The sequence below is a fragment of the Streptomyces sp. NPDC006296 genome (assembly GCF_040613235.1).
GTDB lineage: Bacteria > Actinomycetota > Actinomycetes > Streptomycetales > Streptomycetaceae > Streptomyces.
The window spans coordinates 1-112239 of the sequence record NZ_JBEXRT010000020.1 but is presented as its reverse complement, the minus strand read 5'-3'; the positions used below and the strand labels follow the sequence as shown (position 1 = coordinate 112239).

105 protein-coding genes and 2 pseudogenes (1 of these 107 only partly in view) are annotated in these 112239 nt (G+C 72.1%); 47 read left to right on the top strand and 60 right to left on the bottom strand.

Annotated features, from left to right (window positions below; translation table 11 throughout):
* On the top strand, nt 1-467 hold the 3' portion of the coding sequence (locus ABZ172_RS16705) for a hypothetical protein (RefSeq protein WP_356884454.1). 19 nt of this gene lie to the left of the window's left edge; the window shows 467 of its 486 coding nt (coding positions 20-486); its start codon lies beyond the left edge, outside the window; it ends in the stop codon at nt 465-467.
* A gap of 240 nt (nt 468-707) precedes the next feature.
* Here ABZ172_RS16705 and ABZ172_RS16700 read toward each other — a convergent pair whose 3' ends face one another.
* The 3 genes from ABZ172_RS16700 to ABZ172_RS16690 all read right to left on the bottom strand — a co-directional run bounded on the left by ABZ172_RS16700 (nt 708) and on the right by ABZ172_RS16690 (nt 3004).
* The gene (locus ABZ172_RS16700; protein WP_356884453.1) at nt 708-1061 is read right to left on the bottom strand and encodes a hypothetical protein; all 354 of its coding nucleotides are present in this window, start codon (nt 1059-1061) and stop codon (nt 708-710) included.
* A gap of 471 nt (nt 1062-1532) precedes the next feature.
* A complete protein-coding gene (locus tag ABZ172_RS16695) occupies nt 1533-1865 on the bottom strand; it encodes a hypothetical protein (RefSeq protein WP_356884452.1) in 333 nt (110 codons plus the stop codon).
* A gap of 257 nt (nt 1866-2122) precedes the next feature.
* Entirely contained in the window at nt 2123-3004 is an 882-nt protein-coding gene (locus tag ABZ172_RS16690) for an alpha/beta hydrolase (protein WP_356884451.1), read from the bottom strand.
* Between the two features lie 154 nt (nt 3005-3158).
* Here ABZ172_RS16690 and ABZ172_RS16685 point away from each other — a divergent pair, with 154 nt between their 5' ends.
* Nucleotides 3159-5279: an AfsR/SARP family transcriptional regulator gene (locus ABZ172_RS16685; RefSeq protein ID WP_356884450.1), complete on the top strand. Its 2121-nt coding sequence runs from the start codon at nt 3159-3161 to the stop codon at nt 5277-5279.
* A 153-nt stretch (nt 5280-5432) separates the two neighbouring features.
* Here the strand turns inward: ABZ172_RS16685 and ABZ172_RS16680 are convergent, their stop codons facing one another.
* On the bottom strand, nt 5433-6656 hold the full coding sequence (locus ABZ172_RS16680) for a WYL domain-containing protein (protein ID WP_356884449.1): 1224 nt from the start codon (nt 6654-6656) through the stop codon (nt 5433-5435).
* Nucleotides 6657-6815: 159 nt separating this feature from the next.
* On the opposite strand from ABZ172_RS16680, the gene ABZ172_RS16675 reads away from it, so the two are divergent.
* Both ABZ172_RS16675 and ABZ172_RS16670 read left to right on the top strand, forming a co-directional pair.
* Nucleotides 6816-7244 carry a VOC family protein gene (locus ABZ172_RS16675; protein ID WP_356884448.1) on the top strand — a complete coding sequence of 143 codons (429 nt, stop codon included), beginning with the start codon at nt 6816-6818 and terminating at the stop codon, nt 7242-7244.
* A 203-nt stretch (nt 7245-7447) separates the two neighbouring features.
* Entirely contained in the window at nt 7448-8719 is a 1272-nt protein-coding gene (locus tag ABZ172_RS16670; protein ID WP_356884474.1) for a winged helix DNA-binding domain-containing protein, read from the top strand.
* 89 nt (nt 8720-8808) lie between these two features.
* Here ABZ172_RS16670 and ABZ172_RS16665 read toward each other — a convergent pair whose 3' ends face one another.
* Both ABZ172_RS16665 and ABZ172_RS16660 read right to left on the bottom strand, forming a co-directional pair.
* Nucleotides 8809-10638, bottom strand: a complete 1830-nt coding sequence (locus ABZ172_RS16665; protein ID WP_356884447.1) for an MFS transporter — start codon at nt 10636-10638, stop codon at nt 8809-8811.
* Nucleotides 10639-10913: 275 nt separating this feature from the next.
* A complete protein-coding gene (locus tag ABZ172_RS16660; protein ID WP_356884473.1) occupies nt 10914-13640 on the bottom strand; it encodes a D-alanyl-D-alanine carboxypeptidase in 2727 nt (908 codons plus the stop codon).
* Between the two features lie 196 nt (nt 13641-13836).
* Here ABZ172_RS16660 and ABZ172_RS16655 point away from each other — a divergent pair, with 196 nt between their 5' ends.
* The 4 genes from ABZ172_RS16655 to ABZ172_RS16640 all read left to right on the top strand — a co-directional run bounded on the left by ABZ172_RS16655 (nt 13837) and on the right by ABZ172_RS16640 (nt 18319).
* Nucleotides 13837-14556 (top strand): GPP34 family phosphoprotein, encoded by a 720-nt coding sequence (locus ABZ172_RS16655; protein ID WP_356884446.1) that lies wholly within the window; start codon nt 13837-13839, stop codon nt 14554-14556.
* Between the two features lie 239 nt (nt 14557-14795).
* Nucleotides 14796-15653: a helix-turn-helix transcriptional regulator gene (locus ABZ172_RS16650; RefSeq protein ID WP_356884445.1), complete on the top strand. Its 858-nt coding sequence runs from the start codon at nt 14796-14798 to the stop codon at nt 15651-15653.
* 306 nt (nt 15654-15959) lie between these two features.
* Nucleotides 15960-16166, top strand: a complete 207-nt coding sequence (locus ABZ172_RS16645; protein ID WP_014155679.1) for a DUF397 domain-containing protein — start codon at nt 15960-15962, stop codon at nt 16164-16166.
* Between the two features lie 548 nt (nt 16167-16714).
* Nucleotides 16715-18319 carry a sodium:solute symporter family protein gene (locus ABZ172_RS16640; RefSeq protein WP_356884444.1) on the top strand — a complete coding sequence of 535 codons (1605 nt, stop codon included), beginning with the start codon at nt 16715-16717 and terminating at the stop codon, nt 18317-18319.
* Nucleotides 18320-18446: 127 nt separating this feature from the next.
* Here the strand turns inward: ABZ172_RS16640 and ABZ172_RS16635 are convergent, their stop codons facing one another.
* A complete protein-coding gene (locus ABZ172_RS16635) occupies nt 18447-19643 on the bottom strand; it encodes an FAD-dependent monooxygenase (protein WP_356884443.1) in 1197 nt (398 codons plus the stop codon).
* A 60-nt stretch (nt 19644-19703) separates the two neighbouring features.
* On the opposite strand from ABZ172_RS16635, the gene ABZ172_RS16630 reads away from it, so the two are divergent.
* On the top strand, nt 19704-20195 hold the full coding sequence (locus tag ABZ172_RS16630) for a MarR family transcriptional regulator (protein WP_356884442.1): 492 nt from the start codon (nt 19704-19706) through the stop codon (nt 20193-20195).
* Nucleotides 20196-20226: 31 nt separating this feature from the next.
* Here ABZ172_RS16630 and ABZ172_RS16625 read toward each other — a convergent pair whose 3' ends face one another.
* The gene (locus ABZ172_RS16625) at nt 20227-21342 is read right to left on the bottom strand and encodes an ADP-ribosylglycohydrolase family protein (protein ID WP_356884441.1); all 1116 of its coding nucleotides are present in this window, start codon (nt 21340-21342) and stop codon (nt 20227-20229) included.
* Between the two features lie 479 nt (nt 21343-21821).
* Entirely contained in the window at nt 21822-24398 is a 2577-nt protein-coding gene (locus ABZ172_RS16620; RefSeq protein ID WP_356884440.1) for a bifunctional FO biosynthesis protein CofGH, read from the bottom strand.
* A gap of 120 nt (nt 24399-24518) precedes the next feature.
* Here ABZ172_RS16620 and ABZ172_RS16615 point away from each other — a divergent pair.
* Nucleotides 24519-25148 (top strand): annotated as a pseudogene (locus tag ABZ172_RS16615) (HAD family hydrolase); the annotation flags it as partial.
* A gap of 507 nt (nt 25149-25655) precedes the next feature.
* Here ABZ172_RS16615 and ABZ172_RS16610 read toward each other — a convergent pair.
* On the bottom strand, nt 25656-26396 hold the full coding sequence (locus ABZ172_RS16610; protein WP_356884439.1) for a FadR/GntR family transcriptional regulator: 741 nt from the start codon (nt 26394-26396) through the stop codon (nt 25656-25658).
* A 243-nt stretch (nt 26397-26639) separates the two neighbouring features.
* On the opposite strand from ABZ172_RS16610, the gene ABZ172_RS16605 reads away from it, so the two are divergent.
* The 6 genes from ABZ172_RS16605 to ABZ172_RS16580 are packed head-to-tail and all read left to right on the top strand — an operon-like array spanning nt 26640 to nt 32763.
* Nucleotides 26640-28001: an MFS transporter gene (locus tag ABZ172_RS16605; RefSeq protein WP_356884438.1), complete on the top strand. Its 1362-nt coding sequence runs from the start codon at nt 26640-26642 to the stop codon at nt 27999-28001.
* Nucleotides 28001-29737, top strand: coding sequence for a dihydroxyacetone kinase family protein (locus tag ABZ172_RS16600; protein ID WP_356884437.1), 1737 nt, complete (start codon nt 28001-28003; stop codon nt 29735-29737). Before ABZ172_RS16605 ends, ABZ172_RS16600 begins: the two co-directional genes overlap by 1 nt.
* Nucleotides 29737-30231: a ribose-5-phosphate isomerase gene (locus ABZ172_RS16595; RefSeq protein WP_356884436.1), complete on the top strand. Its 495-nt coding sequence runs from the start codon at nt 29737-29739 to the stop codon at nt 30229-30231. Before ABZ172_RS16600 ends, ABZ172_RS16595 begins: the two co-directional genes overlap by 1 nt.
* A complete protein-coding gene (locus ABZ172_RS16590; protein ID WP_356884435.1) occupies nt 30231-31112 on the top strand; it encodes a triose-phosphate isomerase family protein in 882 nt (293 codons plus the stop codon). Before ABZ172_RS16595 ends, ABZ172_RS16590 begins: the two co-directional genes overlap by 1 nt.
* A complete protein-coding gene (locus tag ABZ172_RS16585; RefSeq protein ID WP_356884434.1) occupies nt 31097-31894 on the top strand; it encodes a sugar phosphate isomerase/epimerase family protein in 798 nt (265 codons plus the stop codon). Before ABZ172_RS16590 ends, ABZ172_RS16585 begins: the two co-directional genes overlap by 16 nt.
* Nucleotides 31894-32763: a phosphogluconate dehydrogenase C-terminal domain-containing protein gene (locus ABZ172_RS16580; protein ID WP_356884433.1), complete on the top strand. Its 870-nt coding sequence runs from the start codon at nt 31894-31896 to the stop codon at nt 32761-32763. Before ABZ172_RS16585 ends, ABZ172_RS16580 begins: the two co-directional genes overlap by 1 nt.
* Before the next feature lie 108 nt (nt 32764-32871).
* Here ABZ172_RS16580 and ABZ172_RS16575 read toward each other — a convergent pair whose 3' ends face one another.
* The 4 genes from ABZ172_RS16575 to ABZ172_RS16560 all read right to left on the bottom strand — a co-directional run bounded on the left by ABZ172_RS16575 (nt 32872) and on the right by ABZ172_RS16560 (nt 38878).
* On the bottom strand, nt 32872-34356 hold the full coding sequence (locus ABZ172_RS16575; RefSeq protein ID WP_356884432.1) for a penicillin-binding protein 2: 1485 nt from the start codon (nt 34354-34356) through the stop codon (nt 32872-32874).
* Between the two features lie 135 nt (nt 34357-34491).
* Complete coding sequence (locus tag ABZ172_RS16570; protein WP_356884431.1) at nt 34492-35337, bottom strand: LLM class F420-dependent oxidoreductase; 846 nt, start codon at nt 35335-35337, stop codon at nt 34492-34494.
* A 232-nt stretch (nt 35338-35569) separates the two neighbouring features.
* Nucleotides 35570-37486: an AMP-binding protein gene (locus ABZ172_RS16565; protein ID WP_356884430.1), complete on the bottom strand. Its 1917-nt coding sequence runs from the start codon at nt 37484-37486 to the stop codon at nt 35570-35572.
* A 114-nt stretch (nt 37487-37600) separates the two neighbouring features.
* Nucleotides 37601-38878 carry an acetyl-CoA C-acetyltransferase gene (locus ABZ172_RS16560; protein ID WP_356884429.1) on the bottom strand — a complete coding sequence of 426 codons (1278 nt, stop codon included), beginning with the start codon at nt 38876-38878 and terminating at the stop codon, nt 37601-37603.
* A gap of 74 nt (nt 38879-38952) precedes the next feature.
* Here ABZ172_RS16560 and ABZ172_RS16555 point away from each other — a divergent pair, with 74 nt between their 5' ends.
* The gene (locus ABZ172_RS16555) at nt 38953-40275 is read left to right on the top strand and encodes a 3-oxoacyl-ACP reductase (protein WP_356884428.1); all 1323 of its coding nucleotides are present in this window, start codon (nt 38953-38955) and stop codon (nt 40273-40275) included.
* 3 nt (nt 40276-40278) lie between these two features.
* Nucleotides 40279-41127: a MaoC/PaaZ C-terminal domain-containing protein gene (locus ABZ172_RS16550; protein WP_356884427.1), complete on the top strand. Its 849-nt coding sequence runs from the start codon at nt 40279-40281 to the stop codon at nt 41125-41127.
* Between the two features lie 4 nt (nt 41128-41131).
* Here ABZ172_RS16550 and ABZ172_RS16545 read toward each other — a convergent pair whose 3' ends face one another.
* The 5 genes from ABZ172_RS16545 to ABZ172_RS16525 all read right to left on the bottom strand — a co-directional run bounded on the left by ABZ172_RS16545 (nt 41132) and on the right by ABZ172_RS16525 (nt 43597).
* Complete coding sequence (locus ABZ172_RS16545; RefSeq protein WP_356884472.1) at nt 41132-41752, bottom strand: TetR/AcrR family transcriptional regulator; 621 nt, start codon at nt 41750-41752, stop codon at nt 41132-41134.
* A 177-nt stretch (nt 41753-41929) separates the two neighbouring features.
* Nucleotides 41930-43033 (bottom strand): methyltransferase domain-containing protein, encoded by a 1104-nt coding sequence (locus ABZ172_RS16540; protein ID WP_356884426.1) that lies wholly within the window; start codon nt 43031-43033, stop codon nt 41930-41932.
* Nucleotides 43030-43155: a hypothetical protein gene (locus tag ABZ172_RS16535; RefSeq protein ID WP_356884425.1), complete on the bottom strand. Its 126-nt coding sequence runs from the start codon at nt 43153-43155 to the stop codon at nt 43030-43032. The genes ABZ172_RS16540 and ABZ172_RS16535 overlap by 4 nt, the downstream gene beginning before the upstream one ends.
* Nucleotides 43152-43340, bottom strand: a complete 189-nt coding sequence (locus tag ABZ172_RS16530; RefSeq protein ID WP_356884424.1) for a hypothetical protein — start codon at nt 43338-43340, stop codon at nt 43152-43154. The genes ABZ172_RS16535 and ABZ172_RS16530 overlap by 4 nt, the downstream gene beginning before the upstream one ends.
* The gene (locus tag ABZ172_RS16525) at nt 43337-43597 is read right to left on the bottom strand and encodes a hypothetical protein (protein WP_356884423.1); all 261 of its coding nucleotides are present in this window, start codon (nt 43595-43597) and stop codon (nt 43337-43339) included. The genes ABZ172_RS16530 and ABZ172_RS16525 overlap by 4 nt, the downstream gene beginning before the upstream one ends.
* A gap of 36 nt (nt 43598-43633) precedes the next feature.
* Between ABZ172_RS16525 and ABZ172_RS16520 the strand changes: the two genes are divergently transcribed.
* Together ABZ172_RS16520 and ABZ172_RS16515 are read left to right on the top strand one after the other, a co-directional pair.
* Nucleotides 43634-44110 (top strand): hypothetical protein, encoded by a 477-nt coding sequence (locus ABZ172_RS16520; protein WP_356884422.1) that lies wholly within the window; start codon nt 43634-43636, stop codon nt 44108-44110.
* Between the two features lie 36 nt (nt 44111-44146).
* A complete protein-coding gene (locus tag ABZ172_RS16515) occupies nt 44147-45478 on the top strand; it encodes a hypothetical protein (protein WP_356884421.1) in 1332 nt (443 codons plus the stop codon).
* 75 nt (nt 45479-45553) lie between these two features.
* Here ABZ172_RS16515 and ABZ172_RS16510 read toward each other — a convergent pair whose 3' ends face one another.
* The 5 genes from ABZ172_RS16510 to ABZ172_RS16490 all read right to left on the bottom strand — a co-directional run bounded on the left by ABZ172_RS16510 (nt 45554) and on the right by ABZ172_RS16490 (nt 50102).
* Nucleotides 45554-46909 (bottom strand): dicarboxylate/amino acid:cation symporter, encoded by a 1356-nt coding sequence (locus ABZ172_RS16510; RefSeq protein ID WP_356884420.1) that lies wholly within the window; start codon nt 46907-46909, stop codon nt 45554-45556.
* A 391-nt stretch (nt 46910-47300) separates the two neighbouring features.
* A complete protein-coding gene (locus tag ABZ172_RS16505; RefSeq protein WP_356884419.1) occupies nt 47301-47597 on the bottom strand; it encodes a DUF4229 domain-containing protein in 297 nt (98 codons plus the stop codon).
* Between the two features lie 86 nt (nt 47598-47683).
* A complete protein-coding gene (locus ABZ172_RS16500) occupies nt 47684-48238 on the bottom strand; it encodes a GNAT family N-acetyltransferase (RefSeq protein ID WP_356884418.1) in 555 nt (184 codons plus the stop codon).
* A gap of 151 nt (nt 48239-48389) precedes the next feature.
* Complete coding sequence (gene mqnE / locus ABZ172_RS16495; RefSeq protein WP_356884471.1) at nt 48390-49553, bottom strand: aminofutalosine synthase MqnE; 1164 nt, start codon at nt 49551-49553, stop codon at nt 48390-48392.
* 93 nt (nt 49554-49646) lie between these two features.
* Nucleotides 49647-50102 (bottom strand): Lrp/AsnC family transcriptional regulator, encoded by a 456-nt coding sequence (locus tag ABZ172_RS16490; protein ID WP_356884417.1) that lies wholly within the window; start codon nt 50100-50102, stop codon nt 49647-49649.
* 121 nt (nt 50103-50223) lie between these two features.
* On the opposite strand from ABZ172_RS16490, the gene ABZ172_RS16485 reads away from it, so the two are divergent.
* Complete coding sequence (locus ABZ172_RS16485) at nt 50224-50373, top strand: hypothetical protein (RefSeq protein ID WP_356884476.1); 150 nt, start codon at nt 50224-50226, stop codon at nt 50371-50373.
* A 10-nt stretch (nt 50374-50383) separates the two neighbouring features.
* On the opposite strand, the gene ABZ172_RS16480 is transcribed toward ABZ172_RS16485, so the two are convergent.
* Entirely contained in the window at nt 50384-51049 is a 666-nt protein-coding gene (locus ABZ172_RS16480; protein ID WP_356884470.1) for a UbiX family flavin prenyltransferase, read from the bottom strand.
* 113 nt (nt 51050-51162) lie between these two features.
* On the opposite strand from ABZ172_RS16480, the gene ABZ172_RS16475 reads away from it, so the two are divergent.
* Nucleotides 51163-51768 carry a rhomboid family intramembrane serine protease gene (locus ABZ172_RS16475; protein ID WP_356884416.1) on the top strand — a complete coding sequence of 202 codons (606 nt, stop codon included), beginning with the start codon at nt 51163-51165 and terminating at the stop codon, nt 51766-51768.
* Here the strand turns inward: ABZ172_RS16475 and mqnP are convergent.
* Nucleotides 51758-52669, bottom strand: coding sequence for a menaquinone biosynthesis prenyltransferase MqnP (gene mqnP / locus ABZ172_RS16470; RefSeq protein WP_356884415.1), 912 nt, complete (start codon nt 52667-52669; stop codon nt 51758-51760). The two genes, ABZ172_RS16475 and mqnP, sit on opposite strands and share 11 nt — an antisense overlap.
* On the bottom strand, nt 52666-54123 hold the full coding sequence (locus tag ABZ172_RS16465) for a menaquinone biosynthesis decarboxylase (RefSeq protein ID WP_356884414.1): 1458 nt from the start codon (nt 54121-54123) through the stop codon (nt 52666-52668). The genes mqnP and ABZ172_RS16465 overlap by 4 nt, the downstream gene beginning before the upstream one ends.
* Nucleotides 54124-54462: 339 nt before the next feature.
* Here ABZ172_RS16465 and ABZ172_RS16460 point away from each other — a divergent pair, with 339 nt between their 5' ends.
* On the top strand, nt 54463-54960 hold the full coding sequence (locus tag ABZ172_RS16460; RefSeq protein ID WP_356884413.1) for a PLD nuclease N-terminal domain-containing protein: 498 nt from the start codon (nt 54463-54465) through the stop codon (nt 54958-54960).
* A gap of 17 nt (nt 54961-54977) precedes the next feature.
* Here the strand turns inward: ABZ172_RS16460 and ABZ172_RS16455 are convergent, their stop codons facing one another.
* Nucleotides 54978-55418 (bottom strand): MarR family transcriptional regulator, encoded by a 441-nt coding sequence (locus tag ABZ172_RS16455; protein ID WP_356884412.1) that lies wholly within the window; start codon nt 55416-55418, stop codon nt 54978-54980.
* A 177-nt stretch (nt 55419-55595) separates the two neighbouring features.
* Here ABZ172_RS16455 and ABZ172_RS16450 point away from each other — a divergent pair, with 177 nt between their 5' ends.
* Together ABZ172_RS16450 and ABZ172_RS16445 are read left to right on the top strand one after the other, a co-directional pair.
* Nucleotides 55596-56291 carry a type 1 glutamine amidotransferase domain-containing protein gene (locus ABZ172_RS16450; protein WP_356884411.1) on the top strand — a complete coding sequence of 232 codons (696 nt, stop codon included), beginning with the start codon at nt 55596-55598 and terminating at the stop codon, nt 56289-56291.
* On the top strand, nt 56288-57613 hold the full coding sequence (locus tag ABZ172_RS16445; RefSeq protein ID WP_356884410.1) for an aldehyde dehydrogenase family protein: 1326 nt from the start codon (nt 56288-56290) through the stop codon (nt 57611-57613). The genes ABZ172_RS16450 and ABZ172_RS16445 overlap by 4 nt, the downstream gene beginning before the upstream one ends.
* Nucleotides 57614-57686: 73 nt before the next feature.
* On the opposite strand, the gene ccsB is transcribed toward ABZ172_RS16445, so the two are convergent.
* The 7 genes from ccsB to hemL form a co-directional block, all read right to left on the bottom strand.
* The gene (ccsB, locus tag ABZ172_RS16440) at nt 57687-58769 is read right to left on the bottom strand and encodes a c-type cytochrome biogenesis protein CcsB (protein ID WP_356884409.1); all 1083 of its coding nucleotides are present in this window, start codon (nt 58767-58769) and stop codon (nt 57687-57689) included.
* Entirely contained in the window at nt 58766-60454 is a 1689-nt protein-coding gene (locus tag ABZ172_RS16435) for a cytochrome c biogenesis protein ResB (protein ID WP_356884408.1), read from the bottom strand. The genes ccsB and ABZ172_RS16435 overlap by 4 nt, the downstream gene beginning before the upstream one ends.
* Nucleotides 60455-60458: 4 nt before the next feature.
* Complete coding sequence (locus tag ABZ172_RS16430; protein WP_356884407.1) at nt 60459-61232, bottom strand: cytochrome c biogenesis protein CcdA; 774 nt, start codon at nt 61230-61232, stop codon at nt 60459-60461.
* On the bottom strand, nt 61229-61834 hold the full coding sequence (locus ABZ172_RS16425; protein ID WP_356884406.1) for a TlpA disulfide reductase family protein: 606 nt from the start codon (nt 61832-61834) through the stop codon (nt 61229-61231). The genes ABZ172_RS16430 and ABZ172_RS16425 overlap by 4 nt, the downstream gene beginning before the upstream one ends.
* Nucleotides 61835-61901: 67 nt before the next feature.
* Complete coding sequence (locus tag ABZ172_RS16420) at nt 61902-63158, bottom strand: hypothetical protein (protein WP_356884405.1); 1257 nt, start codon at nt 63156-63158, stop codon at nt 61902-61904.
* 202 nt (nt 63159-63360) lie between these two features.
* Nucleotides 63361-64083, bottom strand: coding sequence for a histidine phosphatase family protein (locus ABZ172_RS16415; RefSeq protein ID WP_356884404.1), 723 nt, complete (start codon nt 64081-64083; stop codon nt 63361-63363).
* Entirely contained in the window at nt 64080-65387 is a 1308-nt protein-coding gene (gene hemL, locus ABZ172_RS16410) for a glutamate-1-semialdehyde 2,1-aminomutase (protein WP_356884403.1), read from the bottom strand. Before hemL ends, ABZ172_RS16415 begins: the two co-directional genes overlap by 4 nt.
* 291 nt (nt 65388-65678) lie before the next feature.
* Here hemL and ABZ172_RS16405 point away from each other — a divergent pair, with 291 nt between their 5' ends.
* The 4 genes from ABZ172_RS16405 to ABZ172_RS16390 all read left to right on the top strand — a co-directional run bounded on the left by ABZ172_RS16405 (nt 65679) and on the right by ABZ172_RS16390 (nt 67822).
* On the top strand, nt 65679-66287 hold the full coding sequence (locus tag ABZ172_RS16405) for a hypothetical protein (protein WP_356884402.1): 609 nt from the start codon (nt 65679-65681) through the stop codon (nt 66285-66287).
* A gap of 112 nt (nt 66288-66399) precedes the next feature.
* A complete protein-coding gene (locus ABZ172_RS16400; RefSeq protein ID WP_356884401.1) occupies nt 66400-66753 on the top strand; it encodes an STAS domain-containing protein in 354 nt (117 codons plus the stop codon).
* A gap of 187 nt (nt 66754-66940) precedes the next feature.
* Complete coding sequence (locus tag ABZ172_RS16395; protein ID WP_356884400.1) at nt 66941-67321, top strand: ATP-binding protein; 381 nt, start codon at nt 66941-66943, stop codon at nt 67319-67321.
* Nucleotides 67322-67450: 129 nt separating this feature from the next.
* Nucleotides 67451-67822: an STAS domain-containing protein gene (locus tag ABZ172_RS16390; protein ID WP_356884399.1), complete on the top strand. Its 372-nt coding sequence runs from the start codon at nt 67451-67453 to the stop codon at nt 67820-67822.
* A gap of 36 nt (nt 67823-67858) precedes the next feature.
* Here the strand turns inward: ABZ172_RS16390 and ABZ172_RS16385 are convergent, their stop codons facing one another.
* From ABZ172_RS16385 to ABZ172_RS16370, 4 genes are all read right to left on the bottom strand, one after another.
* Nucleotides 67859-68281, bottom strand: a complete 423-nt coding sequence (locus ABZ172_RS16385) for an STAS domain-containing protein (RefSeq protein ID WP_356884398.1) — start codon at nt 68279-68281, stop codon at nt 67859-67861.
* Nucleotides 68241-69371 carry a cobalamin-dependent protein gene (locus ABZ172_RS16380; RefSeq protein WP_356884397.1) on the bottom strand — a complete coding sequence of 377 codons (1131 nt, stop codon included), beginning with the start codon at nt 69369-69371 and terminating at the stop codon, nt 68241-68243. Before ABZ172_RS16380 ends, ABZ172_RS16385 begins: the two co-directional genes overlap by 41 nt.
* On the bottom strand, nt 69368-71095 hold the full coding sequence (locus tag ABZ172_RS16375) for a SpoIIE family protein phosphatase (RefSeq protein WP_356884396.1): 1728 nt from the start codon (nt 71093-71095) through the stop codon (nt 69368-69370). Before ABZ172_RS16375 ends, ABZ172_RS16380 begins: the two co-directional genes overlap by 4 nt.
* Nucleotides 71096-71378: 283 nt before the next feature.
* Nucleotides 71379-72881, bottom strand: a complete 1503-nt coding sequence (locus ABZ172_RS16370) for a SulP family inorganic anion transporter (RefSeq protein WP_356884395.1) — start codon at nt 72879-72881, stop codon at nt 71379-71381.
* 320 nt (nt 72882-73201) lie between these two features.
* Here ABZ172_RS16370 and ABZ172_RS16365 point away from each other — a divergent pair, with 320 nt between their 5' ends.
* Nucleotides 73202-73612: a MerR family transcriptional regulator gene (locus ABZ172_RS16365; RefSeq protein ID WP_356884394.1), complete on the top strand. Its 411-nt coding sequence runs from the start codon at nt 73202-73204 to the stop codon at nt 73610-73612.
* Between the two features lie 37 nt (nt 73613-73649).
* Nucleotides 73650-74399: a Mut7-C RNAse domain-containing protein gene (locus tag ABZ172_RS16360; protein WP_356884393.1), complete on the top strand. Its 750-nt coding sequence runs from the start codon at nt 73650-73652 to the stop codon at nt 74397-74399.
* 152 nt (nt 74400-74551) lie between these two features.
* On the opposite strand, the gene ABZ172_RS16355 is transcribed toward ABZ172_RS16360, so the two are convergent.
* On the bottom strand, nt 74552-75091 hold the full coding sequence (locus ABZ172_RS16355; RefSeq protein WP_356884392.1) for a hypothetical protein: 540 nt from the start codon (nt 75089-75091) through the stop codon (nt 74552-74554).
* Nucleotides 75092-75294: 203 nt separating this feature from the next.
* Between ABZ172_RS16355 and ABZ172_RS16350 the strand changes: the two genes are divergently transcribed.
* Nucleotides 75295-75630, top strand: a complete 336-nt coding sequence (locus ABZ172_RS16350) for a YnfA family protein (protein ID WP_356884391.1) — start codon at nt 75295-75297, stop codon at nt 75628-75630.
* Between the two features lie 62 nt (nt 75631-75692).
* The gene (locus tag ABZ172_RS16345; protein ID WP_356884390.1) at nt 75693-76451 is read left to right on the top strand and encodes an SDR family oxidoreductase; all 759 of its coding nucleotides are present in this window, start codon (nt 75693-75695) and stop codon (nt 76449-76451) included.
* A gap of 15 nt (nt 76452-76466) precedes the next feature.
* Here the strand turns inward: ABZ172_RS16345 and ABZ172_RS16340 are convergent, their stop codons facing one another.
* Nucleotides 76467-77660: an RtcB family protein gene (locus tag ABZ172_RS16340; RefSeq protein WP_356884389.1), complete on the bottom strand. Its 1194-nt coding sequence runs from the start codon at nt 77658-77660 to the stop codon at nt 76467-76469.
* 171 nt (nt 77661-77831) lie between these two features.
* On the opposite strand from ABZ172_RS16340, the gene ABZ172_RS16335 reads away from it, so the two are divergent.
* The 3 genes from ABZ172_RS16335 to ABZ172_RS16325 all read left to right on the top strand — a co-directional run bounded on the left by ABZ172_RS16335 (nt 77832) and on the right by ABZ172_RS16325 (nt 81342).
* Nucleotides 77832-78641: a DUF3558 domain-containing protein gene (locus ABZ172_RS16335; protein ID WP_356884388.1), complete on the top strand. Its 810-nt coding sequence runs from the start codon at nt 77832-77834 to the stop codon at nt 78639-78641.
* 238 nt (nt 78642-78879) lie between these two features.
* Nucleotides 78880-79659 carry a DUF3558 domain-containing protein gene (locus tag ABZ172_RS16330; protein WP_356884387.1) on the top strand — a complete coding sequence of 260 codons (780 nt, stop codon included), beginning with the start codon at nt 78880-78882 and terminating at the stop codon, nt 79657-79659.
* Nucleotides 79660-79839: 180 nt separating this feature from the next.
* A complete protein-coding gene (locus ABZ172_RS16325) occupies nt 79840-81342 on the top strand; it encodes a DUF2637 domain-containing protein (RefSeq protein WP_356884386.1) in 1503 nt (500 codons plus the stop codon).
* Nucleotides 81343-81405: 63 nt separating this feature from the next.
* Here the strand turns inward: ABZ172_RS16325 and ABZ172_RS16320 are convergent, their stop codons facing one another.
* Nucleotides 81406-82092: a siderophore-interacting protein gene (locus ABZ172_RS16320; protein ID WP_356884385.1), complete on the bottom strand. Its 687-nt coding sequence runs from the start codon at nt 82090-82092 to the stop codon at nt 81406-81408.
* Nucleotides 82093-82414: 322 nt separating this feature from the next.
* Nucleotides 82415-84181, bottom strand: a complete 1767-nt coding sequence (gene lysS, locus ABZ172_RS16315) for a lysine--tRNA ligase (protein WP_356884384.1) — start codon at nt 84179-84181, stop codon at nt 82415-82417.
* 148 nt (nt 84182-84329) lie between these two features.
* Here lysS and argS point away from each other — a divergent pair, with 148 nt between their 5' ends.
* Entirely contained in the window at nt 84330-86099 is a 1770-nt protein-coding gene (argS, locus tag ABZ172_RS16310) for an arginine--tRNA ligase (RefSeq protein WP_356884383.1), read from the top strand.
* Between the two features lie 178 nt (nt 86100-86277).
* On the opposite strand, the gene ABZ172_RS16305 is transcribed toward argS, so the two are convergent.
* Nucleotides 86278-87669: a helix-turn-helix transcriptional regulator gene (locus tag ABZ172_RS16305; RefSeq protein WP_356884382.1), complete on the bottom strand. Its 1392-nt coding sequence runs from the start codon at nt 87667-87669 to the stop codon at nt 86278-86280.
* 394 nt (nt 87670-88063) lie between these two features.
* Here ABZ172_RS16305 and ABZ172_RS16300 point away from each other — a divergent pair, with 394 nt between their 5' ends.
* The 5 genes and pseudogenes from ABZ172_RS16300 to ABZ172_RS16280 all read left to right on the top strand — a co-directional run.
* Complete coding sequence (locus tag ABZ172_RS16300) at nt 88064-88822, top strand: DUF4232 domain-containing protein (RefSeq protein WP_356884381.1); 759 nt, start codon at nt 88064-88066, stop codon at nt 88820-88822.
* A gap of 326 nt (nt 88823-89148) precedes the next feature.
* Nucleotides 89149-89817, top strand: a complete 669-nt coding sequence (locus ABZ172_RS16295) for a DUF4097 family beta strand repeat-containing protein (protein WP_356884380.1) — start codon at nt 89149-89151, stop codon at nt 89815-89817.
* Between the two features lie 27 nt (nt 89818-89844).
* Nucleotides 89845-90834 carry an ATP-binding cassette domain-containing protein gene (locus ABZ172_RS16290; protein ID WP_356884379.1) on the top strand — a complete coding sequence of 330 codons (990 nt, stop codon included), beginning with the start codon at nt 89845-89847 and terminating at the stop codon, nt 90832-90834.
* The gene (locus ABZ172_RS16285; RefSeq protein WP_356884378.1) at nt 90831-91607 is read left to right on the top strand and encodes an ABC transporter permease; all 777 of its coding nucleotides are present in this window, start codon (nt 90831-90833) and stop codon (nt 91605-91607) included. The genes ABZ172_RS16290 and ABZ172_RS16285 overlap by 4 nt, the downstream gene beginning before the upstream one ends.
* 6 nt (nt 91608-91613) lie before the next feature.
* Nucleotides 91614-91787 (top strand): annotated as a pseudogene (locus ABZ172_RS16280) (LuxR C-terminal-related transcriptional regulator); the annotation flags it as partial.
* 4 nt (nt 91788-91791) lie between these two features.
* Here the strand turns inward: ABZ172_RS16280 and ABZ172_RS16275 are convergent.
* Nucleotides 91792-92193 (bottom strand): ATP-binding protein, encoded by a 402-nt coding sequence (locus ABZ172_RS16275; RefSeq protein ID WP_356884377.1) that lies wholly within the window; start codon nt 92191-92193, stop codon nt 91792-91794.
* Nucleotides 92194-92345: 152 nt separating this feature from the next.
* Between ABZ172_RS16275 and ABZ172_RS16270 the strand changes: the two genes are divergently transcribed.
* Nucleotides 92346-93128: a helix-turn-helix transcriptional regulator gene (locus ABZ172_RS16270; protein ID WP_356884469.1), complete on the top strand. Its 783-nt coding sequence runs from the start codon at nt 92346-92348 to the stop codon at nt 93126-93128.
* Nucleotides 93125-93310, top strand: a complete 186-nt coding sequence (locus tag ABZ172_RS16265; RefSeq protein ID WP_356884376.1) for a DUF397 domain-containing protein — start codon at nt 93125-93127, stop codon at nt 93308-93310. The genes ABZ172_RS16270 and ABZ172_RS16265 overlap by 4 nt, the downstream gene beginning before the upstream one ends.
* 16 nt (nt 93311-93326) lie before the next feature.
* Here ABZ172_RS16265 and ABZ172_RS16260 read toward each other — a convergent pair whose 3' ends face one another.
* From ABZ172_RS16260 to ABZ172_RS16230, 7 genes are all read right to left on the bottom strand, one after another.
* Nucleotides 93327-94295 (bottom strand): MarR family transcriptional regulator, encoded by a 969-nt coding sequence (locus tag ABZ172_RS16260; protein ID WP_356884375.1) that lies wholly within the window; start codon nt 94293-94295, stop codon nt 93327-93329.
* A gap of 447 nt (nt 94296-94742) precedes the next feature.
* On the bottom strand, nt 94743-95738 hold the full coding sequence (gene hemB, locus ABZ172_RS16255; protein ID WP_356884374.1) for a porphobilinogen synthase: 996 nt from the start codon (nt 95736-95738) through the stop codon (nt 94743-94745).
* Between the two features lie 274 nt (nt 95739-96012).
* The gene (locus ABZ172_RS16250; RefSeq protein WP_356884373.1) at nt 96013-97680 is read right to left on the bottom strand and encodes a bifunctional uroporphyrinogen-III C-methyltransferase/uroporphyrinogen-III synthase; all 1668 of its coding nucleotides are present in this window, start codon (nt 97678-97680) and stop codon (nt 96013-96015) included.
* Nucleotides 97677-98663, bottom strand: coding sequence for a hydroxymethylbilane synthase (hemC, locus tag ABZ172_RS16245; protein ID WP_356884372.1), 987 nt, complete (start codon nt 98661-98663; stop codon nt 97677-97679). Before hemC ends, ABZ172_RS16250 begins: the two co-directional genes overlap by 4 nt.
* Nucleotides 98660-100153: a glutamyl-tRNA reductase gene (locus ABZ172_RS16240; RefSeq protein ID WP_356884371.1), complete on the bottom strand. Its 1494-nt coding sequence runs from the start codon at nt 100151-100153 to the stop codon at nt 98660-98662. Before ABZ172_RS16240 ends, hemC begins: the two co-directional genes overlap by 4 nt.
* A complete protein-coding gene (locus tag ABZ172_RS16235; RefSeq protein ID WP_356884370.1) occupies nt 100150-100935 on the bottom strand; it encodes a redox-sensing transcriptional repressor Rex in 786 nt (261 codons plus the stop codon). Before ABZ172_RS16235 ends, ABZ172_RS16240 begins: the two co-directional genes overlap by 4 nt.
* A gap of 285 nt (nt 100936-101220) precedes the next feature.
* Nucleotides 101221-101496, bottom strand: coding sequence for a glutaredoxin family protein (locus tag ABZ172_RS16230; RefSeq protein ID WP_356884369.1), 276 nt, complete (start codon nt 101494-101496; stop codon nt 101221-101223).
* A 144-nt stretch (nt 101497-101640) separates the two neighbouring features.
* Here ABZ172_RS16230 and ABZ172_RS16225 point away from each other — a divergent pair, with 144 nt between their 5' ends.
* The 3 genes from ABZ172_RS16225 to ABZ172_RS16215 all read left to right on the top strand — a co-directional run bounded on the left by ABZ172_RS16225 (nt 101641) and on the right by ABZ172_RS16215 (nt 105200).
* Nucleotides 101641-102582 (top strand): HAD-IB family hydrolase, encoded by a 942-nt coding sequence (locus ABZ172_RS16225; protein WP_356884368.1) that lies wholly within the window; start codon nt 101641-101643, stop codon nt 102580-102582.
* Nucleotides 102583-103017: 435 nt separating this feature from the next.
* Entirely contained in the window at nt 103018-103794 is a 777-nt protein-coding gene (locus ABZ172_RS16220) for an ECF subfamily RNA polymerase sigma factor, BldN family (protein ID WP_356884367.1), read from the top strand.
* A gap of 209 nt (nt 103795-104003) precedes the next feature.
* Nucleotides 104004-105200, top strand: coding sequence for a DUF5667 domain-containing protein (locus ABZ172_RS16215; RefSeq protein ID WP_356884366.1), 1197 nt, complete (start codon nt 104004-104006; stop codon nt 105198-105200).
* 87 nt (nt 105201-105287) lie between these two features.
* On the opposite strand, the gene ABZ172_RS16210 is transcribed toward ABZ172_RS16215, so the two are convergent.
* The 8 genes from ABZ172_RS16210 to ABZ172_RS16175 form a co-directional block, all read right to left on the bottom strand.
* Nucleotides 105288-106334, bottom strand: coding sequence for a lysophospholipid acyltransferase family protein (locus ABZ172_RS16210; RefSeq protein WP_356884365.1), 1047 nt, complete (start codon nt 106332-106334; stop codon nt 105288-105290).
* A gap of 16 nt (nt 106335-106350) precedes the next feature.
* Nucleotides 106351-107421, bottom strand: a complete 1071-nt coding sequence (locus ABZ172_RS16205; protein WP_356884468.1) for an NAD-dependent epimerase/dehydratase family protein — start codon at nt 107419-107421, stop codon at nt 106351-106353.
* 227 nt (nt 107422-107648) lie between these two features.
* On the bottom strand, nt 107649-107747 hold the full coding sequence (locus tag ABZ172_RS16200) for an AURKAIP1/COX24 domain-containing protein (RefSeq protein WP_003948845.1): 99 nt from the start codon (nt 107745-107747) through the stop codon (nt 107649-107651).
* Between the two features lie 109 nt (nt 107748-107856).
* Complete coding sequence (locus ABZ172_RS16195) at nt 107857-108069, bottom strand: helix-turn-helix domain-containing protein (RefSeq protein WP_030124091.1); 213 nt, start codon at nt 108067-108069, stop codon at nt 107857-107859.
* A gap of 128 nt (nt 108070-108197) precedes the next feature.
* The gene (locus ABZ172_RS16190; protein WP_356884364.1) at nt 108198-109013 is read right to left on the bottom strand and encodes a phosphatase; all 816 of its coding nucleotides are present in this window, start codon (nt 109011-109013) and stop codon (nt 108198-108200) included.
* Nucleotides 109014-109090: 77 nt separating this feature from the next.
* Nucleotides 109091-110263, bottom strand: a complete 1173-nt coding sequence (locus ABZ172_RS16185; protein WP_356884363.1) for an acetoin utilization protein AcuC — start codon at nt 110261-110263, stop codon at nt 109091-109093.
* A complete protein-coding gene (locus tag ABZ172_RS16180) occupies nt 110232-111434 on the bottom strand; it encodes an MFS transporter (protein ID WP_356884362.1) in 1203 nt (400 codons plus the stop codon). The genes ABZ172_RS16185 and ABZ172_RS16180 overlap by 32 nt, the downstream gene beginning before the upstream one ends.
* Before the next feature lie 42 nt (nt 111435-111476).
* Nucleotides 111477-112124 carry an HAD family hydrolase gene (locus ABZ172_RS16175; RefSeq protein WP_356884361.1) on the bottom strand — a complete coding sequence of 216 codons (648 nt, stop codon included), beginning with the start codon at nt 112122-112124 and terminating at the stop codon, nt 111477-111479.
* Nucleotides 112125-112239 lie beyond the last annotated feature (115 nt).

Here is a 112239-nt window from a genome sequence, read left to right as displayed (position 1 = left end):
CCGGGCACATGGACCTGACCGACGAGAGCGTGCCCTTGGTGCGCGCCGCGCTGCGCGAACTGCTCGCCGAGTACAGCGAGGACCTGACCGGGGTGTCCTGCATCGCCGCCGGAGCCGACAGCCTCTTCGCGGAGGAGGTCACTGCCATCGGCGGCCGTCTCGTCGCGGTGATCCCGTCCCGGGACTATCGGGCGACGAAGGTGAAGCCCGAGCACACGGCCGTCTTCAATCACCTGGTGGAGACGGCCGAGGACGTAGTGACTCTGCCGCACCCGAAAGCGAACCGGGACGCATACGAGTCAGCAAACGCCGAGCTGCTGCGCCGCGCTGACCGCCTCGTCGCGGTCTGGGACGGTACGCCTCCGTCGGGCAGAGGCGGCGGCACCGCCGACACCGTCGAGCAGGCCCGGCAAGCCGGTCTGCCTGTGGACGTGGTCTGGCCAGCGGGAGCAGCTCGACGGGGGTGACCCCGGAACGCACGAAGACGCCCCCTGCCCGCCCCGGAGAGGCGGACAGGGGGCGTTTCAGCGTGCGTCGCGGGCCGCGACGAGTTCGGGGCGATGGCGTTGCGGCCGAGGCCTTCGCTGTGCAGCCGGCGTACAGTCTCGCGCTCCTGGTCGGTGACCGGGTGCGCCCTCGCCATCGGTCACCTCCTGGACGCACCGAGGCCCGGCCGCCGGGGCATAAGGCCGGGCCCGGATCGGGGGCTACTGCTTCGCGACCAGGTCGCCGAGCACGGTCTCCAGCTCATCGCGCCGCTCGTCGGACGTGAGCGCCTGCTCCCGCGCGCCCCAGGCAAGGGCGAAGTGGTCGACCTGCCGCCAGTCGCCATCCTTCGGCATCGCCTTCACCCAGTGCGCGGCGACCGCCGCCGTCTTGTACTGGTAGATGCTCGCCGTGTCCGTGGTGATGAGCTGCGTGCAGTCGTTGACGCTCGGCTCTTTGCCCGCTGCCTCGTCGGAGCAGCCGGAGGTGTTGTCCTGCGGATCGCCGAGCGTCGTGACGCCGGTCGCGTCGGCGCGCTTGTCCGCAGAGGCGAAGGACGCCCTGCTCGCGTTCACCGAAGCGTGCAGAGTCGACCCTTGGTATCTGCCGCGGTGGTGGCAGGTCCGGCGTGGGGGGTGGCTCAGGCTGTGGGTACGTCGGGGCGAGCGCAGTGGTATCAGTCGCGCCGGTATCCGCGGCGGCCTTCAGCGCGGCCGTGACGGTGGCGCTGGTCCAGCGGTTCGCCGACCCTTCGGCGCCGTCGGGGGCCGGCCACCGGCCCCTGGAGAGGCCGGAGCTGACAAGCTGGACGTACTGATCGTACGGAAGGTGTGCGCACTCCGGGTGGGCCGAGACATCGCTGAGGGCGTCGGCGTCGTAAGTGCGCTCGAGGAGGGAACGGCAGTCCCAGGCGGTGTGCTCGGGAGTTGAAGCTGCTGTGCTGGGCGCGGCCTTCGGCGCGACGTCACCGACGCCTACTGGGCGGGCGCCCCGGCCCACGGACCTTCTCCACGAACGCGCCTGAGAGCACCGGGGTGCAGGGGGGTTCAGGTGCTGGTAATGCCGTTCTCGGTGCCGTGGGTGCGCCGTTCGGTGACGTAGCGGTACAGGGCACCGAGCGCGAGGGCCTGGACGACGGCACCGAGCGGGATCGCCAGCAGGCCCACGGGGCCGCTGAAGGGGACCAGCAGCGAGGTCGGGGCGGTCACCAGCAGGGCCCACAGTCCGGCGAAACTGGCGTCGCCGGAGGATGAGGCGAAGAGGGTGTCGCCGGCGACCCACAGGCACACCGCGAGGACGACGCCCAGGTAGCCCAAGGCCAGCGGGGTCGCCAGGTAGTGGCGGAGGGTCTGCGGCAGCGAACGCGCGTGCTTGTCCATGGTGGGTCTCCTGGAGATGTCGGTGTGCCCGGTGATCGGTGTGCCCGGTGAGGCGAGTGTGTTGCTGACGACCTGAACGATGCCGTCCGCCGGCACCCGGCACCTGAGCGCTCATACTCACGCTCGTATCCGTGAACCGACTCTGCGGACACCCGCACGAGCGCTGTCCAGCCGGGGCCCGGCCCCTCCCTCCGAGCGCCCTTCCCCCCTCCGGGCGCCCTGCTCTCCGGGCGTCGGTCCGGGGCGGTGAGGGTGGCTCAGCGGGTGGTGAGCGACCGGATCTCCTCGGCGATCAGCGTGGGGTCCTCCTCGGCCATGAAGTGGCCGCAGGACACCGTGCGGTGCCGCAGATGGTCGGTCCAGGCGCTCCACAGGTCCTGGGCCTGGAAGCCGAGTGCGGCGCCCCAGTCCTGCTGGAGGACGGTCACCGGCATGGCCAGCCGGTTGCCCGCGTCGCGGTCGGTGGTGTCGTGGTCCACGTCCACGCCGGCCGAGGCCCGGTAGTCGGCGACGATCGAGGGAACGGCCGCCGCGGACGCGGTGAGGTAGTGGTCGCGGACGTCGGCGGGGATCGCTTGCGGGTCCTTCGTCCAGGCGTCGAGGAAGTGGCCGAAGAAGCGGTCCGCGGACGCCCGGATCATCTCCTCCGGCAGTCCGGGGGCCTGCGCCATCAGATACAGGTGGAAGCCGACCCCGGCGGAGACTCCGCGCAGGGCCTCCCACATGTCGAGGGTGGGCAGGACGTCGAGGAAGAGGGCGCCGGAGACGGCCTCCGGGTGGTCCATCGCGGCGCGGAACGCGACGAGGGCACCGCGGTCGTGCCCGGCCAGGACGAACCGGTCGTGTCCGAGCGCGGCGGCGAGACGCACCACGTCCCGGCCCATGGTCCGCTTGGAGTAGACGTCCGGGCCGGTCTCGGCGGGCTTGTCGCTGGCGCCGTACCCCCGCAGGTCGGGGCAGATGACGGTGTGGTCGGTGGCGAGACGGGCTGCGACGTGTCGCCACATCAGGTGGGTCTGCGGGAAGCCGTGCAGCAGGACGACCGGGGTGCCCGTGCCGCCGACGGCGGCGTTCAGGGCGACGTCGTCGGCGACCCGTACGCGGTGTTCGGTGAAGCCGGGGATGCTCAGGGGTGTCACAGCGACTCCTGTGGTTCGTGACAGAGTGGATGCTCCGGACCGTGCGGCCCGGGGCGTCCGGGAACGTCACCCAGGGTGCGGGCCTCGGATCAGCGATCGATGAGTGCACGCGCGGCACGCCCGGGGACGGCGCCGCCCGCGAAGGGACCTTTCCGTGGGTGTGGAGTTCGGGCTGCTGGGACCGGTGTCCGCCTGGGACCCCGACGGCTCGCCCCTGCCGCTCGGCGCGCCCCGGCACCGGGAGGTGCTCGGACGGCTGCTGGTCGCCCGGGGCCGGGTCGTACCGGTCGGCCGGCTCGTGGCGGACCTGTGGGAGGACGCGCCCCCCGCGGGTGCGGTGGGCGCGGTCCGTACGTTCGTGGCGGCGCTGCGCCGCTCACTGGAACCGGGCCGGCCGCCGCGTCAGCCGTCCCGCCTGCTGGTCACCGAGGGCCCCGGGTACCTCCTGCGCGCGGACCGCGGGACGGTGGACGCCTGGCGGTTCGAGGACACGGCCGCTCGGGCCGCCGGGGCGCCGCCCCACGCGGCCGTCGCCCTCTGGGACGAGGCGCTCGCGCGCTGGCGGGGTCCGGTGCTCGCGGACTTCCCCGACGCCGCGTGGGCCGCCGCCGAACAGGCCCGGCTGGAGTCCTTCCGTCTCGACGCGGTCGAGCGGCGCGCCGACGCCCTGCTGGCCACCGGCGCCGCCCGGGAGGCGGTCGCCGATCTGCGGGCCCATGTCGCCGCCCACCCCGGCAGGGAGGACGGCTGGGTCCTGCTGGCCACCGCGCTCGACCGCGCCGGCCGGCGCGGCGAGGCACTGGAGACCCTGCGCCGTGCCCGCGCGGCCCTCGCCGGACCCAGCGGGGTGAGCGGGGTGACCGGGGTGACCGGACCGAGCGGGGTGACCGGGGTGACCGGCGCTAGCGGAGTGGACGGGGCAACCGGACCGGGCGACGGGAGCGGCGGGGGCCGGTACGGCGTCGGGGGCGCCCTGGCCCGCGCCGAGGCCCGCGTCCTCGGCGGCGGCGACGGCTCGGCCACCGAACCGGCCGGGGCGGCCGACGGCGTCTGGGACCGCGCCGCGGCGTCGTGGGACCGCTCGGTGCCCGCCCGGTCCCGGGCCCGGCTGCACGCCACCGCGGGCCTGTTGCGCGACCTCGCGGTGACCGGTCCCGACGGTCTGGAGGAGGCACGCCGGCACCGGCTGGACCTGGTCGCGGCGGCCGAGGGCACCGGCGACACCGAGCTGGCCGCCGGGATCATCGGCGCCTACGACGTCCCGGCGGTGTGGACCCGCGCCGACGACCCCGACGGCGCCGGTGAGCTGTCCCGGGCAGCCGCGCGGGCCGCCGCACGGCTCGGCCCGCACGGACCGGCCACGCTGCGGGCACGGCTGCTGTCCGTCGTGGCGGTCGAGTCACGCGGGGACGCCGCCGCCGACGCACCGCTCCCCCGCGCGGCCGGCGCCCGCGCCGCCGAACCGTGGCGGCGGCGCGCCGAGCGTTCCGCCGAGGAGGCCGTCCGGCTCGCCCGGCGCCTGGGGGATCCCGCGCTCCTGGCCTTCGCTCTGAACGGCGCCTTCATGCAGTCGTTCGCCGACTGCGGTTCCGCCGCCCGCCGGGACGCCCTCGGCACCGAACTGGTCCGGCTGGCCGTCGACCACCACCTGCCCAGTCACGAGGTCCTGGGGCGCATCGTCCGGCTCCAGGCGCTCGCCGGCCTCGGCTCGCTCGCGGAGGCCGACGCCGAGGCCGAGGAGATCGACCGGCTCGCGCACCGCAACGAACGGCCGCTCGCCGGAGTCTTCACCGCCTGGTACCGGGCCCTGCGCACCTGCGAGACCGAGGGCTGGCCGGCCGCCCGTCCGCAGTACGCACGCGTGCTGGCGGAGACCGCCGGGTGCGGCATGCCCGGCCTCACCCGGGGCGCGGCCGTCCTCGTGGCGCTCGTCCCGGTCATGCGGGGTGACGCCCCGCTCGTTCCGGAAACCCTCGCCCGCCTCGACCCGGGCCCCTACCGGCCGTGGGTCGTCCCCTTGCAGCTGGCCGCCACAGGCGCCGCCGAACAGGCCCGCCAGGCGCTGGACACGGTCCCCCGGCCCCCGCACGACCTCCTCCAGGAGGCGCTGTGGTGTGTGCTCGCCCGTGCCGCCGAGACCGTGGGGCACCTGCCGGTCCTGCGCCGTGCGCGCGAGGAACTCAGCTCCGCGGCAAAGGAGTTCGCCGGAGCCGGCAGCGGCCTGGTCTCCTTCGGCCGGGTCGGCCGGCACCTGGGGGCGGCCGACGGCCCGTAAGTACGACCCCGGTGGGAACGGCCCGTGAGCCCGGCCCCGGTGGGAACGGCCCGTGCGCCCGACGCGGTGGGAACGGCCCGTGCGCCCGACGCGGTGGGAACGGCCCGCTAGTCCGATCCGGTGGAACGGCCCGTGAGCCCGACCCCGGTGGGATCAGCCGCCCGGAGGCCGGGAGGGTCCGTGGGCCGCGGCCGCCGCGTAGCGGGCGGCGAGTTCGGCGAAGGCCTCGGTGAGCTGGGGAGGTCCGATCACCTGGATCGCCGTGCCGAAGTGTCCGAGCGTGGCGGCGAGGCCGGTCCACGACCAGGAGCCGAGGGTGAGCCGGCAGCGTCCGGGGCCCAGCTCGACGACGATCCCGTCCCTCGCGAAGGGGGCCACCGCCTCCGCGGGGAGGTCCAGGACCACCTCGCCGCGACAGGGCCACTCGGTGCTGGAACCGTCGGTCCCGCGGAACCGTCCGGTGACGAACGCGGCCACGTCACCGCCGGGGAGCTCGCGCGGGGTGAAGCGCGGGCCGGTGGGCGTACGGGGACGCAGCCGGTCGACGCGGAAGGTGCGCCAGTCGGCACGGTCGAGGTCCCAGGCGAGCAGGTACCAGTGGCCGCGCCAGGTGACCAGATGGTGCGGCTGCGTACGGCGGGGAGCCGGAGGCCCGTCGGTGCGGGCGGGGGCGTGGGGGCCGGTGGGAGCCTCGCCGTGGCCCGCGGGGTCGGCGCCGACCGGGGATGCGGCCCGCGCAGGGGGACCGCCGGGATCAGCGCGGCCCGGGGCACCGGCGACGGCGGAATCGCGGGCGCCGGCAGAAGCGGCGGAGTCGGAGGGACCGGCCGGGACAGCGGGTTCAGGGGCGTCGGCGGGGGCGGTCGGGGGCGTCGCCTCGGGTCCGTAGTCGAAGCGCAGCTCCTCCCGGGCGCGGATGACGCGGCCCAGCTCCATCAGCACCCGCGTGTCCGCCGGAGGGGCGTCACCGTCGCCGGGCAGCCCCACCGCGGTGATCTCCAGCAGGTCGATGCGCCGGCGCAGGCGGGGCGGCATGACCTGGCGGACGGTGGCCAGGGCGCGCGCGGCGTCCTCACCGATCGTGCCGCTGCCGGCCGCGGACCGGAGGGCCAGGGCCAGGGCGACGGCCTGTCCGTCGTCGAACAGCAGCGGCGGCAGGTGCGAGCCGGCGTCCAGGCGGTATCCGCCGGAGGGCCCCTTGAAGGCGCGGATCGGGTAGCCCAGCTCCCGCAGCCGGTCGACGTCGCGGCGCACCGTGCGCGGGGTGATGGCGAGCCGCTCGGCGAGGTCGTCCCCGGACCAGTCGCGGTGCGCCTGGAGCAGCGACAGCAGCGTCAGCAGGCGTGAGGACGTCTTCTGCGGGGCCATGGGCACCATTCTGCCCGCAGTGGAGGACGCAACCTGTCCGCTACCGGTGGAAGGGTGGACATCAGGACGGCCCGGGAGGCAGAAGCCCCCGGTCACGGGCCTGACGCCCGCGCGGATCCACCGTGGCGACGGCGTACCTCGACGCACAGCAGGCACAGGGAGAAGACCATGTCCGTCACGACCACCACCCACCTGAACTTCCGGGGCGACGCACGGGCCGCGCTGGACCACTACCGGTCCGTGTTCGGCGGGCGCGTCACCGCGGTCACCTACAAGGACCTGGGCGGGGCGCGGAACGAGAACGAGAACGAGGCGGACTGGCTGGTGTGGGGCGAGGTGGTGGGCGACAACGGCTTCCACGTCATGGCCTACGACGTGCCGTCCGCACTGTCCTGGGACCGGGGCAGCCGGCCGTTCTTCGTGTCCGTGCGCGGTGACGACACGGACGAGATCAGTCTCCTGTGGCAGAAGCTGTCGGAGGGTTCGACCGTGGTCGAGCCCCTGGCCGCCTCGCCGTGGGCACCGCTGTACGGCATGCTCACCGACCGCTTCGGCGTGACCTGGGTCCTGGACGTGGCGGCCCCGTACAACGGCTGATCCCGCTCCGGGCCGGAAGGAGCCGGAGTACGCGTACGAGTACGGCCGGGCCGGCGGGGCGGGCCCGGCCGGAGGAACCGGGTGACCGGAGAGGGAGAGACGCGATCGTGCGGAAACGACAGGCCGGGCGTCCCGGCACCGGGGCCGGGCCGCGGCCCGGGACCCCGGAGGTACTCGGGCCCCGTGCCCTCAACCGCGCCACTCTGGCCCGGCAGTACCTGCTGGAACGGACCACCGCACCGGTCCGCGAGGCCGTGGCGCACCTGTGCGGACTCCAGGCGCAGGAGCCGCAGGAGCCCTTCACCGGCCTGTGGTCGCGTCTGCACGCCTTCACGCCAGGTCTGCTCGACCGGGCGCTGACGGACCGGCAGGTCGTACGCACCCACCTGATGCGCCGCACCGTCCACCTGGTCACCGGCGACGACGCGCTGGCCTGGCGGGGCCGTCACGACACGATGCTGCGTCAGCGGGTGCTGGCCACCTACCGGAGCGAGCTCGCCGGGATCGACCTCGACGAGGTCGCCGCGGCCGGACGGGCGGTCATGGCCGACGGCCGGCCGCGCACCATGGCCGAACTCGTCGACGCCCTCCAGGACCGGTGGCCCGGCCCTCCCCGGCGCGCCCTGGGAGAACTCCTCGTCGCCGCTCTCGTCCCGATGGCCCAGCTGCCCCCGCGCGGCCTGTGGCAGACGAGGAGCGGCGTACGGAACCTGCCCCTGGCCACCTGGCTCGGCCACGACGGCACCGCACCCCCGGACGGCACCCGCGGAGCCGGTGAAGCGGATGGTGCGGGTGCAGCGAGTGCAACGAGTGGTGCGGGTGGAGCGAGTGGTGCGGGTGGAGCGAGTGGTGCGGGTGGAGCAAGTGGTGCGGGTGGAGCGAGTGGTGCGGGTGGAGCGAGTGGTACGGGTGGAGCGAGTGGTACGGGTGGTGCGGACCCCGCGGGCGAAAGGGCCGGCGAGGAGGCCGACGACCCGGTCGGACAGGGGCTGGTCCGCCGCTATCTCGCCGCCTACGGACCCGCCGCCACCGCAGACATCCGCGCCTGGAGCGGTGTGGCCGGCCTGCCGGCCGCCGTCCGGGCCCTGCGGGACGAGCTGGTGACCTTCCGCGACGAACGCGGCCGGCTGCTCCTCGACCTGCCCGACGCTCCCCGGCCGTCACCGGACACACCCGCTCCGGTCCGGTTCCTCCCGGCCTTCGACAACGCGATCCTCGGCTACCACGACCGCAGCCGCATCATCGACGACGCGCACCTCGGCCTGTCCGTGGCGGGCCTGCGCGCGGTGCTCGTCGACGGGCGCGTCGCCGCCACCTGGACCCCGCGCGAGCGGCAGCTCCTCGTCACACCGCTGCGCCCGCTCTCGGCCCAGGAGGGGGAAGCCGTCAGGGAGGAGGGCCACCGGCTGGCCGACTTCCTGGACCGGGGCATCGACCGGGTCCGCCTCACGGCCCCCGGAGCCGTGCCCGGCTGAGCGGCCGCCGGGTGCCCCGGCTGCGGCCGGGTGCCCCGCTGCGGCCGGAACCCCGGCACCCGACCGCAGCCGGAGGGAGCCTCCCGCCGCTACCGGGTCAGTTCCTCGGGGCAGGGCGTGCCCGGCTGGAGCTGGTACGGCGCCGCCACACGGTAGACCCCCGCCCGCGGGGCGAGGAGCTCGGTCCACTCGTCGCCGTCACCGTCCTGCTCCACCTTGATCAGGCAGCCGTGGTCGTTGGTGAAGTCCTTCGGGGCCTCGCTGTCCTCGGCCGAACGCTTCTTGGACGCCTCGGTCTCCTGCGGGCGCTCCACGCTCCGGCCCTCGTCGTCCACGACGGCGAGCCACGGGGAGTACGGGATCCGGATCAGGACACGGCCCGCCGTCTGCACGCGGATCGTCAGCTCGTCGTCGCCGGCCCGCTCCACCGTCGCGGGCGGATCGGCGAGCGGCACCGGGTCGGCGACCCGGAACAGCTTCCAGTTGGCGTCGCTCCAGACCGCCTTGAGATACGGCTGCCCCGCGTCGACGAGCGCCGCCTCCTGCTCGCCCCCGGTGTCCGGCTTCCCGGTCGGCAGGACGACGTAGTGCACGGCCCAGCGGTCCAGCCATGCACGGTAGTTCACGGGGTCGAGGGTGCCGTCGTAGAAGAGCGGGTTGCGCTTCATGTCCGCCTGCCGGTTCCAGCCGCGGGCCAGGTTGACGTACGGCGCGAGCGCCGAGGCCTCGCGGTGGCTGCTGGCGGGGACCACCTCGACCCTGCCCCGCTCCGCGCCGGCCTTCTGCAACTGGTTCACCAACGGGGCCAGTTCACGGTTCCAGGACGCGGCGGGCGCGGTGCGGACGATGTCGTCGACGCTCTTGTAGCCGATCCAGAGGTTCAGCCCGGCGAAGACGAGGACCAGTGCGTACCAGCGCCGGGTGCGCGGCACCGCGTACGGGAGCGCGGCGAGCAGGACGATCCCGGCGAACAGCATCGCCATCCGCGACACGTTGGAGCCGATCTGCGAGTCGACCACGTACGTCAGCAGCGTCCCCAGGCCGTACACCGCGGCGGCCGTCCGCACGGTCCGCCAGTCGCGGGGCACCAGGAGGAAGACGAACACCGCGTACAGGAAGGGCAGCGTCACGGTGCCGAGCGCCATCGGCTGGGTGCCCGAGAACGGGAACAGCCACGCCGAGAGGACCACCACCACGACGGGCGCCAGCCCCAGCGCGTACGCCCCGGGGCGCCGCTTGTTCAGGAAGAGTGCGGCGGCGACCACTCCGAGGAAGAGCCCGGCGACCGGGCTGCCCAGCGTCGCGAGACCGGCCAGGGGCGCGGCCACGACGGCCTTCGCCCACCGCTTGTAGCGCCAGCGGTGCGGCCAGCAGAAGACCGCGGCGACGGCACCGAGCGCGAACATGATGCCGAGCCCGAACGTCACCCGGCCGGACAGGGCGTTGCACAGGTACGCGAAGACCCCGGCGAGCGCGCAGGCGAGGGGATTGCGGACGGCGGGCACCCGCACCAGGATCAGGGCGGTGAGCGCCGACGACAGCGTGCCCGCGACCATCATCGTCGTACGGACGCCGAGCACCGACATCAGATAGGGCGACACCACGCTGTACGAGACGGGGTGCATGCCCCCGTACCAGGCGAGGTTGTACGCGGTGCCGGGGTGGCGGCCGACGAACTCGGCCCACGCGTCCTGGGCGGCGATGTCGCCACCGCTGTTCGCGAAGAAGAAGAACCAGAGGACGTGCACGGCCGCGGCGACGAGGGTCGTCAGCAGCACCGGGTGGCGCCGGAGACGACTTCGCAGCGAGTCTCCGGAGCTTCTGCCCCCTCCGGCCGGCCCGACCGGGTTCCCGGCGGAGGCACCCTCGGCGGGCGGCAACGGCCCGGTGTCCGCCCGTGTCGGCTCAGCGGTGGTCACTGCGGCTCTCCCCGTCCTCGCCCGGGTCTGCCGAACCGTCCTCGTCCTGCACGGGACTGTTCTCGTACCTCACGGGCCTCATCCGTACTCGGAGAGACGCGTCCCGGCGCCCGTCCGTTGCTTTCGGGACGCTAGCACGCGGAATTTTCTCCGTGCCGCTCCGCCGGTGGGCGCCGCTCCGCGGGTGGGAACGGCTCCGCCGGTGGACGGCCCCGGTGTCCCGGCGGGCGACGGCTCCCGGTCCCCACGCGGGCGGGGACCGGGAGCCGGCCCGGTCAGGTGATGCGGGTGAGCTTGTCGCCGAAGCCCGGTTCCGTCGTCTCGCTCTGGAGGGCGACGGGCGCCGAGACCTTGCCGGTGCCGGTCCCGACCGTCACCTCACCGACGACGGTGCCCGCCTTCGCCGCATGGGCGGGGGTCTTCCCCCCGTCCGACAGCTTCAGGTCGACCTCCAGACCACCCCAGCCGACGGCCTTCAGGTCCTTGGTCGCGACCACCGGGGTACGCCCGCCGAAGCCGTTGTCCACGTAGCCGACGACCTGGCCCTTCTTGACGACGGTCGCGGAGTCGACCCCCTCCTGGGCGGCCTGGATCAGCGCCAGGCTGCTCTGCAGGGCCCGCTGCAGCTTGGCGTCCAGGGTCCCGTCGACGTCGGCGCCCATGACCGCGCCGATGATCCGCCGGGACTTGCCGTCGATGATCGTCTCGGCCGTCCAGACGAGGTTGCCGCCCGCCGGGGTCGACGAACCGGTCTTGATGCCGCTCACACCCGGTTCCAGCAGGATGTTGTTGTTGTTGTAGATCATCTTGCCGATGCCCGGGATCTCGGCCTGCGGCATGTTCACGATCTCGCGGAAGATGTCGTTCTGCATGACCGCCTTGGCCAGCTTGAGCTGGTCGGCCGGGGTCGAACGGGTGGTGGACTCGAGACCGCTGGGGTCCGTGTAGACCGAGTTCGTCATCCCGAGGTCCTTGGCCGCCGCGTTCATCTTCCCGACGAACGCCTTCTCGGTGGTGGCGTCCCACCGAGCGAGCAACCGGGCCACGTTGTTGCCGGAGGGGATCATCAGGAGCTGGAGCATCTGACGCTCCGTGTATTTCTGCCCCGCCTTGATCGGCGCCGTCGACTCGTCCGGCCGGTTGGCCTCCTCGCCGGCCTTCGCGTCGACCTCGATCGTGCCCCCGTCCTCCTTGCCGGTGATGGGGTGGCCCTGGAGTATCACGTACGCCGTCATGATCTTCGCGACGCTCGCGATCGGCGCGGACTTCTCCTTGCCGTAGGTGCCGACGGTGCCGACACCCTCGACCTCGACGGCGCCCTGGCCCTCCTCCGGCCACGGCATGTCCAGCTTCCCGCCGCCGAAGGTGTACGTGGGGTCGGCAGACAGCGTCAGCGTGGGGTCGGGAAGCGGGCGCACGGCCTGCGCGATCGCAAAGACGACCAGGAGCAGCAGGACCAGCGGCGTCCAGATCTTGACCCGCCGGACCGCGGTGCGGACGGGGGTCTCCGGGGGCGGCGGCGTGTTCGTGAGCTCCGCGAGCAGGTCGAGCGGCGGCCGGGGCGGCATGGGCTGCTGCCGGGTCCGCTCGGCCTCGGTGAGGCCCGCACCGGGGGCGCCGGGCGTGCCGGGGCCCGCCGCGACGTCGGGGGTGACCGTGGGACCGACCACGGCCGCGGGGCGTCCGTCGTCCGAGCGCAGCGGCACGAACGTGCTGGTCCGCTCCTCGGGGGCCTCGGGCGCCTCCGTGGTGCCGGCGACCTTCGCGGCCCAGGAGGGCTTCCGCTCGGTCTCCTGCTTCGGCGACTGCTTCCCGGTGTCCTGCTTCCCGGCACGCTCTCCGGCCGGTTCCTTCGGCTTGCGGTCCGGCTTCCCGGCCGGACCCGTCTTCGGCTCCTCCGTCGGCGGCAGCTTCAGCGCGGTCGTCGGCTGGTCGAGCTGCTTCGCCTGCGGCGCCTTGAAGACGGCGGTCGGATGATCGATTCCTCGCCCGTCGGACGCGGGTTCCGGCTTCTCCTCCGGCTCCGGCTCCTTCACGGGCTCCGGATCCGGCTTCGCTTCCTTCACGGGCTCCGGCTTCGGCGCCTTCGCAGGGTCCGACTCCGGCTTCGGCTCCTCGGCGGGGGAAGCCTCCTCGCGGGTCTTCGGGACCCGGGGCGCGCCGGCGGAGGCGGGGGCGGTCACGGAGTCGGCTGCGGACTCTGCCTCGCCGGACGCGGCGGTGGACCCGGCCTCGTCGGACGCCTCGCCCTCGGGCCGGGACGGCTGGTCCGCGCCCTCGGAACCGGCGCTCCGATCAGAGGTTTCGCCGTCGGGACCGGTCGCCACCCACGCCGCGACGGCAGCCTGCAGTCGCGCGTCGGTCGGCGTCGCTCCGGCGCCCGCCTCGGGACCGGAGCCAGCCCCGGTCCCGGATCCGGCGGCCCCGGACTTCGATCCGGCCTCGGGCCGTGCGCCGGAGGCGGCCGCGGCGGCCTCTCCGGGCGCGGGGCCCGCAGCGGAACCCGCGTCGGCGCCGGCAGTACCGGCCCCGGACACGGCCGCAGCTTCGGCCTCGGACTCGGACTCGGCGTCGACCCCCGGGGCCGGCTCGCCCGCGCTCGCGGACGCTCCGGAGGCCGCCGGAGTCTCCTCGGACGCCCCAGGCGCCGCCGGAGCCTCCTCGGGCGCATCGTCCGCCTCGGTGGTCCCCTCCCGGCCCTTCGAGGGCGTGGAGGCCCCTCCAGGGCTTTCTGCGCCCTTCGGGGACGCGGAGGCGCCCGAGGGGGCGTCGGCCTTCGCGGACCGCGGCAGACGGAAGACCGCCGTCTCGCTGTCCTTGCCGGCGTCCGCCGTCTCGTTCGCCCGCCGGTCCGCCGTGTTCCCGTCCGCCGATTTCCCGGCCGTGGTGTTCCCGGCCGCCTCGGCGTCCGCTTCGCGGAACACGGCGAGACGCGGATCGCGTTCCTCAGCCGTCCCCGACGACTTCCGCTGATCCGACCTGCCGGGGGACTCGCCCGCCACCGATACCTCCTTGATGAGCCGCGGGGTCACGCCCGCACTGTGTCCGAACCCTCTACCAGTGTCCTGTGTGAACCCCTGGCCGAGCCGCTAGACGAGAACGACATACCTAACGGTTCCCTTACAAAGCACCCAGGCACCCTCGACAGACCAATGTGAGAGGGGTCACCCTGTCACTCATCCACGCGGGGAGGCATGGATGGGCAGGAGCCGCAGAACAATTCCGGAAGAGCTTCTGTTGCTCGCTCTGGACCCGACCACGGGTACCACAGCGCAGCCGCAGTCGCTCGACCTCGGCCTGGCAGGGGCACAGCTTGTGGAGCTGGCTCTGGCAGGACGGATAGCCCCTGACGGGGATCGTATCGCCGTGGTGATGCCACGGCCGACAGGAGATCCGACTCTGGACTCCGCACTGGAGCTGTTGCGCCGTCGTGGCAGTCCGGTACGGGCCGTCCACTGGATCGGCGGACCCCGGTTGGGACTTCGCCAGATCTACCTCGCGCATCTGGAGCGGTGCGGCATGGTTCATGCCGTGGCGGGCCAGATGTGCGGAGTGCTGCCGACGACTCGCTACCAGGCGACGGACACGGCCATCAGCCGGGACATCAGAAACCGGCTGGACAGCGCGATCCGCACCGGCGTACCACCGGACCCGCGGACCGCGGCGCTCGCCGCACTGGCCCACGCGGTCGGACTCGGCAAGCACCTGTACCCCGGGAACGAGGGGCGCTCGTCGCGCTCCCGGCTCCGGGACCTGATCAGACACGACCCGATGGGCGGACTCGTGGCGCACGCCGTCATGGACGTCCAGAACGGTGTGGCCGTCCAGCCGCGCCGCAGTCAGCAGACGGCGGGGGTGCCGTTGCAGCCGCAAGGGCCGGCGCGCCGCGGCAGCATGGCGCCCACCTCCGTCCACTGACAGCACGACCGCGCGGACAGTTGCGCGGAGCACCGAACACCGCCGCACCGACGTCCCCATGACCCGGTTCGGGAGCCGCACCAGGCGCGGGGCAGCCGGATCCACCGGCTGCCCCGCGCTCTTGCGTGCCCTCGGTGCGTGTGACGATTTTCCAGCGCGCCCGGGTACTCGGGTGGCAATCTGCTGAGCAGCAGATACGCACAGCTACAAGAAGCTGCATAGCCGGAGGAGCCGTTCCCGTGCCGACCAACGTCAATCCCACCGTCAGGCGACGCCGGCTGGGTCAGGAATTGCGCCGCCTCCGTGAGATCAAGGGCATGACGGCCGAGGAGGTGGCGGAGCGGCTGCTGGTCTCGCAGTCGAAGATCAGCCGCCTGGAGAACGGCCGCCGCTCCATCAGCCAGCGCGACGTGCGCGACCTCTGCGGCGTGTACGACGTCGAGGACCACCGCGTCGTCGAGTCGCTGATGCAGATGGCGAAGGACTCCCGCCAGCAGGGCTGGTGGCACGCCTTCGGTGACATCCCGTACAGCGTGTACATCGGGCTGGAAACCGATGCCGAGTCCCTCCGGGTGTACGAACCCCAGGTCGTCCCCGGACTGCTGCAGACCCGGAAGTACGCGGAGGCGCTGATCACCGGCGCGCTGCCCGAGGCACCGCCGTCCGACATCGAGAAGCGGGTGAACGTCCGGGCCCGCCGCCAGGACCGCGTCAACGACCCCGAGCACCCGCTGCGCCTGTGGGCCGTCATCGACGAGTCGGCGCTGCGCCGGCTCGTGGGCGACAAGCAGGTCATGCTCGAACAGCTCGAGCACCTCATCGAACAGTCCCAGCTGCCGCATGTGACCGTGCAGGTGCTGCCCTTCGAGATGGGCGCCCACCCCGGCATCAACGGCCAGTACGCCGTCCTGGAGTTCCCGGACGCCGCGGACTCCAGCGTCGTGTACATCGAGGGGGTCACCAGTGACCTCTACCTGGAGAAGGCGAACGACGTGCAGCGCTACAGCGTCATGTACGAGCACCTGCGCGCCCAGGCGCTGAACGTGGACCAGACCCGTCAGTTCATCGGCGAGATCGCCAAGGGCTACACCCGCTGAGCGACCCCGGCCCCGTCGGCGGCCCAACGCCACTCATCGGCTGCCGACGGGGCATCGCGGAGCCCCTCGGACCTCCGCGGGACGGCCCGGCCCGGCGACGACGTATGTGGCGCACACACAGGGGTGCACACGAAGTTGGGGCGGAAAGATACACCGTCTCCACCTGATTGCGGAAGCCCCGCATGGAATATGCCATCCGGTCGAGTGAACGACTACACCACTGAGCGATGTTGGCCGGTAGCGTCGATCACGCCAACAGGAACGAAGTTGGTGCCACTCACATCAACTCTCTGAACCGGAGTCAACATGGCCATTCTTCAGGGTGCTACGGAAAACTGGACGAAGTCGTCGTACTCCGGCGGCAACGGTGCGTGTGTCGAAGTGAAGTCGCCCGTCACGCAGGCCATCGCCGTGCGCGACTCGAAGGCGCCCGAAGGTCCCTCGCTCTCCTTCGTGTCCGGAGCGTGGAACACCTTCGTGCGCGACGTCGCGTCGGGCTCGATCAACGCCTGACGCGTTCCCCGCCCCACAGGCGCCGTACCGGCGTCCGGTCGGCGCGTACGACCGCCAAGAGCCCTCTCGACTGGCCCGCCGTCCTGGCCGAGGGGGCTCGGTCCGCCACCGGACCCAGCGCCACCTGCCGACGTGCGACCCGGCACGACCTCCGCGTCCGGCACCGGCAGCACTCGGTGTGTGACCGGTGCGCCGGCCACATCGTGCAGCTCTCCCCCTTCTCCGGCCGCACGGGACCCGCATCCCGTGCGGCCGTTCTGCGTTCTCGGGCGTTCGTGCTTTGCGTCGGTCTCTGCACAGCCTGACGAAGTGCCCGCTCATCGTGTGGCCGCGGTCACGTTCACGACAACGCCCCGCGAGGCCAAGAACGAGTAAAATCGTTCGCCTTGCTGATCGGTGTTCACATCTCTGATCGCCATTACCTTGACCGTGGCCCCGGACAGGCGGTTCAATCCCCCAAGTCCCCTTTACCCGCGCGGGGATACCGCTGAACGGCCGTACTGGCGAAGTGCGTTCCCGTTCACAAGGCGGACCCCTGGAGGGGGCACATGAACAGTCTCGACTGGGCCGTGCTCATCGGCTACTTCGGTGTGATGGTCGCGATCGGACTCTGGTCGCACAAGCGCGTGGACGACGTCAGCGACTTCTTCACGGCCGGCGGCAAGATGCCCTGGTGGCTGTCGGGCATCTCGCACCACATGTCCGGCTACAGCGCGGTGATGTTCACCGGGTACGCGGGGATCGCGTACCAGTACGGCGTCACGTCCTTCGTGACCTGGTCGCTGCCGATCGCCATCGGCATCGGCATCGGCGCGAAGCTCTTCGCCCCCCGGCTCAACCGGCTGCGTTCGCGGCTGCACGTCGCCTCGCCGCTCGAATACCTGAAGAACCGTTACAACATCCCGACCCAGCAGGCGCTCGCCTGGTCCGGTCTGCTGCTGAAGATCGTGGACGTGGGGGCCAAGTGGGCCGCCATCGCCACCCTGCTGTCGGTGTTCACCGGGATCACGCTGACCCAGGGCATCTTCATCACGGGCGCGATCACCGCCGTGTACTGCACGGTCGGCGGGCTGTGGGCGGACGCGCTCACCGAGCTCGGGCAGTTCGTCATCCAGCTCTTCGCCGGGCTGGCCATGCTCGTCATCGCCATGAGCAAGCTGGGCGGCTTCAGCTCGCTGTGGACGGTCTGGGACAAGCTGCCGGAGGGCCACACGAGCCCGACGGCGGGACCGTACACGGTGACGTTCCTCCTGGCCTACCTCTTCATCAAGACCTTCGAGTACAACGGCGGCATGTGGAACCAGGCCCAGCGCTACATGGCCACGGACTCCGCACGCTCCGCGACCCGGTCGGCCCGGCTGTCGGCGGTGCTCTGGCTGGTCTGGCCGACGGTGCTCTTCTTCCCGATGTGGGTCGCCCCGCTGCTCGTCGAGGCCAAGAAGCCCGACGCGTCCGACAGTTACGCCCTGATGACCGAGCAGCTGCTGCCGCACGGCCTGCTGGGGCTGGTCGTCGTCGGCTTCTTCTCGCACACGATGGCCATGTGCTCCTCGGACGCCAACGCCATCTCGGCGGTCTTCACCCGGGACATCGCACCGGTCCTCTCCAAGGCGGCCCGCACCTGGAGCGACCGCAGCGGACTGCTGGCGGCCCGGCTGTCCACGCTCGCCTTCCTCGCGCTCTCGATGGCGCTGGCGACCCAGATCAACTCGCCGACGTTCAAGGACATCATCTCGGTCGTCATCAAGTGGGTGGCCGGACTCATGGGCCCGATCGCCATCCCGTTCATGCTCGGCCTGCTGCGCAGGTTCCGCCGCTCCGGTCCGACGGCGGCACTCACCAGCTGGGCGGCGGGGCTGCTGGCCTTCTACCTCACCAACTACAACTTCGACGGTTCGGTGAAGACGGATGTCGCCCTGCAGTACCAGGTGGCCCTGCCGCTGGCGATCTCCCTCGTGCTCTACGTCGTCATCGGCTTCGTCAAGCCCGAGGACACCCCGGAGCGCGACGCGCTGATCGAGCGGATCAACGCGGACGGCGACGGTCCCACGGACGGGGCAGGGGCCGGAGCCGCCGCCGTGCCGCGGCAGAAGTCCGGCCCGGGGAACACCGGCACCGGGGGCACCGGGGTCGTGGAGGGCGCGAAGGACTGACGGCGGACGGGCGTGCGGTCGGGCGTCCCGACCGGCGGGCGGGGCGTGCGGACACCGGGCGGTACGACGACGCCCGCCCGCCCCCGTGCCGCCGCGCGGCGCGGCCGAGCGTCGCCGCGGCTCGGTGTCACACGGCTCCCCCGGGGATCTCGGGCAGCTTCCGTCCCGTCTCCGCGACCTGGGTGAACTTCGCGGCGAGGGGCCGGAGCGGGGGCGAGGTGAGCACCTTGCCGGCCAGGTGCCGCAGGGCCAGACCGGTCCGGGTCTGCGGGTAGGCGAAGTGCTTCAGCCCCCGGGGAAGGCTCTGGACGTCGTCGACGAGGGGGCGCATCCACGCCTCGTAGGCGGTGAGTGCCGCTTCGGTGTCGCCGGGGTGCCGGGCGAGTTCAGCGGCCAGCACATAGCCGCTGGTGAGGGCGAGGGAGGCGCCCCCTCCGCCCATCGGGGTGACGCACCAGCCGGCGTCCCCGGCCATCACGGTCCGGCCGCGGTGCCAGGACGCCATCCGGACCTGGGCGAGCTGGTCGATGTAGACGTCGTCGGACGTGTCGAAGGCGTCCAGCACCCGGGGTGCCTCCCAGCCGGCGTCGGCGTAGCGGGTCCTGAGGCGGGCCAGGGCCTCGCCGCGGTCCAGGCGGGTGAGGCCGTCGCCGGGGCTGTAGGCGAGGATCGCGCGGGTGGTGCCGTGGTTGTCGGGGCGCAGGTGGATCTGGCGTCCGCGGGTCGCGTTGTGCCAGCGCCAGCGGTCGTCGTCGCCGGGCGTCCGGGGGATGGTGCCGAAGACCATCGTCACGTCGAGATCGGTCGTGGTGACGTCGCCGGCCGGGAACACCCGGTCGCGCGTGGCCGAGCGCACCCCTTCGGCGATCACCAGCAGGTCGCACCGGAGTTCGCGCCCCTGCGCGGTGACGATGCGGACGTCCCCGGGGCCGTCCGCCACGTCCTCGACGGTGTCGCCGTAGACGAACGTGACCCCCGGAGGGAGGCCGTCGTGGATGATGCGGGCGAAGTCGCCTCGGAGCACCTCCAGTTCGGCGGTGGCCCCGTCCTGGCCGCCGGAGGGAAGCTCCATGGTCACCTCACCGGAGGCGTCGACGAGGACCGTGCCGGTCTCCGTCGTGTTCTGCCGCTTCACCTCGTCGAACAGGCCCATCCGGTGGAGGACCTCGCGCGCCACTCCGCGCACGTCGACGTTCTGGCCCCCGTCGCGGAAGGCGGGTGCACGTTCGATCACCGTGACCTGCCACCCGAGCCGACGCAGCCAGAACGCCGCCGACAGACCGGCGATACTGGCCCCGGACACCACAGCACTGCGCTCGTGCATGTCACACCTTCCTGAAAGCTTCAATGTAAAGTTACTTTAACAAGAAGGGATGGGTTGCGCGTGGTCGATCCGCTGACCGAGAACTGGGAGCCTGCGCAGGTCGCGGTGATGGAGGCCCTCCGCGACTGGGCGGTCGGCTTCGCCGAGCTGAACCAGCACCTGTCCACCTGGATGAAGCTGCCCACGTCCGACGCCCAGGCCCTGGGGCAGATCATCTGGGCGGCGCAGGGCGGTGACCCGCTCACACCGGCGCGGCTGTCGCGCCGGATCGGGATGACCTCCGGTGCGACGACGGTGCTGCTGAACCGGCTGGAGCAGGCGCGGATGCTGGTCCGCAGCCGTGAGCACACCGACCGGCGGCGCGTCACCCTGCGCCCGACGGAGGCGGCCCAGGAGCAGGCCCGGGCGTTCATGGGGGCCGCCGGCGTGGAGATCGCGGCCGTCCTGCGGCAGGCGGACGCCGGTGAGCTCGGCACGGCGATCGCGGTGCTGGAGCGGATGAACGACGCCGTCGCCCAGGCCAACGACCGGCTGAAGCACGACCTCGCCTGAGGCCGGTGCGGCTGCCGCGGTCGTCCTGCGCTCAGTCCCGCGGGTAGCGGGCCAGCCAGCCCGGGGCGACCGCGGTCGGGCTGTGCAAGGCCGGTCCCTGGGTCATCTCCATGGCGAAGTCGTCGGAGAGTTCGAGGAGCGTCGAGCGCCCCTCCAGTTCCGCCAGCCAGGCCGGCGGCAGCGCCGTCTCACCGTGCAGGGCCCCGAGGAGGGCCCCGCAGACGGCCCCGGTGGCCGCGGACGGTCCGGAGTGGTTCACGGCGAGCCGCAGACCGTGCCGCACGTCCTCGCCGACCAGCGCGCAGTACAGCGCCACGGCCAGCACCTCCTCCGCGGAGTCGGTGTCGCCGAGCGCCTCGATGAGGGCGGGGCCGGGGATCCCCTGGCGTACGGAGCCGAGCGCCTGCCGCAGTGCCTCGCCGACCTGTTCGCCGCCGGGCCGTTCGGCGGTCAGGGCCAGGACGCGCTGGACCGAACCGTCCAGGGTCTCCCCGCGGGCCAGTCCGTGCACCATCACCGCGAGTGCGCCGGCCGCGAGCTGGGCGGTGGCGTGGCCGTGGGTGTGGGCGGCGCACTCGACCGCCAGCTGGAGGACGAGCTGGGGCTCCCAGCCGACGAGGAGCCCGAAGGGGGCGGAGCGGGTGAGCGCGGCCGAGTCCCGCGCCGCCGGGTTCTTGGGTACGGCGAGCGTGCCCATGGTGGTGTCCCCGAAGCCGGCCAGGCACTCCCGGGTCGGGGCGCGGCGGGCGTACAGCCACTCCTCCCGGGCCAGCCAGCCGTTGTCCTTGCGGCGTTCGTCGGGCCCCCAGGCGTTCTGGGTGGCCGCCCAGCGCAGATGGGCGCGGTGCACGTCGGTGGGCGGGTGCCAGGCGCCGGTGTCCCGGCGGACCTGGGCCCGGATCAGGCCGTCGACGGTGAAGAGGGTCAGCTGGGTGACGGCGGTGACGGCACCGCGTCTGCCGTGCGCGGGGACGAAGTCGGCCACACCGTCCGCACCGTGGGCGGCGCGTATCGCCTCCAGGGTGAGCCCCGCGACACCCGCCCCGAGCGCGTCCCCGATGGCCCCGCCGAGCAGGGAACCCCGGACCCGGCCGCGGAAGTCCTGCTGCTGGGCGCGACCCCAGACGGCTGTGGTCCCTGTGGCCACCGTGCCCCCTTCTCCTCCGAATCACGGTGCGACTGCGCAAGCACTGTAATCGAATGGGAACGGTGGGCTCATGACAGGAACGCTATGTACGGACTAGCACGGCGGCGCACGTAAGGACGGCATTCCTCACCTTTTCCGGGGCCCTCGCACCGCGTGTCCCGGGACCCTCGCACCGCGTGTCCCGGGACCCTCGCACCGCATGTTCCGGGACCCTCGCACCGCATGTTCCGGGACCCTCGCACCGCATGTTCCGGACCACGTCCGCGCGGGGATCCGGGACAACGGCCCGTACGGGTCCGGGTTCGGGTACGGGTACGGGTCGGGGTCCGGGACCGGGACCGGGCCACGGCGGCGGGCGGCCGGGACCGGACGGGTCGCCTCCGGCCCCCGCGCCTCCCGACGGGAAGCCGCGAGGGCGGGAAGCGGCGAGGGCGGGGAGCGGGAAGCCCGGGAGCAGGGAGCCCCGGAGGCCGGACGGGTCAGCTCTCCAGCACCGGCAGCAGCTCGGGGAGGTGGCCGTCCGATGCCGCGGCGGCCGTGACGCGCTCCGCGGGGACCTCGCCGTACAGCGTCGTACGCGGCTTCGCCGGCCGGCCCGCGAGGTCGGCGATGGCGACCAGGTCCCGGACCGAGCGGTACGAACCGTAACCGGAGCCCGCCATACGGGAGATGGTCTCCTCCATCAGGGTCCCGCCGAGGTCGTTCGCACCCGAGCGGAGCATCTCGGCGGCCCCCTCGGTGCCGAGCTTCACCCAGCTGGTCTGGATGTTGGTGATGTGCGGGTGGAGCAGGAGGCGCGCCATCGCGGTGACGGCCCGGTTGTCCCGGTCGGTGGGCCCGGGGCGGGCGATGCCGGCCAGGTAGACCGGGGCGTTGGTGTGGATGAACGGGAGGGTGACGAACTCCGTGAAGCCGCCGGTCTCCTGCTGGAGGCGGGCCAGCGTCCTGAGGTGGCCGAGCCAGTGACGGGGCTGGTCGACATGGCCGTACATCATCGTGGACGAGGAGCGCAGCCCCGCCTCGTGCGCCGTCCTGATGACCTCCAGCCAGGTGGCGGTGGGCAGCTTGCCCTTGGTGAGGACCCAGCGGACCTCGTCGTCGAGGATCTCCGCGGCCGTGCCGGGGATCGAGTCGAGCCCCGCCTCCCTGGCCGCCGTCAGCCAGTCGCGGACGGACAGGCCGGTGCGGGTCGCGCCGTTGACGACCTCCATCGGCGAGAAGGCGTGGACGTGCATGCCGGGCACCCGCTCCTTCACCGCGCGGGCGATGTCGAAGTACGCGGTGCCGGGCAGGTCCGGGTGGATGCCGCCCTGCATGCAGACCTCGACCGCGCCGACGTCCCAGGCCTGCGCCGCGCGGTCGGCGACCTGGTCCAGGGAGAGGGTGTAGGCGTCGGCGTCCGTACGCCGCTGGGCGAAGGCGCAGAACCGGCAGCCGGTGTAGCAGACATTGGTGAAGTTGATGTTCCTGGTGACGATGTAGGTGACGTCGTCCCCGACCACGTCGCGGCGCAGGGTGTCCGCGATCCTGCACAGTTCGTCCAGTGCGGGCCCGTCCGCGTGGAGCAGGGCGAGCGCCTGGTCGTCGGTGAGCTTCGTGGGGTCGTCGGCGGCCTGGCTCAGGGCCTGGCGCACGTCGGTGTCGATCCTGGAGGGGACCATGCCGGGTGCGGCGGCCTCCCGCAGGGCCTCCCAGTCGCCGTAGACCACGTCGAAGTCGTCGCGCCGGTCGCCGGTGCGGCCCTCGGTGTCGATGGTGCGGTGCAGATCGGTGCGGCCGGAGGCGCCGAAGCCCTGGTCGGGCTCCTGCCAGGGCAGCCCGGCCGGGACCGCGCCCTCCTTGGCGAGGCCCGTCTCCGGGTCGGCGAGGGCCCGCACGTGCGGCAGGAGGCGCGGGTCGAGCCAGGGCTCGCCGCGCTGGATGAACTCCGGGTAGATGGTGAGACGTTCCCGGAGCCGGAAGCCGGACTCCGCGGTGCGCGCGGCGAGTTCCTCGATGTGCGGCCAGGGGCGCTCGGGGTTCACGTGGTCCGGGGTGAGGGGCGAGACGCCGCCCCAGTCGTCGATGCCCGCACCGATCAGCAGGGCGTACTCGGCGTCGACGAGATTCGGCGGGGCCTGGATGCGCGCCGACGGGCCGAGGATGTGGCGGGCGACGGCGATCGCGGCGGCGAGCTCCTCCAGCTCCGCGTCCGGCATCCCGCGCATCGCGGTGTCCGGCTTGGCGCGGAAGTTCTGGACGATGACCTCCTGGATGCCGTGATAGGCGCGCGCCGTCCTGCGCAGCTCGAAGAGGGAGTCGGCACGCTCCTCGTAGGACTCGCCGATCCCGATCAGGATGCCGGTGGTGAACGGCACGTTGGACCGGCCCGCGTCCTCCAGCACCCGCAGCCGGACGGCCGGCTCCTTGTCCGGGGAACCGTGGTGGGGGCCGCCCTTCTCCGACCACAGCCGGGTGGCCGTCGTCTCCAGCATCATGCCCATGGAGGGGGCGACCGGCTTCAGCCGCTGCAGGTCCGTCCAGGTCATCACACCGGGGTTCAGGTGCGGGAGCAGTCCCGTCTCCTCCAGCACCCGGACCGCCATGGCCCGCACGTACGCCAGGGTGTCGTCGTACCCCTCGGCCTCCAGCCACGCGCGCGCCTCGGGCCAGCGGTCCTCGGGCCGGTCGCCGAGTGTGAACAAGGCCTCCTTGCAGCCCATTTCGGCACCCTTACGGGCGATGTCGAGGACCTCGTCCGGCGACAGGAACATCCCGTGCCCGTCGCGGCGGAGCTTGCCCGGCACCGTGACGAAGGTGCAGTAGTGGCAGGTGTCACGGCAGAGCCGGGTCAGCGGGATGAAGACCTTGCGGGAGTACGTGATCACTCCGGGGCGGCCCGCCGCGTCGAGACCCGCGTCCCGGACCCGGGCGGCGGACGCGGCGAGGTCGGTCAGGTCCTCGCCCCGCGCGCGGAGCAGTACCGCGGCCTCGGCCACGTCGAGGGCGACACCGTCGCGGGCCCGCCGGAGGGCGCGCCGCATGGCGTTGGTCGTGGGGCGCTGAGGATCGGTCATGATCCGAGCATACGAGCGCGCCGCCCCTCCCGGACCAGGGCCCGTGTCCGGCACAACCACCCCTCCGACACTGGCGCCTTGGCCGTTATGTCCCACTTGCCCCCTAGGCTCGGAGGGGTGATGAAAACGATCGTCTTCGACATCGGAGAAACTCTCGTCCGCGACGACCGCCACTGGGCCTCCTGGGCCGACTGGCTCGGGGTCCCGTCGCACACCGTCAGCGCGCTCGTCGGCGCCGCCGTCGCCCAGGGCCGCGACGGCACCGACGCGCTGCGGGTTCTGCGCCCCGGGATGGACGTCGGCGAGGCCTGCCACGCCCGTGCGGCGGCCGGGCGCGGCGAGTACCTGGACGAGACCGACCTCTACCCCGACGTCCGGCCCGCCCTGGCCGAGCTGCGCGCCCTCGGTCTGCGGATCGTCGTCGCCGGTGACGGGACGACCCGGGCCGGGGAGCTGCTGCGGGCCCTGGACCTGCCGGCCGATCTGGTGGCGACCTCGGAGGAGTGGGGCGCCGCCAAACCGGACCGGGAGTTCTTCGTCCGCGTACTGGAGGCGTCCGGGGCCGCGCCGGAGGACACCCTGTACGTGGGCGACCATCCCGCCGACGACCTCTTCCCGGCGAAGTCCTCGGGACTGCGGGCGGCGCACATCCGCCGCGGGCCGTACGGGCATTGGTGGGCTGACCACCCGGACGTCGTGGAGACGGCGGACTGGCGCCTCGGCTCCCTGACCGAACTGCCGGCGCTGCTCGGCGGAGGCGGACGCCGGAGGGCGTTCGACGCACCGCCCGCGCGATCGGCCACCACGGCGGTGCCCGCACCGGCACCGGCCCAGGAGGCGCCGTCCGGGGATGCGCCGTCCGGGGAGACGCCGGCCGACGAGGCACCGGCCTCCACCCCGGAAGCGCCCGCACTCCCGGCCGAGGAGGGAGCACCGCCCGCGCGGGGCGCCCTCCCCCCCGGCTCCGGCTCCGGCCCCGAGGGGGCGACGGCACCGCCCGGGCGGGTCGCCTCGGAGGCCGTCGGAGAGGAGGAGGCCGCACTCCCCGGGCACACCACCGCGCCGACCCGGCCGGGAGCCGCGCCCGCCGACCGGGCGGACGCGGACGCCCCGGCCACGGACAAGACGGACGCCCCGGCCCCGGACACGGCGGACGCTCCGGCCACGGAGGAGGTCACCCCGGCCGAGGGGTCCGCGCGCCCCGAGCGGGCGCACACCTGAGGCGGGGGCCGTCGCCGGCCGGGTGGGTCCGTCCGGTCAGGCGTCGTCGCCGCGCAGCGACAGCCTCAGCCGGTCGCTCGCCAGCCGCATGTGCTCGGCCATCGCCAGGTCCGCCCCCTCCGGGTCCCCGGCCCGGATCGCGTCGAGCACGGCCCCGTGCTCGTGGAGCGTCCCGCTGACGGTGCCCTCGATGTCCCCCGCCCGTTCCATCCACACCTGAAGCAGCGCCCGGATGGAATGCAGGATGTCGCTGAGCACCGTGTTGCGGGCGATGTTCGCGGTCTCCAGGTGGAAGGCGATATCGGCGTCGATGAACGCCTTGACGTCGGTGCCCGCCTCCCGCATCCGCTCCAGGTGCTCCTCCAGCCGCTCGACGTCCTCCCCGGACGCCCGGTCCGCGGCCAGCCGTGCCGACATGCCCTCCATGAAGGTGCGGACCTCGACCAGGTCCTGGGTGCGGCGCTGACCGAGCATCAGACCCCAGTTGATGGCCCGCGGCAGGAACTCCGAGGTCCCCTCGCGGACGTACGAGCCCGAGCCCGGCCTGATCTCGATGATGCCGAGGACGTCCAGCGCGGACAGCGCGCCGCGGACGCTGGAGCGCGCGACGCCGAGCGCGTCGGCGAGCTGGCGTTCGGCGGGCAGGCGGGTGCCCGGCTTCAGGTTCCCCTGGGACAGGTGATCAAGGAGTCGCTTGGCCACCTCACTGACCGAGGACTCCCGTACGACGGGGCGCAGGAGGGACGTGAAATCGGGGTCTTCGGGCTGCGTGGACACGCTGACCAGTACATCAGACCGGCCGGAGCAACCCCGGAGCGGGCGGACGATAACGCGCTCATCGGCCCAGGAGAAGAGCTCAGCAGAGCGACCTACGTCACTTTGGTAAATTGGTGACCAATTTAGGATCCAGGGCTAGCTTGGAGTTGTTCACCGGCCGGAAACACAACCTTCCACGGTTCGTCTTCGCCTGCCGGAGTGGACACGGAACCGGACAAAGCAGTCCGCAAGCGAGGAGTCTCCATGGGCGCCACTGCGCATTCAGCGATCGAGAGATCAGCGATCAAGAAGGTCTCGGTCCGGCTCGTCCCCTTCGTGGCCCTGATGTTCTTCGTGAACTACCTGGACCGGACGGCCGTCTCCTTCGCCGAGCCCAACGGCATGGGTCAGGACCTCGCCCTCACCGCGGCGCAGTTCGGCTTCGCCTCCGGCGTGTTCTTCATCGGCTACATCATTCTCGAAGTGCCCAGCAACATGGCACTGCACAAGTTCGGCGCCCGGCGCTGGCTGGCCAGGATCATGGTGTCCTGGGGCATCGTCGCCCTCCTCTTCACCTGGGTGCAGAACAGCGAGCAGCTCTACGCGCTCCGCTTCCTGCTCGGTGTCGCCGAGGCCGGCTTCTTCCCCGGCGCGATCCTCTTCCTGAGCCAGTGGGTGCCCTCCCGGCACCGTACGAAGGTGCTCGGCCTCTTCTACCTGGCGCAGCCCCTGACCACCGTCATCGGCGCCCCGCTGGCCGGCTGGTTCATCAACCAGCACGGGCTCTTCGGCCTCGAAGGCTGGCGCGTCATGTTCCTCGGCGTGTCCGTCCCGGCGATCCTGCTGGGCGTCGTCGCCTGGTTCTACCTGATCGACAAGCCGGCCGACGCGAAGTGGCTGACCCGCGAGGAGCGGGACTGGCTGACCGAGGAGCTCGCCGCCGAGAACGCCGGCAAGACGGGCGCGGACGAGAAGACCGGCCACGGCAGGGAGGCCCTGAAGGCCGCCTTCACCAACGGCCGCGTCTGGACGCTCGCCCTCATCTACTTCGGCTTCATCTACGGCCTGTACGCCCTCGCCTTCTTCCTGCCGACGATCATCAACGGCTTCCAGGACCAGTTCGGCACGACGTTCACCGTGATGGACAAGGCGCTGATCACGGCCATCCCGTACCTCCCGGCCGCGATCGTCCTCTACTTCTGGTCGCGGCACGCCACCCGGCACGGGGTGCACACCTGGCACATCGCGGGACCGGCCGTCGTCGGCGGGCTCTCCATCCCGCTCGCCCTGTACATGGGCTCGCCCGCCGCCACGGTCGCCGTCATCACCGTCACCGCCTGTGCGATCTTCGCCGCGCTGCCGGTCTTCTGGTCCGTCCCCTCGCAGTTCCTGACCGGCGCGGCAGCCGCGGCCGGTATCGCCCTGATCAACACCGCGGGCAACGTGGCCGGCTTCGCCGCAGGCTATGTGACCGGCTGGCTGAAGGACTTCAGCGGTGCCTACTACCTGCCGCTGTTCCTCGTCGGGGCCTTCATGCTCATGTCCGCCGCGCTGATGCTGTGGCTCGCCAAACGGTCCAAGGACCGGGACGCGCACCACGGCCGGCCTCTCGCAGAGGTTCGCTGATGACCCGCCTGTCCAACGACCCCGCCGCCTTCGCCGACGAGGCGCTCGAAGGCTTCGCCGCCGCCCACCCCCGCCGGGTCCGCCAGGTACCCGGCGGGGTGGTCCGGGCCACCCGCACCGCCCCCGGGCAGGTCGCCGTGGTGGTCGGCGGCGGCTCCGGGCACTACCCGGCCTTCTCCGGACTGGTCGGCCAGGGCCTCGCCCACGGCGCGGCGGTCGGCAACGTCTTCGCCTCGCCCTCCGCGCACCAGGTGCGCCAGGTCGCCCGGGCCGCCGAGACCGGCGGCGGCGTGCTCCTCGCCTACGGCAACTACGCGGGCGACGTCCTGCACTTCGGCCAGGCCGCGGCGCGGCTGACCGAGGAGGGCGTGCCCACCCGCACGCTCGGTGTCACGGACGACATGTCCAGCGCCTCGTCCGAGGAGGCGCACAAGCGCCGCGGGGTCGCCGGGGACCTGGTCGTCTTCAAGACGGCCGCGGCGGCGGCCGAGGCCGGACAGCCGCTGGACGAGGTGACCCGGATCGCGGAGCTGGCCAACGCCCGCACCCGTTCCTTCGGCGTCGCGTTCTCCGGCTGCACCCTGCCGGGCGCCGACCACCCGCTGTTCACCGTGCCCGAGGGCCGGATGGCCGTCGGCCTCGGCATCCACGGCGAGCCCGGCATGGGTGAGCGGCCCGTGCCGACCGCCGACGAGGCCGCCGAGCTCCTGGTCTCCACCGTCCTCGGCGAACTCCCCGACGGGGTCGCGTCGCCCCGCGGACAGCGGGTCGCGGTGATCCTCAACGGCCTCGGCTCGGTGAAGTACGAGGAGCTGTTCGTCGTCTACCGCCGGGTCGCCCAGCTCCTCGCGGAGGCCGGCGTCGAGGCCGTGGACCCGGAGGTCGGCGAGCTGGTCACCAGCTTCGACATGGCCGGTGTCTCGCTCACCCTGTGCTGGCTCACCGACGAGCTGGAACCGCTGTGGACGGCCCCGGCCGACGCTCCCGCCTACCGCAAGGGAACGGTCGAGGCGGCGGACCTGTTCGTGCCCGGCCCGTCCGCGGAGACCGCCGAGGACACCGTCCCGCCCGCCACCGACGACTCCCGCGCGGCGGCCCGCACCGCCCTCGCCGCACTGCGCGTCCTCAAGGACACCGTCGACGTCCACGCCGACGAGCTCGGCCGCATCGACGCGGTCGCCGGCGACGGCGACCACGGCATCGGCATGCAGCGCGGCTCCACCGGGGCGTACGAGGCGGCGGTCCGCGCCGAGGCGCTCGGCGCCGGCGCAGAAACGCTTCTGCACCGGGCCGCCGACGCCTGGGCCGACCGGGCCGGCGGCACCTCCGGCGCCCTGTGGGGCGTCATCCTCCGGGCGGTCGGCAGCGCGCTCGGCGACACCGCCCGGCCCACGGCCGCGGCGGTCGCCTCCGGAGTCGCGCAGGCCTCGGCGGGAGTACGGGAGCTGGGCAAGGCGGAGGTCGGCGACAAGACGATGGTCGACGTCCTCGTCCCCTTCTCCTACGCGCTCACCGCCGCCGCCCACGCGGGACAGCCCCTGGCCACCGCCTGGGACACCGCCGCGCACTCCGCGTCCGCGGCCGCCGAGGCCACGGCCGACCTGCTCCCCCGGATGGGCCGCGCCCGCCCGCACGCCGAGAAGAGCCTCGGCACTCCGGACGCCGGAGCCCACTCGCTCGCCCTGATCGTCCGTGCCGTGCACGGCGTGTTCGCACCCACCCTGGAGAAGCACTGATGTCCGAGAAGCTCCGCATCGTCGTCGGCTCCGACGACGCCGGCTACGCCTACAAGGAAGCCCTCAGGAAGGACCTGGAGGCCAGCGGCCTCGTCGCCGCCGTCACCGACGTGGGCGTCGACGCGGACGGGCACACCGCCTACCCGAAGGTCGCCATCGCCGCCGCCGAGATGATCGCCCGCGGCGAGGCCGACCGCGCCCTGCTGGTCTGCGGCACGGGCCTCGGTGTGGCCATCGCCGCGAACAAGGTCAGGGGCGTCCGGGCCGTCACCGCCCACGACTCCTTCTCCGTCGAGCGCGCGGTCCTCTCCAACAACGCGCAGGTCCTCACCTTCGGCCAGCGCGTCGTCGGTCTGGAGCTGGCCCGCCGGCTGGCCTCCGAGTGGCTGACCTACCGCTTCGACGAGGCCTCGGCGTCCGCCGCCAAGGTCGCGCTGATGGACGACTACGAGAGCCGGAACGGCAACCCGGACGAGCAGGAAGCCGCAGCCTGATGCCCGCCGCGCAGAACGCTCCGCAGAACCCGGCGCCGGAACCGGCCGGGGCCACCGGGACGGCGCCCGCCCTGTACGCCGTCCCGGCGCCCGCGCCGGGCCCCCGGGTCACGATCGGGGTGAGCCTCAAGATGTACTTCGGCCACCACGAGACCCTGAACTGGGCCCGCAGCATCGCCTCGCTGGCCGCCCGGCACCCCGCCGTCACCGGCGGCACCGCCGAGCTCTTCGTGCTGCCCGCCTTCCCCGCGCTCGTCCCGGTCACCGGCATCCTGGCAGGCACCGAGGTCCGCACCGGGGCCCAGGACCTGGCCACCGACGACTCCGGCCCGTACACCGGCGAGGTCAGCGGCGCCCATCTGCGCGAGATCGGCGCCCGCTACGCCGAGGTCGGCCACGCCGAGCGCCGCCGGCTCTTCGGCGAGGGCGACACGGTCGTCGCGGCGAAGACGGCCGCCGCCCTGCGCAACGGGCTGGCCCCGGTGCTCTGCGTCGGCGAACTCGACCAGGTCGCCCCCGCCGAGGCGGCCGCCCGCACGGTCGCCGAGGCCGAGCGCATCCTGGCCACGGCCGCCCACGAGGGTCCCCTCGCCCCGGTCGTCCTCGCGTACGAACCGCAGTGGGCCATCGGCGCCCCCCGGCCCGCCTCCCCCGGCCACATCCGCACGGTCTGCGAGGCCCTCACCGCCTGGCTCGCCACCCAGCCGGCCCTGGCCGGCAGCCGCGTGATCTACGGCGGCAGCGCGGGCCCCGGCCTGCTCACCGAGCTGGGCACCGGCGTCGACGGGCTGTTCCTCGGCCGCTTCGCCCACGACCCGGCAGCGGTGGGACGCATCCTCGACGAGACGCTGGAAGGAGCCCTCCCGTGTCCTACGGCCTGAGCACCTACGCCTTCTTCTGGCGCATCTCCGAGCGGGCCCCCCGCCCGCTCACCCTCGACGAGATGCTCGCGCAGACCCGGGAGACGGGCGCCGAGGTCTTCCAGATCTGCGACTACCCGCCGATCGAGACCTACGACGACGAGCAGCTCGACGCCCTGCGCGCCACGGCCGCCGGGCACGGCATCACGCTGGAGCTGGGCACCAGGGGCGTGGGCACCGAGCACCTGGCCGCCCACCTCCGCATCGCGCGCCGGCTGGGGATCACCCTGGTCCGCTCCATGCTGAACACCGCGGACCACCGGCCGACCGTCGCGGAGGCCACCGCCCTGCTGCGCGAGACGGTCCCCGCCTACGCGGCGGCCGGTGTCACCCTCGGCCTGGAGACCTACGAACAGGTCTCCACCGACGACCTGCTGGCCGTCGTGCGCGGCGTGGACAGCCCGTACCTCGGTGTCGTCCTCGACCCGGGCAACAGCGTCGCCCGGCTGGAGCGCCCGGTGGACGTCGTCGAGGCCACCGCGCCCCACGTGGTGAACATCCACGTCAAGGACTTCTCGTTCTCCCGCCGTGACGGCTGGGTCGGCTTCACCTATGCCGGCTGCCCGCTCGGCGAGGGCCTCCTCGACTACGACCACATGATCCAGAAGGTCGGTCCTGACGAGCGGGGCATCAACCAGATCGTGGAGCACTGGCTCCCCTGGCAGGGCGATTTCGAGGAAACCGCCCGCCTGGAGGACCAGTGGACCCGGCACAGCATCAACACCCTCATGAGGAGCAAGTAATGGCCACCGGATCCAGGACCGTCGCCGTCATCGGGGCCGCAGGCAAGATGGGCCAGCGCGTCTCCAACAACCTGGTCGAGAGCGACTTCACCACCCTCTTCTCCGAGAACTCCCCCCAGGGCCAGGAACTGGTCCGCGGGCTCGGCCGCGAGCTGACGGACAGCGCCGACGCCGCCGCACGGGCCGACGTGGTGATCCTCGCCGTCCCCGACGTCGTCCTCGGCACGGTCTCCGAGCAGCTCGTCCCGCTGATGAAGCCCGGCGCGATCCTGCTGACCCTGGACCCGGCCGCCGCCTACGCGGGCCTGCTGACCCGGCGCGCGGACGTGCACAACGCGGTGGCGCACCCCTGCCACCCGTCGGTGTTCCTGGAGCGCACCACGAAGGAGGAGTGGGCGGACACCTTCGGCGGGATCGCCGCCCCGCAGGAGGTCGTCGCCGCCTTCGAGCCGGCCGACGGGACCGCCGACCCGGCCGCCCAGGAGCTCGCCGAGGCCGTCATCTCCACCATGTACGCCCCGGTCGTCGAGGTGCACTGGGTGACCGTCAAGCAGCTCGCCGTGCTGGAGCCGACCCTCGTCGAGACGATCGCCTGCATGGTCGGCGCCCTGCTGACCGAGGCGCTCCACGAGACCGTCCACACCGTGGGCGTCCCGGAGAAGGCGGCCCGCGCCATGCTGCTCGGCCACACCCAGGTCGCGCTCGCCAACACCCTCAAGGGCTCGAACCCGTTCTCCGACGCGTGCCTGATCGCGATGGACTACGGCCGCGAGTCGATCGTCCGCGACGACTGGAAGAACGTCTTCCAGGACGAGGAGCTCGACAAGGTCATCACCCGGATGCTCAAGATCAAGGAGATCAAGCGCTGACCCGGTCCTGACCGCCGGGTCCGCCGCTCGGACCTCCCACGAAACGGGCCGGGCTCTCCATCAGGGGTGGAGAGCCCGGCCTTTCGACGTCGCAGGGGGTGCGGCCCGCTACTTCCCGAGCACCGCCTTCATCACGTTCCTGGCGATCGGACCACCCAGGCCACCGCCCGAGATGTCCGAGCGGGAGATGTCCATCGCGGTCGGGTCGATGAACACCGCGACCGCCACCGACTGGCCGTCGGGCTTCTTGCCGTACGAGACGAACCAGCCGTACGGGACCTCCTTGGTGACGTCGTCACCGCGCTGCGCCGTACCCGTCTTGCCGCCCACCGTCACGCCGTCGATCAGGGCGCGCTGCGCGCTGCCCTCCTTGGCGGTGAACTCCATCATCTCCTGGATCTTGGCGGCGGTCTCCTCGGACACCGCCTGGCTCATGAGCTTCGGCTCGTGCTCCTCCAGGGTGGAGAGGTCCGGCCCGAGCAGCTTGTCGACGATGTAGGGCTGCATCAGCTTGCCGTTGTTGGCGAGGGCCGCGGTGACCATCGCCATCTGCATCGGGGTGCTCGTGAGGCTGCCCTGGCCCATGCCGGTGAGGGCGGTGCCGGGCTTGTCGAGCTTGTCCGGATACAGACTCTTGGTGGCGAGCATGTCACCGAAGGCGTCCGAGTAGACGTCCTCGTTGAAGCCGAACTTCTCGGCCGTCTCCCGCATCCCCTGGTCGCCCACCTTCAGGGCGGCGTCCAGGAAGACGTTGTTGCAGGAGAACTGCATGGCCACCTTCAGCGACGCCTTGTTGCACGCCGCGTCCCCGGCCTCACTGCTGATCTTGTTCGTCGACAGCGGCAGCTGGTACGGGGAGACCGCGTCGGTCCGCGCGTCGACGTCGTCGACGACCCCGTGCTCCAGGGCGGCGGCCGCCGTCAGGATCTTGAAGGTGGAGCCGGGCGGGAAGGTCTCACGCAGCGGGCGGTTGGCCAGCGGCTTGCCCTTGTCGTCGATCAGGGCCTGGAACTTGTCGCCCTCCTTGAAGGAGTTGCCCGCGAAGACCGAGGGGTCGTACGAGGGCGTCGAGACCATGGCGAGGACCTTGCCGGTCGACGGTTCGAGGGCGACGACCGCACCCCGCGCGTCGAGGTCGGACAGGCCCTTGTAGGCCGCCTCCTGCGCCTTCGGGTCGATCGTGGTGACCACATCGCCGCCGCGCCGCTCCTCACCGGTCAGGATGTCCTTCGCGTGCCGGAACGCGAAGCGCTCGTCCTGGCCGCTGAGGATGCTGTCGTACGTCTTCTCCAGGAGCGACATGCCCTGGGCCTGCGAGGCGTAGCCGGTGACCGGCGCGTACATCGGGCCCTGCTTGAAGGTCCGCTGGTACTTGAAGTCGGTCCCCTCGACCAGCTTCGACCCGGTGACCGCCTTGCCGCCCACGATGATGTCACCGCGCGGGGTGGCGAACTGGTTGATCTTGACGCGCCGGTTGTTCTCGTGGGTGGCCAGCTCCTCGCTCTTGGCGTACTGGAGCCAGTTCGTCCGGACCAGCAGGGCCAGCATCAAGAGCCCACAGAAGATGGCTATGTGCCGCAAGGGCCTGTTCATCGTGCTCCCGCTCCCAGGCAGCCGAGCACACACGCACACGGGCCGCACCATCGATGTCCGGAGGTGATAGATGCGATTTTAGCGTCGTCGGTTGCACCGACGGATCACGGCCGCCGGTTATCGGCCACCGGAGGCTCACAGATAGGCCGCGTACGCGTCCAGCGCGCGCAGCACCACGGCCTCCTCGGCGGGCGGAAGCTGCAGGACGACCTCCTCGACGCCCAGGTCCGCGTAGTGCGCCAGCTTCCCCGGCTCGGGCCGGACGGCGTACGGCACCACCTGGAGGTGCGCCGGGTCGCGGCCGGCCTCCTCCCAGGCCGCCCGCAGCTTCGGTACGGACTCCGACAGGCCGCGCCCGCCGATCGGCAGCCAGCCGTCCGCCTCCCGGGCGATCCGCTCGAACAGCTTCGGGCCGGCCGCACCGCCGATCAGGGTGCGCGGCCCGGTGACCGGGCCGCGCGGCTGCTGGACCGGCTTCGGATGGGCGTGGCTCGCCCGGACCGAGCCGAACTCACCTTCGTAGGCGGTCGGTTCGTCGGCCCAGAGGGCGCGCATCAGGGCCAGCCGGTCGCTGCCGAGCGCGCGGCGGGTCGGCCAGTGGACACCGTGGTCGGCGGCCTCCTCCACGTTCCAGCCGTAGCCGATGCCCAGCGTGAACCGGCCACCGGAGAGGTGGTCGAGGGTGGCGGCCTGCTTCGCCAGGTCGATGGGGTCGTGCTGGGCGATCAGCGTGATCCCGGTACCGAGGGCCAGCCGCTCGGTGACGGCGGCGGCCTGCGCGAGGGCGACGAACGGGTCGAGGGTGCGTCCGTATTCGGCCGGAAGATCACCTCCCGCCGGATACGGCGTGTCCCGGCTGACGGGGATGTGGGTGTGCTCGGGCAGGTACAGGCCGGCGAATCCGCGCTGCTCCAGCTCGCGCGCGACCCGGACCGGGGTGATCGTCTCGTCGGTGAGGAAGATCGTTGTGGCGATCCGCATGCGGGGCTCCTCGGTCGTCGTCCGTGACGGGTCCACGGTATGCGGTGGGACGGGACGCGGTGCGGCGTGCCGGGCAACTCCCCTGCCGGTGCGGGGTGGTGCGGTGGGCTGCCGTCCCGTCGCCGGGGGCGGCGGGCGACGGGACGGCACGGCGCCGGGGCCGGGGCCGTTCGATCGGGGCACGCGCGCGCCGGGGGCGACCGGGAAGCGGCCCCGCGCGCGGCCCGGCGCGCTACCTGCGGTACAGGGACTCGATCTCCGCGTGGAAGTCCCGGGTGATCACGTCCCGTTTGAGCTTCAGCGACGGGGTGAGGTGCCCGCTCTCCTCGGTGAAGTCGTGCTCCAGGACCGTGAAGGTGCGGATGGACTCGGCGCGCGAGACCAGCCGGTTGGCCTCGTCGACCGCGCGCTGCAGGGTGTCGCGCAGCTCCTCGTCGTGGACGAGTTCCCGCAGGGGCACGTCGTCCTTCTTCCGCATCCGGCGCCAGTGGGCGAGGCCGTCGGGTTCCAGGGTGATGAGGGCGCCGACGCACGGCCGGTCGTCCCCGACCACCATGCACTGGCTGACCAGCGGGTGTGCGCGCAGCCAGTCCTCCAGCGGGGCGGGCGTGACGTTCTTGCCGCCGGAGGTGATGATGATGTCCTTCTTGCGGCCGGTGATCGTCAGGTAGCCGTCCTCGTCCAGGGCGCCCAGGTCGCCCGTCGGGAACCAGCCGTCCGCGGGGCCGGGTGCGGCCTCCGCGCGCGCGGTGTCCCAGTAGCCCCGGAAGATCTGACCGCCGCGGAGCAGGACCTCCCCGTCGTCCGCGATCCGTACGGCGGTGCCCGGCAGGGGCCAGCCCACCGTGCCCAGCCGGGGTTTGAGCGGTGGGGTGACCGTGGCGGCGGCGGTGGTCTCGGTCAGGCCGTAGCCCTCGAAGATCTGGATGCCGGCGCCCGCGTAGAACGCGGCGAGCCGCCGCCCCAGCGGGGAGCCGCCGCAGATCACGTACCGGACGTGGCCGCCGAGCGCGGCGCGGATGCGCCGGTAGACCAGCGGGTCGTAGAGGGCGCGGGCGGCACGCAGCCCGAGGCCGGGACCGGGGCCCGTACCGTGTTGGGCGGCCTCGACGGCCTCGCCGTGGCGCCGCGCGATACGGGCCGCGCGGTCGAAGGACGAGGCGCGGCCCATCTTCTCGGCGGTGGCCCGGCCGGTGTTGTAGACCTTCTCCAGCACGTACGGGATGGCCAGCAGGAACGACGGCCGGAAGCCGGCCAGGTCCGCGAGCAGGTCCTCGGTCCGGATCGACGGCGCGTGCCCGAGCCGCACCCGGGCGCGCAGGCAGCCGATCGCCACCATCCGGCCGAAGACGTGGGAGAGCGGGAGGAACAGCAGGGTGGACGCCGGGTACGTGGAGACCGACGTGAAGACGGGGTGCAGCAGCTCGATCGCGTTGTCGACCTCGGCGAAGAAGTTCCGGTGGGTCAGGGCGCAGCCCTTCGGCCGGCCCGTGGTGCCCGAGGTGTAGATCAGGGTGGCGGGGCTGTCCGGTTCCAGGGCGGCGCGGCGGGCGGCGACGACCGCGTCCGGCACGTCCGTGCCGAGCGCCTTCAGCCGCCCGACAGCTCCGGTGTCGAACTGCCAGAGGTGGACCAGGTCCCCGAGCTGCTGCCGCTCCTGGCTGACCAGGCGGCCCTGCTCCGTCGTCTCCACGGCGCAGGCGACGGCTCCGGAGTCCTGGAGGATCCAGCGCGTCTGGAACGCCGACGAGGTGGGGTAGACGGGCACGGTGACCAGCCCGGCCGCCCAGGACGCGAAGTCGAGCAGCGTCCACTCGTAGGTGGTCCGGGCCATGATGGCGAGCCGATCGCCGGCCCGGAGCCCTTCCGCGATCAGGCCCTTGGCGACGGCGAGCACCTCCGCGGCGAACTCGGCGGCGGTCACGTCCTGCCAGGTGCCGTCGGCCTGCTTGAGGCTGAGGACCGCCTCGGACGGGGCCTCCCGGGCGTTGTCGAAGGGGATCTCGGCGAGCGAACCGCGGCGCACGACGGGCGCGAGCGGCGGCACGGACACCTCGCGTACGGTCCCGTCGGCGTCCCTGACCCTGGTCGGTTCGACCAGGACGGGGCGGGCGGGCGTGGCGGATGCGGCGGGGGCGGGCGTGGACACGAGCGGCTCCTCGACATGGGGTCCGGCACCGGGCCCGTCCCTGGGCCCGGCGCCGGGGCGGCTGTGGGGTGCGCTGGTTCGTTCACGTGCGGATCCGGCCGGGGCCGGCAGGTGTCAGGGGCGTTCCAGGACGGCGGTGACCCCCTGGCCGCCGGCGGCGCAGATCGAGATCAGGCCCCGGCCGGGCGCGTCCCGCTCCGCGAGCAGCGTGGCCAGGGTCGCCACGATCCGGGCCCCCGTCGCGGCGAAGGGGTGCCCGGTGGCGAGGGACGATCCGGCCACGTTCAGCCGCTCCCGGTCGACGGGGCCGAGGCCCTGCTCCTCCCAGGACGCGAGGGTCGCGAGGACCTGGGAGGCGAAGGCCTCGTGGATCTCGACGAGGTCGAAGTCGGCGAGGGTCAGCCCGGCCCGCTCCAGCAGGCGCGGCACCGCGCGGGCGGGGGCCATCAACAGCCCGTCCTCGCCGTGCACATGGTCCACGGCGGCCGTCTCGTACAGGGACAGAAGGGCCAGCGGTTCCAGGCCGTGCGCCTCGGCCCACTCCTCGCTCGCCAGCAGCACGGTGGCGGCGCCGTCGGTGAGCGGGGTCGAGTTGCCGGCGGTCATCGTCGCGTCGGGGTGGTCGGCGCCGAACACCGGTTTCAGCGTGGCGAGTTTCGCGGCCGTGGAGCCGGGCCGCAGGTTCTGGTCGCGTTCCAGACCGAGGTACGGGACGACGAGGCCGTCCAGCAGGCCGCGGTCGTACGCCGCGGCGAGCCGCTGGTGGCTGGTGGCGGCCAGCAGGTCCTGGTCGGCGCGGGAGATCCCCCATTTCCGTGCGGTGAGCGCCGCGTGCTCGCCCATCGAGAGGCCGGTGCGGGGCTCGGCGTTGCGCGGCACGTCCGGGACGAGGTGGCTCGGGCGGACGGCGGCCAGCGCCTTGATCCGGGCGCCGGCCGACCGGGCGCGGCGGGCCTCCAGCAGGATCCTGCGGAGCGTGTCGTTGACGCCGAGGGGCGCGTCGCTCGTGGTGTCCGCGCCGCCCGCGATCGCCGAGTCGACCGCGCCGAGGGCGATCTTGTTGGCTGCGGCGATGACGGCCTGGAGGCCGGTGCCGCACGCCTGCTGGAGGTCGTAGGCGGGGGTGCGCGGGTCCAGGGCGGAGCCCAGCACGGTCTCCCGGGCCAGGTTGAAGTCCCGGCTGTGCTTGAGGACCGCGCCGGCGACGAACTCGCCGACCTGCTGTCCGTGCAGCCCGAAGCGCTCGACGAGCCCGTCCAGCGCGGCGGTCAGCATGTCCTGGTTCGACGCACGCGCGTACGGGCCGTCGGACCGGGCGAAGGGGATGCGACTGCCGCCGATGACCGCGACCCGGCGCGGCTGCGGAAGTGCGAGGGGGATCAACTCGACCAACTCATCTCGACAACTCCTGACCCTTGAGTAACCTTACTCTGGAGTAAATCTACGACCGAGCAGGAGTCCAGACAATGGCCGACCGCTATCTGCACTTCAACGGCACCGCACCCGGCCGCTTCCTGACCCGCAGGCTCGGCCTGCCGCAGCCCGCGCCGCTCCGCCGCTGGACCCTGGAGACCCCCTCCCTGGACGGGCCGTTGCTGCACCTCACCGCGGGCGCGTCCGCGCACTCCGACACGCTCGGCCCGGTGCTCGCGGCCACCGGCCTCACGGTCACCGCGGAGGCCCGGCACCCCGCCGCCGTCGTGCTGGACGCCACCGGTGTCGGCACGGCGGCCGGCCTCGCGGACGTGCACGCCGCCCTGCACCCCGTCGTACGCTCGCTGGCCGGCGGCGGCCGGATCGTCGTCCTCGGCACCACGCCGTCCTCCGAGGACCACCACCAGGCGGCGGCCCAGCAGGCACTCGAAGGCTTCGTACGCTCGCTCGGCAAGGAGATCGGCCGGGGAGCCACCGCACAGCTGGTGCGGCTCGCCCCCGGGGCGGACGCCGCCTCGGCCGAGTCCACGCTCCGCTTCCTGCTCTCCCCCCGCTCCGCGTACGTCAGCGGCCAGGTCGTCCAGCTCAGCGCCGACGCCCCCGGCGAGACGGCCGACTGGGCGGCACCGCTGTTCGGACGCACCGCGCTGGTCACCGGCGCGGCGCGCGGCATCGGAGCCTCCGTCGCCGCCGTCCTCGCCCGGGACGGCGCCCGGGTGATCTGCCTGGACGTCCCGCAGGCGCAGGAGGAACTCACCCGCACCGCCGACCGCCTGGGGGCCACCGCCCTGCCGCTGGACATCACCGCGCCCGACGCCGCCGGCCTGATCGCCGCGGCCGTCCCGGACGGCCTGGACGTCCTCGTGCACAACGCCGGCATCACCCGCGACCGGCGCCTCGCCAACATGCCGGCCGACCGCTGGGCCCCGGTCATCGAGGTCAACCTCGACAGCGTGCTGCGCACGACGGACGCCCTGCTCGGCTCCGGCACCCTCAACCGCGGCGGCCGGATCGTCGCCACCGCCTCCATCGCCGGCATCGCCGGCAACGACGGCCAGACCAACTACGCCGCGAGCAAGGCCGGCGTCATCGGCCTGGTGCGGTCCCTGGCCCCGCGCGCCGCGGCGGAACACGGCGTCACCGTCAACGCCGTCGCACCCGGCTTCATCGAGACGAAGATGACGGCCGCCGTGCCCCTCTTCATCCGGGAGGCCGGCCGCCGCATGAACTCCCTGTCCCAGGGCGGGCTCCCGGTCGACGTCGCCGAGACCACCGCCTGGTTCGCCCAGCCCTCGTCCGGCGCCGTCAACGGCCAGGTCGTGCGGGTCTGCGGCCAGAGCCTGCTGGGGGCCTGACCCATGACCGGTCTGGGCCTGACCCTCGTCCGCGGAGCCGTCACCTCACCGTTCAAGCGGGCCGGGCGCCCCGGCGCCACCCTGCCCGCCGGCCGCGGGACGCTCCCGCCGGGACGCGTCGCCCCCGGCCCCCTCGCCGCGTACAGCAGGGTCTGCGGCTTCGCCGAATCGGGCCCGCTGCCCCTCACCTACCCGCACGTGCTGGGCTTCCCGGCCGCCATGCGGCTGATGACCGCCCGCGCCTTCCCGCTGCCGGTGCTGGGGCTGGTCCACACCTGGATCGAGATCACCGGGCACCGAGCCCTGCACCCCACGGACGAGCTCGGACTCACCGTGTACGCCGACGGGCTGGCCCCCCACCGGCGCGGCACCGAGGTCACGATGGTGACCGAGGCCCGGCTCAGCGGCGAACTCGTCTGGGAGTCCCGCAGCGGCTACCTCTCCCGGCACGCGACCGGACCGGAACCGGCGGCCGCCCCGCCGACGCCTCGGGCCGCGCCCCCGGAACCTCCCGCGGTGGCCGAGTGGCGGCTCCCCGCGGACCTGGGCCGGCGCTACGGCGCGGCGTCGGGCGACCGGAACCCCATCCACCTGCACCCCCTGACGGCACGGCTGTTCGGGTTCCCCCGGCCCATCGCGCACGGCATGTGGACCGTCGCCCGCTGCCTGGCCGAGCAGTCAGGCAGCGGCACCGGAGCGGGCGCGCCCGGCCGGATCCGCTCCGTACGGGCCGACTTCAAGGCACCCGTCCCGCTGCCCTCCACCCTCACCTACGCCGCCGGGGGCACCGCCTTCCAGGTGCGGAGCGGCGGCCGCGTCCACCTCACCGGCACCCTGACCCGGGAGGGGTGAGCGCTCATTCCTCCCGGGACTGCCAGCCGCGTCCGTTCATGAGGTTCTCCAGCCCCGCCCACGAGAAGTTCATCAAGGTGGTGGCGGCCTCCCTGGCCGAGACTCCGGGAGTGACGTTCGCCCATCCGGCGAGCGCCTCCGCCGCCCCCACCAGCGCCTGCGCGAGCCCGGCCACGTCCCGGTCGGGCAGCGCCGGATCGCGGTGCGCCTCACGCGCCGCGGCACCGATCAGACCCGTCACGAACGCAACGATCTCCTTGCGCAGCGCCCCCACCTCGCCGACGAACGGCTCCCCGTGCGAGCTCGCCTGCTGGTGCAGCACCGCCCAGCCGTCCGGGTTCCGCGCCGTGTGCGTGAAGAACGCGTGCAGCCCGGACCACAGTTGCCGGTCGGCCGGAATCCCCGGCTCCACCCCCGCCCGCACCGCTTCCACCAGGGCTTTCGACTCCCGGCGGATGCACGCGGTGAAGAGCTCCTCCTTGGAGTTCAGATACAGGTAGACCAAGGGCTTGGAGACACCCGCCAGTTCGGCGATCTCGTCCATCGAGGCGGCCCGGTACCCCCGCTGCGCGAACGTCCGCACGGCCGCGTCCATCATCTGCTGCTCACGCACCGCGCGCGGCATCCGTTTGCTCTTCACTGCACTCACGTCAGACATCCCTCCCACCCCCACTGCGCCACTCCCCGGTAAGAGTACGGCGCACCCCCGCGACCCGCCGTGCACACCGGAACGGCCCGGCCCCGCCGGACGGGCCGACGGCCTCTCCTGCACGCTCGACCGGTTGACCGGGCCCCTTCGTCCTCAGCCTCGCACGGGCTCGATCACCGCGTGCCGGTCACGGAGCCAGACGTGCTGGGCCCGTTCGGTCACGGTCAGCCCGAACTGGTCGTGACCGGGCCGGCCGAGCGCCTCGTACTCCAGCCAGGTCTGCTCGATGTCCTCCCAGAGGAACCCGGGGCCGTACTGCCGGACGTCCCCTCCGGTCGCGGCCGTGGTGGCAGCCCCGTCCCCACGGGTCGCCCACACCTGGGCTCCTTCGGCGGTTCGCCGGTGGGTGAGGCGTACGCCGGGCAGCCGGGCCCCGGCGTACAGCGCGAATCCGAGCGTGAGGAGCCGGGCCGGATCCACACCTGGGGCACGAGCCCGGCCCCCCTCACCGCCGACCTGATGCGGATCCGCACGGTGGGCCCGCATCGGCATGTACGACGCACCACCGCAGAACGGGCCGAGCGCGGTGCCGTCGTCCCGGACACGGAGCCGGACGAGAGCCCCGGACCAGAAGTCCCGTGCGAGCGGGGCGACGACGACCCCTCCGGTCCTGACCTGCCGGACGAGCGCAGGCGGGACGTACCGGAGGGCGCAGGTGGCGATCAGCCGGTCCACCGGCTCCACGCCGGGCCACGGCTGCTCGCCGTCCCCGACCCGCAGATGCGGCCGGTACCCGGCCTCCACCAGGAAGGCCGCCGCCTGCCGCGCGACGACCGGATCCAGCTCGACGCTGTGGACGAGCGCGTCGCCCAGCCGCTCGGAGAGCAGCGCGGCCACGTACCCGGTGCCGGTACCGATCTCCAGCACGCGATGCCCGTCCTCGATCTGGAGCAGCCCGAGCATCCGGGCCACCATCGACGGCTGGCTGTTCGACGAGGTCGCGATACCCGGCCCCTGCTCGGCTCCGTCGTCGAGCTGGGTCACGACCGGCTCGTCACTGTTGACCAGGGCCAGCCAGTGGTCCGTACCGACGACCGGCTCACACCGGTCGGGGAGCTGCCGCCAGACCTCCGCCGGGACGAACCGGCTGCGCGGCACGGCGTCGAAGACCCGCCGCCAGCGAGGATCGAGGAACCCGCGATCGGCGAGATCCTGGACCAGCCCCGGGTACGTGCCGCCGGTGCGCGCCGCGCTCATGGGCGCGGGGTGTACGTCGGACCGCTGCCGTCAGGGGACGGCGGGGCGGGCGGCGGCGTCCAGGGCTTGTCGGAGGGTGCGCCGCCGTGCTTGCCGTCGTCGGACTGCTGCGTGGTGGTCATCGTGCTTCTCCTTCGCTGGGGGTGAATGCTCGGCGGACCTTTCGCCCATCGCCGCCGAGCCGGTTGGCGGTGAGGCAGAAGGCCCCGGTGCGGTACGTCGCGCAGTGGTAGGTGTGCGAGAGGTAGACGGTGTACTCGGCTTCACCCGCGCGGGCTCGGCCCTCGTCGACCGTCCGGTCGGTCACGGTGCGCCCCCCTGTGGGACGCCGGAAGCAGCAAGCAGGTGAGCGACGCGGCGCGCACACTCCTCCTCCAGCCCTTCCTCGCCGATCTCGAAGCCGAAGCTGGTCACGTAGCGCCTCTCCACGGCCACAATCTCCTCGCTGAGAAGGCCGTGCAGCGGGTTCATGGCGTGAAGCCGCAGCTCGGGTTCGAGGGCGACGACCTGCAGACCGTGCTCGCGCAGGTGCCCCGCCAGTTTTTGCAGATCGGTAGCGTTCATGCCCTGACCGTCTCAGCTGGGGCGGACGAAAGGGATATGACAACCCATGACACGGAGTTGATCTTGCAGACCGTGGCCGTCACAGGGACCCGGAGGACGGGGCACAGGACCATCGCCGAGTACACCAGCCTGTTCGAGCGCTACCTCGCCCCGTTCGCGCCGGGGGCACACTTCTACATCGGCGGCGCGGCGGGCATCGATTCGCTCACGCTGCTGTGGATCGCGGGCCGGACGTCGGCGCGCATCACGGTCGTGGCGCCTGGCACCATGGACCAGCAGCCCGCCGAGGCGCAGCAAGCCGTCGCTCGTACGAGGGACCGCGTCACCGAGATCGTGGAACTCGGCGCGTCCGAGCTGCGCACCACGGCCTATCACGCACGGAACCGGTGGATGGTCGACCGCGCGCAGATGACCATCGGGTTCCCCCACGCCACAGAGCCGTCGGCCGGCACATGGCAGACGATCAACTACACGGCGGAGCAGGGAAAGCCACGACTGATCGTGCCGGTATAGCGACGGCACCGTCGCAGCCTGCGTCACCATGGCGGCATGGACACCCGGGCCGTGGGGGCGGCGAAGCTGAAACGACTGCGGCACAGCCGTGGGCTTTCCCTTGCCGACATCGCCAGGGCACTCTCTCGACTGGCCGAGGAGCTGCATCACCCTCGTCTGCCCGCAGTGGCCAGTGTCCAGCGGTCTGTCGCCCGGTGGGAGTCCGCTGCGCCGACGCTCCCGGACGAGCGATACCAATTGCTGCTCGCCCATCTCTACGCCCGTACCCCGGCAGGGCAGATGTCTCTCGGAACCGGATCCGACCTGGCCGAGCTGTTCGCCGCGCTCCTCGATCTCGGCGAGAGCGAGACACGCATTGCCACTCTGCACACCGCCCTCATCCGTGGAGCGACGAACACCGGGGGCGTACTCTCCTTGCTCACCCCGGGCGTGCAGGCGGGGCTGTCCACTGCGCTCATCGACCCCGGGCGGGCGGACGAGGAGACCGCCGCCGGGCTCGCCGCCGTCGTCGACGACGTCAACGCCCGGATCGGCGCCGTGCCGATGGTCCGGCTGCACGTTCTGCTCGCGCCTGTGGTCGACGCGTGCCGCCGCCTCCTGGCCGGAACACTCCCCGATCCGGTGGCCGGCCAGATGCGCGCGGTCGCCGTCGCCGCCTGCGCCCTGGCAGGACGGCTCGCCTTCGAGATCCGCGACGACGAGGCGTGCCGGTCTCTGTACGCTGCGGCGACCGCGCATGCCGCACATCTGGAAGACCCGTCGCGCCGTGCGTCCGTGCACATGAGTCACGCCCTCGTCACCCTCTACTCGACGCCCGTACTCGCCGACGCCCTGCTGCTCGTCGACCAGGCCGTGCGCGCCGCATGCAGCGGTGCCGGCCCCCGGGTCCGGGCACGGGCTCACGCGTTGCAGGCAGAAGTCGCCGCCCGCGCCGGGCTGGAACGCCAGGCGCGGGCGGCGCTGGGTCTGGCCTGGTACGACGTCGGCGACCGGGTCGACGGCGACCAGTCCGGCAGCAGCTTCTCAGCCGGGCACCTGCAGGGTTTCGAAGGGGTCTGCGAGCTGTACGTCGGTGATCCCCGCCTGGCGCACGACCGCTTCGCAGCAGCGGCAGGCACGCTCGTCGCACCACGGGAACAGGTACAGCGCGCGATCGTGACGACGGACCAGGCGCTCGCCCGCATCAGGATGGGTGATCCCCGGTCGGCCGCCGACCTCCTGCATGAATGCGTGCAGGCAGCGGTCACCACCGGCGGGCGCGTGCCGGCCATCCGCCTGCGCCGAGCGCGGACCGAGCTCCGTCCTTGGCGTAGCGAGAACTTTGTCGCCGAACTGGACGACCACCTCATGGACGTACTGGGCGCCTGACCACGGACGCACGGAACCGCCCCGTCCCCGGCCGGAGCCGGGGGCGGGGCGGTTCTTCGTACGGCGAGGGTGTCGCTAGGCCGCGACCGGGACGCCCTTCGGCTCCGCTTCGTGCGTCTCGGAGCCGTCGACCGGGGAGGACGACGCCGAGTTGTACGCGTCGTGGTCGAGGATATTCTCGCGGGCCGCCACGATGACCGGGACCAGGGCCTGTCCGGCCACGTTCGTCGCGGTCCTCATCATGTCCAGGATCGGGTCGATGGCGAGCAGCAGGCCCACTCCCTCCAGGGGCAGCCCCAGGGTCGACAGGGTGAGGGTCAGCATGACCGTGGCGCCGGTGAGGCCGGCGGTGGCCGCCGAGCCGATGACCGAGACGAAGGCGATCAGGACGTAGTCGCCGATGCCCAGCTGGACGTCGAAGATCTGCGCGATGAAGATCGCCGCCAGCGCCGGGTAGATCGCGGCGCAGCCGTCCATCTTGGTCGTGGCGCCGAACGGGACGGCGAAGGAGGCGTACTCCTTCGGGACGCCGAGGCGCTCGGTGACCTTCTGGGTGACGGGCATCGTGCCGACCGAGGAGCGGGAGACGAAGGCCAGCTGGATCGCGGGCCAGGCGCCCTTGAAGAACTGGAGCGGGCTGACCTTGGCGACCGTCGCGAGCAGCAGCGGGTAGACGCCGAACAGCACCAGGGCGCAGCCGATGTAGACGTCGGCGGTGAAGGTGGCGTACTTGCCGATCAGGTCCCAGCCGTAGTCGGCGATCGCGTAGCCGATGAGGCCGACGGTGCCGATGGGGGCGAGGCGGATGACCCACCACAGGGCCTTCTGGAGGAGCTCCAGGATCGACTCGCTCAGGGCGAGGATCGGCTTGGCCCGCTCGCCGAGCTTGATGGCCGCGACGCCGGCGACGACCGCCATGAAGACGATCTGCAGGACGTTCAGGTCGGTGAACGGGGAGATCACGTTCTCCGGGATGATGCCCGTCAGGAAGTCGATCCAGGAGCCCTTGGTCTCGGACAGGCTGCCGTCCTTGGGGGTGAGGCCGGTGCCGGCCCCCGGGTTGGTGACCAGACCGATCGCGAGGCCGATGGCCACCGCGATCAGCGAGGTGATCATGAACCAGAGCAGCGTGCGGGTGGCCAGCCGGGCGGCGTTGTTGACCTTGCGCAGGTTGGTGATCGACACCAGGATCGCGAAGAAGACGAGCGGTGCGACGGCCAGCTTCAGCAACTGGACGAAGATGCCGCCGACCTGGTCGAGCGTGGTGACGAGCCAGCCGATGTCCTGGCTGCGGGCGAGCCAGCCGAGCAGGACGCCGAGGACCAGACCGGCGACGATCTGTATCCAGAACGGGATGCTGGGCAGCCGGAAACCGGAACCGGACGGCTTACCGGCTTCGGTCTCGGCGGGGGACGCGGGATTCGCGGACACGGACACACTCCAGACGGGACGCATCGGGGCGTACGGGGACGGCCGTACGGTCGTGCGACGGAACAGGGGGACGGGGTGCGGCGCCCGCGTCGGGGGCGGCGCCGCTGCATGGTGCCGGTTCAGACGTTGCGGCAACAGACCGCGGACATACAGCGGCAGAGATCGACGTGCAGGCGCGCCACCAGCGGGACGCCCGGGGCGTGAGGGGTGCGCACTGCGGTCATCATGACGAATACGTTAACACTGCAACTTTGAGAACCTCAAAGGTCCGCTTCTTGATCATTTTTGACCGTGCGGACCGCGGACATGCGTGAGCCCCGGTACGGGAGCGGTCGGCTCCGGTCCGGGGCTTCGGCGTGCGGGTCCTGGTGTGAGGAACCTTACGCGGCACCTACCGCGTGACGCTGTCCTCGCGGGTGCGGTTCTCCTCCAGCCGGGCCCTGGTCCGGTCGACCGAGGAGATGATCTGCTCGGACATCTCGTCGCGCTGCTTGCGGAGCAGGATGAAGCTGAGGGGGGCGGAGAGCACCAGGCCGAGGAGGATGACCCAGACGACGTTGGAGCCGCCGACACCCGAGGGCAGCAGCCCGAAGTGCACCGCGACACCGGCGACGAAGAAGCAGCCGACGAAAATCAGCAGCCGCATGGCGGTGTACCGGATCGTTGCGCTCGGCTTGGCAGCGGGCACGGCTGGCCTTCTCTCTACGTCCGACGTTCCTGCGGTCGTTCAGTCCGGGATTCCTGCCCGACCAGTGAAGCATGCCCCGAATTCGATCAGTTCGCAGGGTTCCCCGGGCGCTGCCCGCGGACCAGCGGGAGCAGCATGATGATGTCGTCGCGGTAGTCGCCCTCGGCGACCCGGATGGCGTCCGGGACCCGGCCGACCTCCTTGTACCCGCAGGAGGCGTAGAAGCGGTCGGCGCCGGTGCCGCCGCGGCAGGTGAGGCGGATGGCGCCGATGCCGTCGAGCCCGAGGGCCGCCTCGGTTACGGCGGCCATCAGCGCGCGCCCGAAGCCCCTGCCCTGGTGGCGGGGGTGGACCATCACCGTGTAGACGCCGATCCAGTGCCGCATGAGGCGGTGGGTGTTGTGGGTGAGGAAGGCGGTGGCGGCGACCGCACCGTCCTCGTCCCGCCCGACGATCAGGTGGGTGCGGTCCTCGGCCATCCCCGCCAGGTGCTTGAGCAGCTCCGGCCTGACCTCGTCGGGCGTGACCGGGGCCACGAAGCCGACGGCCCCGCCGGCGTTGGTGACGTCGGCCCAGAGCGCGGTGATGCCGTCCCGCAGATCCCGGTCGAACGCCGGGTCGACATCGAATGTAAGTGCCATAGGAGCAAACTAGCCCTTACGATCCGGGTCCTTCAAACGGCGTCCACCACGCGAGAAAGCTCCGGCCCGGGGACGGCGGGCCGGAGCTTTCGTACAGCGGTCGCCCGGGGCCCGCGGCGGACGCGGGGGTGCCGGGCGGGTGCGGGTCGCCTCAGAGGCGCATCGGCTGCGGGGTCTCCCGGCGCTCGGCGTCCGGGCCCGGGTACTCGCGCAGGATCTCGTAGCGGGTGTTGCGCTCCACGGGCCGGAAGCCCGCGTCCCGGATGAGGTCCAGCAGGTCCTCGCGGCCGAGCTTGTTCGGGGTTCCGTAGTCGTCGGCGTCGTGCGTGATCTTGTACTCGACGACCGAGCCGTCCATGTCGTCGGCGCCGTGCTGGAGCGCCAGCTGGGCGGTCTGCACGCCGTGCATCACCCAGAAGACCTTGACGTGCGGGACGTTGTCGAAGAGCAGGCGCGAGACCGCGAAGGTCTTGAGCGCCTCGGCGCCGGTCGCCATGGAGGTCCGGGCCTGGAGGGTGTTGCGGACCTTGCCGTCCTTCATGTCGACGAAGTCGTGCTGGTAGCGCAGCGGGATGAAGACCTGGAAACCGCCGGTCTCGTCCTGCATCTCACGCAGCCGCAGCACGTGGTCGACGCGGTGACGGGGCTCCTCGATGTGCCCGTACAGCATCGTCGCCGGGGTCTTGAGACCCTTCTCGTGCGCGAGGCGGTGGATGCGCGACCAGTCCTCCCAGTGGGTGGAGTGGTCGACGATGTGCTGGCGGACCTCCCAGTCGAAGATCTCCGCGCCGCCGCCGGTCAGCGACTCCAGGCCGGCGTCGATCAGCTCGTCGAGGATCTCGGAGGCCGAGAGCCCGGAGATCGTCTCGAAGTGGTGGATCTCCGTCGCGGTGAACGCCTTGAGCGCGACCTCCGGCAGGGCCTCCTTGAGGGCGCTGAGCGAGCGCGGGTAGTAGCGCCACGGCAGTGTCGGGTGGAGCCCGTTGACGATGTGCAGCTCGGTGAGGTTCTCGCCCTGCATCGCCTTCGCGAGCCGGACGGCCTCCTCGATGCGCATCGTGTACGCGTCCTTCTCGCCCGGCTTGCGCTGGAACGAGCAGTACGCGCAGGACGCGGTGCACACGTTGGTCATGTTGAGGTGCCGGTTGACGTTGAAGTGGACGACGTCGCCGTTCTTCCTCGTACGCACCTCGTGGGCCAGTCCGCCGAGCCACGCGAGGTCGTCGGACGCGTAGAGGGCGATCCCGTCCTCGCGGGTCAGCCGCTCGCCGGCCCGGACCTTCTGCTCCAGCTCGCGCTTGAGTCCCGCGTCCACTAGGGCGCCTCCCATTTCCTCTGTCCAGCCGTTCGGCAGCCCACGGTACTCCCCCGCCTTCCAGGCGGGGGCGACCCCCACCGCCCCTCGGCGTCACACCTCCTCGGGAAGCTCCCCGACCCGGTTCTCCCACTTGGTGGACAGGACGACCGTGGTGCGGGTCCGGGAGACCCCCCGGGTGCCGCTGAGCCGGCGGATCGTCCTCTCCAGGCCGTCCACGTCGCCGACCCGGACCTTGAGCATGAACGAGTCGTCGCCGGCGATGAACCAGCAGTCCTCGATCTCCGCGAGGTCCTTCAGCCGGTGCGCCACGTCCTCGTGGTCGGCGACGTCGGACAGCGAGATGCCGATCAGCGCGGTGACGCCGAGCCCCAGCGACGCGGCGTCGACCGTCGCGCGGTAGCCGGTGATGACCCCGGCGGTTTCCAGCCGGTTGATGCGGTCGGTGACGCTGGGCCCGGAGAGCCCCACGAGCCGTCCCAGCTCGGCGTACGAGGCCCTGCCGTTCTCTCTGAGGGCCTGGATGAGCTGCCTGTCCACCGCGTCCATATGACTGAGACCTTCCATTGTTCAGCAGTACCGCGAGTTTACGTGTAGAATCTAAGGCGTTGCAGGGTCAACCCCTGTAAATCTCTTCCATCATCCAAGAAACGCTTACGAATCTTCAGGAGTGAACGCCACCGTGTACTCGATCGAGATGGCCTACGCCCGAATGCGCGAGCTGCAGGACCTGGCCAACCGCTCGCGTGCCCACCAGCCCGCCGCCGCCCACCGGGTCGACCGCACCCGCACCCCGGGCGCGACCAGGAAGAAGCGCTGACCCCACCGGTTCAGCCCCGGGAGGCACCACCGAGCTCCCCTTCCCACCGGCGGTACAGCTGGTGCGGCACCCCTGCCGCGTCCAGCACCCGCCCGGCGACGAAGTCCACCAGATCCTGGATGTGCGTCGCCCCCGCGTAGAACCCCGGAGAGGCGGGCAGCACGACCGCGCCCGCCTCGTCCAGCGCCACCATCTGCCGGAGCGTCGAACCGCTGAGCGGAGTCTCCCGCACCGCGACGACCAGCTTCCGCCGCTCCTTGAGCGTCACGCTCGCGGCACGCTGCAACAGGTCCTTCGAGAGCCCGAGCGACACCCCGGCCACACACGCCGTCGACGCCGGGACGATCAGCATCCCCTTCGCCGGGTACGACCCCGAGGACGGTCCGGCCGCCAGGTCCCCGGCCGCCCAGTGGCGCACGTCGCCCATGTCCGGCCGGTAGGTGTCCGGCTTCCCGTCCGCACCCCGCGCCAGCCAGCTCCGCAGGTCCTCCTGCCAGTGGGCGTCGCGGAAGGAGATACCGGTCTCGTCCAGCAGCGTCAGCCGCGAGGCACGGCTGACCACGAGGTCGACGCTCTCCCCCGCGGCCAGCAACCCGCGCAGCACGGAGGCCGCGAAGGGTGTGCCCGATGCGCCCGACACCCCGACAATCCAAGGCCTGCGCTGCTGTCCACTCATCGAATTCGCGGATGTCACACCACCGAGCCTATCCGGCACCGCGCTCCTGGAACCGAGTCAGGGGCTCCGGACGTTGCACCGGTGCGGGAACAGCCGTCCACCGGGGGTTGACCATGTCCGGCACACGCACGAGCACCACCGCACGCGCCGTCACGGCCGGAGCCGTGATGCTCGCCTGGATCGCGCTGCTGTGGCTGCTGGAAGGCATCGACACGGCCACCGGCCATTCCCTGGACACCTACGGCGTCAGCCCGCGCGAGCCGGCCGAGCTGGCCGACATCGTGCCGGCCGCGTTCCTGCACAGCGGCTGGGAGCACGTGGCGTCCAACAGCGTCCCGCTGCTGGTGCTCGGCTTCATCGCCGCGCTGGGCGGCCTGCGCAGGTTCGCCGCGGTGGTCCTCGTGGTGATCGTGACGTCCGGCCTCGGCGTCTGGCTGACCGCGCCGCCGCACACCGTGACGCTCGGCGCGTCCGGCGTGGTCTTCGGCCTCCTGGGCTATCTGCTGGTCCGCGGCTTCGTGGACCGGCGCCCGGTGGACATCGTCATCGGCGTGGCCGTCGCCGCGGTCTACGGCTCACTCCTCTGGGGCGTGCTGCCGACCCAGCCCGGCGTCAGCTGGCAGGGCCATCTCTTCGGCCTCGTGGGCGGGGTGGTGGCCGCGTTCGTCCTCCGCCGCCCCCGCCGCCCGCCGGAGCCGCACGGCTACGTCACGGTGTGAGGCCGCGCACCAGCAGGTCGAGCAGCGCGCAGGCGAAGAGGGCGATCCCGATGAAGCCGTTGACCGAGAAGAAGGCCCGGTTCAGCCGGGACAGGTCGTGCGGGCGCACGACCCGGTGCTCGTACACGAAGGCCACGGCGACGATCACCATGCCGATCCAGTAGAAGATCTCCGCGTCCGTCGCCAGCCCGAACCACACCAGCAGGCCGGTCGTCACCACGTGGCAGACCCGGGCGCCCCAGAGCGCGGCCGGGATCCCGAAGCGCGCGGGGAAGGAGAGCACCCCGTGGGCGCGGTCGGCCCGCACGTCCTGGCAGGCGAAGATCAGGTCGAAACCGCCGATCCAGATACCGACGGCCAGCCCCAGGATCACCGCGTCCCACGACCAGCTGCCGGTCACCGCCAGCCAGGCGCCGATCGGTCCGATGGCCTGCGCGAGGCCCAGGATCGCGTGCGGGAAGTTCGTGAACCGCTTGCCGTACGGGTAGACGACCATCGGCACGACGGCGACCGGTGCCAGCACCAGGCAGAGCGGGTTCAGCAGGGCGGCGGCGCCGAGGAAGAAGGCGAGGGCCACGATCGCCCCGGTCCACGCGGACCGCACCGTCACGGCGCCGGTCACCAGCTCACGGCCCTCCGTGCGGGGGTTACGGGCGTCGATCTCCCGGTCGATGATCCGGTTCGCCGCCATGGCGAACGTCCGCAGCCCGACCATCGCGACGGTCACGAGCAGCAGCGTGCCCCAGTGGATGCTGGAGTCCAGCTGGAACATCGCGGTCAGCGCGGCGATGTAGGCGAAGGGCAGCGCGAAGACCGAGTGCTCGATCATCACCAGCCGCAGAAACGCGCGGGACTTGCCGCGCGGCTGCGGGACGGCCGCCGCCGAGGCCGATGCGCTCACAGGCCGTACTCCTTCCACCGGCGGTCGACCTTCGCCGCCGTCTCCGGGTCGGACTCGACCATCTCCGGCCAGCCCCCGTCCCGTGTGTACCCCTCCTCGGGGAGCTTGCGGGTCGCGTCGATGCCCGCCTTGCCGCCCCAGAACTGCTGGTAGGAGGCGTGGTCCAGATGGTCGACCGGGCCCTCGGTGACCGTCAGGTCCCGGGCGTAGTCGGTGTTCCCCAGCGCCCGCCAGGCGACCTCGTGCAGGTCGTGGACGTCGCAGTCGGAGTCCACCACCACGATCAGCTTGGTCAGCGACATCATGTGGGCGCCCCAGATGGCGCTCATGACCTTCTGGGCGTGCTTCGGGTACTTCTTGTCGATCGAGACGATCGCGCAGTTGTGGAAACCGCCCGCCTCCGGCAGGTGGTAGTCCACGATGTCCGGCACGATGATCTTGAGCAGCGGGAGGAAGAACCGCTCGGTGGCCCGCCCCAGCGGTCCGTCCTCGGTGGGCGGCCGGCCCACCACGATCGACTGGAGCAGCGGGCGCTTCCGCATCGTCACGCAGTCGATCGTCAGCGCGGGGAAGGGCTCCTGCGGGGTGTAGAAGCCGGTGTGGTCGCCGAAGGGGCCCTCCGGCAGCATCTCGCCCGGCTCCAGCCAGCCCTCGATGACCACCTCGGCCTGCGCCGGGACCTGGAGCGGGACGGTCTTGCAGTCGACCATCTCGATCCGCTTGCCCTGGACGAAGCCGGCGAAGAGGTACTCGTCGATGTCGCCCGGCAGCGGCGCCGTGGAGGCGTAGGTGACCGCGGGCGGTGCGCCGAACGCGATGGCGACGGGCAGCTTCTCGCCGCGCCTCGCGGCGACCTGGTAGTGGTTGCGGCTGTCCTTGTGGATCTGCCAGTGCATCCCGATGGTGCGCCGGTCGTGGCGCTGGAGCCGGTAGAGCCCGAGGTTGCGGACCCCCGTCTCGGGGTCCTTGGTGTGCGTGAGGCCCAGGTTGAAGAAGGAGCCGCCGTCCTCGGGCCAGGTGAAGAGCGCGGGCAGCCGGTCCAGGTCCACGTCGTCGCCGGTCAGCACGACCTCCTGGACGGGGGCGCTGTCGGACTTGACCTTCTTCGGCGGCAGGTGGGTCACCGCGCCGAGCTTCCCGAACGCCTCCCGGATCCCGACGAAGCCCTGCGGCAGCTCCGGCTTGAGCAGCCCGCCGATCCTGTCGCTGATCTCCGCGTAGGACTTCAGCCCGAGCGCCTTGAGCAGCCGCCGGTCGGTCCCGAAGACGTTCATGGCCAGGGGCATGGACGCCCCCTTGACGTTCTCGAAGAGCAGCGCGGGTCCGCCCGCCTTGTTCACCCGGTCGACGATCTCGCCGACCTCCAGGTACGGGTCGACCTCGGCCTTGATGCGCTTGAGATCGCCCTCGCGCTCCAGCGCACGGAGCAGGGAGCGAAGATCGTCGTAAGCCATGCGGTCAAGTCTGACATCCTCCCCGGCGAAGCCTGCCGGGGCTCCCCCACCTCGGCGACCTGCCGGCACGGGGCGCCCACCGGGGAAGGGGCGGTCCCGGCGGCGTACCGACGCCCCGGACGGGACCCCGGAGGGCCCCTCCCGCGATCCGCCGGATCCGTGCGGGTCCGCCTCCGCGGCGGCCGACGGCCGCCGCGCGCACGGCCCGGTCCCACGGCGGCCCGCTCGCCCCCGGGCGCACCTGCCCGCCCGGGGGCGTAAGGGACACCCGCTACCCTGGGGCGCATCACCGGGGGCGGTCCGTGCGCCCCGTCACCTCACCTCGGGGGATCTTCCACGATGCTCAGGGCCCTGCTCTACATCCTGCCGCTGGCGCTGACGATCTTCGCGTTCATCGACTGCCTGAACACGCCCGAGGACGAGGCGAAGCACCTGCCGAAGATCGCCTGGGTCTTCATCATCCTGCTGTTCTGGATCGTCGGGCCGATCGTCTGGCTCGTCGCGGGCAAGACGCGTCAGGCGCCCGCCGGGGGCCTCGGGCCGTCCCGCGGACGCCGCTCGGGGTGGGTGGCGCCGGACGACAACCCGGACTTCCTCAAGTCGCTCAAGGACGAGAAGCCCGGGAAGGCCGAGAAGCCCGGGACGGCAGGGACCGAGCCCGAGAAGCCCGAGCCCGAGGCCGGGACGACCGAGGCCGGGAGCGGGAAGGCCGAGGGCGGGAGGACCGAGTCGGCCCTCAGGGACTGGGAGGCCGACCTCCGCCGCCGCGAGGAGGAGATCAAGCGCCGGGAGAGCGGATCCGGCCCCGAGGACCCGGCTCCGCCCGCCGCCTCGTGAGGGCGTGCCGTCCCGGGTCATGAGGACAGCAGGCGCCCCAGCCGGTCGAGGAGGGGCAGCAGGGCCGTGCGCTCCTCGGGGGTGAGGGCCTCCAGGGCACCGTGCACCACGCGCATCTCGGAGCGGATCCGATGGGCGAGCTCGGTGCCCTCCGCCGTGCGGGCGGCCACCTTGGAGCGGCGGTCGCCGGGCGCCGGGGTGCGCGTCACCAGGCCGCGGGCCTCCATCCGGCCGATGAGACCGGTGGCGTTGGAGGCGTCGCAGACCAGGTGACCGGCGAGCGCGCTCATCGGCATGGGTTCGTTGAGCGCGATCAGGGCACGAGCCTGTGAGGTGCTGAGGCCGTGGCGGCCGGCGACGACGGTGAGGTCGTCGTGGTGGCCGCGGACGACGACTGCGAGGGGTTCCAGCAGTTCGTCCGGAGTAGGGACGGCGCGGGGTGCCGGTTCCGTCGTCATGGTCGGTCATCCTTCGGTCGATACGCGTGGTCCGGAAGCCGGAGTCCGGTCCGCCACACACCCGCATTCATTTGACATGCTCAACTTTAGCCCGTTACATGAACGGCATTGCTTGAGTATGTCAAGCTTCGCGTTCCGCGCGCCCTTCCGTCCACCGTCCCGCAGGGAGCACCCTCCATGCCCTCCGTACTCTTCGTCCTCACCGGTGCCGACCACTGGACCCTCGACGACGGCACCGCCCACCCCACCGGCTTCTGGGCCGAGGAGCTCGCCGCCCCGCACCGGGTCTTCGCCCAGGCCGGCTTCGACATCACCGTCGCCACCCCCGGCGGCGTGGCCCCCACGGTCGACGCCGCCAGCCTCGCCGCCGAGGCGAACGGGGGCCAGGAGCAGGCCGACGCCGTCGCCTCCTACCTCGCCTCGATCGACGAGACGCTGCGCATCCCCGCCCGGCTGGAGGACGTCGTGCCCACGTCGTACGACATCGTCTTCTACCCCGGCGGCCACGGACCGATGGAGGACCTGGCCGTCAGCGAGGCGTCCGGCCGGCTGCTCACCGCGGCCCTGGACTCCGGCACCCAGGTCGGCGTCCTGTGCCACGCGCCCGCCGCCCTGCTGGCCGCCCGCCGCGAGGACGGCAGCTGGCCGTTCGCCGGGTACCGCCTGACCGGCTTCAGCAACGCCGAGGAGACGCAGGCGGGCCTCGCCGACAAGGCGCCGTGGCTGCTGGAGGACCGCCTCGTCGCGCTGGGCGCCGACTACACCGCGGCCGAGCCGTGGGCCGTGCACACCGTGCACGACCGCAACCTGCACACCGGCCAGAACCCGGCCTCCTCCGAGCGCCTGGCGCGCGAGATCGTGGCCGCCCTGTGAGCGCCGCCGGCACCGCCGGGGAGACCCCGGCCGAGGTCGTCGCCCGGCTCCGCGCCACCTTCCGCACCGGCCGCACCAGGGACCTCGCCTGGCGCACCGGCCAGCTGACACGGCTGCGCGCCCTGCTCACCGAGCGCGGCGACGAACTGGCCGAGGCGCTCGAGGCCGACCTCGGCAAGAGCCGCAAGGAGGCCTACCGGACCGAGATCGACTTCACGGTGCGGGAGATCGACCACACCCTGGAGCGCCTGGCGGGGTGGCTGGAGCCCGAGCCCGCCCCGGTACCGGCGGTCCTCGCCGGGGCCACCGCGCACACCGTGCAGGACCCGCTCGGCGTCGTCCTCGTCATCGCCCCGTGGAACTACCCGGTGCAGCTGCTGCTCGCTCCCGTCGTGGGTGCGCTGGCCGCGGGCAACGCGGTCGTCGCCAAGCCCAGCGAGATGGCGCCCGCGGCCTCCGCCGCCGTGGCCCGGCTGCTGCCGCTGTACCTGGACACGGACGCCGTCGCCGTCGTGGAGGGCGCGGTCCCGGAGACCACCGCACTGCTCGCCGAGCGCTTCGACCACATCTTCTACACCGGCAACGGCACGGTGGGCCGGATCGTGATGGCCGCCGCGGCGAAGCACCTCACCCCGGTGACCCTCGAACTGGGCGGCAAGTCGCCCGTGTTCGTGGACCGCGGCACCGACCTGAAGACGGTGGCGGCCCGGCTGGCCGCCGGGAAGTTCCTCAACGCCGGCCAGACCTGCGTCGCCCCCGACTACGTCCTGACCGACCCGGAGACCGCCCCGGCCCTGGCGGACGCACTCGCGGCGGCGGTCGAGGGGCAGTTCGGCCGGGACGCGTCCACCAGCCCGGAGTACGGCCGGATCGTGAACGAGCGCCACTTCGACCGGCTCGTCGGCCTGCTGGACTCCGGCCGCACGGTGACCGGCGGCGCCCACGACCGGGACACGAAGTACATCGCCCCGACCGTGCTGGCCGACGTCTCCCCGGACTCCCCCGTCATGGGCGAGGAGATCTTCGGCCCGGTCCTGCCGATCGTCACCGTGGACGGACTGGACGAGGCCATCGGCTTCATCAACGACCGGGACAAGCCGCTGGCCCTGTACGCGTTCACCCAGGACCCCTCGGTGCGCGAGCGGCTGCTGACCGAGACCTCCTCGGGCGGCGTGGGCCTGGGCCTGCCCCTCGCCCACCTCACCGTCTCCGACCTGCCCTTCGGCGGGGTCGGCGAGAGCGGCATGGGCAACTACCACGGCCGGTACTCCCTGGAGACGTTCAGCCACCGCAAGGCGGTCCTGGACACCCCGCTCGGCTGAGGCCCGGGACGCACGACGACGGGAGGGCGCGGCCGGTGCGGCCGCGCCCTCCCGTCGTCGTGCGGTGCGCCGGTCAGACCTGGGCGTAGGAGTGCTTGCCGGTGATGAAGATGTTCACGCCGTAGTAGTTGAAGAGCCAGCAGCCGAAGGCGACCAGCGCCAGGTAGGCCGCCTTGCGCCCCTTCCAGCCGGCCGTCGCACGGGCGTGCAGGTAGGCGGCGTACGCGACCCAGGTGATGAAGGACCAGACCTCCTTGGGGTCCCAGCCCCAGTAGCGGCCCCAGGCGTCGCCCGCCCAGATCGCGCCGGCGATGATCGTGAACGTCCACAGCGGGAAGACCGCGGCGTTGATCCGGTACGCGAAGGTGTCCAGGGTCTTGGCCGCGGGGAGCCGTTCCAGCACGGAGGTCGCGAACTTCCCGGGCGTGAGGCCGTTGGCCAGCTTGTTCTCGTAGCTGTCGCGGAACAGGTAGAGCACCGTGCCGACGGCACCCAGGTAGAACACCGCACCGCAGATGATGGCGGTGGAGACGTGGATCCACAGCCAGTAGGAGTGGAGCGCCGGCACCAGCTGGTCGCTGTCGGTGTACAGCGTGGTGGTCGCGATGCCCAGGTCCAGCAGGACGGTGGTGACCAGCAGCAGGCCGATCCAGCGGACGTTCTTCCGCAGGGCGAGCAGGATCAGGTACGCGCCGACCGCCACGGTGGAGAAGGTGATCGAGAACTCGTACATGTTGCCCCAGGGGGCCCGCTGCACCGACAGGGCGCGCGCGACGACCCCGCCCGCCTGAACGGCGAAGGCGACGACGGTGAGGGAGACCGCGATCCGCCCCCACAGGTCGCCCTTGAAGGTGCCGCCGGCCGCGCCGGGACCGTCCGGGACGTCCCGGGAACCGGCGGCGGACCGGGTGACGATCGTGGGGCGCTCCAGCACGGCGGTGCCGCCCCCCTGCGCGACCTGCGCCTTCACCGCGGAACCGCCGGCGGCCGAGTCCTTCTTGAGCGCGGCGGCCGTACGACCGACCTTGCTTCGGCTGCCGAACACCCACTCCGCGATGTGCGCGAAGAAGGCCAGGGTGTAGACGGCCATCGACGAGTAGATCAGCGTGTTGCTGATGTTCGCCAGATTCTCGTTGGTTGCGGCGGCGAGATTCACTTCTCAGCCCCTTCGGCAGGTTCTTCGGAGGGTGGTTCAGGCTCGGGTTGGGACGTGCTCGGCGTCTCGGTGTGGAGGGCCGCCGCCAGGTCCGACAGCTCCTCGGGAAGTCTCGCGGACTCGCTGCGGCCCAGGCCCGCCATCTCGACGACCGTGACGCCGTCCGCGCCCCGCACGGCCCGCACCCACACCCGGCGGCGCTGGATGAAGAGCGAGCCGGCGAGCCCGATGACGGCCGCGACGGCGCCGGTGAGCGCCCAGCCGCTGGCGGGCTGGCGCGAGATCTGGAAGCTGGCCCACTCCTCGACGCTCTCGAAGGTGACCGACCCCGCGCCGTCGGGGAGCTTCATGGTCTCCCCCGGGCGCAGCCGCTTCTTCAGCTTGTCCCCGTTGCTGTCCTTGAATTCCTTCATCTTGGACGTGTCGAGCTGGTAGACGTTCTGCGGCAGCCCGGAGTCCACGCCCAGGCTGCCGTGGTAGCCGTTGAGCGCGAGGACCGGGTAGTCGAGGCCGGGGTACTGCGAGAACATCGTGCCCTGGCCGTCGCCGGCGAACGTCGGCACGAAGAACGCCTGGAAGCCCAGCTGGGACTTCTTGCCGTTCTTGTCCTTGTAGCCGTCCATCACCTTGATCGCACCGGTCGAGGTGACGTTGTTGTCGATCGGCAGCAGCGGCACCGCGCTCCGGTAGACCTCCTTGCCCCTGCCGTCCTTGACCGAGATGACCGGGGCGTAGCCGTGCGCGTTGAGGTAGACCTTCGTACCGTCGACGACGAGCGGCTTGTTGACCTCGATGACCTTCTTCTTCGTCGCCCCGTCCGCGCCCTCGGCGTACGTCACCCGGGCCTCGTAGGTGCGCGGGGTCCCGCGCTGTGGACCGCTCCGCTCGTACGTGCCGACGAAGTCCTGGAGGTCGAAGCTGAAGGGGGTGAGGTCGTCGTCGTCGAAGAGCGAGCCGGACTTGAAGTCGTCGTACTGGGTGATGGTGTTGGCGAACCCGTCGCCCTCGACGACCAGCTTGCCGCCCTCGGACTTGAAGAGCTGTCCCCCGGCGAACGCGACCAGCATCACGATGAGCGCGATGTGGAAGATGAGGTTCCCGGTCTCCCGCAGATAGCCCTTCTCGGCAGACACCGCGTCGCCGACGACGTGCGAGCGGAAGCGCCGCCCGCGCAGCAGGGCGAGCGCGGCGCCGCGGACCCGCTCGGGGTCGGCGTCGGTGCGCCAGGTGGTGTACGCGGGCAGCCGGGTCAGCTTCTTCGGCGCGCCCGGCGGGCGGCCGCGCAGCTGTCCGACGAACTGCCAGGTGCGCGGGATGATGCAGCCGATCAGCGAGACGAACAGCAGGATGTAGATCGCGGAGAACCACACAGAGCTGTAGACGTCGAAGAGCTGGAGCTTCTCGTAGACCGGGCTGACGGTGGTGTGGGCCTCCTTGAAGGTCTGCACCTTCAGTTCGTCCACGCTGTTCTGTGGGATCAGCGAGCCGGGGATGGCGCCGAGCGACAGCAGGAACAGCAGGATCAGCGCGACCCGCATCGAGGTGAGCTGCCGCCAGAACCAGCGGGCCCAGCCGGTCACGCCCATCGAGGGCAGGGCGGCGGCGGACTCCTCGCGCGGGGCGGTGGAGAGCTGCTCCCCGGCCCGGCCGAGGTCGCGCTCGTCCGTGGTGTGCGTGTTGCTCATGGACTCAGATCCCCACAGTGAAGCCGTTGGACCAGACCTGCATCTCCTGGATGAGCACGTCCCACGCGCCCGTCAGCAGGAGGACACCGGTCGCGATCATCATGCCGCCGCCGATCCGCATGACCCATGCGTAGTGGCGCTTGACCCAGCCGAACGCGCCGAGCGCCCGGCGGAACGCGACGGCCGCCAGGACGAAGGGGACGCCGAGCCCGAGGCAGTACGCCACCGACAGGACAGCCCCGCGCCCGGCGGTCGCCTGGTCGAAGGCCAGCGCGTTGACGGAGGCGAGCGTCGGGCCGAGGCAGGGTGTCCAGCCGATGCCGAAGAGGGCCCCGAGCAGCGGTGCTCCCGTGAGGCCGCTCACCGGCCGCTTGTGGATGCGGAACTCGCGCTGCGTCATCCAGGGCAGGAGGCCCATGAAGAAGACCCCCATGAGGATCATCAGGGCGCCGAGGACCTTGGAGAGCGTCCCGCTGTACTCCTGGAGCGTCTGGCCGAAGAAGCCGAAGAGCGCACCGCCGGACACGAACACGGCGGTGAAGCCGAGGACGAAGAGGAAGGCGCCGGCGACGGTCCTGCCCCTGCTGCTCTCGGCGAGGTCGGCGCCGCTGACCCCGGTGACGTAGCTCAGGTAGCCCGGCACCAGGGGCAGGACGCACGGTGAGAAGAAGGAGACGAGCCCGCCGAGCAGGGCGATGGGCAGGGCCACTATGAGCGCCCCGCCGGCCACCGTCTCGTTTCCGCCGGTGGCCGCGGCCAGCTGGAGCACGGGGGTCACTTCTCTGCGACCAGCGGGTCGATCATCTCGCGCAGCTTCGTCGCGTCGAGCGCGGCGAGCGAACGGGCCGCGAGCTTGCCCTCCCGGTCGACGACCACGGTCGACGGGATGGCCTTCGGGTTCAGGGTGCCCTTCGGGAAGCGCAGGAGCTGCTTCCCGGTCGGGTCGTAGAGGCTCGGGTAGGTGACCCCGAAGTCCTTCTCGAAGCTGACCGCCAGGGACTTCTGGGGGTCACGGGTGTTGACGCCGACGAACTGGACGCCCTGGTCCTTCATCTCCTCGGAGACCTTCACGAAGTGCTTCGCCTCCGCGCGGCAGGGGCCGCACCACGATCCCCAGAAGTTCAGGACGACGACCTTGCCCCGGTAGTCGGCCAGGTCGAGCTGCGCGCCGTCCAGGGTCGGGCCCGCCAGCTTCGGCGCGTCGGTGCGCTCGCCCCGGGCGACCGTGGAGATCCCGCCACTGCCGGTGACGAAGTTCGTGTTGCCGCCACCGCCCGCCCGGCCGCCGTCCCCACCGCATGCGGACAGGGTCAGCACACCGGCCACAGCGGTGGCGGTGAGCAGGGTGAAGCGGCGTCGGGGTGCGCGGCCAGTGCTCATGTGAAAAGTTTCGCATGGCAGTTCCAGGGATCTTGCGCACCCCCCTCGGTGCCCGTGAAGCCCCTTGTCAGGCCTGCTTGAAGAAGGAGTTCCAGCCGCCTTCGGGAGACTGCCCGACCTGGAGCGAACGGAGCTTCGCGAGCACCGCCGGATCCTGTGCGTCGAGCCAGTCGACGAACTGCCGGAACGAGACGAGGCGCACATCCGGCTTGCCCGCGATGTGTTTGAGCGCGTCCTCCACGGCGTCCATGTAGATGCCGCCGTTCCACTCCTCGAAGTGGTTTCCGATGTAGAAGGGCGCGCGGTTCGTCTCGTAGGCGCGGTCGAATCCCGCGATGTACGCCTCGGTGGCCTGGGTGCGCCACCCGGGATAGCGGGACGGCATGCCCTTGGTCGAATTCTGCGACTGGTTGGCGAGGATGTTGTAGTCCATCGAGAGGACCTCGAAGGTGTGGCCGGGGAACGGGACGGCCTGCAGCGGCAGGTCCCAGACGCCCTGGCGCTTCACCGGCCACATCTGGCTGCCGCCCGGCGAACTCGCGTCGTAGCGCCAGCCCAGCTGCTTCGCGGTGGGGAGGAGGTTGTCCTGGCCGAGGAGGCAGGGCGTGCGGCCGCCGACCAGTTCCTTGCGGTAGTCGAAAGGCAGCGGATCGACGTCCTCCCAGCCGGTGTTCGTCCGCCATTCGGTGACGAACGCCACAGCCTGGTCGATCTCGCTCCGCCATTGCTCGGACGTCCAGTCGCCGACCGATCCGGAACCGCCGCAGAAATGCCCGTTGAAATGGGTGCCGATCTCGTGCCCGTCGAGCCAGGCCTGCCGGACGTACTTCAGCGTCTGCTTGATGTGGTCGTCGCTGAGATAGCCGATGTCGGAGGCGCCCCGGGGGTTGTTGGGCGGCCGGTAGAGGGACTTCTTCGACTCGGGCAGCACATAGAGCCCGGAGAGGAAGAAGGTCATCGCCGCGTCGTGTTCCTGGGCGAGTTCCAGAAAGCGCGGGAAGAGCCCGTTGCCGACCTCGCCCGCCCCGTCCCAGGAAAAGATCACGAACTGCGGAGGCGTCTGGCCGGGCTCCAGCGGCACGGGCGCGGCCGGCTGGTGCGGCTGCTTTCCGGTGTCCGCCGTGGAACCGTCGCCGATCAGCCTGACGTGGTTCTCGGGAGTCCCGCCGCCGGTCCCGGACGTCGGCTTGCCGCCGTTGCCGCCCTTCTCGGTCTCCGGCCGTCCGCCGTCCGATGACCCGAGGGAGCCGCAGCCGGTCATCGTGAGTGCGGCTGCGGCTCCGAGTCCGGCCCCGAGCAGGCCCCTTCGGTTGATTTCACGCATAGCGTCCCCATCTGCGGTCGTATTAGCTCATTGCCATACAAACTGGCGATGGCTTAGATGAGGAAAACAACACGGGGGTTCCGTCGGCCGTCACGAAAGTTGTTACATGAACCCACTCGGACAGGCGCCCCACCCGCCGGGCGGGCGCCGCGCACCGGACGGGTGCGCGGCGTACGGGACCGGCCCGGCGGCGGCCGGACGGCTACGCGCCGAACGCCTTCGACTGCCCCTTCACCGGCTTCGCGCCCGCGAGCAGATGCGCCGGCACCAGGTCCCGGGCGGGCTCGGTGTACCCGACGGACACGATCGTGTCCCCCTGGTACGTGAAGCTCGTCAGCGAGGCCAGGGTGCACTGCCGCTTGCGCGGGTCGTGCCACAGCCTGCGCCGCTCCACGAAGCTCCGCACGATCCAGATCGGCAGCTGGTGGCTGACGCAGACCGCCTCGTGCCCGCGCGCGGCGTCACGCGCCGCATCCAGCGCACCCATCATCCGCACGACCTGCTCGACGTACGGCTCGCCCCAGGACGGCTTGAAGGGGTTGGTGAGGTGCTTCCAGTTCTCGGGCTTGCGCAGCGCGCCGTCCCCGACCCCGAAGGTCTTGCCCTCGAAGACGTTGGCGGCCTCGATCAGCCGCGCGTCGGTGGCCAGGTCCACGCCGTGCGACGCGGCGACCGGCGTGGCGGTCTCCTGGGCGCGCTCCAGCGGGGAGGCCACGACATGGGTGATGTCGCGCTTCTCCAGGTGCTCGGCGACCCGGTCGGCCATCCGGCGGCCGAGCTCGGAGAGGCTGTAGCCGGGGCGGCGCCCGTAGAGCACGCCCTCCGGGTTGTGCACCTCGCCGTGGCGCATCAGGTGGACGACGGTGATGTCCTTCGCCCCGCCGCCGGCGGTCCCGGTGCCGGTCTGTCCGGTGTTCTCGCTCATGCGACGGCCTCCGATGCGGCGCGGGCGGCGGCGGGGAGCGCGGCGGCGACCCGCTCCAGCGCCTGGTTGTCATGGGCGGTCGAGACGAACCAGGACTCGAAGGCGGAGGGCGGCAGATACACGCCCTGCTCCAGCATCGAGTGGAAGAACGCGGTGAAGCGGAAGACGTCCTGCTTCCTGGCGCCCTCGTAGTCGCGGACGGGCTCGTCGGCGAAGAAGACGGAGAACATGGTGCTCGCCGCCGACACCGTGTGCGCGACGCCCTCCTTGGTGAGCGCCTCCCCCACGAGTCCGCGCAGCTCCGCGGAGACCGCGTCGAGCCTGGTGTACGCGGCGTCGTCGAGCAGCCGCAGCTGGGCGAGGCCGGCCGCGGTGGCGACCGGGTTCCCGGACAGGGTGCCCGCCTGGTAGACCGGGCCGGCCGGGGCCAGGTGGGCCATCACGTCGGCACGGCCGCCGAAGGCCGCGGCCGGGAAGCCGCCGCCCATGACCTTGCCGAAGGTCATCAGGTCCGGCCGCACCCCGTCGACGCCGTACCAGCCGGCCTTCGACGTACGGAATCCGGTCATCACCTCGTCGGAGATGTACAGCGCGCCGTCGGCCGCGCAGATCTCCTTCAGCCCGGCGTTGAACCCGTCCAGGGGCGGCACGACGCCCATGTTGCCCGGCGACGCCTCGGTGATCACACAGGCGATCTCCCCGGGCTGCGCGGCGAACGCGGCGCGCACGGCCTCCAGGTCGTTGTACGGCAGCACGATCGTGTCGCCCGCCTGCGCCCCGGTCACCCCGGGGGTGTCGGGCAGTCCGAAGGTGGCGACCCCGGAGCCGGCGGCGGCCAGCAGCGCGTCGACGTGACCGTGGTAACACCCGGCGAACTTCACGACCTTGGCGCGCCCGGTGAACCCGCGGGCGAGCCGGATCGCGGACATCGTCGCCTCGGTGCCGGACGACACCAGGCGCACCTGCTCCACCGGCTCGATCCGGGCCACGATCTCCTCGGCGAGCGCGACCTCGCCCTCACCGGGCGTACCGAACGAGGTCCCCCGGGCCACCGCCTCCTGGACGGCCGCGGTGACCTCGGGGTGCGCGTGACCGAGGATCATCGGCCCCCACGAACACACGAGGTCGACGTACTCACGGCCGTCGGCGTCGGTGAGGTACGGACCCGTACCGGACACCATGAACCGTGGCACGCCGCCCACCGCGCGGAAGGCGCGCACCGGGGAGTTGACGCCGCCTGGCGTCACCTGGGACGCACGGTCGAACAGCGTCTGTGAAACTGGGGCTTCGTATGAATACGCCACTTTGGTCCTGATCTGCGAATCGGGGGTCGGGGGGCCCGGCCGGAATTCCGGCCGCCGGTGAGCAGGGAGCGCGCTCCCCCCGTATGAGGCTCGTACAACGAAAGGGCGTCAGTCTCCTCGCGTCTGCAAAACTGGGGCGTCACAGGGAAAGCTCACCCATGCCATGGTGTCAGAGGCGTGGACGGTCTTGCGGACAGGTGTTTCACCGCACGCCCGTGGGGGAGGTCACTGACGATGATCGGGTTGCGCGGCGGGGCTGTGTCTCCTAAGAAGTAGTCGGGTGGATGAGATATGCATCGCGGTGGCGGAGTGGGCGAAGGGACCGACGACCTGGGGCCCGAGCCTGCCCGGCGAGGGCGGCACCGGCGCAGGGCCGAACGCGACGCCGAGCGCGAGGCCGGACGCGCACGGGACGCACCGGCGGACGGCGTCGACGGTCAGGGGAGCAGGAGCGGTGGAAGGGTGGGGGTGACCTACAAGTACTTCGGTGCCCCCGACGGGGCCACCGCCGCACGTGTGCCGATCTCCATGCGCCCGGAGGAGCTGGGCGGCGACGAGCTCGGCATGGGCGGCATGTTCAGCAAGATCAAGCCCGAGACCGTGGCGGCCATGGTCCTCACCGGCATACAGGGCATACCCCTGAACAAGGTGCCCCCGCTGGAGCTGGTCGTGCTGCACCCCGACTACGCCGTGGTCAAGCTGCCGATGACGGTGGTCGACCCGCTGCGGGACGTCGGCGAGGAATCGGTCGGCGCGGCGGCCTTCATCTGGTCCACGGTCCCGGACCGCGGCGGCCCGCGTGACGCGTTCAACGTCTACCAGCTGCTCCACGAGTGGCAGGACTTCTCCCACCGGCTGCACGACGCGGGCCACCAGGCGTACTGCCTGGTGTGGCCCTGACGCGGCGGCGCAGGCCCGCACCACCGGCCGGAGGGCGCCGTGACGGCCGCACCCGGACCCGATGCCGGGTCCGCGCGTCACTCCGTTCCGGCGATGTAGGAACATATGACGCATGACGGCTGATGAACTGCACGTGGTCGTGGAGACCACGGACGACGGTGTCGTTCTGATCCGTGTCCGGGGGAGCCTGGACGGGTGGTCGGGCCCCTCCGGTCTCGTCGACGCGCTGGAGCGGGCCGCCGGGGGCGGTGGACGGCTCACGGTGGCCGACCTGTCCCGGCTGGACTTCGCCGACTCGACGGCCCTGCACGCCCTGCTGAACGCGCAGCGGCGCCACGACGGCGCCGGAGTGCCGCTGGTGCTGGCCGGACCGCTGGAGGCGGGTGTGCGCAGGCTCTTCGAGGTCTCGGGCACGCTCGGCGCCTTCACGTTCGCCGACTCGGTGGACGCGGCGTTGCGATGCTGACCGCCCGCGGGACGCACGGCCCGGCGGCCTGCCCCCCGCCGGGGAGTGTGGCCCGGGCCCGACCGGGCAGGCGCAGAGGGTAATGAACGGGGAACGAGAAGTGCTGACGGACGGCGCGAGCCCGACGGGCGGGCCGGACAGGGCCGCCGGTCCATCCGCTCCGCCGGAGCCGGTGGACACGGCGCCTGTGCCCGCCGTTCCGCAGAACGCCGCTGCCGCCCGTGACGTGGTCACCCGGCTCCTGGAGGCGGAGTTCTGCGCGCTCGGCGGGGAGGCCCCCGCCGACGTCGTGGTGGCCGACGCGCTGCTGGTCACCTCGGAGCTGGTGACCAACGCGGTCAGGCACGGCGGCGGGCTCACCGGCTTCACCGCGGAGATCACCGACGACGGCCTCCTCCTCACCGTCGCCGACGCCAGCACCCGGGCGCCGGTCACCTCCGAGCGCGATCCGGCCGCCGCGTCCATCGGCGGCTACGGCTGGCTCCTGGTGCGCCGTCTGGCGCGGCAGGTGTCCATCACCTACCTCCCGGGCGGCAAGAACATCGTGGCGCTGGTCGCCCTCACCTGAGCGGCGCCGCGGGCCCGCGGGCGGTCCCGACCGGTCCGCCCGGCCGCGGACTCCCGGACTCCGCTCCGGCGGCGGCCGGTGCCCGGCGCGTGCACACCGGCGGACGCCGCTGGTTGACATAATCCCCGCATGGTCCGCGAGCCCCTCGACAACTCCGCGCCGGCCGGCCCGCCCGTGGTGGCGGCCGAGGGCGAGGTCAACGGCATCTGGGTCGTCCGCGCACAGGGCGACCTCGACTGCGACAGCATCGACCCGTTGTTCATCGCCCTGTGGCAGGCCGTGGCCGGGCACGAGGTCGTCGTCCTGGACGCGTCCGCGGTCACCTTCGCCGACTCGTCGTTCCTCAGCCTCCTGATCGACGTGCACCGGCGGACGGAGCTGCGCGTCGCGGCGCCGCAGGCGGTCGTGACCCGGCTGCTGCGGACCGCGGGCGTCGACCGGGTGATCCGGAGCTACCCCACGCTCGACGCGGCGCTCGGCGAACCGCCGGCCGTCTCCTGACCGCCGCCCGCTCCTCCCGGCTGACGCGGCGTCGCCTCAGCCGGAGGGAGCGGGCGGCGGTGAGGAGCGGTAGACGTCACCGGCGGGCGGCGGGCCGTCCTGCGCGCGCTCGCCCCCGACGACGGCGCCGTCGAGGACGAAGAGGTGCCCGGTCCCGGTGACGTCCAGGGTCCTGCGCAGGAAGTCCGGCGCACCCTCCAGGTGCAGCACGACGCCGCGGGCCTCCGTGCCCCGGTGGATCAGCAGCAGGGCGGAGACACCGCTGGAGTCGCACATCCGCAGCCGGGAGCAGTCCAGGACGAGGGCCTGCGGCGCGGAGCCGGCGGCGAGGCACCCCTCGGCCCGTTCGACGAGCTGTTCACTGGTGTCGTAGTCCAGGTCACCGACGAGACCGAGACGTACGACACCGGGGCGGGCTTCAACGTCCAGGGTGAAGGGCGGACAGGACAGATCGGTCATCCGAGGCTCCGGGGTTGTTGCCGACGGCTGCCGTGCGGGCGTCCAGGACGGTACGCGCCGCGCCGAGCAGCCGAGTTGATCGGGGGAAGTCCTTGAGCTCCGTTCCCAGGACGTCGAGGACCGGTCGCAGCGAGGCGGCCGGAACCCGCCGGGCCTCCAGGATGCCCGCGGTCCACGCCAGGAAGCCGGTGAAGAGCTCGTCGTCGTCCATGTACAGGGCCACGCCCAGGTATTCGACGATGTGGGCGACGTCCTGGGCGGTGTGCTCGCGCTGCTGCTCCGTGTAGGAAGCCGCCGCGGGGAAGCGGCTCTCCAACTGGGCCAGCACCTCCCGCACGAGCTGCGGTCTGCTGCGCACGACGAGGGTGTACTCCTGGTCGCTCAGATGCGGCAGATCGTCTATCTGCTGCCGGCCGTCGGCCGGCACCGGCGCCGGGATGCCGTCCGCCAGGCGGCGTGCGGCGGACCGGGCGTCGGGTGCCCAGGCGTCCGCTCCCAGCCGGAGCGCGTACCGCCCGTCGCGCCCGAAGGCCGCCCCGCCCGCCAGCACGGGCACCCCCACCGCCTGGCAGGCGGTGACGGCCGCGTGCGCGGTGGGCAGCCGGGTCGGGATCGAGGAGGACAGCGCGACCACGTCGGCACCGGTGCTGTGCAGGTGTCCGATGAGGTGGGGTGTGGGCACCTGGGCGCCGAGGAAGTCGACCCGCCACCCACGGAGTGTGAGGACCTCGGCCAGCAGACGGGCCGGCAGCACGTGCCACTCCTGGTCCACACAGGCCACGGTGACCCGGCCCAGCCGCGGGGTGGTGCGGACGGCCGGATGGTGGGCGAGGGCGGCGATGACCCGCTCCGCTATGGCGCTCGCGGCGTGCTCCTGCGCCACGCTGAGACGGTTGGCCGCCCACTCGGCACCGACCCGTGCCTGTACGGGGGCGATGACGTCCAGCAGCGCGGTCTCGGCGTCGATCCCGGCGTCCAGCGCCGAGAAGAGCACCGCGGCGGCCGCGTGCTCGTCCCGGTCGGTCACCGCGGTCCACAACCGGTCCTGGAGAGCGCGCGCGTCGGGCGCGGCGAGGGTGTCTGCACTCATTGCGTGTACCTGCCCCGGGTGTGGCCGTCCACCGCACTGAGGTGGGTGGTCGGCGGGGCGGTGATCGCGACGAGCGCCATGTCGTCGTGCCGGCCGTCCTGGAGCCACTGGGACGCGAGCATCTGCACGCGCTCGACCACGGCCGCGCCCGGCATGCCGGCGCACTCCCCGATGATCCGCATCAGCCGCTCCTCACCGAACAGCTCGTCGCCGAGGGGGCCTCCGCGGGCCTCGGTGACGCCGTCGGTGTAGAGCAGGCACGTCTCCCCGGGGAGCAGCTCGGTCTCCACGGTGCGCGCCTCGATGTGGGGCAGCGCACCGACCAGGGTCCCGCGGGTGTCGATCTCGTCGACCCGGCCGTCGTTGCGGATCACCAGGGGCGCGGGGTGGCCCGCCGAGGTGAGGCGCAGGCGCACCCGGTTCCCCTCGCGCAGGACGGAGGCCAGCACCAGGGTCGCGAAGCGGGTGTGGTGGGAGGTGAGGAGTGCCCCGTTGAGCAGCCGCAGCATGCCCTCGTGGTCGCCCGCCATCGGCGTCAGCGCCTGGAGCGTGTTGCGGATCTTGCCGGTGAGCACGGCAGCGTCCAGGCCCTTGCCGCACACGTCCCCGAGCACCGCCAGGGACTCCTCCTCCGGGGTGCCGCCCGGGTGGACGTCGTAGAAGTCACCGCCGACCCGGTCCCGCGCCGCGGCGGGCTGGTACCCGCCGGCGAACTCGACACCGTTGACCCGGGTCAGCCGGGGCGGCAGGAGGTCGCGCATGAGGGTGCGCGTTATGTCGCTCTGCTCCGCGTACAGCCGCGCGGCGGACAGGGCGGCCCCGGCCCGCGCGGCGAACAGCCGGGCGAAGATCTCCTCGTTCTCGTTGAACTCCTTGGAATCCGTGTTGCGCAGCAGCACCAGGACGCCCGCCGGGACGCCGTGCCCCGGCAGCGGGGTGACGGCGGCCGACCCGACGGTGCCGGAGAAGCCATCGGGGATGAGCCAGTCCGGCAGCGCGGCCGGGTCGATCCACCGCGAGGGCACGGGCGGGAAGCCCTGGAGCGCCTCGCTCAGACCGGGCACCAGGGAGGTGTCGGCGGTCACCGTGCGGCGGACCGCCGCCCCGCCCTCGACCGCGTAGGTCATGGGCAGCTTCCGTCCCGCGGCGGGCACGATGACGACGGCGGCCTCGGCGAGGTACCGGGAGGCGAGCTGGGCGGTGACGTGCATGCAGCGGTCGGTGTTCAGCGAGGCCAGGAGCACGTTCGAGGCCTCCGCCAGGAAGGCGGTGCGCTCCCGCTCGGTGGCCAGCTCTTCCTCGACGAGCCGCCGGTCGGTGTCGTCGGTCAGCCACCAGACCACGTCACCGTCCGCCTTCGGGGCCGGGTGCGCCTCGAAGCTCCGCTCGCCGATCGGCCCGCGGAAGCGCGGCGCCGCGGCGTCGGCGGGGACGGCGACGGGATCCGCCGCGTCCTCGTGGGCGGGTGCCGCCTCCGCAGGCCGCCCGGTGACGGGGGCCGGCTTCACCACCGCCTCGTGGGCCCGCGCGAGCCAGGACGGCACCGCGTCCGCCAGCGCGACGCCCGGAACGGCACCCTCCAGCAGCGCGGCGGCGGCCGGATTGAGGTCGCGGACCGTTCCGGCTCCGTCGACGACGATCACGGCGTACGGGGCCGGGCCCCACAGGTCGGAGCCGGACCGTTGCTGAGTCTTCGTGGCGATGTGTTCCTTCAGAGGAGCCATGAGGGGGGACCCGCCCGGGGCGAGTCGCACCACCTTCCGACTGGACGAAAAGTACTTTCCCTCCGGCAACCATTGCCTAGCCGAGGCATGGATGGCAACCCACCCCCCTACCCCGGGGCGGCCGGGGAACTGCGTGTGCGCCATCTCTCCCGGAGAGCTTCACGCCACGGACACAGATCGCACGTATGACCTGATACCGTCCGCACCCCCCGGTTCCGGACGGAACCGCCGCATCCCCTCCCGGCGCATCTCCCGGGCACACCGGCCGACGCTCCCCGGCCGGTCAGGAGCCGCCGGCGAGCCGGCCGCTGAGGGCCCCGTGGAGATCGGCGCTCCGCTCGTTCAGACCGGTGATCTCGACGCTCTTCCCGCGCTGTTCGTACTTCGTGGTGATGGCGTCCAGCGTCGCGACCGAGGAGGCGTCCCAGATGTGTGCCGAGGTCAGGTCGATGACGACGGACCGGGGGTCGGCCGCGTAGTCGAACCGGCCGACCAGGTCGTTGGACGAGGCGAAGAAGAGCTCCCCGGAGACGGAGTAGACGATCCGGCCGCCGTCCGCGTCGGTGACGGACGTGACGTCGGCCAGGTGTGCGACCCGCCGGGCGAAGATCACCATGGCGGTGACCGAGCCGACGACGACACCGACGGCGAGGTTCTCGGTGGCGACCACACAGGCGACCGTGACGACCATCACCACGATCTCGCCGGCCGGCATCCGCCTGAGCGTCCCGGGCGCGACGGAGTGCCAGTCGAAGGTCGCGAAGCACACCATGACCATGACCGCGACAAGGGCCGCCATCGGGATGCGGGAGACCAGCGGCCCGAACGCGATGCACAGCACCATCAGGAAGACGCCCGCGGAGAAGGTGGACAGCCGGGTACGGGCCCCGGAGACCTTCACGTTGATCATGGTCTGGCCGATCATGGCGCAGCCGCCCATGCCGCCGAAGAAGCCGGTGACGATGTTGGCGACGCCCTGGCCGATCGACTCGCGGGTCTTGCCGGAGCGGGTGTCGGTGATCTCGTCGACCAGCTTCGCCGTCATCAGCGACTCCATCAGGCCGACCAGCGCCATCGCCAGCGCGTAGGGGGCGACGGTCGTCAGGGTGTCCAGGGTGAACGGCACGTCGGGCAGGCCCGGCACCGGCAGGGCCGAGGGCAGTTCGCCCTTGTCCCCGACCGTCGGCACCGCGATGCCGGCGGCGACGGTGATCGCCGTCAGGATGGCGATGGAGACCAGGGGGGCCGGGACGGCCCGGGTGATCCGCGGGAACAGGACCATCAGGACCAGCCCGCCGACGACCAGGGGGTACACCGGCCAGGGGACGTCGGTCAGCTCGGGGACCTGGCCCATGAAGACCAGGATCGCGAGCGCGTTGACGAAGCCGACCATCACGCTGCGCGGCACGAACCGCATCAGCCCGGCGACACCGAGCGCACCGAGGACGACCTGGAAGATCCCGCCCAGGATGACCCCGGCGACGAGGTAGCCGAAGCCGTGCTCCCGGTTGAGCGGGGCGATGACCAGGGCGACCGCGCCGGTCGCGGCGGAGATCATCGCGGGCCTGCCGCCGACGACGGAGATGACGACGGCCATGGTGAAGGCGGCGGACAGCCCGACGGCCGGATCGACCCCGGCGATGATCGAGAACGAGATCGCCTCGGGGATCAGGGCGAGCCCCACGACGAGACCGGCCAGGACCTCCGTGCGGAAGACCTTCGGGGACAGCCAGGACGGCCGGAGACCGCGCAGCAGGCCGGCCGGGGACGGTACGGATGAAGACAAGGGAGACGTGACCTGTCGTACTCGGGCAGCCCGGCGGACCGGGAGTGCGGAGGCCGCGGAGGCCGGAGGGCGTCCCGCGGACCGCCCGCGGCTGCGGGCGGCGAAGATAGGGGGCGGACCGTGCGGGCCGCCGCCGGGTACGCGGCCGGAGGCGGGCGGACCGGCCCGCTCGCACGGGCCACCGGGCGCGCCGGAGGCGCCGTCGGCCCCGGGACGCCGGGTGCGGTGCCCCGGCCCGGCGCCGAGCAACTCTACCCTAACGTTAGGGTAGGGATGGAGACGCCGTCCTCCTGTGGTCACGGCGGGAGCGGAGAGGGCCCATGGACGGCGAGCACATGCAGATCGGCGAGGTCGCCGCGCGCACCGAGCTGTCCCTGCGCACCATCCGGCACTACGAGGAGGCCGGCCTCGTGATCCCCTCGGCCCGCTCCCGCGGCGGGTTCCGGCTCTACACCGAGGCCGACGTCGCCCGGCTGACGGTCATCCGCCGGATGAAGCCGCTCGGCTTCACCCTGGACCAGATGCGGGACCTGCTGGACGCGGTCGACCGCCTCGACGCCGGCGGGGAGACCGGGCAGGACGAGCGCGACGGCCTGCTGGAGCGGGTGCGCGCGTACGAACGGTCGGCGAACGAGCAGGTCGACCGGCTGCGGATCCAGCTGGCGCGCGCGGAGGAGTTCGCCCGGACCCTGCGCACCCGGCTGGACCGGAGCGCACCGCCGGACGCCTGACCGGCACGACCCTCCGGCGCGGTGGCATCCTGACCGGGTGAACGGACCCGAGATCACCCTCGAAGTAGCCCCGGAACTGCGGCTCTTCGTCACCCACGACCGCCGGCACGGACGCACCGCCGTCACCACGGACGGCTCGTCGACCCTGGGGCACGTCGTGGAGTCCCTCGGCATCCCGCTCACCGAGGCCGGGCAGATCCTCGTCGACGGCCGTCCCGCGCCGGTGTCCCACGTCCCCGGGGCGGGTGAACGGGTCGAGGTGCGGGCGGTGCGGCGCCCCCAGCAGGTCCCCGGCGCGCCGCTGCGCTTCCTGCTCGACGTCCACCTGGGCACGCTCGCCCGGCGGCTGCGGCTGCTGGGCGTGGACGCCGCGTACGAGAGCGAGGACCTCGGCGACCCCGCGCTGGCCGCCCTCTCGGCACGGCAGCGGCGCGTCCTGCTCTCCCGCGACCGGGGGCTGCTCCGGCGCAGGGAGATCTGGGCGGGGGCGTACGTCTACAGCGACCGGCCCGACGAGCAGCTCCGCGACGTCCTGGGCCGCTTCGCCCCGGCACTCGCGCCGTGGACCCGCTGCACGGCCTGCAACGGGGAGCTGGCGCAGGCGGACAAGGACTCCGTGAGCACCCGGCTGGAACAGGGCACCCGGGCGTCCTACGACGTCTTCGCGCAGTGCACCGCCTGCGGGCGGGTGTACTGGCGGGGTGCCCACCACGCCCGCCTGGAGGCCGTCGTGGAGGAGGCCGTGCGCATGTTCGGCGGGACGGGAGGCCAGGCGCCGCCCGCCTGAGGTCACCGGCCGGGCCCGCCCGGCCCGGAGCGGAGCACACCGCCCGAACCGGCTCGCACCGCCCGCGCCCTCCATCCCGCCCGGCCCGGAGCGCACCACCCGCACCGCCCGGACCGCCCGGCCCGGAGCCACACCGCCCGCACCACCCGGCGTCAGAAGGCGTACGCGTCCCCCGTGGAGAGGACCAGCACCTCGTGCGCGTCGTTCCGCCGGTTGCGGTCGCTCGCGCCGCCGTTCCACAGGGTGTCCACCCGGACCGTCACCTCGGCCGGGCGGCCGGTGAGGCGCAGCTCCAGGGCGGTGCGGCGGGCGGCTTCGGCCACCCGCAGCGGACCGGTCCCGCACAGCACCGTCCGGCTGTCAGCGCGCAGGCAGCCCCCGGGCAGCGGCTGCCAGGACGCGAGCGGTGCGGAGAAGCGCAGCCGGACCGTCGCGTCGGCGAGCGGCGACGGCCCCCGGTTCCCGGTCCGCAGCCGGACCTCGATCCGCCCCTCCCGGAGCGAGATACGGCCGTGATGGGCCACGTCGGCCTCCGGGGCGACCGCCCGGGACACCGACCGACCGGCCTCCGGGGCGGCGACCGCCCGGGAGGCCGGTTCCGCCACGGCGGACAGCCCCGGGCCCAGCACCACGGCCGCCACCACCGCCGCGACGGCGGGCACCTCGAGTCCTGCTCTACGCGTCAGTCGCATAGGCCGAACCTACCGAAAGGCACCAATCATCCCTATTTGATGACCGGTTCGCCGCGCTCCTCCCCACCCGCACGGCCCACCCGCACCCTCCGCCGGCACCGTGACCACCCTCGCGCCGCGGCCCCCCGTCCGGACCTCGCCCGCCGTCGCGGGGGCCGGGGCCCCGGGCAGGCACGCCCCCACCCCCGTGGCACGCTGACCCCATGCTCCTCGCCCGCTCCATCGCCCTTTTCGCCGTCGCCGCGCTCTTCGAGATCGGAGGAGCCTGGCTCGTCTGGCAGGGCGTGCGCGAGCACCGCGGCTGGATCTGGATCGGTGCGGGCGTCATCGCCCTCGGTGCGTACGGGTTCGTGGCCACGCTCCAGCCGGACGGCGACTTCGGCCGCATCCTCGCGGCGTACGGCGGGGTGTTCGTCGCCGGTTCGATCGCCTGGGGCATGGTGGCCGACGGCTACCGCCCGGACCGCTGGGACGTGACCGGCGCCCTGATCTGCCTGGCCGGCATGGCCGTGATCATGTACGCCCCCCGCAGCCACTGAGCCCCCGCCGGGGGCGCCCGCCTATCCTGGCCCCGTACCGATCAGCTGTCCGAGGAGTCCGCATGGCCGCCACCCCCATCGCCGTCGTCACCGGCGCGAGCAGCGGCATCGGTGCCGCGACCGCCCGGCAGCTGGCCGCCGCGGGATACCGCGTGGTGCTCACCGCACGCCGCACGGACCGCATCGAGGCGCTGGCCACCGAGCTCACCGAGGCGGGGCACCAGGCGACGGCGTACGCCCTGGACGTCACCGACCGCGCGGCGGTCGACGAGTTCGCCACCGCGTTCCGGTCGCTGGCCGTCCTCGTCAACAACGCCGGCGGCGCGCTGGGCGCCGACCCCGTCGCCACGGGAGACCCGGACGACTGGCGCCGGATGTACGAGACCAACGTCATCGGCACGCTCCACGTCACCCAGGCACTGCTGCCGGCCCTCACCGCGAGCGGGGACGGCACCGTCGTGATCCTCTCCTCGACGGCGGGCCTCGCCACCTACGAGGGCGGCGGCGGTTACGTCGCCGCCAAGCACGGCGAGCACGTGCTGGCGGAGACCCTCCGTCTGGAGATCGTCGGCACCCCGGTCCGGGTGATCGAGGTCGCGCCCGGCATGGTCAGGACCGAGGAGTTCGCCACCACCCGCTTCCGCGGCGACACGGAGAAGGCCGCCCGGGTCTACGCGGGCGTCGACGCCCCGCTCTCCGCCGACGACGTGGCCGACACGATCACCTGGGCGGTCACCCGTCCCAGCCACGTCAACATCGACCTCCTGGTGGTCCGCCCCCGCGCCCAGGCCTCCAACTCCAAGGTCCACCGCACGCTCTGAGGCGGCGCCGGGGCCTCAGCCCTTGACGCAGACGACCTGCTTCAGCTTCGCGACGACCTCGACGAGATCCCGCTGCTGATCGATGACCTGCTCGATCGGCTTGTACGCCGCCGGGATCTCGTCCACCACACCGGAGTCCTTACGGCACTCCACGCCCCGCGTCTGGTCCTCCAGGTCCTGCGTCGAGAACCTCCGCTTGGCCGCGTTCCTGCTCATCCGGCGGCCGGCACCGTGCGAGGCGGAGTTGAACGACCGCGCGTTCCCCAGCCCCTTCACGATGTACGAGCCGGTCCCCATCGAGCCGGGGATGATGCCGAACTCCCCCGTCCCCGCACGGATCGCGCCCTTCCGGGTGACCAGCAGGTCCATGCCGTCGTACCGCTCCTCCGCCACGTAGTTGTGGTGGCAGGAGATGACCGGATCGAATCTGACCGCGGCCTTCTTGAACTCCCTGCGGACCACGTCCTGGAAGAGGCCCATCATGATCGAGCGGTTGTACTTGGCGTACTCCTGCGCCCAGAAGAGGTCGTTGCGGTAGGCCGCCATCTGCGGGGTGTCCGCGATGAAGACCGCCAGGTCGCGGTCGACGAGGCCCTGGTTGTGCGGAAGCTTCTGCGCCTGCCCGATGTGGAAGTCGGCGAGCTCCTTGCCGATGTTCCGCGAGCCGGAGTGCAGCATCAGCCACACCGCCCCCGTCTCGTCGAGGCAGAACTCGATGAAGTGGTTCCCGCTCCCGAGCGTCCCCATCTGCTTGGCGGCACGGTCCCGCCGGAACCTGACCGCCTCGGCGATCCCGTCGAAGCGGGACCAGAAGTCGTCCCAGCCCCCGGCCGGGAAGCCGTGCAGCCGGCCCGGGTCGACCGCGCTGTCGTGCATCCCCCGGCCGACCGGGATCGCCTGCTCCATCTTCGACCGGAGCCGGGAGAGGTCGCCCGGGAGGTCGTTGGCGGTGAGCGAGGTCTTCACCGCCGACATCCCGCAGCCGATGTCCACGCCCACCGCCGCCGGGCAGACCGCGCCGTGCATGGCGATCACCGAACCGACGGTCGCGCCCTTGCCGAAGTGGACGTCCGGCATGACGGCCAGCCCCTTGATCCAGGGCAGGGTCGAGACGTTCCGCAGCTGCTGCATCGCGACGTCCTCGACCGACGCGGGATCCGCCCACATCCGGATGGGAACCTTCGCACCTGGCACCTCTACGTACGACATAACCCCTCGATTCCCCCGAAAAGACAGAAAGCGCAAAACTGGCGCCGAGGTCGGCATATAGGGAGGCCGACCGGCATGCACAGCGGCGATTGCGATACACATTGTGTCCATCGGCCGCCCTCGGGCGGCAACCCGTTTTCGTACCGAAGGGAGCCTGGGACCGTGCGACACATGGCGTACGTACCCGGCGTCGCGCTCCTCGCAGCGCTCGTCGCCGGCTGCAGCGCCGGCTCCGGCGCCGACGACCCGGCCGCCGACAGCAAGCCCGGCAGCCCCACGGTCACGGCCGCGCCTCCCGGCAAGTACCGGACGCTGCCCGAGTCCTGCAGCGCCGTACCGCGTGCCACCCTCAAGGACCTGCTGCCGGGCACCGCCGGCCTGCCCGCGGAGCAGCAGGACAAGGTGTACGAGGGCACGGCCAACGTCACCTACGACACGGACCGCAAGGTCGGCTGCCGCTGGAAGTCGGACGCTCCGGACGCCTCCCGGAACCTGTCCGTCGACTTCGAGCGCGTGGTCTCCTACGACCCCGCCGTGAGCGACGACGACCGCGCCCGTGAGGTGTACGCGAAGAAGGAGGACGCCGCCGCCCTCCCCGCACCCGCCCCCGGCGGGAAGCCCGGCGGAGCGGCCTCCGCACCGGCCGACGGCACCCCGTCCGGTTCCCCGGCCGGAACCGCGTCCGCAGAGCCCTCCGCCGAGCCGTCCGACGGCCCCACGAGCGCCGGCCCGGACGAGGACCTCCGGCCGCGGCTGCTCGGCGGGCTCGGGGACGCCGCGTTCCTGGACGACGCGCTCGCCCGGGCGGGTTCGACCGCGCAGCGCCGCACCGTGAGCGTGGTGTTCCGCACATCGAACGTCATCGTGACCGTCCAGTACACCGAGCAGCCGGCGCTGGTCACCGAGGTGCCCGACAGCAGGGAACTCCAGGAGAAGGCCCAGGCCCTGGCCCGGAACCTGGCCGAGACCCTCAGCGAGTGACCGGACCGCCGCGGACCCCGCCGGGGGCCCGCGGCGCCCTCCGGTGCCGCGGACCGGAGGCGGCATCCCGCCGCGGTCCGTCGTACCGTGGCCACCGGCCGACGCACCGATCCACGGGCGTGCCGCGCCACGCACGACCCGAGACGCGTCACCGGCCGTGCACCGCACGGCCGACGCCCCGCGCACCACCCGACCGCCCGCACGACCGAGACCGCCGTGCCGTCCGAGTGAAGGAACCATGCACCGATCAGCCCCGCGACTGTCCCGCATACTCGCCTGCGCCGCCGTCCCGGTGATGCTCGTCGTCGCCGGCTGCTCGTCGGACTCCGGCGACACCAAGGAAGCGGCCGCCTCGTCCTCCCCGAGCGCGGAGAAGACCGAGCCGGCCGTCGAGCCCGCGAAGTTCACCTCGCTGCCCGACGCCTGCACCGCACTCGGCAAGAAGACGATCGAGGACCTGGTCCCGAAGGCCAAGAGCAAGGGCGGCACTCCCGGCCGGTCCAGCGACACCGCGAGCCGCGGCGGCTGCTCCTGGAACGGCCTGGACGACAACGGCGTCAAGGGCTCCCAGTACCGCTGGCTCGACGTCGGCTACACCCGCTTCGACTCCGACCAGTCGCTGGGCAGCGGCGCCGCGCGCGCCACGGAGGAGTACACCAAGCAGGTCGCGAAGGCGCAGGCCACCGAGGGCGCCGAGAAGACCGACGCCAAGCCCGTGACCGGGCTCGGCGAGCAGGCCACCGCGGTGACCTACGGCCTGACGAAGTCCAAGGAGGACTTCGCCTACGCGACGGTCGTCGCGCGCACCGGCAACGTCGTCGTCAGCGTCACCTACAACGGCGCCGGGTTCGCGGGCGCCAAGACGCCCGCCTCCTCCGATGTCCTGAAGGACGCGCAGAAGGCGGCGAAGGAGGCCGTCGCCGCGGTCGGCACCGACGGGGACGCGGAGAACGCCTCGGACGCACCGTCCCCCAAGGCGTCGGCATCGTCCTCCGACAAGGCCGGCGACAAGTCCTGATCTGGGTCCGGCCGGGCCCGGACTCCCCTGCGTGAAGGCGTTTTCCCGAAGCCCGGTGTCCCCGCGGACACCGGGCTTCGGCCCCTCCCCGCGCAACACGCCCGCCCGGCATGTGCCAGGCTGTGCCCGCGCCGGAAGCCGAAGTGGAACCGGTTCGTCGAAGTCGGGAGGGGATCGCGGGTGGCCGCAATGCAGCTGACACGCACACACCGCGTGCTCATCGGGGTCGTCGTCGCCGGCGCCGTGCTCATCGCCGCGATCGGGTTCGCGGGCTCGTACGCCGCCGTCCGCGAACTCGCCGAGGAGAAGGGCTTCGGCGACTTCTCGCTGGTCTTCCCCATCGGCATCGACGCGGGCATCTGCGTCCTGCTCGCCCTGGACCTGCTGCTGACGTGGATGCGGATCCCGTTCCCGCTGCTGCGGCAGACCGCGTGGCTGCTGACCGCGGCGACGATCGCCTTCAACGGCGCCGCCGCGTGGCCGGACCCGCTGGGCACCGGCATGCACGCGGTGATCCCGATCCTGTTCGTCGTCGCCGTCGAGGCCGCACGGCACGCCGTGGGCCGCATCGCGGACATCACCGCCGACAAGCACATGGAGGGCGTCCGCCTCACCCGCTGGCTGCTCTCCCCCGTCCCCACCTTCAAGCTGTGGCGCCGGATGAAGCTGTGGGAGCTGCGCAGTTACGAGCAGGTCATCAAGCTCGAACAGGACCGGCTGATCTACCAGGCGCGCCTCCAGGCGCGGTTCGGCCGGAACTGGCGCCGCAAGGCACCCGTCGAGTCGATGATGCCGCTGCGTCTGGCGAAGTACGGCGTCCCGCTCGCCGAGACCGCCCCGGCCGGCCTCGCCGCGGCGGGCATCGAGCCGGCCCTGCTGCCGCCCGTGCCCGCGGCCGTGGAGACCGGGCAGCCCCAACTCCCGTACGCCCCGCAGCCGCAGGACCGGCAGGAGCAGGACCTCCGGCAGGACCGGGCCCACCGCTCCCGGCCGGACGCGCACGAGCCGCAGGACGCGCACGAGCGGCACGACGCCTACGACCAGCACGCGTACGAGCAGCAGGACCGTTTCGACCGGCAGGACGAGTACGACCAGCAGGACCGTTTCGTCCAGCAGGACGAGTTCGAGCAGCAGTACCCGCAGGAGGGTCCCGGCTCGCACCACAGCCCGTGGTTCGCGGCGCCCAAGGACGAGACGTACGCGTACGACGGCGGGTACGACCCCGGGTACGGCGAGGACACCGACGCCAGCCCCGTGATGATCCCCGCGGGCCCGGGCCGGACCCGCCCGCTCGGCAACGTGGGCACGATCGGCGCCTTCCCGCACCCGCGCGCCGCGGAGCCGGAGACCGGGCCGCGCCGGGAGCAGCCGGAACCGGCGCCGCAGGACGCGGCCCCGGAGGAGGCGGCCCCGCAGGACCACGCCCCGGAGGAGCCGGCCCGGCAGAAGGCCGACCCGGCCGAATGGGCCCAGACCGAGATCGAGTTCGGCGAGATCGCGTACGACGTGTTCACCGCGTACACCCATCAGCACCAGGACTACCCGAGCGCCGAGGTGCTCGACATCCACCTGTCGGACGGCCACAACGTCCGCCACCCGCACAGCGCCGCGCTGCTCCGCAAGCTGCTGCCCGGCTTCAAGCAGCGCTTCGACAACGAGATGGCCGCCGACCACATCGCCTGAGGGTTGTCCGGGTGCCGGCGGCATGCTGACGGGCCCGCACGACGGTGGAGTACGCCCCGGCCGTCATTCCATGCCCTTCTTGCCCGGCGTCCAGAACGGTTTGGTCAGGACCGCGCGCCGGTCCCAGCCCGCTTCCTGGACGAGCACCCGCCGCACTGCTTGCACGTCCCGTGCCTCACCGGCGACGTAGGCGATCCCGCCGGGTTCGGGAGCGAGTCGTCGTACCGCGTCCGGCAGCGACGTCTCGCCCCGGATAACCCAGTCCAGCCGGTCGCCGCCTGCCAGGGACAGCCGGTCCGCAACGGTCGCCGTCTCGATGCACCCGGAGACGACGGCTTCCCCGGGGAGTGCCGCGAGCATCGCACCGAACGCGACCGAGGCCGTCTCGTCGCCGACGAAGAAGTGGCGGGCTCCATCGGGGCGCAGCGTGAAGGTGCCCTCGGGGCGCCGCAGCCGCACCTGTTCGCCCGGTGCGACGGTACGGCCCCATCGGGCGCCCGGTCCGGCCCCTGCGTGGTCCAGTACGCACAACTCGACGATGCCGGACGGGTCGTAGTGCCAGATCGAGTACGTACGGAGGGTGAGTCCGCCGACCAGGACACGCACCTGCTGGCCCGGCCGGACCTCCAGACCGGCGAGCTGTCCGCTCTCGATGCGCAACCGGCGTATCCGGGCGGTGAGCTGCTCAGCCTCGGTGACGGTGCCGCGCACCGTCAGAAGATCGAGGACGGGGTTCAGAACAGCGGGCATGAAGGACTCCTCAACGGGGCGGGGTTTCGTACTCAGCGGGAGACGAAACGCGACAGTACGCGTTTGCGGGGTTTCGCGATAGTGCGTGTCGGGTGGCAACCGGCGTCACTGCCGGCCACACAGCGAAGGCCGCCATCGGTGTCCCGTGGTGGACCGTCTTCCACGGGCCGACCGCTCGGGCAGATCACGCCGCCCACGCACACCTCGACGACACGACCGCACAGCAGCCACCTGACCGGCCCGGCCGCGGCGCACGAGGCACCGACACGAGGACGGGCGGGCCGCTGAGCGGCCCGCCCGTCCTCACATCCCCGGTGTGTCCCTACGCGCCGAGCAGCGTCCGCACCCGGTCCGCCCCGACCGCGAGCAGCAGCGTGGGCAGCCGCGGCCCGGTGTCCCGGCTGACGAGCAGCCGGTACAGCAGGGCGAAGAAGGAGCGCTGGGCCACCTTGAGTTCGGGTGTCGGCCGGGCGTCCGGCGCCAGGCCCTCCAGCACCTTCGGCACGCCGTAGACGAGCGTGGTCAGGCCGTCCAGCGACCAGTGCTCGTCGAGTCCCTCCAGGAGCAGCCGCAGCGACTCGCGGCCCTGCTCGTCCAGCGAGCCGAGCAGCTCCTTGTCCGGCTCGTCGCGCACGACGGTGCGGGCCTCGGCGGGCACCTGGGTGGTGATCCAGCTCTCGGCGCGGTCGAGACGGGGCCGCGCCTCGTCGAGCGAGGTCAGCGGGCTCGACGGGTCGAGCTCGCTGAGGATGCGCAGCGTCTGGTCCTCCGCGCCGGCGGTGATGTCGGCGACCGAGGCGAGCGTGCGGTACGGCAGCGGGTGGGGGGTGCGGGGCAGCTCCCCGGCGGCCGTACCGACGGCGCGGGCGTAGGCGGCGGCGTCCGCGGGGAGCACCGTGCCGTCGGCGACCTTGCGGGCCAGCGCGTCCCACTCGTCGTAGAGCCGCTGGATCTCCTGGTCGAAGGCGATCTTGAAGGACTGGTTCGGCCTGCGGCGCGCGTACAGCCAGCGCAGCAGCGGCGCCTCCATGATCTTCAGCGCGTCGGCCGGGGTCGGCACGCCGCCCTTGCTGGAGGACATCTTCGCCATGCCGGAGATCCCGACGAACGCGTACATCGGTCCGATCGGCTGGACGCCGTCGAAGACCTCGCGCACGATCTGGCCGCCGACGACGAACGAGGAACCCGGCGAGGAGTGGTCCACCCCGCTGGGCTCGAAGATCACGCCTTCGTAGGCCCAGCGCATCGGCCAGTCGACCTTCCAGACCAGCTTGCCGCGGTTGAACTCCGCGAGCCGGACGGTCTCGGCGAAACCGCAGGCCGAGCAGGTGTAGTTCAGCTCGGTCGTGCCGTCGTCGTAGGAGGTGACGACGGTGAGGTCCTTCTCGCAGTTCCCGCAGTAGGGCTTGTAGGGGAAGTAGCCGGCGGAGCCGGAGCTGCCGTCGTCCTCGTCCGCCGCACCCGAACCCTCGGCGGCCTCCAGCTCGGCCTCGTCGACCTTCTTCTGCTGCGGCTTCCTGCCGCCGGGGCCCTTCGCGCCCGCCTCGCCGTCCTTCTTGGTGCGGTAGCGGTCCAGGACGGCGTCGATGTCGGCGCGGTGCCTCATCGCGTGCAGGATCTGCTCGCGGTAGGTGCCCGCGAGGTACTGCTCGGTCTGGCTGATCCCGTCGTACTCGACGCCCAGCTCGTCCAGCGCCGCGGTCATCGCGGCCTTGAAGTGCTCGGCCCAGTTCGGGTGGGAGGACCCGGCCGGGGCGGGCACCGAGGTGAGCGGCTTGCCGATGTGCGCCTGCCAGGAGTCGTCGACGCCCTCGACGCCGTTCGGCACCTTGCGGTAGCGGTCGTAGTCGTCCCAGGAGATCAGGTGGCGCACGGTGTGACCGCGGCGGCGGATCTCGTCGGCGACGAGGTGCGGGGTCATGACCTCGCGGAGGTTGCCCAGGTGGATCGGGCCCGACGGGGAGAGGCCGGACGCGACGACGACCGGTTTGCCAGGCGCACGTCGCTCCGATTCGGCGATGACATCGTCCGCGAAGCGGGAGACCCAGTCGGTCTCGGTGCTGCTCTGACTCGAAGCCACGGTCGGCACGTCCTTCTCTCTCGTGTAGGACTCACAAAGGGACGCCCACGGAGGGCATCCCCCATTCTCCCAGGTACCGACCGCAGCGCGAAAACGGCTTTACGCCCCGTGGGATACTGGGTGATCTCCCGTCCCCTACCGAAACGGCAGCCGGCTCATGGCCTCGGTCCCTTCCCTCGCTTCCACGCTCCAGCAGCAGCTGGCGGACGCCCTGACGGCAGCACTGCCGGATGCCGGCACCGCGGACCCGCTGCTGCGCCGAAGCGACCGGGCCGACTTCCAGGCCAACGGGATCCTCGCCCTCGCCAAGAAGCTCAAGGGCAACCCGCGCGAGCTGGCCGCGAAGGTCACGGCGGCCCTCCCGACCGGTGACCTGATCAAGGACATCGAGGTCTCCGGCCCCGGCTTCCTGAACATCACCCTCACCGACCGGGCGATCGTCGAGACCCTCGCCGCGCGAGCGGCCGACGGCGACCGGCTCGGCGTCCCGCCGAAGGCCGCCCCCGGCACGACCGTGATCGACTACGCCCAGCCGAACGTGGCCAAGGAGATGCACGTCGGCCACCTGCGGTCGGCGGTCATCGGTGACGCGATGGTCCAGATCCTCGAGTTCACCGGTGAGAACGTCGTGCGGCGCCACCACATCGGCGACTGGGGCACCCAGTTCGGCATGCTCATCCAGTACCTCTTCGAGCACCCGGACGAGCTGCGGCACGGGGGCGACCAGGCGGACGGCGAGGCGGCCATGTCGTCGCTGAACCGCGTCTACAAGGCCTCGCGGGCCCTCTTCGACTCCGACGAGGAGTTCAAGGCCCGCTCCCGTGACCGGGTGGTGGCCCTCCAGGCCGGTGACCCCGAGACCCTGGCGCACTGGCAGCGCTTCGTCGACGAGTCGAAGATCTACTTCTACTCCGTCTTCGACAAGCTCGACATGAAGATCGACGACCCCGACATCGTCGGCGAGTCCGGCTACAACGACATGCTCGAGGAGACCTGCCGGATCCTGGAGGAGACGGGCGTCGCCGTCCGCTCCGAGGGCGCGCTCTGCGTGTTCTTCGACGACGTGAAGGGCCCGGACGGCAACCCGGTCCCGCTGATCGTCAAGAAGACCAACGGCGGCTACGGCTACGCGGCCACCGACCTCTCCGCGATCCGCGACCGGGTGCGGAACCTCAAGGCCGACACCCTGCTCTACGTCGTCGACGCCCGGCAGTCCCTGCACTTCAAGATGGTCTTCGAGACGGCCCGCCGCGCCGGCTGGCTGAACGACGACGTCAAGGCGCACCAGCTGGCCTTCGGCACGGTCCTGGGCAAGGACGGCAAGCCGTTCAAGACCCGTGAGGGCACCACCGTCCGGCTGGAGGACCTGCTGGACGAGGCCGTCGAGCGGGCGACCGCCGTGGTCCGCGAGAAGGCGGAGAAGGTGGGCCTCTCCGAGGAGGAGATCGTCGAGAACGGCCGGCACGTCGGTGTCGGCGCGGTGAAGTACGCCGACCTGTCGACCTCCGCCGTGCGGGACTACAAGTTCGACCTGGACCAGATGGTGTCGCTGAACGGCGACACGTCGGTGTACCTCCAGTACGCCTACGCCCGGATCCGCTCCATCCTGCGCAAGGCGGGCGACGCGAAGCCCGCGGCGCACCCGGCCCTGGACCTGGCCCCGGCCGAGCGGGCGCTGGGCCTGCACCTGGACCAGTTCGGCGCGGTCCTGGAGGAGGTGGCCGAGGGCTACGAGCCGCACAAGCTGGCCGCCTACCTCTACCAGCTGGCCTCGCACCTCACCACGTTCTACGACCAGTGCCAGGTGCTGAGCGACGAGAACCCGGCGGAGGTCGTCGAGAACCGCCTGTTCCTCGTCGAGCTCACCGCCCGCACCCTGCACCAGGGCATGAAGCTGCTCGGCATCAGGACGCCCGAGCGCCTCTGAGCCCGCTCCGGTGCCCCGCGGCGCCGGGCCGGAGACAGCACGGACCGCCCGTGCGGGACCACGTCCCGCACGGGCGGAGCTGTCGCACATGCGGCAGGAGACCCCCTGCGCCGCTGAAACCGTCACGACGGGGCGAGACGCCGTCCGCCGGGGCGCGAGGCCCGCCCCGGCACCACCGTCAGTGTTCCGCCGGGACCCACTGCGCCGTGTCGGCGCGGTAGTAGTACTCCGGCCGGGCGGTGAGGCTGCTCGTCCGGAACGGCCGGCCCCCGTCGTCGACGCGCAGGGTCCCGCTCCTGCCGCCGCTGGTCCACTCCAGCTCCAGGTACCAGGTCACGTCGTGGCCCTCCACGTGCGCGTCGAGGTGGAAGACCTCGACGTCGGTGGAGCTCACGCGGTACGGGAAGTCCTTCGCGGGCACGACCTCGCCGGCGTCCTCTCCGGGAACGGGCTTCGGACGCGGCCGGCTGTCGTCCAGGTCGATGTCGAAGCTCTGCGGCGTGATGCCTCCCCCGCAGCCGTTGCCCATCGAGTACGCGGACCGGGCGAGCGCCGCGTTGCGCCCCAGCACCCGGACGTGCAGCCCGTTCAGCACGACCGCCTCGCCCGACGTCCCCTGGAGGGTGAGTTCGAGCTTCATGTCGCCGCCGTCCACACCGCCGAGTGCCCGCGCCCAGCCGCGGGTGTCCTGGGGTGCGGGCGGCGGCGGCACATCGTCGGGCCCCTGGTCCAGCAGGTAGTACTGCCCGCAGGGCGACTCCCAGTTGTAGGAGCTGATCGTGGCGTGCACGGGTACGCCACCGCTCTGCGGACCGCGCGAGGACGGCGAGGGAGTGGCGGAAGCGCTGCGCCCGCCGGCCGACGGGGAAGCGGTGCCGCCGGGCGTCGCGGACGGCCCGGTGCTCGCGCTCTCCTTCGCGCTCGCACTCGCGCGGCCGCTGGGAACGACCGGCGCGTGGCTGGGCACCGCGTCGGTCCGCCCGCGGCCGGACGGCTCGTCATCGCCGAGGCCGCGGACGGCGAGTGCCGCGGGGACGGTGAGGGCGACGACCGCCACCGCGGTGAGCAGGACACGCAGCTTGCGGGTGGTGCGGCGGCGAGGGGCGGGGACCGCGTCGGGGCGGTGCCCGTCGGGCGTCACGTCCTCGGCCCCGGAACCGGCTTCGGGACGGGAGTCCGACCCGGGTCCTCCTTCGGGGCAGGACTCCGACCCGGATTCCGCTTCGGGAGCTACCTCGGTCTCGGATTCCGCTTCGGGGCCCGCTTCCGTTTCGCTCTCCGCCCGGAGTGCGGTCCCGCCGGCTTCAGGCTTCCGCCCGCCCCGCCGCTTCGCCTCGTCGGCCAGGATCCACTTCCGGTGCAGCGCCACCAGTTCGTCCGAGGACGCCCGGCACACCCGCGCGAAGCGTTCGACCGGCGCGTAGTCGTGGGGAACCGCGTCGCCGTTGCAGTAGCGGTGCACGGTCGAGGTGCTCAGGTGCAGCTTCCCCGCGAGGGTCCCGTAGCTGAGCCCCGACCGCTCCTTCAGCCCCCTGAGCAGCTCCGCGAAGTCCTGGATCTCTGTGCCCAACCCGACCGTCCCCCTTCCGTTCCTTCCCGGGAAGGCGTTCCAGGGAAGCGATGTCCGCGCAGTTCAGAGTAGGTACAGGCGTTCCAGTGTCCCGTATGCCACGGCAACCGTTGCGACCAAGATCCGGGCCTGGAAAGGATGTGGACACACCGCGGCGTTCCCCGCGACCCGTACATCCCACCCTCACCCGTACCGGGAGCCGCCGTGCGTACTCGACCTGGATTCAGCCTGACCGACGCGGTCGCCACGGGAGTGCTCATCGTCTGCATCGCGGTCGTCGTCGCACTCCTGTGACGCCTCTGATCACGCGTCACCGACCAGTACACCCGCCCGCACCTCAGGGCGCCAAACGGCGCCCCGGGCACTCGACACCTCGAACGGGGAGAACCAGCTCATGCGCCACCTTCGCCTCAACCGCGCCGCCCGCACCTCCGCCCTCGGCACTGCCGCGCTGATCGCCGCCCTGTCCCTGACGGCATGCCAGGACGGCGGCCAGGCGGCCGCCGACGCGTCCGTCGCCACTCCCGGCACATCGGACATCCAGCCCTCGGCGGACGCCGGAGCACCGGCTCCGCGGGCCGGCGGGGCGGCCGGATCGGACTCCGGAGAGGATTCCGCTCCGGACACGGGCCAGGCTTCCGGTTCCGGTTCCGGTTCCGCAACCGGTCCGACGAAGGCCGACCCCGCCGCGGCCACCCGGCAGGACGGCGGAAAGGACACCGGCCCTGTCACCCGCGCGTGCGACGGCGGTAACTCCAAGGTGACGCTCACACCCGTCCCCCGGCCCCTCAACCACATGCTGCTCACCGTGACCAACACCGGTTCGACCGCCTGCAACGCCTACTACTACCCCTTCCTGAGGTTCGGTGAGGCGCAGTCCACCCCGCCGGTGATCGAGGAGAGCAAGCCGCAGGCCGTGGTCACCGTCCTGCCGGGAGAGTCCGCCTACGCCGGCGTCATGACGTCCTCCGCCGACGGAAGCGGCACCGGCGGTTACTCCACCAGGAAGGCGGTCGTGCACTTCCAGGGCCGCGACGGAAGCGGCTCCACGGGCCCGTCCGCGAACGCGCCCCTCAGCAAGGCCGTGTACGTCGACAGCACCCTGGCGGTCACCTACTGGCAGACCGACATGGACGACGCCCTCATGTACTGACTCCCACGACACCCGGGCCGTCACGACGGACGGGCCGCCGGAACGGGCGTGACACCGCTGAAGCGGTGTCACGCCCGTTCGTCGTGCGCGCGTTCCGTCCGGCGCGCGGCCGGCCGCGCGAGACCTCCGACGGAGCGTTCACTCCCACACCGTTGCAACGGACATGCAGGGGTTGTTGCATTACCCCGCAATGCCATTGCAACAAAAACACGTCACTGGCCTGCAATAGCGGGGTTTTGAAGCAACAAGCTTGTTGTCGCATCTCGGAATGCAACGTAGCGTTTCCATCAACAGAAACGCGGAAGCATCGAACCGAGGAGCGCACCATGCAGAAGTTCGACACCCCCGCCGGCGTCCGGGCCGTCCTCGACGTCGCCGCGGGGCGGATCCAGTTCATCGCCGCCGACCGCACCGACACCACGGTGGAGATCCGGCCCGCCAACCCCTCCAAGAGCCGCGACGTGAGGACGGCCGAGCAGACCGAGGTCACCTACGCCGACGGCGTCCTGCACATCAAGGCCCCCGAGGCGGAGAACCGGCTCATCGGCAACTCCGGATCCGTCGAGGTGACCGTCCGGCTTCCCGCCGGCTCCGGCGTCGAGGCCAGGTCCGGCGCCGCCGAGTTCCGAGGTGTCGGCCGGCTCGGCGACGTCGCCTTCGACGGGGGCAACGGCTCGGTCAAGCTCGACGAGGCCGCGAGTGCCCGCCTCACCGGACTCGACGCCCACATCACCGTCGGCCGGCTGAACGGCTCCGGCGACATCAGCACCCAGCGGGGCGACGTGAAGATCACCGAAGCCGTAGGCGGACAGCTCACGCTCCACACCCTGCAGGGCGACATCACCGTCGGCGCCGCCCGCGGGGTCTCCGCCTCCCTGGACGCCGGCACCCACTACGGCCGCGTCGACAACACGCTCAGGAACACCGACGGCACGCCCGGCCTGAGCATCAGGGCGACCACCTCCCAGGGCGACATCACCGCCCGCAGCCTCTGACGTCCCCGACCCCGAAGGAGCACCGGCATGACGGACCCGGCCATCTCGGCGAACGGGCTGCGCAAGTCCTACGGCGACACGAACGTCCTGGACGGCATCGACCTCGCCGTACCGCAGGGCACGGTCTTCGCCCTGCTCGGACCGAACGGCGCCGGCAAGACCACCGCCGTCAAGATCCTCTCCACCCTCGTCCCGCCCGGCCCCGATTCCGGGGAGATCCGGGTCGGCGGCCACGACCTCGCCACCGAACCGCAGGCCGTACGGGCGGCGATCGGTGTCACCGGGCAGTTCTCCGCCGTGGACGGACTGATCACCGGCGAGGAGAACATGCTCCTCATGGCCGACCTGCACCACCTGCCCAGGGCCGAGGGCCGCCGGGTCGCCGCCGAGCTCCTGGACCGCTTCGACCTCACCGACGCCGCGAGGAAGCCCGCCTCCGCCTACTCGGGCGGTATGAAGCGCCGCCTCGACATCGCCATGACCCTGGTCGGCGACCCACGCATCATCTTCCTCGACGAACCCACCACCGGCCTCGACCCCCGCAGCCGCCACACCATGTGGGGCGTCGTCCGCGAGCTCGTCGCCACCGGCGTCACCGTCTTCCTCACCACCCAGTACCTGGAGGAGGCCGACGAACTCGCCGACCGCATCGCCGTCCTCGACCACGGCACCATCGCCGCCGAGGGGACCGCCGCCGAGCTGAAACGCCTCGTCCCCGGCGGGCACGTCCGCCTCCGCTTCACCGACCCCACCGCCTACCGGCGCGCGGCCACCACGCTGACCGACGCCGCCCCCGACGACGAAGGCCTCACCCTCCGGCTCCCCAGCGACGGAAGCCAGCGCGAGCTGCGCAGCGTCCTCGACCGCCTCGACACCAGCGGCATCGAGGCCGACGAACTCACCGTCCACACCCCCGACCTCGACGACGTCTTCTTCGCCCTCACCGGCTCCACCACCGTCCCCGCCCGGACCGGCCGGAGTGCCCGGACCGGCAGACCCGAGGAGACAGTCCGATGAGCAACCTCTCCCTCGCCGTACGCGACTCCGCCACGATGCTGCGCCGCAATCTCCTGCACGCCCGCCGCTACCCGTCCCTGACGCTGAACCTGCTGCTCACACCGGTCATGCTCCTGCTGCTCTTCGTCTACATCTTCGGCGACACCATGAGCGGGGGCGCGGGTCGCTCCGCGTACATCGCCTACCTCGTCCCCGGCATCCTGCTGATGACGATCGGCTCCACCACGATCGGCACCGCCGTCTCCGTCTCCACCGACACCGACGAGGGCATCATCGCCCGCTTCCGCACCATGGCCGTCCACCGGAGCTCCATCCTGTTCGGGCACGTCGTCGGCAGCGTCCTGAAGACGCTCGTCAGCGTGGTCCTCGTCGGCGCGATCGGCGTCGCCATGGGCTTCCGCTCCACCGACGCCGGCGTCCTGGAATGGCTGGCGGCGTTCGGCCTGCTCGCCCTCTTCGCCCTCGCCTTCACCTGGATCGCGGTGGGCATGGGCCTGGGCAGCCCCAACGCCGAGGCGGCCGGCAACAACGCCATGCCGCTCATCCTGCTGCCGCTCGTCTCCAGCGCCTTCGTCCCGCTGGAGTCCATGCCCGGCTGGTTCCGGCCGATCGCCGCGTACCAGCCCTTCACCCCCGCCATCGAGACCCTGCGCGGCCTGCTCCTCGGCACGCACATCGGCAACAACGGGTGGATCGCCCTGGCCTGGTGCCTCGGCCTCACCGTCCTCGGCCACCGCTGGTCGACGGCGCAGTTCGGCAGGGAGCCGAAGTAGCCCGCGCTGGAGACCCTGCGCCTCATCGCGGAGGACCTCTCCAGCAACGAGATCGCCGCGTCCCTCGTGATCAGCCGGGAGACGGTCACGACCCTCGTCTCCCGCATCCGCACCGAGCTCGGCCTCCGCGACCGCGTGCGGGCGATCGTCCACACCTACCGCCAGGGCCTGGTGTCCTGAACCGTCAGGCCTTCGTGAACGTGCACCACACGAACTTCCCCGGGTCACGCTCCCCCACGCCCCACCGATCGGCGAGCGCGTCGACGAGCAGCAGCCCACGCCCCGACTCACCGTCCGGCCGCCGCACCGCAGGCACCCCGCCCCCGCTGTCGTGCACCTCCACGGACAGCGCGCATCCCTCCGCCTCCAGCCTCAGCCGGACCAGATACCCGCGCCCCGGCGGCACCCCGTGCAGCAACGCGTTGGTCGCCAGCTCGCTCACGCACACCAGCACGTCGTCGAGCCGCGCCCCGAACCCCCAGTCGGTCACGGCCTCGCGCGTGAACTCCCGTACCGCAGCGACCGAGCAGCGTTCACGCCGGCAGAAGCGCTCACGGAACAGCGAGAGTGGCATCGTCTCGTTCATGGGACGAGTGTCACTCTCTGTGCCTATCGTTCAGCAGTAGGTGAGCACGTACAGATCTCTTGTACGGGTCGCCGATGTGTGACGTACGCACCAGGGCGGGGAGGCCGCACCGTATGCACCCCAGGAATCGGCAGCGCAGGAACGCGTCCGCCATGAAGCTCGTCGGCAAGCTGGTCGGCCTGTTCCGCGCCACGGCGGACCTGACCCAGGCCCAACTCGCGGACCGGGCGGCCGTACAGGTGGAGACGATCGCCTCCATCGAACAGGGCCGCCGCACACTGCTCCCCGACCTCGCCCGGCGCCTGGACGCGCTGCTGGACACGAAGGGGGCGCTGGAGACGGCCGTGGACAACATGCCGGAGGTGGACCTGATCCCGGCGTGGGCGGAGCAGTACATGGATCTGGAGCGGGAGGCGTTGGCGCTGTCCTGGTACGACAGCCAGGTCATCCCGGGCCTGCTCCAGACGGAGGCGTACGCGAAGGCCGTCTTCCGTAACCGGGTTCCCGCGTTCGGCCAGGACGAGATCGAGGCTCAAGTCGCCGCCCGTCTCGATCGACAGGCAATTCTGCGACGGGAGACTCCTCCGACGATCAGCATGGTGGTCTGGGAAGCGGCACTCCTGCTGCGCCTCCTCCCGGAACAGGACCACATCGACCAACTCCGGCACCTGCGCCGCTGCGCTGACCTTCCAGGCGTCTGCCTCCAGATCCTGCCCCTCAACAGCAGGAGCCACGCGGGCCTCAATGGCCCGTTCACCCTGCTGGAGACCCCCGACCACCAGTACGTCGCATACTCCGAAACTCAGCGGGGGAGCCAGCTGGTTTCCGACCAGAATGAGGTCAGCATCCTGTCGCAGAAGTATGCGATGCTGCGAGCTCAGGCACACAGCCCCGAAGGCACCCTGGGCATGCTGGACCGTCTGCTGGGAGAATGATGAGCACCACATTGCACTGGTTCAAGTCCAGTTACAGCGGTGACGAGGGCGGCCAGTGCCTCGAAGTCGCCACGCACCCCACCGCCGTCCACGTCCGCGACTCCAAGAACCCCGAAGGCCCCACCTTCACCGTCGCTCCCACCGCCTGGTCGGCCTTCGCCGCGTTCGCGGCCGGCAGCTGACCGGACGGGCAGGCGTTCAGGGCGCTTTGAGCAGATCGCGAAGCCCGGCGACGTAGGTACGCACGTCCCGTTCGGCGGGCAGTTCTGCCGTGTCCTCCGGCGCACCCCGACCGGGCTCCCGACAGGCACGGCAGAGGCCACCGGGCAGCGCCTCCGCGCGACCGGGCACACCGCACTTGGTGCACTCCATCATCACCCGTCGGACCGGCGTACCGGGCGCGGGCGGGACCGGCGCGGTGGGCGCCTGGGGCGGGATCTTGTCCGTGAGGCGGCGGCGGACGAGGCCGACCGGTGAGCCGACCCCGGCGGGAAGCCCGGCGACAAGCGCCCGGACGAGGTAGTCGGCATCCACTCCACGCGTGAACCACTCGGCGGCCAACGGCTCCAGGACCGCACAGTCGGCGGCGGAGAGCGCCAGCCGGGCATCAACGCGGCCGAGCTGCGCCAAGGCCGCGTACGCGGGTGAGTGTCCTTCGGGGACGGGCTCCCGCTCCCGCGCCCTCTGCTCGGGCACGATCGGGACTGCGGCAGGGGCAACAGGGGCAACGACCTCCACGGGCCCGGGCGCGGCCGCACGCTGGACCTCGGCAGCCATCAGTGCGCCCCACCACTCGTTGTCGCGGGCCGTGCGGGACCAGAACGTGCGGAAGACCCAGCGCACTTGGCCGCCCTCACCGGTCACCAGGCAGCGCACACGGCGCAGATACCCGGCGACGGACAGGGCTTTGAGGGCCGAACCGACCGCCTGCTGACCGTAGAGCGGCAACTGCTTCGCCAGCCCCTTGACGTCCATCGCCGCGCCCTCGGGAAGCCGGTCGACGAACCCGGCGATGTTCCGCTCCCGCAGCGGCAGCAGCATGAAGTCTTCGGCGCGACGCGGCTGTTGGTCCGGCGCGGATCGCTTGCCGTAGCCGGGACTGGCCATCGGATACGGGCGCGAGGGGGCGGGGGCGCTCGGGGCGGAGCTAAGGTGCTGGATAGCCACGGGATCGCTCTTTCGATCTTGCGGTGAGACCCCGGCCTGGTGTTGCTAGCACCGCGTCGGGGTCGTTCTGTTTTCCGCACCGTAAGCAGTCGCCACACTCCGCTGCAAGTCGGTCACGATTAGTCATACTTGCTGGCCGTGACGGGGCGGGGAGGTCGGGGAGGTTGACCCGAACCCTCTTCTCCCTACCGGGTAGAAGAAGGCTCTCGAATCCCGAAGCCCGCATCTCGCCGCCCGAGTCCCGAAGCTCAAGCACCGGGCCCGCGCTACCAGAAACGTCCCCCGGGAGAGTGACCACGCCCCACCCGACGCCCGCCCCTCGGACCCTGGCGCTCGGAGCCCGAGCTTCGAGCACCGGTTTCACGCCGCCGCGTCCGTGACAGCCGGAAGCGGGCCACGACCTGTCGTGACCCGCCTCCAGAACCCTTTCAGGCCCCTGCCGGGCCGTCAGCGCCCGAGCTTCTGCGCGACCTCCGTCGCCCAGTACGTCAGGATCATCCGCGCACCCGCGCGCCGGATGCCCGTCAGGCTCTCCAGGATCGCCGCGTCCCGGTCGATCCAGCCCTTCTCCGCGGCGGCCTCGATCATCGCGTACTCACCGCTGATCTGGTACGCCGCGACCGGCACGTCCACCGCGTCGGCGACCTTGGCGAGGATGTCCAGGTAGGGCCCGGCGGGCTTGACCATGACCATGTCGGCGCCCTCCGCCAGGTCCAGCGCCAGCTCCCGCAGCGACTCCCGGGTGTTCGCCGGGTCCTGCTGGTACGTCTTGCGGTCGCCCTTCAGCGAGGAGCCCACCGCCTCGCGGAACGGACCGTAGAAGGCCGAGGAGTACTTCGCGGTGTAGGCGAGGATCGACACGTCCTCGTGGCCCGTCTGGTCCAGCGCGTCGCGGACCACCCCGACCTGGCCGTCCATCATGCCGCTGGGGCCCACCACGTGCGCGCCCGCGTCCGCCTGCACCTGGGCCATCTCGGCGTACCGCTCCAGGGTGGCGTCGTTGTCGACCCGCCCGTCCTCGGTCAGCACCCCGCAGTGGCCGTGGTCGGTGTACTCGTCCAGACAGAGGTCGGACATGACCACGAGGTCGTCACCGACCTCCTCCCGCACCGCCCGCAGACCGGCCTGGAGGATGCCGTCCGGGTCGGTGCCCGCCGTGCCCCGGCCGTCCTTCTTCTCGTCCAGCGGGACGCCGAAGAGCATGATCCCCGAGACACCGGCCGCGACGGCGTCGACGGCGGCCTTCCGCAGCGTGTCCAGGGTGTGCTGCTGGACACCCGGCATCGCCGAGATGGCGACCGGGGCGTCGATCCCCTCGCGCACGAACGCGGGCAGGATCAGGTTCGCCGGGTCGAGCCGGGTCTCGGCGACCATGCGCCGCATGACGGGGGTCGTCCGCAGCCGGCGGGGCCGCGAGCCGGGGAAGTTTCCGTATTCGGTCATCCTTCGAGACTAGACCCGTACACATCACCGGTTTACCGACAGCACAGCCGGAAAAAGCGGGGCCAGGGCCGCCCCGCCACGGCGCCGGACGGAAATCACGTCGACAGGGCCCCCGGGCGCCCGGCAGAGTACCCGCCCGTGACGAGCAGCGAACTGTGGGACCACGCGACCGCCTACCGCCAGGTGCCCGACGAACAGGTCGAGTGCGCGGGTACGCGAAGGGCCCGGCCGCTCCGGGAAGGAGCGGCCGGGCCCGTACACCCGTGGTGGAACCTCAGGTGGTCGTCCGGCGACGCCGCGCACCGGGGCGCCGCTCGCTCGGCCGGGTCACCGGGTCGCCGGCCTCCTTCGCCGCGTCCCGGCGCTGCGCACCGAAGTCCGCCAGCGCCTGGGCCAGCTTGTGGACCGACGGCTCCGGGGACAGGACGTCCACCCGCAGACCGTGCTCCTCCGCGGTCTTCGCGGTGGCCGGGCCGATGCACGCGATCACCGTCACGTTGTGCGGCTTGCCCGCGATACCGACCAGGTTGCGGACCGTCGAGGAGGAGGTGAAGAGCACCGCGTCGAACCCGCCGCCCTTGATCGCCTCCCGGGTCTCGGCCGGCGGCGGCGAGGCGCGGACCGTGCGGTACGCGGTGACGTCGTCGACCTCCCAGCCCAGCTCGATGAGCCCGGCCACCAGGGTCTCCGTGGCGATGTCCGCACGCGGCAGGAACACCCGGTCGATCGGGTCGAAGACCGGGTCGTACGGCGGCCAGTCCTCCAGCAGCCCGGCGGCGGACTGCTCACCCGACGGCATCAGGTCCGGCTTCACACCGAAGTCGACCAGGGCCGCCCCGGTCTGCTCGCCGACGGCCGCGACCTTGATCCCGGCGAAGGCACGCGCGTCGAGCCCGTACTCCTCGAACTTCTCCCGCACCGCCTTCACCGCGTTCACCGAGGTGAAGGCGATCCACTCGTAGCGGCCGGTGACCAGGCCCTTGACCGCCCGCTCCATCTGCTGGGGCGTGCGCGGCGGCTCGACGGCGATCGTCGGGACCTCGTGCGGCACCGCGCCGTAGGAACGCAGCTGGTCGGAGAGCGACGCCGCCTGCTCCTTCGTGCGCGGCACGAGCACCTTCCAGCCGAACAGCGGCTTGGACTCGAACCACGCGAGCTGGTCGCGCTGCGCGGCGGAACTGCGCTCCCCGACCACGGCTATGACGGGCAGGTGCCCCTCCGGCGACGGCAGCACCTTGGCCTGCTTCAGGACCTGGGCGATCGTCCCCAGGGTCGCCGTCCAGGTGCGCTGACGCGTCGTCGTACCGGCGATCGTGACCGTGAGCGGGGTGTCGGGCTTCCGCCCGGCCGCGACCAGCTCACCGGCGGCCGCGGCGACCGAGTCGAGGGACGCCGACACCACGGCCGTCGCGTCGCTCGCGCCGACCTCGGACCAGCAGCGGTCCGACGCCGTCCGCGCGTCGACGAACCGCACGTCGGCGCCCTGCGCGTCCCGCAGCGGCACACCGGCGTACGCGGGCACACCGACCGCGTTCGCGATGCCGGGCACGACCTCGAAGGGCACGCCCGCGGCGGCGCAGGCGAGCATCTCCGCGCCCGTGTCACCGTCCAGGCCGGGGTCGCCGGTGACGGCGCGCACCACCCGCCTGCCGCCCTTCGCTGCCTCCATGACAAGATTGGCGGCGTCCCTGAGGACGGGCACTCCCGCGGGTGTTGACGCGGTGTCAACAACCGTCATCTCAGGCGTGCTCACCCCTGCCCGCGCATGGCAGCGGACGACGTCGAGGACGTCCGGCTCCGCGACAAGGACGTCCGCGCTCGCAAGCGCCTCGACGGCGCGCAGAGTCAGCAGTCCGGGGTCGCCGGGACCGGCGCCGAGGAACGTGACGTGCCCTGAGGACAGGACAGGGAAGTCGGATACGACAGGGCCGGTGGGGCTCAAAGTGCTCGCTCCCCCATAAGACCGGCCGCACCCTTGGCGAGCATCTCGGCCGCGAGCTCGCGACCGAGGGCCGCCGCGTCGTCGTGCGACGTGGGGACGGGACCGGTGATGGACAGCTGCACCAGGGAAGTGCCGTCGGTTGAACCGACGACACCGCGCAGGCGCAGTTCGTTGACAACCTGCCCGTCCGCCAGGAAATCGGCCAGCGCACCCACAGGTGCGGAACAGCCGGCCTCCAGGGCGTTGAGCAGGGCACGCTCGGCGGTCACGGCGATCCGGGTGTACGGGTCGTCGAGCTCGGCGAGCGCTGCGGCGAGGTCCGCGCTGCTTTCAGCGCATTCCACCGCCAGTGCTCCCTGGCCGGGAGCGGGCAGGACGGTGTCGACCGGCAGGAAGTCGGTGACCTCGTCCGTACGTCCGATGCGGCTGAGCCCGGCGGCGGCCAGTACCACCGCGTCCAGCTCCCCGCTCCGTACAAAACCGATGCGCGTATCGATGTTGCCGCGGATCGCGACGGTCTCTATCTCAAGACCGTGCGAGCGGGCGTACGCGTTGAGCTGCGCCATGCGGCGCGGCGAACCGGTGCCGACACGGGCACCGGGCGGAAGCTGCTCGAAGGTCAGCCCGTCCCGCGCCACCAGTACGTCGCGCGCGTCCTCACGCTGCGGCACGGCGGCGAGGACGAGGCCCTCGGGCTGCGTGGTCGGCAGGTCCTTCAGCGAGTGGACGGCGAAGTCCACCTCGCCGCGCAGCAGCGCCTCGCGCAGGGCGACGACGAACACACCGGTCCCGCCGATCTGCGCCAGGTGCTCCCGGGAGACGTCCCCGTACGTGGTGATCTCCACGAGCTCGACGGCGCGCCCGGTCACCTCGCGGACCGCGTCGGCCACCATGCCGGACTGCGCCATGGCGAGTTTGCTGCGCCGGGTGCCTAGCCGGAGGGGTGGGGAGCTCGCCCCGCCCAGGGGTGGGTTGTCGGTCATGACCGCCCTCGATTCGGGTCGTTCAGGTCTGCCCGTGAGACGGCGGCCACCGTCTGCGGGTCGAGGTCGAAGAGTTCCCGCAGCGCATCGGCGTACCCGGCGCCGCCGGGCTCGCTCGCGAGCTGCTTGACCCGCACGGTGGGCGCGTGCAGGAGTTTGTCGACGACGCGGCGCACGGTCTGGGTGATCTCGGCGCGCTGCTTCTCGTCCAGGTCGGGGAGGCGTCCGTCGAGCCGCGCGATCTCGCCGGCCACCACATCAGCGGCCATGGTGCGCAGGGCGACGACGGTCGGGGTGATGTGCGCGGCGCGCTGCGCCGCCCCGAAGGCGGCGACCTCGTCGGCGACGATGGTGCGCACCTGGTCCACATCGGCGGCCATCGGAGCGTCCGCGGACGCCTCGGCGAGCGACTCGATGTCGACGAGGCGCACACCGGCGACCCGGTGGGCCGCTCCGTCGATGTCACGCGGCATCGCGAGGTCGAGCAGGTGGAGCCGGACGGGACCGCCGACGGCCGGCCGCACGGGCACCCGGCGCAGCGCCCGGTCCGGTGCGGCAGCGGTGGCGGAACCGTTCTCCACCCACGCCGCGTGCCGGTCGAGCTCCTCGGACCGGGGGACGGCCGGGGCCTCGGGCGCCACCGCCGCGGAGTCGAAGTCGGCGCCGAGCGCGGCGGCGACGGCCTCGGCGGTCAGCACCAGGCCGGTCGCGCCGGTACAGGACACGACGACGTCGGCACGTGTCAGTTCGTCGGCGACCCCGGTCATCTCGACGGCGCGCACCGTCGGGACACCGGCCAGGCCGAGGATCTCCACGAGCCGGTCGGCCCGGGCCCGGGTCCGGTTGGCCACCGCGATCTCGGCGACGCCCGCACGGGCCAGGGTGGCGGCGGCGAGCGAGGACATCGAGCCCGCGCCGATCACCAGGGCACGCTTGCCGGCCGCCCATCCGGCGACCTCGGCGCCGTCGGCCAGCTGCTCCAGACCGAAGGTGACCAGCGACTGCCCGGCCCGGTCGATCCCGGTCTCGCTGTGCGCGCGCTTCCCGACCCGCAGGGCCTGCTGGAAGAGGTCGTTCAGCAGCCGTCCCGCCGTGTGGAGCTCCTGCCCCACCGCGAGCGCGTCCTTGATCTGGCCGAGGATCTGGCCCTCGCCGACCACCATGGAGTCCAGCCCGCAGGCCACCGAGAAGAGGTGGTGGACGGCCCGGTCCTCGTAGTGCACATAAAGATAGGGAGTGAGCTCGTCCAGCCCGACCCCGCTGTGCCGGGCGAGCAGGGTGGACAGCTCGGCGACGCCCGCGTGGAACTTGTCCACGTCGGCGTACAGCTCGATGCGGTTGCAGGTGGCCAGGACGGTGGCCTCGGTCGCGGGCTCCGCGGCGAGGGTGTCCTGAAGCAGCTTCGTACGGGCGTCGGCCGCCAGAGCCGCCCGCTCCAGCACGGAGACGGGGGCACTGCGGTGGCTCAGACCCACGACCAGGAGACTCATGCCGGCATCACGGCGGGCATGTCCCCGTCAGGTCCCTTCCGGCCGACGGGGGTCGCGCGCACCGGCGGCGCCTCGTCGGTGCCGGGGTCCGGGGCGGCCCTGCCGTCGGCGGCGGCCTCCTCGCCGGCCTTGCGCTGCTCGTGGAAGGCGAGGATCTGCAGCTCGATCGAGAGGTCGACCTTGCGCACGTCGACGCCGTCGGGCACCGAGAGCACCGTCGGGGCGAAGTTCAGGATGGAGGTGACCCCCGCGGCGACGAGCCGGTCGCAGACCTGCTGCGCCGCACCGGGCGGGGTGGTGATGACACCGATGGACACACCGTTGTCACTGATGATCCGGTCCAGGTCGTCGGTGTGCTGGACGGCGATCCCGGCCACCGGCGTGCCCGCCATCGCGGGATCGGCGTCGATCAGGGCCGCGACCCGGAACCCGCGCGAGGCGAAACCGCCGTAGTTGGCGAGGGCCGCACCGAGGTTGCCGATGCCGACGATCGCGACCGGCCAGTCCTGGGTGAGCCCCAGCTCGCGGGAGATCTGGTAGACGAGGTACTCGACGTCGTAGCCGACACCCCGCGTGCCGTAGGAACCCAGGTAGCTGAAGTCCTTGCGCAGCTTGGCGGAGTTGACCCCCGCCGCCGCGGCGAGCTCCTCGGAGGAGACCGTCGGGACCGAGCGCTCGGAGAGCGCCGTCAGTGCGCGGAGATACAGCGGAAGCCGGGCGACGGTGGCCTCGGGAATTCCTCGGCTACGGGTCGCCGGTCGGTGAGTTCGGCCAGTTGCCACGGTGCTCCTGCGGGACGAGCGGGGCTGCAGGCGGCCGTCTGTCCCAGGACCGCCCCGTCGACTGAAGGCTATGTCTTTGTGAACGCGTGCACAAAGATTGTGTCCGTTTTGTCTGGTCAAAGTGACCGGGGTCACGCACATCGCCCGCGCCGTCCCGGAACCGGGGACGCCGTCAGTCCGTTGCAGGCCCGAAGGGGGCAAGACGGTACACACTCCTCATGTCCACGCCCCCGAGACCACTCAAAACGCCCATGATGTTAACCGGGATTCGCCGCGGAAGCCCCCTCACGTACGCAGGGCCGTGCGCAGCCGCGCCGGGTCCACCCGCCAGAAGGTGTGCTGCTCTCCGTCGATCAGGACCACCGGGACCTGCTCCCAGTACTCCCGGTGCAGCGCCTCGTCCCGGGTGATGTCCTGCTCCACCCAGGACGCCCCGGTCTCCTCGCAGACCGCGCTCACCACCCGCCGCGCGTCGTCGCAGAGATGGCACCCGGGCTTCCCCACGAGGGTCACCACCCGGTCCGCGGACTTCTTCTTCGCACGACGCAGCAGAGCACTCATACCTTCATTCTGCGCCTCCCGCCGGACCCGGACGAGCCCGGCGGGTGAGCGGGATCACCCGTTTAACGCCCCGGTTCCGGAGAGTTCACGCCGCCGCATCCCGCCGGGTCGGGAAGAGGCCGACCGAATGGCTATGCTCACGACATGGCCGCTCTTGGATGGCTCACTCCCCGCAGGCGCCCCGCCACGGCACGCAGCGTGCTCGCCGGCGAGGCCGCAGCCGAGGCCGCGCGGAAGTCGGCCCTGCCGACCGGCGCCGAAGAGCTGCCCGCCGCCCCCGAGGAGGCCGGGGAACCCGTGTTCCCGGTGGCCGGGGACACCCGGGCCGCCGCCTTCTTCGACCTCGACAACACCGTGATGCAGGGCGCCGCGCTCTTCCACTTCGGCCGCGGCCTGTACAAACGGAAGTTCTTCCAGCGCCGCGAACTCACCCGGTTCGCCTGGCAGCAGACCTGGTTCAGGCTGGCCGGCGTCGAGGATCCGGAACACATGCAGGACGCCCGCGACAGCGCCCTGTCGATCGTCAAGGGCCACCGCGTCTCCGAGCTGATGTCGATCGGCGAGGAGATCTACGACGAGTACATGGCCGACCGCATCTGGCCCGGCACCCGCGCCCTGGCCCAGGCCCACCTCGACGCGGGCCAGAAGGTGTGGCTGGTCACCGCCGCCCCGGTGGAGACCGCCACGATCATCGCCCGCCGCCTCGGCCTCACCGGCGCCCTGGGCACCGTCGCCGAGTCGGTCGACGGCGTGTACACGGGCCGCCTGGTCGGCGAACCCCTGCACGGCCCGGCGAAGGCCGAGGCGGTACGCGCGCTGGCGGCGGCCGAGGGCCTGGACCTGGAGCGCTGCGCGGCGTACAGCGACTCGCACAACGACATCCCGATGCTGTCCCTGGTCGGGCACCCGTACGCGATCAACCCGGACTCCAAACTCCGCAAGCACGCCCGCTCGCTGGACTGGCGGCTGCGCGACTACCGCACCGGGCGCAAGGCGGCCAAGGTCGGCATCCCGGCCGCGGCCGGCGTCGGCGCCCTGGCCGGGGGCACGGCCGCGGCCGTCGCCCTCCACCGCCGCCGCCGCTGACCCCCGGCTCCGACTCCGGCCCCGGCTCCGGTCCGTGACCCGCGCACGGCGCGCCCCGGGGGCTCCGCACGGCGGGCCCCCCCGGGGTCCCGGCAGGTGCGCGGCGGCGCGCCCGGAGACGTACACCCAATCGAGAGCGGAACACCGGGCGGTACACCCATCGCTCCGGCCAGTCGCGTTGCGTTCCGACGACCACAACCCGTCGCCACCACAAGCAGATCTCGAAGCTAATCGATCAATAAGTGGTCACGATGTGCCACTTGATCCGTCACTTAGAGGTTATGGAAGCGACGTAACCGGTGATTTGAGCAACTGGGTGTAGCACCGCCTGTACGAAGCGTTATTCTCCTCAGACGCACAAGGAGCCCGCCACCCGCTACCACGAGTGACGGTTTTCGAACTGCACGTGATGGAAGCTCTGCCTCTGGGAGTCCCGTGTACCCACACGTCGGGGTTGACACCTCGGGCCTGGCTACGCTCCGCGCAACGGTCCTCGACCTCTTGCGCGGTTTCGTCCCCACCGCGTACGCCGTCCCCCAATTTGCCACCCCAGTACCTGCCGGCCCTTGCTACGCCCTGGCCGAACGAGGTGCGGCCGTCGGAAGACGCACCAGCCGCGCCGCCACGACCACGCCTGCCGTCCGCCGGCCGACAGCCGACAGCGACAGCGCGCGCATGATGGATCTCGTCGAGCGCGCGCAGGCCGGTGAGGCCGAGGCCTTCGGCCGCCTGTACGACCAGTACAGCGACACCGTGTACCGGTACATCTACTACCGCGTGGGAGGCAAGGCGACGGCGGAGGACCTCACCAGCGAGACGTTCCTGCGCGCGCTCCGCCGCATCTCCACCTTCACCTGGCAGGGCCGGGACTTCGGTGCCTGGCTGGTCACGATCGCCCGGAACCTGGTCGCCGACCACTTCAAATCCAGTCGTTTCCGGCTGGAAGTGACCACCGGCGAAATGCTCGACGCCAACGAGGTCGCGCGGAGCCCGGAGGACTCCGTCCTGGAGTCCCTCTCCAACGCCGCGCTCCTGCAAGCCGTACGCCGGCTGAACCCCCAGCAGCAGGAGTGTGTGACGCTGCGGTTCCTGCAGGGCCTCTCGGTCGCCGAGACCGCCCGTGTCATGGGAAAGAACGAGGGCGCGATCAAAACCTTGCAGTACCGAGCCGTACGGACGCTCGCACGACTCCTGCCGGACGACGCACGCTGACGTCACCATCTGTGACGTGCTCGTGACACACCGATCGGATCATCCTCCGTCCGTAACCCAACTGCCGCGCCACTCGTTGTGCCGGATGCAGGCCCCCTGTCGCCTCACCTGACCGTTTCCACTCGCTCGATCGTGTGGAAACGCCTCGGGTGGGCAACCTTCCGGACCCTCAGGGGAGTCGACCGTCATGACGAGAGGAGGTGCCGCCAGTGATCCCAAACGTTTCGGCACACCGGCGGGCGAACGCCTTCGCCCAGGCCCTGGAGGAGCAGTCCCCCAAGGGTGCGGCGGCCGTACAGCCCGAGGACCCGGCCGAACCGGCCGACCACGGAGAGCTGTTGGCCCTGGCGAACGGCCTCGGCGAGCTACCCGAGCCGGAATTCGATCCGGACGTCAAAGTGGTGCAGCGGGCCCAGCTCGTCGCCGCCATGGAGACGATGTTCGCCGAAGGTGGTGCGTCCACGGGCCCTACCGTGCCCGAACAACGGAACAAGGGGACCCACCGGGCCTCCCCGATCCGGAGGCTGCGCCCCCGCTCCCGCTGGGCCAAGGGCCTCACCGCGGGCGGGCTCACGGTCGGTGTCGCCGCGGGAGCGTTCGGCGGGGTGGCCGCTGCCAGTTCCGACGCCCTGCCCGGTGACTCCCTCTACCCGCTCAAGCGGGGCATGGAGGACATCAGCCGCGGCATGGCCGGCAACGACGCCGACCGGGGCGAGGCCTACCTCGACCAGGCGTCGACCCGCCTCAGCGAGGCCCGCAGGCTGATGGAGCGCGGCCGCTCCGGCCCGATGGACCATGAGTCGATCAGCGAGGTCAGACGCACCCTCGACGGCATGACGCACGACGCCACCGAGGGCCACCGCCTGCTCCACACCGCCTACGAGCGGGACGGCGCCATCGGGCCCATCCAGACGCTGGACTCCTTCTCCCGCTCGCACCGCGCGACCTGGAGCACCCTCCGCGACCGGCTGCCCGTCCAGCTCGCCGACATCGGGGACAAGGTCAGCTCCGTCTTCGAGGCCATGGACCAGGAGGTCGCCCCCCTGAAGTCCCTGCTGCCCCGCACACCGGGCACGGAGACGGGCGCACCGCCGGCCGGCTCCCCCGAGAAGGACCGGGGTTCCTCCTCCAGGGACCGCGAGACCCCCGACTCCTCCACCTCCCCGGACGGCAAGGCCTCGGACGACTCCTCCCCGAAGCCCTCCCGCTCCGACAGCAGCCCGGCGGACGGACTGCTCGACGGCGGCACGGACGGACTGCTGGACGACCTCCCGACGGACGGCACCACCCCGTCCTCCCCGGGCGGCCCCTCCGGCTCGTCCCCCGCGCCGGACGTCACGCTGCCACCGCTGCTCCCGGGCCTGCTGCCCGGCCTGGGCATCGACAGCCAGGACGCCGACCGCTGACGGATGCGGGGGCGGCCCCGTTCCGGACCGCCCCCGCCTCGTCACGTCGCACGGCCCCGCCCGTGCGCTCTCCGGACCCGTGCGTCCTCAGAAGAAGACCGACCGGCGCTGCACCAGCAGCTTGTAGAGCGTGTGCTGGATCTGCTCCCGCACCTGGTCCGTCAGGTTGAACATCAGCATCGGGTCCTCCGCCGCCTCCGGCGGGTAGCCGTCCGTGGGGATCGGCTCCCCGAACTGGATCGTCCACTTCGTCGGCAGCGGCACCGCGCCGAGCGGTCCCAGCCACGGGAACGTCGGTGTGATCGGGAAGTACGGGACGCCCAGGACACGCGCCAGCGTCTTGGAGTTGCCGATCATCGGGTAGATCTCCTCCGCCCCGACGATCGAGCACGGCACGATCGGCACCCCGGCCCGCAGGGCCGTCGACACGAACCCGCCCCGCCCGAACCGCTGGAGCTTGTACCGCTCGCCGAACGGCTTCCCGATGCCCTTGAAGCCCTCCGGCATCACCCCGACGACCTCACCGCCGCGCAGCAGCCGTTCCGCGTCCTCCGCGCACGCGAGGGTGTGCCCGGCCTTCCGGGCCAGCTCGTTGACCACGGGGAGCATGAAGACGAGGTCGGCCGCGAGGAGCCGCAGGTGCCGCTCGGCCGGGTGGTTGTCGTGCACCGCGACCTGGAGCATCAGCCCGTCCAGCGGCAGCGTCCCGGAGTGGTTGGCCACGATGAGCGCCCCGCCGTCGGACGGGATGTTCTCGATGCCCTTCACCTCGACCCGGAAGTACTTGTCCGCGAGCGGGCGGAGCATCGACATGAGGACCTGGTCGGTCAGCTCCTTGTCGTAGCCGAACTCGTCGACCTCGTAATCGCCCGTCAGCCGGCGCCGCAGGAACGCGAGCCCTCCCGCGATCCGCCGGTCCCAGCCGCTCCCGGGGCCCTCACCGTCGTCCTGGAAGGCGCCGGCGGCCCCGTCGGCTCCCTCCGGCACCTGACCGCCCGGCAGGGCGCTCACGGGCGCGGAACCGGCCGGCGCCTGCGCGTGCACCCGGCCACCGCCCGGGAGCGGGCCTCTGCGCCGCCCCGCGCCGGAGCGCGAGCGGTCGTCGTCGAAGGGAATGACCTTGGCGTCCGCCATCGTCGGTCGCGCTCCTCTACCTGGCGCCGTGCGTCGAATGTGTGCTGTCCGGCCGTGTCCCGCCGAGCGGCAGCTCGGCCAGTCTCTCGACCGCTCTGTCCACCCGCTCGGGAGGCAGCAGCCCCGGCCCCGTGCTCCGCGCGAACTCCGCGAAGGTCTCGGCCGTGGTGAACCGGGGCCGGAACCCCAGCGTCTCGCGCATCTGCACCGTCGAGACGACCCGGCCGTGGGTGAGCAACCTGATCTGCTCCGGCGCGAAGTCCGTCATGCCGATCGTACGGAGCGCCGTCCCCACCCAGGTGACGGCCGGCAGCAGCACCGGCACCGTCGGCCGCCCCAGCCGCCGCGCGCACTGCGACAGCAGCAGCACGCCGTCGCCGGCGATGTTGAAGGTGCCGCTGTTCAAAGTGCCGCGCCGGGGTTCGCCGGCGGCGATCTCCAGGACGTCGACGACGTCGTCCTCGTGGACGAACTGCAGCCGGGGGTCGTACCCGAGGACCGTCGGCAGGACCGGCAGCGTCAGGTAGTCGGCGAGCGGCGAGTCCGGTTCGGGTCCCAGGATGTTCGCGAACCTCAGCACGCACACCGCCACGTCCGGCCGGCGGCGGGCGAACCCGCGGACGTACCCCTCGACCTCCACCGCGTCCTTGGCGAACCCGCCGCTGGGCAGCGACTTGGGCGACGTGGTCTCGGTGAAGACCGCGGGGTCGCGGGGCGCGGAGCCGTACACGTTCGTACTCGACTTGACCACGAGACGCCGGACCGACGGGGACTTCTGGCAGGCGCCGAGCAGCTGCATCGTGCCGATGACGTTGGTCTCCTTCACCGCCGTCCGGCCGCCCGCGCCCAGGGCCTTCGCCGAGACGTCCAGATGGACGACCGTGTCGACGGAGTGCTCGGCGAGGACCCGGGCGATGGCCGACTGCCGGATGTCCGCCAGGACGAACTCCGCGTCGCCCAGCCGGTGCCCGGGCGTGACCGCGTCCAGGGCGATCACCCGGTCCACCCCGGGGTCGCGCTGGATACGCCGCACGAAGCGGCCGCCCAGCTGCCGGGCGGCGCCTGTGACGAGCACGATCTTCCCCAAGATCAGCGCCTTCCGTCGATCGTTCACCGAACGGGGTCTTCCCCTGGCGTCACCGTAGTCGCTGGACGCTGCCCTGTGACGACCCCGGGCGGGCTTTACCGGACCGAGGGGCCGAATACCACCGGACCGCCGCACGCGGCCGCGGCCCCGGAACCGCCCCCGGAACGCGCGGAGGCCCTCCCGCCGAAACCGGCGGGAGGGCCTCCGAACTCACGAACCGCGTTCGCCTACTTCTTGTTGCGACGCTGAACGCGCGTGCGCTTGAGCAGCTTGCGGTGCTTCTTCTTGGCCATCCGCTTGCGCCGCTTCTTGATAACAGAGCCCACGACTACCCTCGCTCACTTCTCTTCACTGGTGCGGGGCGTCTGGGCCCACACGACCTACGTCGGCCTAGCCTACCCGCCACCGCGTGAGGGGCGTAATCCGCAGGCGGCCTCAGGCCGACTCCACCCCCACGAACGACTCGCGGAGGTACTCGTGCACCGCTTGCTCCGGGACCCGGAAGGACCTTCCCACCCTGATCGCCGGCAGATGACCGCTGTGCACCAAGCGGTACACGGTCATCTTCGACACCCTCATGACCGAGGCGACTTCCGCCACGGTCAGAAACCTGACCTCGTTGAGAGGCCTCTCACTGTCAGCAGCCATGACCCACCTGTACCTTCCGCACGAGACGCGCACCGGCTTCCCCTCCGGTGACTCTTCGTCGTTGTGCGCTCACTCCCCAGATTAGGGGCGGGTGATGCGAGTGGGGAAGAGGTGAGGTGATCGGCCGCCTATCGTGACAGACCGGCCCGATCCAGCACATACCGCACGAGGGGCCGGTAGTGGTCCGGCCGCACCCCGTCGTCGAGCGGGACGGTGACGGACACCCGCCCCTCCGCCTCCCCCACGAACAGCGCCGGGTCGTCCGTGTCCGCCAGCCCGATGGCCTCGACACCCAGCTGACCTGCACCGCAGACCCATCCGTGGTCCCCGACCACCAGCTCCGGCAGCAGCCCCCCGGCCTTCACCGCACCCTCCAGAGCGGCCCGCACCGGCAGCGGTGAGTGGGTGTGCGCGCCGGTCGCACTCCCGGGCATCCGCACGCCCGGTTCACGCACCAGCGCGACACCTCGTACGTAGTCGAGGCTGAACGTGCGTACGCCGAATCGGGTCGCTATGTCGACACAACGGCCCTGCGCCGGGGTGAGGACCGCACAGCCCGCCGCCGACACGGCGTCTGCCAGACCGGCGTAGAAGCCGAGCAGCCGGTCCGGATGCCCCGTGCCGAACAGCACCGGGGCCCGTCGCTCCACGGCCCCCGCGAGGCACCCCGCGAACGCGTCCAGGGCGCTCAGGGTCCGCTCGGGATCGATCACGTCCGGACCCGACACATGACCGGGATCGTCCGACACCCCGCACCTGTCGGCCATCAGCCGCAGCAGGTCGCGCTCACCCCAGGCACGGTCCGGATCGAGTCCGAGCAGCACACGGGGATCCCTCGCCGCGAACAGCCGGTAACTCCGCAGGCTGGTCTCCCGGGACGTGGCCACCGGCCCCGCGAGCCGGGCCGCCAGCAGATGAGCGCGCAGCGCTCCGGTGCTCAACACCCTCCCGATGCTCCCGCACCCGCGCGCACCGCGGGGCCGGAACCCGGACTCCGCCCCACCGTTGGCGTAACCCCGCCTCAGGCCAGCAGACCCCGCAGCGGGAACGCCGACCGGCGGGTCGCCAGCACCGCCTGGTCCAGCCGGTCCGCGGGGTCGTACCCGTCCTCCCACGGCTTCCACGACGGCGTACGGCCGTCGGTCATCCGGGCCGGGCCCACCTGCCCCGTACGGGCGTACACCTCGTCCCGCCAGGACGCCGGGACGACCGACTCCGGGTCCACCGGCGCGTGGGCGGCGATCCCCACGAGATGCGTCCAGGAGCGCGGCACCACGTCCACCACCGCGTATCCGCCCCCGCCCAGCGCCACCCACCGTCCGTCCTCGGCCCAGGCGTGGGCCAGGTCGTGACAGGCCGACATGACGGCACGCTGGGCGTCCAGGGACACCGCGAGGTGCGCCAGCGGGTCCTCGACGTGCGTGTCGGCCCCGTGCTGGGTCACCAGCACCTGCGGCCGGAAGTCCTCCAGCAGCTCCGGCACCACCGCGTGGAACGCCCGCAGCCACCCCGCGTCGCCCGTGCCCGCCGGCAGCGCCACGTTCACGGCCCCGCCCTCCCCCGGCCCCGCTCCGGTCTCCTCCGGCCAGCCGGACTGCGGGAACAGCGTGCGCGGGTGCTCGTGCAACGACACCGTGAGGACCCGCGGGTCCTCCCAGAACGCCGCCTGCACCCCGTCCCCGTGGTGGACGTCCACATCGACGTACGCCACCCGTTCCGCACCGAGCTCCAGGAGCCGCGCGATGGCGAGAGCCGGGTCGTTGTACACGCAGAACCCCGAGGCGGCCCCCGGCATCGCGTGGTGCAGCCCTCCGGTGAAGTTCACCGCATGGCGGCTCTCCCCGCGCCACACCGCCTCCGCGGCCCCCACCGAGAGCCCGGCGATCAGCGCGGACGCCTCGTGCATCCCCGCGAAGGCGGGGTCGTCGACCGTGCCGAGCCCGTACGCACCGTCCGCGGCCCCCGGATCCGCGGACGCGGCCCGCACGGCCGCCACGTAGTCCTCACGGTGCACGAGCCGCAGGGTCGAGTCACCGGCCGCCTTGGCGGACCGCACGTCCACCGCCCCGTCCAGACCGAACGCCCGCACCAGGCCCCTCGTCAGGGCGAGTCTGACCGGGTCCATGGGGTGACCCGCCCCGAAGTCGTATCCGGTTACTGCCTCATCCCACATCAGCTGCGCGCGCCGGCTCATGCCCGCCACCGTATCGGGCGGGTTCCGCACCGAACGACCGGGCGTACACGAGCGTGGCCAGGACCAGCACCATGGGCACGAGCATCGCGCCGCGGTAGCTCCACGCGTCCCCGAGCGCCCCCACGAGCGGCGAACCCACCAGGAAACCGACGTAGTTGAAGACGTTCAGCCGGGCCACGGCCACATCGCTGGCCCCGGGGAACATCCGCCCCGCGGCGGCGAAGGTCTGCGGCACGATCACACAGAGGCCCAGCCCGAGCAGGGTGAAGCCGAGCATGCCCCACCAGGCCCCCGGAGCCACCGCCACCCCCGCGAACCCGACGGCCGCCAGCACGCTCCCGCCCCGCACCACGGCGATCGCCCCGAACCGGCGCACCCCGAGATCGCCGACCGCCCGCCCCAGCAGCGTCGTCACCATGTAGACGTTGTACGGAACCGTCGCCAGCTGCTCCGAGCCGCCCAGCACGTCCTGGAGGTACTTCGCACTCCAGTTGGAGACCGTCGAGTCCCCGATGTACGCGAACGACATCACCAGGCAGAGGGGCAGCAGCAGCCTGAACGGCACGGATCCGCCCCGCTCCTGACCGTCCGCCGCCCGTGCCCCGGCCGCCTGCCCCTCCGCGTACCACCGGCTGCCGACCAGCGCCGCGGGCAGCAGCACCGCCACCGCCGGCAGGTAGGACAGCAGCAGCGACAGGTCCCAGTGCGCCCCGGCCCACGCCATCGACGCCCCGGCGATACCGCCCAGGCTGTACGCGGCGTGGAAACCGAGCATGATGCTGCGCCCGTACGCCCGTTGGAGGCTCACGCCCACCATGTTCATCGACGCGTCCAGCGCCCCGACCGCCAGTCCGAAGACCCCGAGCGCGACGGCGGCCTGCCAGAGCTCCGTGCCGGCACCGACACCGAGCAGGGCCAGCATCACCACCGGCTGCGCCCACCTGAGCACGACACCGGGCCGCACCCGCGCGACCACCTTCTCGGTGACCACGCTGGCGGCCCCCGCCAGGACGGGAACGGCCGCCAGGAAGGCGGGCAGCAGCCCGTCGGATATCCCGTACCGGTCCTGGACGGCCGGGATGCGCGTCACGAGCAGGGCGAAGGTGACGCCTTGCACCAGGAAGCTCAGAGCGAGCGAGGCTCTGCCGTACCGCAACCGCGCGTCCGTCATGGCGGCGAGCGTAGAGCCCGGACCCGCCGCTGGGTAGACGGATCAGGCGAGGAGTCCGGGCAGCTGCCTCATGTCGGAGAAGTGCCCCGTGACGCCGCTCAGCCGGTCCGCCGGCATCATCGAGGTGAACCCGTACACGTCCATCCCGGCGGCCCGGGCGGCCTCGACGCCGAGCGGGCTGTCCTCGATCACGACGCACCGCCCGGGGGCGACGCCCATCCGGTCGGCGGCATGGAGGAACAGGTCGGGAGCCGGCTTTCCCCGCCCGACGTCCTGGGAGCTGAACACCCACTCCTCCTCGAACCACTGGTCGATGCCGGTGTTGAGGTGCCCCGCCGTGATCTTCTGGTGGCTCCCGGACGAGGCGACGCAGTACGCGACGCCGTCGGCGACGAGCGAGCCCAGGAAGTCGTCGACCCCCTCGACGGCGGCCAGCCGCTCGTGCTGGAACGCGGTGAGGGTGCGCCGGTGGAGCTCCTCGTCGAAGTCGTCGGGGAGCTTCTCGCCGGTCCGCTGCTCCACGAGATCGTGGACCCGGTGGATCGCGGCCCCCATGTAGTCGCGGAGGGACTCCTCGTACGAGGTGGGGTGGCCGAGCTCGGTGAGGTAGGCGGCCAGGACGGTGTTGGAGATCGGCTCACTGTCGACGAGCACGCCGTCGTTGTCGAAGATGACCAGTTCGTAGCGCATGGTCCGACCCTAGACGCTCAGAACGCAGAAAAGCCCCGTGCCACAAGGGCACGGGGCTTTCCCGGAATAATTGTTCGGCGGCGTCCTACTCTCCCACAGGGTCCCCCCTGCAGTA

What these genes read in the sequence shown, in the direction of transcription:
- ABZ172_RS16695 (WP_356884452.1), bottom strand. Translation starts at nt 1,865, where the DNA reads ATGGACAAGCACGCGCGTTCGCTGCCGCAGACCCTCCGCCACTACCTG.
- ABZ172_RS16680 (WP_356884449.1), bottom strand. Translation starts at nt 6,656, where the DNA reads ATGGTGCCCATGGCCCCGCAGAAGACGTCCTCACGCCTGCTGACGCTG.
- ABZ172_RS16675 (WP_356884448.1), top strand. Translation starts at nt 6,816, where the DNA reads ATGTCCGTCACGACCACCACCCACCTGAACTTCCGGGGCGACGCACGG.
- ABZ172_RS16655 (WP_356884446.1), top strand. Translation starts at nt 13,837, where the DNA reads ATGGGCAGGAGCCGCAGAACAATTCCGGAAGAGCTTCTGTTGCTCGCT.
- ABZ172_RS16645 (WP_014155679.1), top strand. Translation starts at nt 15,960, where the DNA reads ATGGCCATTCTTCAGGGTGCTACGGAAAACTGGACGAAGTCGTCGTAC.
- ABZ172_RS16640 (WP_356884444.1), top strand. Translation starts at nt 16,715, where the DNA reads ATGAACAGTCTCGACTGGGCCGTGCTCATCGGCTACTTCGGTGTGATG.
- ABZ172_RS16635 (WP_356884443.1), bottom strand. Translation starts at nt 19,643, where the DNA reads ATGCACGAGCGCAGTGCTGTGGTGTCCGGGGCCAGTATCGCCGGTCTG.
- ABZ172_RS16620 (WP_356884440.1), bottom strand. Translation starts at nt 24,398, where the DNA reads ATGACCGATCCTCAGCGCCCCACGACCAACGCCATGCGGCGCGCCCTC.
- ABZ172_RS16605 (WP_356884438.1), top strand. Translation starts at nt 26,640, where the DNA reads ATGGGCGCCACTGCGCATTCAGCGATCGAGAGATCAGCGATCAAGAAG.
- ABZ172_RS16600 (WP_356884437.1), top strand. Translation starts at nt 28,001, where the DNA reads ATGACCCGCCTGTCCAACGACCCCGCCGCCTTCGCCGACGAGGCGCTC.
- ABZ172_RS16595 (WP_356884436.1), top strand. Translation starts at nt 29,737, where the DNA reads ATGTCCGAGAAGCTCCGCATCGTCGTCGGCTCCGACGACGCCGGCTAC.
- ABZ172_RS16590 (WP_356884435.1), top strand. Translation starts at nt 30,231, where the DNA reads ATGCCCGCCGCGCAGAACGCTCCGCAGAACCCGGCGCCGGAACCGGCC.
- ABZ172_RS16580 (WP_356884433.1), top strand. Translation starts at nt 31,894, where the DNA reads ATGGCCACCGGATCCAGGACCGTCGCCGTCATCGGGGCCGCAGGCAAG.
- ABZ172_RS16575 (WP_356884432.1), bottom strand. Translation starts at nt 34,356, where the DNA reads ATGAACAGGCCCTTGCGGCACATAGCCATCTTCTGTGGGCTCTTGATG.
- ABZ172_RS16570 (WP_356884431.1), bottom strand. Translation starts at nt 35,337, where the DNA reads ATGCGGATCGCCACAACGATCTTCCTCACCGACGAGACGATCACCCCG.
- ABZ172_RS16555 (WP_356884428.1), top strand. Translation starts at nt 38,953, where the DNA reads ATGGCCGACCGCTATCTGCACTTCAACGGCACCGCACCCGGCCGCTTC.
- ABZ172_RS16550 (WP_356884427.1), top strand. Translation starts at nt 40,279, where the DNA reads ATGACCGGTCTGGGCCTGACCCTCGTCCGCGGAGCCGTCACCTCACCG.
- ABZ172_RS16545 (WP_356884472.1), bottom strand. Translation starts at nt 41,752, where the DNA reads ATGCCGCGCGCGGTGCGTGAGCAGCAGATGATGGACGCGGCCGTGCGG.
- ABZ172_RS16540 (WP_356884426.1), bottom strand. Translation starts at nt 43,033, where the DNA reads ATGAGCGCGGCGCGCACCGGCGGCACGTACCCGGGGCTGGTCCAGGAT.
- ABZ172_RS16535 (WP_356884425.1), bottom strand. Translation starts at nt 43,155, where the DNA reads ATGACCACCACGCAGCAGTCCGACGACGGCAAGCACGGCGGCGCACCC.
- ABZ172_RS16525 (WP_356884423.1), bottom strand. Translation starts at nt 43,597, where the DNA reads ATGAACGCTACCGATCTGCAAAAACTGGCGGGGCACCTGCGCGAGCAC.
- ABZ172_RS16520 (WP_356884422.1), top strand. Translation starts at nt 43,634, where the DNA reads ATGACAACCCATGACACGGAGTTGATCTTGCAGACCGTGGCCGTCACA.
- ABZ172_RS16515 (WP_356884421.1), top strand. Translation starts at nt 44,147, where the DNA reads ATGGACACCCGGGCCGTGGGGGCGGCGAAGCTGAAACGACTGCGGCAC.
- ABZ172_RS16500 (WP_356884418.1), bottom strand. Translation starts at nt 48,238, where the DNA reads ATGGCACTTACATTCGATGTCGACCCGGCGTTCGACCGGGATCTGCGG.
- ABZ172_RS16490 (WP_356884417.1), bottom strand. Translation starts at nt 50,102, where the DNA reads ATGGACGCGGTGGACAGGCAGCTCATCCAGGCCCTCAGAGAGAACGGC.
- ABZ172_RS16480 (WP_356884470.1), bottom strand. Translation starts at nt 51,049, where the DNA reads ATGAGTGGACAGCAGCGCAGGCCTTGGATTGTCGGGGTGTCGGGCGCA.
- ABZ172_RS16475 (WP_356884416.1), top strand. Translation starts at nt 51,163, where the DNA reads ATGTCCGGCACACGCACGAGCACCACCGCACGCGCCGTCACGGCCGGA.
- ABZ172_RS16465 (WP_356884414.1), bottom strand. Translation starts at nt 54,123, where the DNA reads ATGGCTTACGACGATCTTCGCTCCCTGCTCCGTGCGCTGGAGCGCGAG.
- ABZ172_RS16460 (WP_356884413.1), top strand. Translation starts at nt 54,463, where the DNA reads ATGCTCAGGGCCCTGCTCTACATCCTGCCGCTGGCGCTGACGATCTTC.
- ABZ172_RS16455 (WP_356884412.1), bottom strand. Translation starts at nt 55,418, where the DNA reads ATGACGACGGAACCGGCACCCCGCGCCGTCCCTACTCCGGACGAACTG.
- ABZ172_RS16450 (WP_356884411.1), top strand. Translation starts at nt 55,596, where the DNA reads ATGCCCTCCGTACTCTTCGTCCTCACCGGTGCCGACCACTGGACCCTC.
- ABZ172_RS16435 (WP_356884408.1), bottom strand. Translation starts at nt 60,454, where the DNA reads ATGAGCAACACGCACACCACGGACGAGCGCGACCTCGGCCGGGCCGGG.
- ABZ172_RS16425 (WP_356884406.1), bottom strand. Translation starts at nt 61,834, where the DNA reads ATGAGCACTGGCCGCGCACCCCGACGCCGCTTCACCCTGCTCACCGCC.
- ABZ172_RS16420 (WP_356884405.1), bottom strand. Translation starts at nt 63,158, where the DNA reads ATGCGTGAAATCAACCGAAGGGGCCTGCTCGGGGCCGGACTCGGAGCC.
- ABZ172_RS16415 (WP_356884404.1), bottom strand. Translation starts at nt 64,083, where the DNA reads ATGAGCGAGAACACCGGACAGACCGGCACCGGGACCGCCGGCGGCGGG.
- ABZ172_RS16405 (WP_356884402.1), top strand. Translation starts at nt 65,679, where the DNA reads ATGCATCGCGGTGGCGGAGTGGGCGAAGGGACCGACGACCTGGGGCCC.
- ABZ172_RS16400 (WP_356884401.1), top strand. Translation starts at nt 66,400, where the DNA reads ATGACGGCTGATGAACTGCACGTGGTCGTGGAGACCACGGACGACGGT.
- ABZ172_RS16390 (WP_356884399.1), top strand. Translation starts at nt 67,451, where the DNA reads ATGGTCCGCGAGCCCCTCGACAACTCCGCGCCGGCCGGCCCGCCCGTG.
- ABZ172_RS16385 (WP_356884398.1), bottom strand. Translation starts at nt 68,281, where the DNA reads ATGACCGATCTGTCCTGTCCGCCCTTCACCCTGGACGTTGAAGCCCGC.
- ABZ172_RS16380 (WP_356884397.1), bottom strand. Translation starts at nt 69,371, where the DNA reads ATGAGTGCAGACACCCTCGCCGCGCCCGACGCGCGCGCTCTCCAGGAC.
- ABZ172_RS16375 (WP_356884396.1), bottom strand. Translation starts at nt 71,095, where the DNA reads ATGGCTCCTCTGAAGGAACACATCGCCACGAAGACTCAGCAACGGTCC.
- ABZ172_RS16365 (WP_356884394.1), top strand. Translation starts at nt 73,202, where the DNA reads ATGGACGGCGAGCACATGCAGATCGGCGAGGTCGCCGCGCGCACCGAG.
- ABZ172_RS16355 (WP_356884392.1), bottom strand. Translation starts at nt 75,091, where the DNA reads ATGCGACTGACGCGTAGAGCAGGACTCGAGGTGCCCGCCGTCGCGGCG.
- ABZ172_RS16350 (WP_356884391.1), top strand. Translation starts at nt 75,295, where the DNA reads ATGCTCCTCGCCCGCTCCATCGCCCTTTTCGCCGTCGCCGCGCTCTTC.
- ABZ172_RS16345 (WP_356884390.1), top strand. Translation starts at nt 75,693, where the DNA reads ATGGCCGCCACCCCCATCGCCGTCGTCACCGGCGCGAGCAGCGGCATC.
- ABZ172_RS16340 (WP_356884389.1), bottom strand. Translation starts at nt 77,660, where the DNA reads ATGTCGTACGTAGAGGTGCCAGGTGCGAAGGTTCCCATCCGGATGTGG.
- ABZ172_RS16335 (WP_356884388.1), top strand. Translation starts at nt 77,832, where the DNA reads ATGGCGTACGTACCCGGCGTCGCGCTCCTCGCAGCGCTCGTCGCCGGC.
- ABZ172_RS16330 (WP_356884387.1), top strand. Translation starts at nt 78,880, where the DNA reads ATGCACCGATCAGCCCCGCGACTGTCCCGCATACTCGCCTGCGCCGCC.
- ABZ172_RS16320 (WP_356884385.1), bottom strand. Translation starts at nt 82,092, where the DNA reads ATGCCCGCTGTTCTGAACCCCGTCCTCGATCTTCTGACGGTGCGCGGC.
- argS (WP_356884383.1), top strand. Translation starts at nt 84,330, where the DNA reads ATGGCCTCGGTCCCTTCCCTCGCTTCCACGCTCCAGCAGCAGCTGGCG.
- ABZ172_RS16300 (WP_356884381.1), top strand. Translation starts at nt 88,064, where the DNA reads ATGCGCCACCTTCGCCTCAACCGCGCCGCCCGCACCTCCGCCCTCGGC.
- ABZ172_RS16295 (WP_356884380.1), top strand. Translation starts at nt 89,149, where the DNA reads ATGCAGAAGTTCGACACCCCCGCCGGCGTCCGGGCCGTCCTCGACGTC.
- ABZ172_RS16290 (WP_356884379.1), top strand. Translation starts at nt 89,845, where the DNA reads ATGACGGACCCGGCCATCTCGGCGAACGGGCTGCGCAAGTCCTACGGC.
- ABZ172_RS16285 (WP_356884378.1), top strand. Translation starts at nt 90,831, where the DNA reads ATGAGCAACCTCTCCCTCGCCGTACGCGACTCCGCCACGATGCTGCGC.
- ABZ172_RS16275 (WP_356884377.1), bottom strand. Translation starts at nt 92,193, where the DNA reads ATGAACGAGACGATGCCACTCTCGCTGTTCCGTGAGCGCTTCTGCCGG.
- ABZ172_RS16270 (WP_356884469.1), top strand. Translation starts at nt 92,346, where the DNA reads ATGAAGCTCGTCGGCAAGCTGGTCGGCCTGTTCCGCGCCACGGCGGAC.
- ABZ172_RS16265 (WP_356884376.1), top strand. Translation starts at nt 93,125, where the DNA reads ATGATGAGCACCACATTGCACTGGTTCAAGTCCAGTTACAGCGGTGAC.
- hemB (WP_356884374.1), bottom strand. Translation starts at nt 95,738, where the DNA reads ATGACCGAATACGGAAACTTCCCCGGCTCGCGGCCCCGCCGGCTGCGG.
- hemC (WP_356884372.1), bottom strand. Translation starts at nt 98,663, where the DNA reads ATGACCGACAACCCACCCCTGGGCGGGGCGAGCTCCCCACCCCTCCGG.
- ABZ172_RS16240 (WP_356884371.1), bottom strand. Translation starts at nt 100,153, where the DNA reads ATGAGTCTCCTGGTCGTGGGTCTGAGCCACCGCAGTGCCCCCGTCTCC.
- ABZ172_RS16230 (WP_356884369.1), bottom strand. Translation starts at nt 101,496, where the DNA reads ATGAGTGCTCTGCTGCGTCGTGCGAAGAAGAAGTCCGCGGACCGGGTG.
- ABZ172_RS16225 (WP_356884368.1), top strand. Translation starts at nt 101,641, where the DNA reads ATGGCCGCTCTTGGATGGCTCACTCCCCGCAGGCGCCCCGCCACGGCA.
- ABZ172_RS16210 (WP_356884365.1), bottom strand. Translation starts at nt 106,334, where the DNA reads ATGGCGGACGCCAAGGTCATTCCCTTCGACGACGACCGCTCGCGCTCC.
- ABZ172_RS16195 (WP_030124091.1), bottom strand. Translation starts at nt 108,069, where the DNA reads ATGGCTGCTGACAGTGAGAGGCCTCTCAACGAGGTCAGGTTTCTGACC.
- ABZ172_RS16185 (WP_356884363.1), bottom strand. Translation starts at nt 110,263, where the DNA reads ATGAGCCGGCGCGCGCAGCTGATGTGGGATGAGGCAGTAACCGGATAC.
- ABZ172_RS16180 (WP_356884362.1), bottom strand. Translation starts at nt 111,434, where the DNA reads ATGACGGACGCGCGGTTGCGGTACGGCAGAGCCTCGCTCGCTCTGAGC.
- ABZ172_RS16175 (WP_356884361.1), bottom strand. Translation starts at nt 112,124, where the DNA reads ATGCGCTACGAACTGGTCATCTTCGACAACGACGGCGTGCTCGTCGAC.